Origin of the sequence: Achromobacter sp. MYb9, assembly GCF_002975275.1 — a bacterium.
Lineage (GTDB): Bacteria > Pseudomonadota > Gammaproteobacteria > Burkholderiales > Burkholderiaceae_B > Achromobacter.
Genome location: NZ_PCOQ01000008.1, coordinates 55,247 through 164,693 on the forward strand (window position 1 = coordinate 55,247; position 109,447 = coordinate 164,693).

Below are 109,447 nucleotides of genomic sequence, written 5' to 3' on the forward strand. Positions count from 1 at the left end.
CAGCCCGATGTCGCGCGATGAATTCGGCGCGCTGATCGCGCAATCCTATCGCCACTGGAAGACCGTGGTCGAAGACATCAAGTTCGAGAAAATGCAATAAGGAGCGCTCGTGAACACCAGAAATCTGACCTTCCCCCACGCCAGCGCCGAGATCGACGCCGCTGGCATCGCTACCTTGACCATGCAGGACGCTGGGGTGCTGAACATACTGAGCACACCGGTGATCAACGGCCTGCGCGAGGCGCTTGGCCACCTGCGCGAAGATGACTCGGTGCGCGTGCTGGTGCTGCGCGGCGCCGGCGACCGCGCGTTCGTAGCCGGCGCCGACATCGCGGAGATGGCCGCGTTGGACGAGCCGGGCGCCCAGCGGTTTATCTCCAACCTGCGCGACCTCTGCAACGCCGTGCGCCACTTCCCTGTGCCAGTGATCGCCCGCATTCCGGGCTGGTGCCTGGGCGGTGGCCTGGAATTCGCCCTGGCATGCGATCTGCGGATCTGCGCCGACCACGCGCAGTTCGGCATGCCCGAAGTCAAAGTCGGCATTCCGTCGGTGATCCATGCCGCGCTCATGCCGCAACTGATCGGCGCGGCCAACAGCGCCTGGATGCTGTTGACGGGGGAACTGGTCGACGCTCGCCGCGCGCAGGATTGGGGGCTGGTCAACGCCGCCGTGCCGCTAGCGGAACTGGATCAGGCCGTGCGCAAGCTGGCGGAAGGCTTCGCGGCGTTGGGGCCGGCGGCATTGCGGCAGCAGAAGAAGTTGCTGCGCCGCTGGGAGACGATGTCGGTGGATGAGGCCATCGAGGACAGCGTCGCGGAATTCGGCGCCGCGTTCAATACCGGCGAACCGCAGAAGTTCATGAACGAATTCCTGGCAAGCAAGCGCAAAGGCAAGGGCTGATCAGTCCGGCCCGCGCGTCGCCGCGACGATCGGGTCGTCAAGCAGGTATTCGGCGACCTGTTCGACGAACGGCGACAGCGGCACGCCGGCCTGCGTCACCAATGTCAGTTCTCGCAGCGCCCACGGTTCGCTGATCGCCACGGCCGCAATGCGCTTTTCGCGCAGCGCGGCAGCGGCGATGCTACGCGGCACCAGCGACACGCCCACGCCGGCCTCGACCATGGACAGCACGGCATCGAAGGTATGCACGTGGATGCGCACCTTGGGCGTCTTGCCCGCCAGCTTGGCCATGTCGCGCAGGAAGACATAGTTGCTGCTGGCCCGGCTCATGCACACGAAATCCAGGTCCAGCACCGCCGGGAACCGCACCGGCGAACTCTCCACCACCGGATGGTTCAGCGGCGCCGCGATGATGAGCTGGTCGATGGCGTAGCGGACGGCGTTCACGCCCGCCGATTTGGCCTGGCCGGCAAAGATGCCGATGTCGGCTTCCTGGCCCGCGATGGCGGCCTCGATCGTATTGCTGGAGCGCTCTTCCAGCAGGATGTTCACATTGGGATTCGCGGAAAGGAAGCGGCTCAGGCTGGGCACGATAAAGCCGTTCAGCGAGCTGCTGTTCGCAAACAGCTTGACGCTGCCCTTCAGCCCGCTGGCAAACCCGCTGACTTCGCCGTGCATGCGTTCAACGCCTGCCAGCAGCGACCGAACGTGCTTCAGCACGAAAGCGCCCTCGGTGGTCAGTTCCATGCCGCGGGCTTCGCGCTTGAACAGCGGCACGCCCATCGCGAATTCCAGGTTCTTCAAGCGGTAACTGGCGGACGAGGCGGTCAGGTGGACCGTGCCGGCCCCGCCCGATAAGCTCTTCGCCTCGGCGATCGCAAGGAACAGGCGGAGATCAGTAAGTTCGTAGCGCATGGCGCAAGATTACCGTAGATGATTTCGCGTTGTCATAGATACGGCGTCGCCAACCAGATGATCTTGTTGCGCAAGCGCTTGGCGAACGGCGCTTGCGTCAAGCCTTCCAGGGTTTCGAGCCGGGCGTGGCCGATCAGCCCGTCGATCCGGTCGCCGATCCACCGCGCCACCGCGGGGTCGTAGATCTCGGTGTCCAGCTCGAAGTTCAGCCGCAGGCTGCGCGGGTCCAGGTTGGAGGAGCCCACATACGCCCAGGCGTCATCTACCGTCATCAGCTTGGAATGGTCGAAGGCGCCGTGCGCCCGCCAGACCCGGCAGCCCGTGCGCACCACCTGGTCCAGCTGCGCCGACATGGCGTAGTCCACCAGGCGCAGGTTGTTCTTGCCCGGGATGACGATGTCCACGTGGATGCCGCGCCGCGCGGCGGTGGCCAGCGCCCCGATCAGCGTCTGATCGGGCAGGAAGTAGGGCGATTGAATACGCACATGGCGCTGCGCCACGGCCAGCGCGCCCAGCAACATGTTGTGCGAACTGCCCAGCGCCCGATCCGGACCCGACGGTACGCAGCGCATCGGCACGTTGCCGCTAAGCGGCACGGCATGCGGGTCGAACCAGGGCCTGGCGGGCAGCGATTCGTGCGTCGTGAAATTCCAGTCGTGCGCAAACACCGACATCAGCTGCGTCACGATCGGCCCTTCCACGCGAAAGTGCGTGTCGTGGTTCGTGGCATCGCCCGCCAGCGCGCTGACAAATGCCGCGCGCACATTCATGCCGCCGGTGAACCCCACGCGCCCGTCGATCACCAGCACTTTCCGGTGGCTGCGCAGGTTCGCGTAAGGCATGCGCAGCACGCCCATCGGATTCGTCATGAAACGCGCGACGGGCACGCCACCGCGCGCCAGCATGCGGACGATGGGCGGACGCGAATACTTGGAGCCGATCGCGTCGATCAGCACCCGCACCTGGACGCCCCGTGCATGCGCTTCGATCAGCGCCTGGGCCAGCTCGCGTCCGATCGGGTCGTTATCGAAGATGTAGCTTTGCATCGCCACCGCATGGCGCGCGTCGCGGATGGCCTGCAACATGGCCGGGTACGCCTCGTCGCCGCCCGCCAGCGGCCGCACCGCGTTGCCGCCCAACAGCCGGAACCGGCTGACCCGGTCGCCCAGCACCTTCAGCGAGGCGAACTGCGGCCCCGAAATCGGCGCCACGTCCACGGGCAGGGTCTCGACCTGCTCGGCATCCACCACCATCGCTTCGTCGCGCTGCTGCGTCAACCGCGTCTTGCGGATGCGGTTGATCCCCGCCACGAAATAGAACAGGGCCCCGAACAGCGGCGAGAACAACGCCACCCCCACCCAGCCGATGGCCGCCCGCACGTCCTGCTTGGTCATCGCGGCATGCACCGCCGCGCCCGTCCCGGCCACGATGCTGATGGCAAAAGCCAGATGAGGCCAATAATCGATCAAAATTGCGTGTATGCGATCCATAGCGATGGCGTAAGAGACGGCCTCCAAGGGGGAACCAAGCGGAAGGATAGCAAGCTGGCAAAGTCAGGCAAGAGAAATTGGGGGCGGGGCGTTTGACGCGTCAAAAAAATATGCTATAGTTCGGCCTCTTCGTTGTTCAGCTTCTTTCTGAAGCGCGGCGGCAAAGAAAAAAGGCGCGACGAAAGTGGTGCCTGGGTAGTACCAAAAAGCAGTACCAGAGGTGGCTGTAGCTCAGTTGGTAGAGTCCTGGATTGTGATTCCAGTTGTCGTGGGTTCGAGCCCCATCAGCCACCCCAAGAATTCCTTAGAAATCAGCCGCTTATAGCGGCTTTTTTCTTTTGTGCGGCACAATAATTCTAATAATTCGCACCAGTTCTAGTTTCCCTAGAAGGTCGGTTTGATTAGCCACCCCCGCCTGACGTGCTGCGTGAAAGTCGGCGAAAGCCGCACGCTCCGAGCACGGGATGGTGGCTACAGCAGCCGCTCATCCACGCCATTGCGCAGATCATAGGGCGACCACAGGATTCGCCCGACGATACGCACTTCGCACCCATCTTCCTTTTCCAGCGGAAACGGCGCGTACGCGGGGTTCAGCGATTTGGCCAGCCAGGCGCCTTCGCGTCCGCGTGAAATGCACTTCACGATCATCTTGCCGCCGTGGTTGATGGCGTACACCGTGCGCGGGTCGATCTCGCGCGGGTCGGACACCGGGTCTTCGATAAACAGCATGGGGCCGCCGTTGCGGATGACGGGTTCCATGCTGTCGCCCTGCGCGTAAACGATCTTCATGCGGCTGATCGGCAGCTTGAACGATTCCAGGAACGAGCGGCGCAAGAGGATCTCGCCGATCTCGGTCTCGTGGTAGTTCTCGATGCCAAGCCGACCGGCGGCCAGGCGCACATCCAGTTCGGGGATGGGCATGAACTCCTGGTCGTTGGCGGAGTAGCCGGCGTTGGCGACATGGCCGACGTTGGCCGCAGTGCTGATGCGCAACGCCTGCGCCCGATCGATCTGATAGGTCGTCAACCCGTCGGCATCCCAAGGGGCGGGCGCGGTGGGCGCCATGGGGAATTCGTCCACGGCGGCCGCCATGTCCATGATGGATCCGCGCTTGGCTTGATGCGTCTTGCCTTGCGCCGTGGCCCCTTTGGCTTTTATGCCCATCTGGCCCAACGCCAGAAGCAGCGCGCCTTCCAGGCGCTTGAGTTGGTCTTCCGCCAACCCTTTAATCAATGACGCAGGCACGGAAGGAAATGGCCACGGGGCGTCTGCGGAAGGAGCGGCGAGTGGCGCGCCCGCTGACAGCGACGCTGCCTTCCTGGTTTCAGCGGCCAAGCGCGGACTGATCGCCGCCAACGTGCAACCGAAGCCTTCCGCATAAGCCATCGCGGCCTCGATGCCAATGGGGCGCCGGCCGGTGATGTGCTGGTAGATCATCGCCTGGCCGCCCTTCACTTGGTGGTCGCGAGCGAATGCCGCGCGGTTCACGCCTTCAAAGCGTGCGCGCAGGGCGGCGGCTTCCTCTTCGATCGTCCACATTTTCATATAGCAATGCTATTCAAATAAAACTATAGCATGGCTTGCTAATAAACTGTAGCGTCGCTATAGTTTTGGTGATGAATCTACATGATTATTTCGGCCGGGATGGAGCGCTTACCGCTGCGGCGCTCGCTCGACGCGTGGGGGTGTCTCCTGCGCTGATCTATCAGTGGCGCACGGGCCGAAGGCCCGTCCCGGTCAAGCATTGCGCCCTGATCGAGCAAGCCACCTGCGGCGTGGTCACCCGGCGCGACCTGCGTCCCGCCGATTGCATTCGAATCTGGCCGGAGCTGGCCGAAGGGACAACGGCGGAATGAACTACTACCCCCATCACATTGGTGATTTCAATAGCGCGACGCGCCACCTCACGCGGATCGAGCGCAGTGTCTATCGCGACTTGATCGAACTCTATTACGACACCGAAGCCCCCTTGTCGCGCGACGTCGACAAGTTGTGTCGGCTGCTGATTGCGCGGTCGGATGAGGAGCAGGCCGCCGTCTTCCAAGTGCTGAACGAGTTCTTCACGGACACGGAGCACGGCTGGCGCCATGCGCGTTGCGATGCCGAGATCGCTCGCTATCACGGCAACAAGGAAGCGAAGTCTGTCGCGGGCAAGGCCAGCGCCGCGAAGCGGGCGCGGCAAGCCCAACGCCGTGATGCGGAAGGGGGCCCGGGCGAAGCGGGCCAGGACCCAGGTGTTCAACAGCCGTTGAACACGGCGCCAACTAACCAGGAACCAGAACCAGGAACCAAGAGCCAGGAAAAATCCGCCACGGCGCATTGCAAGCGGGCTTCCGGATTCGATGCCTCGGCGATTGCATTGCCGGCTTGGCTTGCGCGTGAAGACTGGGTCAGCTGGGTCGCGGACCGCAAAGCGCGCAAGAAGCCGATTACGGAAGAGGGCGCGCGCCGTCAGCTGCAACAGCTTGCGGGCTACCAGGCAGAGGGCATCGCGCCTAGTGCCGTGATCGCCCATAGCATCGCTAGCGGATATCAGGGCTTGTTTCCGCCACGCAGCAACCGGCAGGAGGCCCCGCTCACCCGGGGGCGGCAGCGGGCGGATTGGTCATCCGAATTGCGAAGCGTCCTGGCCGAAGGCCGGGCGCGCAGCGAGATCGACATGGGAGTGATCGATGCAAGTCGCTGAAGCGTCAAACGGGCTAGGCGCGTTGGTCGTCCACGAGATGCATCTGCTATATGGCGCGAAGTTCGCGCAGCAGTGGGAAGGGTTGACGCCGCGTGAGCTGAAGGACTCGTGGAACCAGAAGCTGGCGGGGCTGGGCGAATCGCATGTCAGGCGCGGCCTGACCGCATGCCTGACTCGCGAGTGGCCGCCAACCCTGCCGGAGTTTTTGAAGTTGTGCTGCCCGTGGCTGACGCCCGAGGTCGCTTATCACGAAGCCGTGCGTGGCGTGTCGGCGCGCCGCCGGGGCGAAATCGGCAACTGGTCGCATCCCGCCGTGTATTGGGCTGCAGTGGGCGTGAGCACCGTGGATCTGCTGAACAGCAATTACGGCGCGATCAAAGCACGCTGGGAAAGAACGTTGGCCGAGGAACTGAGCAAAGGGGCGTGGCCCGACATTCCCGAGCCGCGCGCGGCGCTGCCAGCCCCTGGCCAGACATTGGCCTCGCGCGCCCAGGCGGAGGCGGCGTTAAAGAAGATGGGGACGGGAAAGCTGCTGGAGCCGCGCAGCCGGTCGCACCGCGAATGGATCGAGAAATGGGAAGCGCGCATCGCGCTGGGCGGGCATCCGACCAAGGCCATCGCCGAGATGCTGACGCATGCCAAGCACAGCGCCAATCCGGAGCGCATATGAGCAATAGAGCCGTTATCGAACGCCGTGCGGGTGATGGCCAAAACACAACAGGGACGAGGGTCTGAAATGGAAGCAGGGTTGCCACGCTGGGTGGAAGACGAAATTCGCAATTGGGCGCGGGCGCAATGGGAGGGAGATTGGCCGGGGCCTCACCGCATGGAGCAAGATGCGCCGGACCTGTGCGAGTTTCCGCCGCAGCCGGGCCACGACGATGACGACGAGCCCGTGCGGATTCCGGTGAACCATGAACGGGCACGCCGAGTGAACGCATTGTATGAAGCGCTGCCGCTCGTCGAAAGGCGGGTAGTGCAAGCCGAATACACGCGGCGCGCCGACTACGGCGACCTGCCCGGGCATCTACGCCAGGGCAAGGCCTGCCGCGTCATCGGTATCACGCTGCCGTACTACAAGGTGGCACTTGGCAGTTTCAAGCAGCAGGTATGGAGGACATTCAAATGAAGTACGCGCACGAGGTCATCGATCTGCTGGCGGCGTATCCGGGCCGGGAATTCAGAATGGCCGAGATCTTGCGTCACGTCAGCCGCGGCATCCCCCTGGCGCCTGCATCGCAAGAGGCGATGCGGCGCGGCGCCCGCCGGGTGCTGGATCATCTGCTGGACGCAGGCCACGTGCAGCGCTGCGGCGGCAACACGAAATCGGCCACGTATTCCTGGCAGCAATTGGGACATGCACTTCATAAAAACCATGCCCATTTGGGACCGGATTTGAGACAATAGCCGCGGGGCATTGCGCCCACACGAAATGCAGCCCGCCAACCGACTCGGTTCGCGGGCTTTGTTTTTTCCGAGACAAAAATTGACCGCCATGACGCCTGAAGACGCAATCCTTACGCTGGTGACGGCTGCCGCAGGCGGCGTGCCGGTGGTGCTTTCCGACGATACGTCGGCAGTTCCACCGCCGCCTTATATCGCGTTGGCGGTGCGCTGGGTGCAGGCCGGGCCTGCTGAAACCGGCCAGGTCGACGCCGATGGCAACCAGCCGGTGCATGACCATCGCGATGCCACCGTCGAGTTGCGTAGCGTGGGCGCCGCCGCCTATCGCATCCTGGACAAGATGGGCCTTACGCTGCGCCACCCGGTCCATGAAGATCATGCTGAAGCGCTGGGCCTGGCGTTGTTCCAGGCCGGCCGCGTGCAACGCGTGCCGCGCGAAACAGCCGGTGCGGCAAGCGAGCCGCTGGGCGCGCTTGACCTGGGAATACGCTACGCGCAGACCTATACGGATGTTGTTGGCGTCATCGAAACAGTGACCGGCACCATCACGACCACAGGTGGGCTGCTGCCTGCTCTGCACACTTCTTTTTCCGCGAAGACCGAAACGACGAACTAGCGTCAGGTCTTCATCACGTTGTCCCCCCGCCGCCTTTGGGCGGTTTTTTTTTGGAGCCGCAAATGGCAAAAATCGACCGGATCGTCAATGTGGCGATCTCGCTGAACACCACGGCGATCAAGGAGCAGAACTTCTCTGACATCCTGATCCTGGGCGCGCATGCGCTGACCGTGAACCGCGTCCTGGCGGTGACCGAACCGGGCGAATTGCTCGACATGGGCATTGCGCAGACCGATCCCCTGTACATCGCGGTGCGCGATGCCTTCAAGCAAATTCCGACCGTGGCCCGGGTCTTTGTCGGTCGTCGCCAAGTGGATGCTTCGCGCATTTCCGTGACGCGTGCCGCCGTTGCCGCCTACACCGTGTCGCTCTCTTGGCGCGACGCGACTGGCGCCGTGAAAAAGGTGGACGTCAACGTGACGGGTTCCGCCGACAGCACGCCGCAGACCCTCGCAACGGCCCTGGCCACCGCGATTGCCGAAACCGACGCACCGGTGACGGCCACCGCCACGGGCGCCGACGTTGCCGTAACCACCGCCGTGTCCGGCCAGGCCTTGGCCATCGCCGTGACGGGCAACCTGCAATTGGCCGCGCCCGCCAGCACCGAAACGCCGTCGGCCGCGCTGAACGCCTGCCTGCGCGAGAACGGCGACTGGTACGGCGTGTCGCTGGCCAGCCGCGTCGAAGCGGATGTGCTGGACGCCGCCGAATGGGTGGAATCGAACGAGCGCCTGTTCGGCGTATCCAGCGCCCAGGCCGGCATCATCGACGCGGCCGTCTCCAACGACATCGCGTCGCGCTGCCAGCAGAAGCAGTACTTCCGCACGCACGTGTGGTTCCACGGCCAGGCCGACAGCGAGGCGCTGGACGCCGCCGTCGCCGCCAACCGCTTCACCTTCTATCCGGGTGGTGAAACCTGGGCCAACACGCGGCTCTCCGGCGTGACGTACGACAGCCTGAGTGAAGGCCAGGCGCAGGCCGCGCATGCGAAGAACGCCAACACGTTCGAGCAGATGCGCAACTTTGCCGTGACGCAAAACGGCAAGGTCGCCGCTGGCGAATGGATCGATGTGATCCGTGGCCGCGACTGGTTGGCCGAGCAAGTGAAGATCAACGTAGCCTCGCAGCTGATCGACGCCAACGGCAAGGTGCCCTACACCGACGTGGGTATCCAGATCCTGGTCAACGGCATCCGCCAGGCGCTGCTGCTGGGCCAGAGCCGTGGCCTGGTGGCGCCCGATGAGATCGATGAAGCGGGCCGCAAGATCCCGGGCTTCGTGATCAATGTGCCGCGTGCCGCGAGCGTTTCCCCGAACGACAAGGCCAATCGCATCCTGCGCGACCTGACGTTCAGCGCCCGCCTGGCGGGCGCCATCCATGTTGCCGAAATCAAGGGCAACCTCACCTACCAACAACTGTAATCGGGGTCTATCCATGTCCGTCAAAACCTACGCACCCAACCAGGTGAAGATCGTGATGGGCGCGCTGCCCATCTCCGGCCTGGCCGAAGATACCTTTGTCACCGTGACCGAAATCGGCGAAGGCATTGCCTCCGTCGTCGGTGTCGATGGCGAGGTGGCGCGTTCCATGTCGCGCGATTCGCGCTTGCGCATCACCCTGACGCTGATGCAGACCAGTGCCAGCAACGCCGCCCTGACGGCGCTGCACCAGGCCGACCGCGCCACCGAGGGCAATGGCGCGGTACCGGTATCCGTGACCGACCTGCGCGGCACGTCGCTGCACGCGTCGGATTCCGCGTGGATCGTCAAGATGCCCGACGCGGGCTACGGCGCCAAGGTCGGCAGCCGTGAATGGACGATCGAAACCGGCCCGGCCATCAACGTCATCGGGGGCAACACCTGATGAGCGCCACCAAGGAAGTGACCATCGGGTCGACGGTGTTCCGCGTTTCCCGCTTTGATCCGTTCCGCCAGCTCAAGCTGTTGGGCGACCTGCAAAAGGAAGTGCTGCCGGCAGCGGGGTCGATGCTGACCTCGGTGTTCAGCGCGGACGGCGCCGGCGAAGGCCGCGACGAAAGCGCGATGCTGAATGCGTTCCGGGAACTGTCGGCGAAGCTGGGCGGCGACGCGCTAGCGGGCTGGGCCGAGCGCCTGATCGACCCGGAGCTGGTCAGCTTCGAACTGGCGGGCCGCGAGCCCCAGAAGCTGACGCCCGCGCACCGCGGGCTGGCCTTTGGCGACTACGCCGAGATTCTGGAGTTGTTGTTCCACATTCTTGAGCACAACTTCGCCGGCCCTTTGGCGCGTTGGGCCGGCCGCTTTGGTCCGGCCCGCGCGACGTTGGCGAGCCTGTCGGGCGGTTCGACGCAGGCTTCGAACGAGAGTTGATCATCTGGCGGCCCATCCTGGCCCGCTACGTCAGCCTGGATGCCGTCAAGCGCGGCGACGTCGATCTGCTGGACATCCTGAAGCTCAACGCGCTGATGGATGCCCAGCAGGCCGCGCAGGCTGCGGCAGATAACAAGGCGAGGTAACGATGATCGTTGTACGAGAGGTGGTGACGCTGTTGCGCTACCAGGTGGACCAATCCGGGCTGCACGCCTATCGGCAGGCGTTCGAGTCGGCGTTGCAGGCCATGGCGGACGCAAGCGTCAAGGCGGGCGCCGCGATGCGCCAGGCGCTGGCGGGCGTGTTGCCCGGCGTGGTGAACGTGCCGCAAGCGAAAGGAGGGCAATCGGCAGGCGCGCAGATGACGGTCGCGCAGATGAATGTCGGGCGGATGATCGTTGGCCAGATGGCAAGCCAGCGGACGGCAAACGGTCAACCCGCAAACGGTCAACCCGCGATGGGTCAAGCCGCAAGCTCTCCTCCCGGACCCAGGCCGCAAGGCATTCCGGCCGCCCGCCAACACGCGGCGGCGTTGGGCGGCCTGCGCGGCGTTGTCGAGCTGACGCTGGGCGCGTCGCCGCTCAAGCGCGTCCTTGGCGACATCGAAGCGTGGGGGCAGATCCAGGCGCGCCTGGGGCAAGCAGCAGGGTCGGACGGGAACGCAGTTCAAGCCGACCGTGACCTTGCCCGCGTGTCGCGAACCAGTGGCATGCCGTATGCCGACAACGTCGACACGTACGTGCGGTCCGTGCAAACGTTGCAAGACCATGGACGTACGCGGCAGGAAGCCACCGGCATCACCGAAGCCGTGGCGTTGAGCATGCGCCTGTCGCAAACGCCCGCGCGGGACCGCGAGGGCATCGTGGCCGCGCTGCTGAACATGGTCGAGCAAGGCCGGTTGGACGTGGCGCAATTCAACGCCTTGCCCCGGCGCATGCAGGACGCGCTGGCCGCTGGGCTGAACCTTGGCCGTGGCCAGTTGCGCGATGAAGTGCAGGGTGGCCAGATCACGACCGACCGCGCGTTGCCCGCGTTGCAATCGCAGTTGCCGACCATGCGCACCGAAGCCGACGGTGCACCCGCATCCATCACCGTAGCAATGACGGTGTTCAACGACGCCATGCAGCGCTATCTGGGCCAGGCGTTGCCGGCGGGTCGCGGCGTGTTGAATGGAGTCACGACGTCTATCCTGTTTCTGGCCGACAACATCGACACAGTTGCCAAACTGCTTGCGCTGACCGGCGCCAGCATCGGGCTGGTCTCGCTGGGCAACGGGCTGCGGCGGGCCAGTGCGATGGCGGGCGGCCTGTTTCAATCGCTGATCGCGACCACGCGCGCCGCGCTCGGGCTGGATTCCGCGATGGCGCTGCGCAGCGGGCCGGCGGGCGCCATGCAGATGCTGTCGGTTTGGAGCCGGTCGATAGCGCCCATGCTGCGTATGGCGGCGGTGTTGACCACGATCTATCTGATCGGCGAAGACATCGCCAACTGGCTGGTGGGTGGCGAATCCGTACTGGGCGGCTGGATCGGCGGCGTGGAGGAATGGCAGGATGAGCTCGATGCCGTGTCATCCGTGCTGGTGTTTGTGAAGGACATACTGGGTGGCGCGGGCGAGGCGCTGGGGCCATGGATCCAACGCTTCGGATCGATTGCCGTACTGATCTACGGCCTGTGGCAGATCCTGTCGCCGGTCGGCGAATTTTTGCTGAACCTGGCAAGCGTCGTCGTGCCCATGCTCTGGAACGCCTTCGCCATGACGCCGATCGGCCGGATCATTGCGTTGATCGGCATGTTGGCCGTTGCGCTGTGGCAGATCTGGGAAAACTGGGATGTGATCACGGCGTACCTCTCGGCATCGTGGGACGCGCTGATGGCGATGGCCCACGATTCCTTCCTGGGCCCGGTGATCGAATACATCGCCGCCATCTGGGAATTCTGGAGCCGTCTTGTCAGTGGCGTGATTGCAGCCTTCACGGGTGACTGGGACGGCGCCATTGCGCACTGGGCGGGCGCGTTCAACGGCTTGTGGACGTTTTTCTCGGGCATGGGCGGCCGGATGGTCGCCACCGTCAAAGAGATCGGCCGCGCCATCCAGACCTGGGTGATCGACAAAGTCCGCGCCGCAAAAAACTGGTTCAAGGGTTTGCTGCCTGGGCAGTCAGGCGAGGATGCCGGCGACCAGGCGTCGGTGATGGACGGTTGGTCGCCGGAGGCGGCCCCCGATTGGTTGACGACGGCAAGCGGTGCGACGGGGTTTGTCGTACCGCCCGCCTCCGTGATCGGTGCTGTACCGACTCGACCTCGCACGCCAGTCAACTTCCAAAGCCTTAACAATATCGTCGTCAACGTGCCTTCAGGTGATCCGCCGGTGGTGAGGAATGCGGTTGCTGATGGCGTGAGTCAGGGTCAGCAAAGGGATCTTCAAAGCCTGCGCAGCATGCACGACTTGACGCCCGGCGTCGAAAGTCCCCGATAGGAGCCCCCATGAACTTTGTTTCCATGATCTTCGGATGGAATGGCGGCAGCAGCATCGGGACCTTGCCCCTGGATGCGCTTGTTAACGAAACGACGCAGCTCAACAGCCGCGCAACGTCATTCGCCGTGGAAGACGGCCCGCCGGTCACGGACCACGTGGCCCAGGATTCCGAGCAACTGACACTGACCGGGTGGGTGACGGCCGCTGACATCAGCCTGCTGGGCGGCTTTCGGGGCGCGGCCTTGGGCGCCGGGCGGTCAAAGCTGATCGGCGCCAAGGACGCATTGCGCAAGATCCATGCGGACCGTCTGCCCATCACGATCACGACTGGACTGGATGTCTATGTGGATTTTGTGATGGAAAGCTGCTCCATCGGACGCACCAACAGTGCGGGCGACCGTTTCGAGCTATCCGCCAACTTCAAGCGCATCCGCAAGGTGACGTTGCGGCAGGCGGATATCCCGCCCGAGAAAACCTCGGGCAGCGCTACGGGGAAGGCCGGTACGACAAAGGCAAACGCAGGCAAGCAGAACGGCGCACCCGCTACGCCGAAGCAGCACGACACCTTTAACTCGTCAGGAATCTTGAACGCATGATCCAGATACTCGTGCCCGACGCCAATGACAGCATCATGGAAGTGGAGCTGGATGGCTTGACGTTTTTCTTGCGGCTGTCCTGGAACGGCGAAGCGCAGCAATGGGTGTTGTCCATCGAAAACGCCTACAACGAACTGATCGTCGCAGGTGTCGCGGTAGTGCCGGACACGCGCCTGCTGGCGGCATACCGTCATCTGGCCGTGCCCCCGGGCGAGCTCGTGGCGTTGGCGCCGGACCGCCGGGACGCCATCAGTCGATCGGCGCTGCCGTCCGGAGACGTGGCGCTGCTGTACATCACGGCAGACGAGGTGGCCGATGGCCAGGTTTGACCGCGTCTACCGCCTGCTTGTGGGCAAGAGCGGCGCGCAGGGCCTGGAGATCCTGCCTCCGATCCGCATCACGTTCAATATCGCGAAGACCGCGGCGGAAGAGCCTAACGACGGCAAGATCACCCTGTACAACCTGGCCGCGGAAACGCGCCGCACACTGGAAGAGCCCGGCTTGCGTTGCGTGCTGTATGCAGGCTACGCCGAAGAGGGTGGTCCGCTGCTGATGGCATCGGGCAGCATCGTGTTCGCGTACACCCGCTACGGGCCGCCGGATGTCGTGACCGAACTGACGGTCAAGGACGGCTATATCGAAGTCCGCGATACGGCGGTGTCGATCGGCCTGGGCCCGGGCGCTCGCGCCCGCGACATCATCCGCGATATTGCGCGGCAGATGGGCTTGCCGCTGGTCATGGCCGAAGACGTGCCCGACCGCCGCTGGGAGCAGGGCTTTTCGTTTTATGGCGCGGCGCGTACCGCATTGCACAAGGTCACGCAGGGCACCGGACTGGAATGGTCAATCCAGAACCAGCAGCTGCAGGTGGTCCAGCGGCTGGGCACCACGCGGCGCCAGGCCGTCGTGCTGGCTTTGGACAGCGGCTTGCTGGGGCAGCCGGAACGCACGCGGGAAGCAGCCACGGAAAAAGCGAAGTCGAAAGGAAAGGGTTCGGGGCGGGCGGGTGCAGGCATGTCGGGCGCCGCTGCCACGCCCGCCAGCGCCCAGCAACAGCGCGACGGCTGGAAGGTCAAGTCGCTGCTGTTGGCGACGATCAGTCCCGGCGATCTGGTCAAGCTGGAAAGCCGCTCGGTAGAGGCGTTTCAACGCGTCGAAACCGTGCGTCATACGGGCGATAGCGAAGCCGGAGATTGGCAAACGGAATTGACCTTGGTTGACACCCACCCCTCATCCAAAAAGGAGCAGTCATGAGCGACGCGGTAACCCTTATCCGCCGGCTGATCGCCACGGAATTGGCGGACGTCTACACGACGCTGCCCGGCGAAGTCGTCACGTATGACGGCACGTTCGTCACGGCCCGGCCCACGCTGGCCAAGCGGCTGGCCAATGGCGACGTCCTGTTGCCGCCCCAGGTGGTGCGCGTGCCGGTGTGTTGGCCGGTGGGCGATGTGCGCGGCGCGCAGGCGCTGATTTCGGTGCCGCTGGCTGCGGGCGATGCGATCAAGCTGTCGTTCTCGGCCCGCGCACTGGAGAATTGGCTGGCGGGCGATAACGGTCCGCCGGATGATCCGCGCCAGTTTGATTTGTCCGACGCGTTTGCTTCGCCGTTGCTGCGGCCGGGCACGATGGCGGCCGACACGCAGAACGTCAGCATCCAGTACGGGCCGGGCACGCTGAAGCTGTCGCCAGCGGGAGACCTGACGTTTCAGGTCAAGACCTGGACGGTGCAAGCCGAACAGGCCACCTTCAACACGCCGGTCACGATCAACGGGCCGCTGACCTATACGCAAGGCATGGCGGGCGAGGGCGGCCAGGGCGGCGCGTCGATGCGCATTCGCGGCGGCGTGGCCTATGAAGGCGGCGCGGTCACCCATAACGGCAAGAACATCGGCGATGCGCATCGTCACGCCTACGCGGGCGGCACCACCGAGGGACCGCTCTGATGGCCCTGGACCTTGCCTTATCCGCCGATCACGACCTGGACCTGGATCTGCTTGGCCGAGCGTCATTCGTGGATGGCGCCGACCGTATCGCGCAGCAGATCAAGACGACCTTGCTGGCCTTCATGGGCGAGTGGTTTCTGGACACCACGTTCGGCGTTCCCTACTTCGAGGACGTGCTGGTGAAGTCGCCCGACCGGGCCGGCATCGAAGCCATCTTCCGCGCCCGGATCCGCGCGGTGCCCGGCGTGACCCAGGTCAGCGCGATGCAACTGCAACTGGAACGGCAGTTGCGCCTGCTGCGCGTGACGTACCAGGCCGACACCACCTTCGGGCGGCTGGAACGCGTGGTCTCGCTGCAAACGTCTTAACCCCCTATTTTTGTCGAGGTAACTATGGCCTACGGTGTCACACCGGACGGGTTCGTCCGACCGCGCCTGCCCGAAATCCGCCAGGAAATCGTGGCCGACTTGCGCGCTCGCATGCAATCGGCCGGATTCAATGGGGCGGTGGAAAGCCGCCCGGACAGTATTACCGGCCTGCTGATCGACACGTTCGCGGAACGCGAAGCCACGTTGTGGGAGCAGGCCGAAGGCGTCTACTACGCCATGTATCCGGGGTCGGCGACCGGCGTTTCGCTGGACCGCTCCGTGTCGTTTACCGGCGTGTCGCGCTATCGAGACGAGCCCTCGCGGGCCTATGTGGTGCTGTATGGCGGCGCCGGCACCACGGTGCCGGCCGGTGCCCAGGTGCGGCATCGCGTCAGCCAGAACCTTTGGGCATTGGACAGCGCCGTGCAAATCCTGCCGGGCGCCGCGGCGGACGTAACGCTGCAACCGGCCGTCGCCCCGCAGACGGCATATACCGTGTCGATCGACGGCGCGGACTACGCCTACACCAGCGGCGCCACGGCGAACTTGCCCCAGGTGCTGGCGGGCTTGGTAGCGGCGCTGACCGCCAGCGGGTTTGCGGTGTCCAGCGACGGCGTCTCGGTGCGGCTGCACACGGACGGGCGGCAAGCGGCATCCTTCGCGTGGTCCGGCGGCTTGTCCTTGGTTCGTCTGGGATCGCCTGGCCTGATGAGCACGGTCGACGCGTCCGACGAAGGCGCCGCCGTGGGCGATCTGAACGGCATCGTCACGCAGGTCGATGGCTGGGACGCCGTCGGCAACCTGCAAGCGGGCGTGGCGGGACGTTTGGCGGAAAACGCCGCCCAGCTGCGGGCGCGCTATACGACCGGCCTTTTCCGCTTGGGTGCGGCCACGCTGCCCAGCATCGCGCCCAACGTGCGCGACCGCGTGGCGGGCGTGCGCGTCGTGAAAGTCTTCATGAACAGCACCGACGTGCCGGACGCGCTGGGCCGACCGCCGCATAGCGTGCACGTAGTGGCAGATGGCGGCCTGGACGACGAGGTGGCCGACGCCATTTTTCGCGTGGTGGCGGCAGGTATCGACACCCATGGTCAACGCCAGGTCGTCGTTAAGGATGAGGACGGCGCCAACCATCTGATCCGCTTCGACCGGCCTGAACGCGTTTACCTCTGGGTGCGCTGCGCCACGACGCTGCTGCCTCCGTCCGAGCAAGCGTTTCCGCCCGACGGTTTTCAGCGCATTGCCCAGAGCCTGGCGTCGGTGGGCGAGGGTTTCGGCATCGGCGAAGACGTCATCTTGCAGCGGCTTTACGGCGCGATCTTTCGCACGCCGGGGCTGGCTTCCGTGGACTTGGCGCTGGCGTTCTCGACGAACCCCGCCTTCACGCCCGCGCCCGCCGACTTTCGCGCGGCTAACGTGGCGATCCAGGATTTCCAGGTGGCCGCGTTCGACCTGTCGCGCATCGGGGTGACGTGATGGATCTGCACCAGAACCACGGGCAAATCGCATGGAGTCATTGGCTGGGCCAGTTTCAAGCCAAGCGGCGGCTGGAGGCGCTGGTCAAGGCACTGCTCAAACCGGCGGACGGGCTGCAAGGCGCGTTGCGCGCCCTGTACGAAGATCGCTGGCTGGATACGGCGGTGGGCAGGCAGCTGGACGGCATCGGCGAGATCGTGGGCTTGCCCCGGGTGATCGACGAAGCGATCTACATCCGCTTCTTCGGGTTCCAGGGACAACCCAATGTCGGCGGCTTCGCGGACGCCCGCTTCCGGCGTGCCAACGAGCCGCCGGTTGCGGGTTCGACCACGCTGCTGGATACCGAGTACCGCAAGCTGCTGTATTGGAAGATCGCCTTGAACAACGGGCACGGCACCACGCCCGAGATCGCCCGTTCGCTCAAGCCGATTTTCGACGTGGGCCGCGTCGTCGTGCAAAACGCAGGCAACGCAAAGATCCGGATCTGGGTCAGCCGGATTCCCGGTCCGAACGACCCACTCATGGCCAACCCCTACAAGTGGGTGCCCCAAGCCGCCGGCGTCGGCGTGCAACTCATCACCGGCTCGACCGAAAAGCCCTTCGGCTTCCGCGAGCAAGGTTTCTTTGGCTTTGGCGTCGGCGTGCTGGCGCGAGGTATCTACTGATGGCAGACCCTACTTTCTTCGACCTCTTCAAATCGACCTGGGCGCAAAACGGCCTGACCGAAGGCATCACCGACCTGCAATACAAGACGGGTTGGTCGTTCATCGGATCCGTTCCGCCTTCCGTCGAACAGTTCAACAAGGTCCAGCAAACGACCGACGAACGCTTGGCGTGGCTTTACAAGCAGCTTGACGGACTCGCCGCGGTGACGGGCCGGCCTTTGGCGGCCACGAGCCTTGATGCGCTGAGTTACGCGCAACAGAATCTAAACGCCACAAACCTGAAAGCAGGCACGGTACCGGTGGCGCGCTTGTCGGGAACCGCCTCGACGTTGACGGCGGGCGCGGCGCAGAAACTGGCGACCGCTCGAACCATCGCCACCACGGGCGACGCGACCGGCTCCGGATCGTTTGACGGCTCGGCCAACCTGTCATTGGGGCTGACACTAAGCCCCAGCGGCGTCACGGCGGGCAGCTACGGCAACGCGAACGCAGTGCCGACCTTTACGGTGGACGCAAAAGGGCGCGTGTCGGCCGCAGGAGAGATCGCCGTCGGCAACGCCGCGACCGCGACGAAGCTGGCCACTGCGCGCACGTTTTCAGTCACGGGCGGAGCGACGGCAAGCGGAGTGAGTTTCGACGGATCGGGCAATGTGGCGCTTAATGTGACGGCGTTGGACGTGTCGAAGGCGAATGTCGGGACTTTGCCCGTGACGCGGGGCGGCACGGGTGTGGCGACGGTGGCGGCTGGGGCTTATCTGACGGGGGCCGGGGCTGGGGCGATGGTACCGCGTACGCCGGCACAAGTTCTCGCGGACATCCAAGCCCTCCCGAAGGCGGGTGGAGATGTCAGCGGGCCAGTGTTCCTGGGGGCCGGAGCGACGATCGGCTCTGAATACGGCACAACGACTCTCGGTAAGACGGCGCACATTCTGCTTCCTGACGGCGGCGGATTTTCGAGCAACGCGGGAACCGTGCAGGGTGCAATGAAGATCACGCTTCCGCCTGCATCGTTGAACGCAAATACCATGCTTCGCCTGCGCGTGGAGGTGTTCGAGTACTCGGCTGACCTGCCCGTCACGATTCTGATCAACGGATACGTTCAGACCACGAAGGCGTGGGCCAGGACCAGCGCAACAATCCTTGCTGGTGCTGTCTCGTCTGATTTCCCTGTCCGGTTCGGCAACGATGCGGCGGGCATCCCTTGCATTTGGATCGGCGACGTGTCCAAAGGATGGTTGTACCCGACGGTCACCATCGCTGAGGTCTTGGCCAAATACAACGCCAACGGCGCAACGGTGGCCGCCTGGGGCGTGAACTGGAAGGTGGAGCCAGTAACGGCCTTCGAGACTATATCCAGCACGCTGCCCAGCGGAAATCTGGCATTCGGTCGAACTGATGTTGCAAATGTGGCGGGCCTGCAAGATGCGCTTGTCCAAAAGGCCAATGCTGGTCTGATCTTGACCGCCGGAAATGGTCTGACGGGTGGCGGAACGCTTGCGGCGAATCGTACATTCACGCTCGGCACTCCCGGCACCCTGACGGCCACGACTTCCAACGCGGTCCAGAGCACAAGCCATTCGCACGCGCTTGACACGCAGACCAGCGCGACGGATGCGACCGCTGGCCGCATCCTCCTGGCCGGAGCCTTTGGCCTGGGGGGAGTGGCGCCGGGCATGACTGCCTACGGTTTCGCTTCGGACTTCAATGCTATCGATGGCGCCAACGTTTTTGTCACCATTGATAAGGCGATGGCTAACGGCCCACTTGGCGCTGCCGCGATCGCGTACGTGGGGCAATTGCGGGTGTCCCGACGCAGCTTGCCCGGCGGGGTGAGTGTCGTGCAAGAGCTATTTGCATCCGACACTTCGTGGATCCGGTTCGGCAGTGGCGATGCGGGCAGCACAGTTTGGGCGAAATGGCAAAAGCAGCTGACTGAGCAAAATCTGAATGTCCAGACCGGGGCGAACGACACGACGACGGGTCGAATCCTGACGGCGGGAAGCGCGTTCGGGCTGGGCGCCTTGAGTGCCCTGGGCACCGCCGATCTCAATACGGCGAAAGTCCCCGGCCTGCATGGGCAGCCACTCAGCTCCAATGCGACGGTAGACAGGAATTATCCAGTTGGGGTTGCCGGTACGCTGCTTGTGATTTCGGGCGGAAACGACATTACCTCCCAGCTCTACTGCACGTACAACACGGGTGCATTGTTTACACGCGCGTGCTATCGCGATAGCTGGTCAAAGTGGAAAGATGTGCTGACCTCCGACGCTCTCACCGGTTCAATAAGCTACTTTGCGACCGCATCTGCGCCAGCCGGATGGGTCAAGGCGAATGGAGCGGCAGTATCTGTCTCAACGTATGCCGACCTTGCCGGCGTCCTGTATGTTGGCAACGCGCTGAACGCTACGGCTGAATTCGGCTATCGCTGCACAAGCGCGACGTCGCCTGGCACTACACGCAGCATTACCGGGGCTTACATCGTTCTCCCGGATCTTCGTGGCGAATTTTTGCGCGGCTGGAGCGATGGCCGGAACGTCGACGCCGGCCGCATTCTGGGAACGACACAGGCGGGCATGATCGAATCGCACGACCATGATCTACCAACTTCGACGGATGCGAACGGCGACCGTGGCACGATCAACGATTCCTCCTTCGGAATCAACACGCCCAACAACGAGGCTCCGATCATTGGTTTCCGCGCCTATGTGGACCCCACTGGCGGCGCTGAGACTCGCCCTCGTAACGTCGCCCTTCTGGCGTGCATCAAATATTGAACGGAGTGTTAACCATGCAACAAGAGAATGTAGGTCCGATAGATGAAAGCGCGGAGCATCCTACGCAGAAACAGGTATGCCAGCTGGATGAACGTGGGTTCTTTGTTGGATCGGTCATGGCCGACCTATCTCCACTGGAGCCCGGTCTGTATCTGTTGCCCGGCGGCACCGTGGACGTGCCGCCACCTGAAGATGTACAGCCTGGCCATGTGTACTGGCTGACTGACGGCGGCAGCTGGGATAGCGCGCCCGATTTCCGAAAGCCCGCGTTGTACGTGACGCGTGACGGTCGCTCCTACACGCTGAATGCCGTGCAGGATGCACGGGCATACGACGGCATCGGGCCGCTGCCTGACTGGCTGACCCTTATCCCCCGTCCGAACAGCTGGAGCATCTGGAATGGATCGTCCTGGGTTGAAGACGCGGAGCTTCTGGCCAGTACGGTTACGCGCCAGCGCTCGGACACGAAGGCGCGCCTGCTTGCGGCTGCCACGCAGTCCATGGCGCCGCTCCAGGACGCCGAAGGCCTGGGCATCGCAACCGATGATGAAGTCAGGCGCCTTAATCAATGGAAACGATATCGCGTCGAGTTGACCAGAGTGGATCCTGCCGCATTCAACATCCCGTGGCCTATCGTGCCGCCGCTGCCCGTTTAGTCCTGTGTGCGCCTGATCCGCCAGCCCGCAAAACGCGGGCTTTTTTTCGTCCCTACAGGAGGCGATCCTGCACACCCTCTACAGGAGCAACCCCACTATGGAACCCGGCTCTACAGGCCTAGGAGGCCTCGCCGCCTTGAAGGTGGCTATGGCATACGGCATCCCTGCGGCGATTACCGCCATGCTGGGCCTGCTGATCATGCCCCCGCGCACCGTCAGGGAGTTCACCGTCCGTACGGTGTCCACCGTGGCGTGTTCCTTCCTGTTCGGGCCCGCGCTGGCCGGCGTGGTCATCGCGTGGAAGCCCGGGCTGATGGACGCCATGACCTGGCTGGCGCATCACGGCGCGGGCAGCGATGACGCCTTGCTTGCAAAGTTCTACGTGCTTGGCCCCAGCATGCTGCTGGCGGGCTTGCCGGCATGGTGGGTGCTGGGCGCCTATATGCGCTGGATGGCCAGCATGCGGCAGAAGGGCGTGCTGGCGTGGTTGGCGGAAGTGCGCGCCAACGTGCGAGGCGAAAGGCGGGACGGGGGAGACAGGCATGGACCTTGACGTGATCACTCGAACCGCCATTGATCCGGCGTTGACGCTGTTGCCCGCGCGGATGGACACGCCAGAGGCGCGCGTCATGCTGCTGGCGATAGGCCTGCAAGAAAGCCGATTCCTGCACCGCCGTCAGGTCGGCGGCCCGGCGCGAGGATTCTGGCAGTTCGAACAGGGGGGCGGCGTGCGCGGCGTGCTGGCGCATCCGGCCAGCAGGGATGCGGCACGGCAGGTCTGCTCGGCCCGCGAAGTTGCGCCGGCAGCAGAGGCTGTCCATCCGGCATTGGAAACCGACGATGTGCTCGCCTGCGCCTTCGCGCGCCTGCTGCTCTGGACCGACACCAAGCCCCTACCTTCAGCCGGCGATTCGTCGGGCGCCTGGTCGCTTTACTTGCGGACGTGGCGTCCGGGCAAGCCTCATCCGCAGACATGGCCTGCGCTGCATGCCCAGGCCGTTGCCGCAATGGCAGATAGACATGTTCGCGTGGCTTAAGCGTCTCAACGCTGGCGCAATGGCAGTCTGCGGGGCGATCGTGCTGCTGGTCGTGGCATATGTGCGGGGACGTCGAGCGGGACGCAGCGCCGAGCGTGAAGATCGTGACGACCAGATCAACCGGCAGGCTCATCGCGCCCGCCAGGAGGTGAAACATGTGCAGGACGAGACGGCGCGCCTGGATGACGCGGCTATTGCTGATGAGCTTAAGCGTGACTGGGTGCGCGGCGCCGGCCCGGGTGGGCGTTGAATACTGTGAGCACGCGCGGCCGGTCTATTTCAGCAATACTGCGCAAGTGGATGCCACGCCCGCCGAGATCCGGCGCCAGATCCGGGACGGAAATGCGACCTGGCGGGCCCTGTGCCAAGAGCGGTGAGGCATGGTCTAGTCGCTAATGTCGATTATGGCCCTATGGTTATGGTCCAAGAAAGCGCACGATAGCGCTTTACCTCCCCATCCCCAGGACTCACCATGACTGCCCGCCTTGATTACGCCAGTGCTTCCCCCGACGGTTACAAAGCCTTTGGCGCCGTCTATGCCTACCTGCAGAAATGCGGCTTGCCGAAAGCGCTGATCGACCTTGTTTATTTGCGGGTCTCGCAGATCAACGGCTGCGCCTATTGCATCGACATGCATTCCCGCGACTTGATCAAGTCAGGCCTGGCCGTCGACAAGTTGGTGCTGGTGCCGGTCTGGCACGAAGCCGGGTCGGTGTTCAGCAGCCGCGAGCGAGCGGCGCTGGCCTGGGCTGAAACCGTCACGCGTGTGTCTGAAACCGGCGTACCCGACGAAGACTACGCCGCGGCGGCGGCAGCGTTCAGCGCGAAGGAGCTTGCCGACCTGACCTATGCGATCGGGCTGATGAACGCTTTCAACCGTTTGGGTGTGTCGTTCCGCGCCACGCCGGCTGCCGTCGCCGCCGTGGAGAAGGGTTAGCGCCCGGACGCAAGGGCTTGATGTCGACCTGTTGTTTTTTGATTCATGCTGCGCTTGTCCCGATGGATGATCCGCGTGCGGAATGCTAGAACGTATCTGATAAAAAAAGTGGGCCGGATGGGGTCGGTCCACGACATTTCGGTACGGGACATCAGGAGGCCGCTTGCGCAAGCCCAGGATCACGTTGTTGCATCTCATCGTCGCCCTGTCCGTCTTCAGCGCCGCGGTGGCCTTCGCCAATGCGTTGTTTGCGGCATACAACGTGCAGAAAGAGCAACTTGTCGCCACGACGTTGGAGGCGAACCGCGCCTATGCGGTGAAACTCGCCGAGGTGGTCGACCTGTACATCAGCTCGCTCCAACAGCAGCTGAAAGCCAGTGCCCATCGGGTGCCCAGGATCATCGACAGCCCGAAGGCGCTGGACGAAGAGGCCCTGCGTTTGGCCGCGCAGACGGACGGCGTTATCGCCGCGGGTATGGTGGATGCGGCCGGCAAAACGATCGGCTACGCGACGCTGCTGCCGGGCGCGCAAGCGCAGGGCGCAAGAATTTCCAGGATAGACCTTCGGGGCGTGGCGCAAGAGCGCAACGTGACGCCGCCCTTCCTGTCCTCGCAGGGTATCTGGACGGTCGTGCTGACGGAGCCGATCAGGGACGTGAAGGGCAAGTACCTGGGGTTTGTCGGCGCGGCAATCTATCTTCAGCGCAATACCGAACTGGACAAGCTGCTGCAGGAGCACTTTTACCGCGACGGTTCCTATGTCTATGTGGTCGGCGCGGACGGCAAGATTCTGTACCACCATGAGCAGAAGTGGATCGGGACAGACCAGCGCAACAACCACGTCGTGCAGGCGTTGCTGCGTGGCGAGTCCGGCTCGATGCCGGTCACCAACAGCGTGGGCGCGGAGATGCTGGCCGGATACGCGCGCATGCGGCAGGGCGGCTGGGGCGTGGTGGTCCAGCGGCCCGTGGCGGCAACGCTGGAGCCATTGCACGGGCTGATGTGGCAAATATTCTGGTATTCGATTCCTGCCGCGATTGTCATGCTGCTGATGGTGTCCGCGATGGGGTATTGGATCGCGCGGCCGTTGGCGGTCCTGGCGCGCGCCATGAAGTCTGGCGACGACGCGCAGGCGGCGCCGTTGATCCAGTCGGCAAAAGCTAACTACTTCGAGGCGGAACAACTGCGGGAAGCGGTTGGCTTCACGATGGCGCTGCACCAGCAACAGATTGGCAAGCTGAATGCCGAAACCATGACGGACCCGTTGACGGGACTGCTGAACCGCCGAGGCGTCGCCAGCGAAATCTCGCGCTTGATGTCGACGCGTGAGCCCTTTGCGGTCCTGGCGCTGGATCTGGATCATTTCAAGCGCGTCAACGACACCTTCGGCCACGCGTCTGGCGACCAGGTGTTGATGGCGCTGGCGGATATCATGCGCGACTCGGTCAGGGCGGAAGATGCTTCCTGCCGGGTCGGTGGGGAAGAATTCCTGGTGCTGATGCCCGGCGCATCCAAGGAAGCGGCCAGGGACGTCGCCGAGCGAATTCGGCAAGCGATCCAGGCGCATCGGATGCCGGGCGAGGTGGGCCACGTCACCATCTCGATCGGCACGGCGCGCTGGCCGGACGATGGGAGCGACTCGGCCACCGTCCTGAAATGCGCGGACCAGGCGCTATATCAGGCCAAGGCGTCTGGCCGGAACAAGGTGGTGGCCTGGACGGTCTAGGTGGCGCGCCAGACTCAGTCCAGATCCACCATGCCAGGCATCTCCGCACGGCTGTCTGTTGCGCAGGCGCATAGCGCGCTGGCTTCCACCACCGCAATTCTGCCGTCCACGGTACCCGCCAGCAGCGTGCCGCCGGCGGCGTCCATGGCCATGATCAGGGTGGGCAGGCCGTCCAGGCGCACGCGGGCGTCCAGCCGCAGCACGCCTGTCTGCGCATCGATCAGTTGCAGGCCTCCATCCAGGAACGCGGCCGCGATCAGGTTGGCCTCCGGCAGGTGGACAACGGCGCTGGCCGATGCGCGCGTGGGCAGGCGCCAGAGTTCGCGGTTGCGATCCAGCGGCTTGCGATAGAGAAAGCCCGCGTAGGCGTTGTCGACGGTGGGCGAGTAGTGCTTGCCGCAGACGACGACGCCCGCGCCCAACGCGTCATCGACGTAGCAGCCGCAAAGTTCCATGGCATGGCTGGCGGGGCTGCGGTGGGGAGCAAGCAGGGGCCAGAGCCGGCGCACGGTCCCGTCTGGCTGGGCGATGCACAGCCATTTGTGTTCGTGCGAACTGGCCGGCGTGCCTTGCAAGAGGAAGAGCCAGGGCGCGCCGCGTATGCCGATGTAGTGGTTGAAGCAATCGAAATGACCCAGATCAAGCTGCTGTTCCTGGCCGGAAACCAGGTCCACCAGCACATCCCGGGCACGGGCGCCCGCCACCCGAAAGCGGTTCTGACGGCCCAGCAGCGCGCCTTGCGGCGTGGCCGAAAAGGTGAACTCGCCGTCATAGGCCCGTGTCTGGCGCAGTCCATCGTCCGTCAGTGTGTACAGCCGCGAGTCCTGTCGGCCGTAGCTGGCAGGATGATCCGCCGTCTCTACGACATGGACGTGAACCCCTGCGCCGCGCAGGATCTCTGCGCCGTGTCCCGGGCCGTCATAGGCAGCGATGCGATCTCCATTGCGGTGATAGATTTCAAGCAGGCAGCCTTCGTGCGCGACGGCGAAGCGGTCTTCGTCTAGCCAGGCGACGTCTTTAATGGCGCCCCGGCTTGTCCAATGGCTGATGCCGAACCACTCCATCAGGCGGGTTTCGGGTGTTCGCAGGTCGGCCGGTGGTTCATCGCGGGGGGCGATATGTGTCGGGTCCAGTTCCAGGTCCGCCGGTTGGAAGTCGGCGCTTGATGTGTCGGGCACCGTTGCCCGCACGATGTACAAGGTGTCGAACGCCGCGTCGGGATCGTCGGACGGCGGGCCCCACTCCTCGTCCCACGGGCGCACCCAGGCTTCCACTTGGTTTCCCGCCACGTTGTAGCGGCACCGCACCACTTCAGGCACATGCTTGAACGGGCGGCTGGTGTGCGCGTGCCGCCAATCCCAGACGATGAGATCGCCCTCGAATAGAAAGCCGCCGTCATAAATGCCTGCGCCAATGGCCAGCATCGTGCCGTCGGGATGGAAGGCGACGTCGTTGACGGGAAGCCGCAGGTCATCGAAGGCGGCGAAGGGGGCCAGGGCGCCGCGGCGGTATAGCGCGACGCGATAGCGCAGCGCCCGGCCTCCGTAGGCGGCGCGGGCGCGCGGGTTGGCCAGCAAGGCGAATTCCGAAGCGACCGCCACCACGTCTTGTTCCGCGCTGAAGAACACGCCGGTGATTTTTCCGCTGCCGCGCAGCGTCGGGTCCATGAACGTGGTCATCGCGGGCGTCTACTGGGCGTCAATCCCTGGCAAGCCATGCCGAATGTCCCGCGAAAACGTCACGGGCGTTGCGTTGGCGCGGGCGCGCTCCGTGTAGCGGCCCAGCCTGCGGTATTGCCCGGCGTTGTCGGCGCCGCGCAGCACTTGCAGATCGTAAAGGTACTCCGGCAGATATCCCGACGCCAGTTGCCGAAAGTCCAGCGGCAGGCCCGGCACAATGCGCCGCGCCATCTGGAACACGATGGTCGTGCAGTTGGCCGTCAGCGTGTGGTAGAAGCGGGGGGTATGGCGTAGCCGGTTGGCGCTGTTCACATACGCCAGGAACAGCGAACGCGCGGCATCCAACGGCATGTAGATGCGGTACAGATAGCCGTCTTCGCCGCGCACGTTGGTGCGCACGCGCAGGCTGTCTTCTTCGGTGGACGCGATGACGCTCAGTTCGTATTGCTTGAAAAAGCCGCCTATCTCCGAGAAACGGTCGCCCTGCTTGCGCCGGATCTCTACCGAGAACACCACGTGGCGATCATGGCCGAAGCCGAATGACACCAGGGCGTGGGCGATGGCGGGGCGGTTCCAGTAGGACAGCGCCACATCCACGGATTGCAGCTCATCCAGCGCGTAGTGTCGTGTTTCCCAACGCGGCGTGAAGTCGGTGCGGCTGCGCCAGTCGAAATTGCGCACGTTGTGCAGCGTGACCCGGTTGCCGTCGATCTCGCCATGCGTCTGCCGTGCCACTTCGGGTATCCAGTCGCGGTCGTTGGAGGGGCGCAGGGTGTGCCACCACACCAGCAACGCGACGGCGGCCAGGGCAAACACATACCAGGCGGGTTGCCAGGCAGGCCATGCGAACGCGGCGATGGCGGCAAGCGCCGATGCCAGCCACGCCAACGTCAGCGCTGCCCGCCCAACGGGCGGCAAGGGGGCGCGTAGCCACAGCGCCAGCGCGCCCCATGCGGCAGTCAATGTGATGACGATACCAATCAAGAGAGACGCGGCCATGGAGATCAAAGGCTCCGGGAAGAGTTAGCGGTCGGCGACCGTTGCCAGCAGGTCCGATTCGTACATGGCCGCCGGCGAGATGATGGGCTCATCCCAGGGGATGTCCTTGCCGTACCGTTCCCGCATCTTGGACTGCACGGCCGGTGAACTCAGGTCAAAGCGCTTGAGCGGCGCAAGCGCGCCGATCTCTACGCCCAGCGTGCGCTGATAGATCTTCCAGACAAGCTCCGAACAATAGATCTTGTCGTCCGACCAGGCGAACACCAGGTCATAAGGCCTGCCTGCATAAGTGGCCCCCGCCGCCGCCAGCCGTTCACGCGCAGCGGGCGTCAGCCGCGAGGCGTCGCGCAGGCGCTTGACGACATAGTGGCCGCGTTCGCCCCGCGCGGCCCATTGGTCAAGCGGCGTATAGCTGACCTGCGCCGCCGCCTCAAGCACATAGGGGCGGCCTTGACGAGTCACGATCATGCCCATGTGACTGTAGGGAGAGTGCGTGGCTTGCTGGATGGCCAGGCTTTGCGCCGACAGGGACTGCTGGAATACCAGGTCGCCGGTCTGCACATCGGGGGCGGCCGAGGCGGCCAGGGATAGCGAGGACAGCGCGGCCAGAGCGGCGGCGCGGGACCAGGCCGGCAACGTCATGAACGCACCCGGCTCGCAGCCGGCGGTTCTTTTTTGCTGCGGGGTTTAGTTGCAGGTTTTTTGGTTTCGGCGGGAGCGTCGAACTCCTGCTTGTTGCGCTCACCACGTGGGGTGTTTTCCGGATGGGGTTTGGGAAAAGCCCAGGGCTTAGTTTTCTGATCCATTGCATGTACTCCTTGCACAGGCGGAACAGTAGCATTAGCCGTGGCCGTGAGTAAGTGAGGGTTGACGTCAATATTCATCACATCGTGATTTTTTAAGAGAAAAAGTTCGGGAATTCGACCGCCAGCGCGCCAGGAATGTTCCCCGCTTGCGGCGCGTGCCCGATCGATCCCCGCGGCGCTGGTGGCGGTGTGATGCGGCGGCGCATGTTATCGCGGATCCGCAGGTCGCTGTCGTGCTTGAAGGCGCCCGCGATCAACGCGTCAGGGGCAGGGCGTTCTTGGGGCGCCGGGACGAGGTTGGGTAAACCCTCTCGGAAAACGGAGCTCATCCATCTTTCCGTGACGGCGGATGGGCGCGCGTGCCCGGGCGGGACTACGATGGAAAGCGTGCACATAGGGAGGAAACTATGGACACCGCCAAGGAATGGTATGCCGCAGTCAAGGAATGGCAGCGCGCCCGCGACGAGCTCACCGCAGCAATCGCCGCGATCAAATGGCCGAATCCCACGCCGGGGTGCCTGGCCAGCTACGACCGCGCGTACGCGCGAGAAACCGAAGCGCGCGACCGCATGAACCAGGCATACGAACGCGTCCGACGGTAGGCCGATTGCTGCCGTCCGTGCCGCCGCCGGCGTCCTGGCTCCATAAAACTGAATCCCGATGGCCCTGTGCATGGAGCCACGAAGGCGGTATGTTGTTTTTTTCCCAGCAAACAGACCGCCCATCATGTATCTGCCGTCCGCCTTTCGAGAAGATGACCTTGCCGTTCAACATGACTTCATCCGCGCCCATCCGCTAGGCGTCATCATGACTAGCGGCGACGGCGGGCTGATGGCCAACCACATCCCCTGTCTGCTCTATCCCGAAGGCCCGCATGGCGTGCTGCGTCTACACGTGGCGCGCGCCAATCCGCAGCTGGCGCAGTTGGCCGCGGGCCAGGAATGCCTGGTGGCCTTCCATGGCGCGCAGGCCTACATCACGCCGTCCTGGTACGCCACCAAGGCCGAGACGCACAAAGTCGTGCCTACCTGGAATTTCGTGGCGGTGCATGTGTGGGGCACGCCGGTCATCCAGGACGATCCCGCGTGGTTGCGAGCGCAGTTGGAAGCCTTGACCGACAGCCAGGAAAAGGCCCGCACGCAGCCCTGGAGCGTGGATCAGGCGCCGCCCGATTTCATTGCAGCGCAGATGCGCGCCATCATTGGCGTCGAGATCCCCATTTCCCGCATCGAAGGCAAATGGAAGGTCAGCCAGAACCGGACGGCGGCCGACCGGCAAGGCGTGGCGGAAGGCCTGGCCAGCGAGGCCGGCGGCGCCGTCATGGCCGGGCTGGTGGCGCGGCGGGGCGGGCTGGCCTGAAGGCGCTGGCGCCCAGCCCGGCGGCAAAGCAGGCGATGGCGGCGGCTTGCAGCAAGGCGGCTACAGCCAGAAAGCCGACCAACGATTGCCCTGTCGCCTCCAGCACAGCGCGCAGAATCCCGAACATGGCGGGCGCGAAGGCGTAAGCGCCCTGAGACAGCGCCACGATCAGCGGCACGACGCGGGCGGTGTCTTCGCGCGCGAACTCGGTTTGCGCGATGAGGGGTGGCAACGACGTCGCGTTACCGATCCCCGAGCCAAACAGCACCACGCCTGCCCAGACGGCCCAGCCATGGTCCGACGCCATCATCAGCGTGAGCGATCCGCCGATCTGGATCGCGTAGGCCAGGCAGGCCACCTTGCGGCGGTCGGCGCCTGCGGGCATCAGCCATCCCACCAGCATGCGGCCCGCAATCGCGGCGGCCGTGGCGACGCCCATCGCCACGCCTGCCCACTGCGCCCCGAGCAACGGCGCCAATAGCGACAACAGATGCGCGATCAGGCCGATCTGGGCAAACAGCCCCAGTGCCATGCCGCATGACAGTGTCACGAAGGCGCGGTCGCGCCACAGGTTGCCCACGAGGGGCTGTGTGGCGGTTGCCACGGCGGCGGGCGCCGCAGCGTCGTCGCCGTCGGCCAACTGGCCAAGCTGTTGTGGCGTGACGGCGAACACCTTGCGCGCCAGCACGGCGATAACCGCCACCATCGCGGCGCCCACCCACAGCGCGGCCTGCGCAAATCCGGCCTGTGCAATCAGAAAGACCCACAGCGGCGAAAACACGATACCGCCCACGCTGGCGCCGTTATAGGCCATGCCCAGGGCGGCCGGCCGCCGCCTCACGAACCACGGCGCGATCAGCGCGTTGACCGCTGCTGCGCCCAAGGCTACCCAGCCCATGCCGCTGATGACGGCGGCCAGGTACAGCTGCCACGGGGCTTGTGCCAGCGACCATCCTGCCACGCCCAGCGCCAGCAGCACCGCGCCGCCGAACGTGGTTTGCGCGACACCTGCGCGGCGGTACAGGCGGGGCAGGTTGGCGACGACCACCGTGCCGGCCAGGAAGTGCAGCGTGACCGCGCCGGAAACCAGCGCCACGCTCCATCCGGTGCGCTGCACCACGGCATGCAGGAACACCGGCGGACCGTAAAAGCCGACGCCCCAGCCGAAAACGGCTAGCGTGAACGTGGCGGCAAGGACTTTCCAGCCGAAGAATGAGTGAGGGGTAGGCATGGGCGGGGTAGGGGTCGGGTGTCGTATCAGGATGACTCGCAGTATGCTTAAGCCTTGCACACAACACTTTGGTGTACAGCGAATCATGGAATCCGAGTTCGCCGATATCAACCTATCCGGCGTGGCGGGCGCGATCGCCGATCCGGCCCGCGCGCGCATGCTCTGCCTGTTGCTGGACGGCCGCGCCCGTACGGCGACCGAGTTGGCCGTCGCCGCCGATATCAGCGCCTCCACGGCCAGCAGCCATTTTCAGCGGCTGCGCGAGCAAGGGCTGGTCGACATGGCGGTGCAGGGCAAGCACCGCTATTTCCGGCTGGCCAACAGCGAGGTCGCGCACGCGCTGGAGGCTTTGCTGGTCGTGGCCGGCGCCGAACGCGCGCCGTTCAAACCCAACACGCCATCCGCGTTGCGAGAGGCCCGTACCTGCTACGACCACATGGCGGGTACGCTTGCCGTGCGCATCCACGATGCGATGCTCGCGCGCCAATGGCTGGCCGCCGATGGCCGCGATTACGTGCTGACGCCGCTGGGCGAGGCGTCGCTGGCCCAGATTGGCGTGGATGCCGCGCAAGCGCGGCAGCGCCGCCGGCGTTTCGCATGCGCCTGCCTGGACTGGAGTGAACGGCGCTCGCACCTTGGGGGCGCGCTGGGCGCGGCCTTGCTGGATGCGCTGACGCAACGCGGCTGGATCACGAAGGACCTGGATTCGCGCGCGCTGTCGGTCACGCGCAAGGGCGCGCAGCAGTTTCCGGCCTTCTTCGGCAAGGCCGACGCGCAAGCGGCCGCCGGCTGGCAGGAAGGCAAGCCGGCCGCGGCATAGCCTGACGTTGTCGCCGCTTCGCCATAAGGGTGCCGCCTTGCAGGCGGCCCATTTTTTTTTATCAACCCTGTACAGGAGGTGGCCTTGCCCACGCTGGCACTGCACGCATTCCGTTCCTTCCGCCGTTTGGTGACGGAACTTCGCATTGACGTCAATCATGCTCCGGAAGAAGTGGAGAACGAACTCAATGCCATACACAACCGGATGAATCGTCCTTTGGATCGCTTGCATGGGCTGCCGGAGGTCAAGACCGACATCCCTGGCATCGTGTTTCGCTATCGCGAAGCCGACGGCGAGTACTACGTGTATGTGATGGATCTGCGGCGGGACCGGGTGGCGGGCTACACGGTGTTCAATCGGCTGATCGAAGTGGGCAGGCGGGCCGACCCGTACGTGCGCGCCCCGCATTCGAAATACGCCGCGCCCTATCAAGGCATGGGGCTGGCGACGGCGGTATACCGCTGGGGGTTGGACGCAGGCCTGTGCATCATGAGCGGCGCCCGCCAATCCACGGGGGCGCACCGGCTATGGATGGGGTTGGCCCGGCACTACGAGCTGGGCTACGTGGACCTGCGGCGCAAGCAGTTGCGCTACCTGGGACCCACCGTGCCGCCCCGTGTGCAGGATGATCTGCACACTCGGATAATCCTGTTGGGACGGGGCTGGACCTTGGCCGATTACCAGCGGGCAACGGGCATGGCGGCGTCCGAAGATGCGCTTTCGCAACACGACCTAGGGAAATCCCCGTAATCCGGCGGCAGGGCGGGGCTCCGGCGTGTGCCCCGCTACGCCGCAGGCCGCATCGGGCCTACCGATGCGGCGGATTTCCGCTCGAAATTCTTGCCAGTTGAGAACGGGGGACGCACTTATTGTGGTGCAACAATGTTTCTAGTCTCTGCCTGCGTTACAAAACATATCAGAACTGTCATGAACAGGCGCGGTATGCTCGATTGAAGAAAGAGGGCATCCGAAGTGCATCAGAACAACTTGATCTACAAGGGATACCGGCTGACAGCCAAGGTCTCCCGGGGCGAGGACGCTGAAGTTCCGGCGCTACCCAGCGGCCCCGTATTCGTCGCATCGGTAATGGTGGTTCAGGCAGGCGCCGTCCTGGAAGGCGGCGACGAATACCCGGTCCCCCGATTTGCCGACGGCGGTTTCGTCTTCAGTCCGCGAGAAGCCGTGCACGCGGCCATATTGCATGGCCGCGAGATCGTCGACGGCCTGACGAACATGCCGTCCTAGCCGGAAAAGACGTCCCGCCAGTCGCGTGTCTTGGCCAGCGTCTGCACGGTCGCGGACTGCTCGAGGATGGTGACGGCCTTTTTGAATTCTTCTGCCGACGCGCCGTCCTCCAGGATGACCATGCGCGAATTGCGCGCATCCGCCATCTTCACATCCGACATCTTGCCGTGGGTCTGGTAGACCTGCGTCCAATCCATTTTCTTGCCGGCTTTGAGCGCGATCGGTTCGATATAGGTCAGCGCCGTGCTGCCGGCCGCGCGAACCGCGAACGCGAAGTCCGCGGTATGGCCGCTGCTGCCTTTGGCGCGTGCGCCTTTGACCATGCGATTCGCGCCCACGCCTTCGGCCAGCGCGCGCCCGACCTGGGCGCGGAACCGCAGTTGGCTGAATCGGGGCATCCACTTGGCGCACTGGAACGACAAGGCCATGGCCAGTTTCACGGCGTCCCACAGGGCTTCTTGCAACTGTTCGTTGGGGCCCGAGGCGACGATGGCGCCGTCGCGGTCGAAATGCGCCAGGCTGACACCGGGGGTTTCGTTCAGCAGATCGATGCGCTTGGCCCCGACGTCGATGCCGTAGCTGGACGCGTGCATCGAGGTCTCACAGGCGTCGGTCAGATAGAACGACGTGTCGTCAGGGTGTGCGATGAAGAAGGCGGCGTGTTGGCCGTCCAGCCCCAGCGTCATGGGAGACACCGCGCGTATGGCGTGTTCACCGGCCGGCAGGACGGTCCAGCCGGAGGCTTCCAGAAAAGTGCTCATAGGATCAATTCGATTTGGCGGCCTTTGAGGGGATGCGCAAATCCGCCGGCAAGGGTCAGGTTCGCCCGCGGCAGGAAGTACTGCATCAGCGCGCCGATGGTGTGCAGGGCGGGCACGATGGGTTCGGCATAACCTTCGCCTTCGTCCACCCAGATATGTTCGTGGCTGCGGTCTGCAAGCGGCTTGCGGTACTGCGGCCGGCCCACGCCGACCAGGCTGGTGTGGAAGGAGTCATCCGTGTCCACGCCAAATACCCGGTGCGGGCCGACAAAAAGACTGGCGCTGAATGCTTCCGTCAGGAAGATCGTGGCTTGGCCATGCACCGCCGTGCGCGCGCCGCGGTAGATCACCCGGAAAATCACGTCGTCCCGCGCGTCGCCCTTGACCTTGCACGCGCTGGCGAACTCCATCCATTGGATGTTGTTGGCGGCGGGCTTCGGGATCCAGGAAATCGGCTTTACGGTTTCCTTGGGTTCGGCAAGGATCTCCTGCACCTCATCAACGGTGATTAACGGTTCGAACTTGTTGGCCATGGAACGGATTCAGGGGTCTTGGAATTGCGCTGCGAATGCGCTGCGCCGCTCGCGACAGGGCGCAGGGAACGCATGCGCGCAAACCGTGCGAGGGGGCGTAATCTTACAAGATGAAGACGGTGTCGGCCCTTTGGCTGTATATCCGTACAGCTAAGGGGCCGAGGCAATTCAGGTCTGGCAGCGGATCAAAGCGCGCTGGCCGAGAACGTGTCGCATTGCTTGATGTTGCCGCTTTCCAGCCCGCGCTTGAACCAGCGCACGCGCTGGGCCGAGGATCCGTGCGTGAACGAATCCGGCACGGCATAGCCCTGGGCTTGCTTCTGCAGACGGTCATCGCCGATGGCAGTGGCCGCCGACAGCGCCTCTTCGACGTCGCCACCTTCCAGGATATTGCGCGCGGCGTTGGCGCGTTGCGCCCACAGGCCGGCGAAACAGTCAGCTTGCAATTCCACGCGCACGGACAACGCATTGGCCTGCGCAGGATTGCGGCGGCGCAGCTGGTCCACCTGGTCCGAGATGCCCAGCAGATGCTGCACGTGGTGTCCGACTTCATGCGCGATCACATAGGCTTGGGCGAAGTCGCCGGGCGCCTTGAACTTGTTCTGCAATTCATCGAAGAAGGCCAGGTCGATATAGACCTTGCTGTCGCCGGGACAGTAGAACGGGCCCATCGCGGACTGGCCCGTGCCGCACGCCGTGGGCGTGGCGCCGCGGAACAGCACGAGCTTGGGTGCGACGTATTGGCGGTTCAGGTCCTTCTGGAATATCGCGGTCCAGGTGTCTTCGGTTTCGCCCAGCACCTTGGCCACGAAGCGCGCCTGCGGATCGTCGACGGGCGGCCGGGTGGCCGGCGCCTGCTGCTGGGTCTGGGGAGGTCCTTCGGCCATTTGCAAGACCACGCTGGGGTCCACGCCAAAGTACATGGCTACCAAGGCAAGTACTATCGTACCGATGCCGATGGTTCCACGGCCGCCGATACGGGGACCACTGGCTCGTCGGTCTTCCACATTGTCGCTTTCACGCGAGTCATCGAGGCGCATACTGTTTCTCCGGGCGGGTCGGCGTTCCCGCCATTTTGCATCGCCGCGCCACGTTGGGCGGCATTCAAGAGTGTTAGGATAATCCCATGGCCTTGTATTTATCTATTCATCCTGCGAATCCTCAACCTCGCCTGCTCAAGCAGGCAGCCCAATGGCTGAACGATGGAGGCCTGGTGGCGGTGCCCACCGACTCCAGCTATGCCGTCGTCGCACGCCTGGACGACAAGGACGCCGCTGACGGCTTGCGCCGGCTTCGCGGCCTGGACGAAAGACATCACCTGACGCTGCTGTGCCGCGATCTGGCCGAAATTGGCCACTTTGCCCGCGTGGACAACAAGCAATACCGCTTGCTGAAGGCCGCGACGCCGGGCCCCTGGACCTTCATTCTTGAAGCCACCAAGGAAGTGCCGCGGCGCGTTTCGCACCCGTCGCGCAAAACCATCGGCATCCGCGTCCCGGATCACGCCGTCATGCTGGGCTTGCTTGAGCAAGTGGGGGCGCCTTTGCTTTCCACGACCCTGATCCCCAAGGACGAGACCGACGCGTTGAACGACGCCGAAGACATCCGCGCGCGCTACGACCACGATCTGGCGGCCATCATCGACGCGGGCGCCTGCCCGCAATCTCCGACCACGGTCATCGACTTGACCAGCGACGATCCGGTGGTCGTGCGCGTGGGCCGCGGCGATCCCGCCACGCTTGGCCTTGCCTGAATCTTCTCCACTCCGTAGTGCCTTGCGTGCCGGCCCCTGCCGGCACGCGGCTCATCTACAATCCGGCTCGCCATGAACGACATCATCCAAACCATTGCGGTCTACGCGATACCGGTCATCTTCGCTATCACCCTGCACGAGGCGGCCCACGGCTATGTCGCGCGGATGTTCGGCGACCCGACGGCTTACGAGGCCGGCCGCATCAGCCTGAACCCGGCGCGCCATATCGACCCTGTCGGCACCTTGCTGGTGCCGGTGGTCATCCTGTTGGCATCCAAGCTGCTGGGCAGCCCGGGCATGCTGTTCGGGTGGGCAAAGCCCGTACCGGTGGACTTCGGCCGCTTGCGCCGCCCCAAGCGCGACATGCTGTGGGTGGCGCTGGCCGGGCCGGCCGCGAACCTGCTGATGGCGATCCTTTGGGCGTTTTCGCTGCGCCTGATGTTGGAATCCGGCATGCAGGAGTCGTTCTGGTTCCAGATGGGCGTGGCCGGCGTGAATATCAACCTGGTGCTGATGGCGCTGAACCTGCTGCCGATTTTGCCGTTGGATGGGGGACGTATCCTGTTCAGCCTGCTGCCGAACCGCCTGGCCTGGCAATACTCGAAAATCGAGCCGTATGGCTTGATGATCGTCATCGTCCTTTTGGTCACCGACGTGCTTTGGCTTCTGATGCGTCCGGTGTACGAATTTGGAACGACTATCGTCCAGTGGTTTCTGTAGGATTCCGGCCAAATTCCGTTAAACTCAGCGGTTTCATTGATTCTGGCCCTGGGGCATCCTGCCGCGGGGCGTTGGAGCCCTACATTTATGGCATCCCCTGCAACCGCCGCAGGCGTTAATTTCCAGGGCAGCTTGGTGGCCCTGGTCACTCCCATGCAGCCCGACGGCAGCCTGGATTACGCTGCCTACCGGTCATTGATCGACTGGCACGTCCAGGAAGGAACCGACGCGCTGGTGGTGGTGGGCACCACCGGGGAGTCGCCCACGGTCTCCATGGAAGAGCACGCGGAACTGATCCGCGTTGCGGTGGAACACGCCGCCGGCCGCATTCCGGTCATTGCTGGCGTGGGCGCCAACTCCACCGACGAAGCCATCCACCTGACGCGACACGCCAAGGCTGTTGGCGCGCAGGCCGGCCTGTCGGTCGTTCCCTATTACAACAAGCCGTCGCAAGAGGGCCTGTATCGCCACTTCCGTACGATCGCGGAAACCGTCGATCTGCCGACCATCCTGTACAACGTGCCGGGCCGCACCGTTGCCGACATGAGCAACGAGACGGTCCTGCGCCTGGCGCAGGTGCCCGGCATCATCGGCATCAAGGACGCCACTGGCGATATCGCCCGCGGCGGCCTGTTGCTGCGCGAAGCGCCGGCAAGCTTCCAGGTTTTCAGCGGCGATGATCCCACCGCCGCCGCCCTGATCCTGCTGGGCGCGCGCGGCAACATTTCCGTGACCGCCAACGTGGCGCCCAAGCTCATGCGCGACCTGTGCGCCGCGGCGTTGGCGGGCGACGTGCCGAAGGTCCGTGAACTTAATGCCTTCCTGGCGCGTCTGAACAAGGCTTTGTTTGTTGAAGCCAATCCCATCCCCGTCAAGTGGGCGTTGGCCGAAATGGGCCGTAGCGCACTGGGCTACCGGCTTCCGCTGGTTGAACTGGGCTCGCAGAACCACGAAGTCGTGCGTCGCGCGCTCCAGGAAACGGGTCTGCTCTAAATATCGTGAGGATACGTATGAACAAACGTCATGCCGGTTTGTCGGCATTGATGTCTCTGGTGTTGTTGGCCGGCTGCAGCGAGGTCAACCAATTCCTGGGCAATGAAGAATCCGTCAACTACAAGAGCGCCGTCACCCAGCGTGGAGAGCCTCTGAGCATCCCGCCGGATTTGACTCAGGCCAACAGCGATCCGCGTTATCGCGCGCCCGCTTCGGGCTCGACGACGTACTCGCAGTTCCAGCAGCAGGGCCAGGCGCAAGCCACGGCCCCCAAGACCAGCAACGTGTTGCCTGGCCGCCAGGACATGCGCGTCGAGCGTGACGGCGACCTGCGCTGGCTGGTCGTGGACCGTGCTCCCGAAGACGTGTTCCCGCGCCTGGTCGACTTCTGGACCGAAAACGGCTTCACCGTGGCCAGCAACAACCCCGGCGCTGGCCTGATCGAAACCGACTGGGCGGAAAACCGCGCCAAGATTCCGGAAAGCTGGCTGCGCCAGGCGTTGGGAGCGGTGCTGGAATCGGCTTGGGATAGCGGCGAACGCGAGAAATTCCGCACGCGCGTCGAACGCGTCAACGGCCACACCGAAGTCTATGTCAGCCATCGCCAGATGCTGGAAAAGCGTGTGGGTTCCGACGGCGGCCAAGTGCAATGGCAGAACGGCAAGGAAGATCCTGGCCTGAACGCCGCCATGCTCGCCCGCATGATGGTCTACCTGGGTTCGGACGTGGACAGCGCCCGCAAGCTGGTGCAGCAGGCGGAAGCCTCGCCGCAGAAGCCGGCCGTGCAGGAAGATGTCCGCACGCAGGGCGCGTCGTTGCTGGTGGCTGAATCGTTTGACCGCGCATGGCGCCGTGTCGGCGTGGCGCTGGACGGCGGCGGCTTCGCCGTGGACGACCGCGACCGCTCCGCAGGTGACTACTTCGTGCGCTATGTCGACACCGACACCGGCGAAAAGAACGAGCAACCGGGCTTCTTCGGCCGCATGTTCTCGGGCGACAAGAAGGCCGAGGCGCCGCAATACCGTATTCACCTGGCCGCCACCGGCGACGAGACGACGGTGACGGTGCTGGATTCCACGGGCACCCGCGACAACAGCGCCACCGCGCAGCGTCTGCTGAGCGTCCTGAAGGACAAGATGTAAATCGCAGCAGATCGGCGCTTCGGCGCCGGTTTGATGCGCAAGGGCCCCCGGAAGGGGGCCTTTTTCATGGGCGCCGGCGTCGTCATGCGCCTTTGCGGCATCTGGCGACGCGCATAAAAAAGCCCCGGCAGCATGGCTGCCGGGGCTTTTCTACGTCTTCAGAGCGGGGGTTCGTCTCTGTTTTTATTAAGACGCGGGGGTGGTCGAGCCGCCCGGGGTGTTCGAACCGCCACCAGGCGTCGTGCCGGGGGTGGGCGCCGGAGCCGGCGACGTGGCCGGGGGCGTGGTGCTCGGGGCAGGCGTGCTAGCGCCCGGAGTGGGGTTGTTCGCGGGCGCCGGGGCATCTTCCTTCTTGTTGCAAGCGCTGAGCGACACTGCCAGCACCGAGGCAATAATCAAGGTTTTGCTCATCATTTTTGGACTCCTGTAGATGACGACTCTTGAAACCCCCTTAGGGGAAACCAGAATCCAGGCTACAGGAAGCCAGCGCCCTATCGCGTGTGAAAGTTAAAAAGGTCGCATCCCAATGGCAACAAACCTTTCAGCTCCGTGTTATGTCTTTCCTTATGTGACCGCGCGCATAGACCTGATTGCGTTCTGTGCAAGTCAGATACGCGCACGTGTCTGGATACTACGCCGCGTGGTAATGAATCCACCCCGAATCCACCCAATCCGCCAGGCATGAACGTGCATCGTCGGACAGCTTTGCGCAGGCCGGGTCGGCGCAATCCAGGCTGCGTGCATCGGCCAGCGTGCGCAGGGCGGCCTCGGCCGGCGTCATGGCGGTTTCGCCATTGATGAAGAGTTGCTTGCCGCGATACAGCATGCGGCTGCGGCGATCCAGCACCAAGCGGCCCGAGGCGGGCCAGTCTTCTTCCAGGTCCACGTCCATGCCCTCGGGCGCATCGAACACGCTGAGGTTGTGCGGCTCGGTCAACCAGCAACCGAGGAAGCGCGACGCCAGCGCGTCGTCGAAACGGAGTTTTTCCACGGTTTCCAGCGTGGCGGCCACCAGGGCATCGGGCAGTGCCGCGGGCGTGTCGACGGCGGGCTGGCCCGGGTCTCGATAGACGGCGGACAGTTTGGGGCCGGGCAGGGCGGGTTCACCGTAAGGGCCGCCCAGCAGGCCGACGCGCGCCATCACCTGGTCGGCGGCGGCTTCCAGCAGCCCGCGCGCCAGCGTGGCCTGCGTGGGGGCGCGGAACCCGATCGAGATGGTCATGCAGCCGTCGCCCATGGCGATGCCGTCATGGGCCGCCTGCGGCGGCAGGTACAGCATGTCGCCGGGGGCCAGCACGGCCTTTTCTTCAGGCTGGAAATTGCTCAGGATCTTCAGCGGCAGGCCGGGTTCCAGCGACAGGTCTTTCTGGCGGCCATAACGCCATTCGCGTTCGCCAGCGGCCTGCAACAGGAAGACGTCATAGCTGTCGAAGTGCGGGCCGACGCCACCGCCGTGGCTGGCAATGCTGATCATCACGTCGTCAAGACGGGCGTCGGGGATGAATCGGAACAGCCCCATCAGTTCGGATGCCGCATCGCTCAGCAGGTCCACGCTTTGAATCAGCAGCGTCCAATCGCCTTCGTTGTCTTTGGGCAGGCGCGCGAACGGGCCGTTCTCCATTTGCCATTCGCCGTTCTCGCGCCAGATCAGGCGCGATTCGACATCGTCGCGGCGCGCCAGCTTCTTGATGGCCGCGACGGTCAGCGGCGGCTTGAAGCCGGGGATGGCCTGGCGGATCAGCAGCGGCTTGCGCTGCCAATAGCGGCGCATGAAGTCGTTGGGGCTTTGGTTGCCCAGCAGCGGCAGGCGTTGGTCGAGGTTCATTGAAGGTGCTTCTTCAGACGGTAGAGGGCATCCAGCGCTTCGCGCGGGGTGAGGCTGTCGGGGTCGATGGCGGCAAGCGATTCGCGCAAGGCGTTCAGCGCCTCGATTTCGTCGGAGCGCTCGGTGTCGGCGTAGGCCTGCGCGTCGGCGTCCGCCGCGGCCGAGAACAAGCCCAGCTGCGGTGTGGGCGACCCCTGCGCTTCCAGCCGTTCGAGTTCGCGGGTGGCCTGGCGGATCACCGCGGCGGGCACGCCGGCGCGTTGAGCCACCTGGATCCCATAGCTGCGGCTGGCCGGGCCTTCGCGCACTTCGTGCAGGAAGACGATGCCGCTGGCCGATTCCGCCGCGGCCAGGTGCACGTTGGCGGAGGCCGGCTGTTCGGCCGGCAGGCGGGTCAGTTCAAAGTAGTGCGTGGCGAAGAGCGTCAACGCGCGGTTGTGCGCCAGCAGGCGGCATGCGATGGCCCACGCCAGCGCCAGGCCGTCATAGGTGGATGTGCCGCGGCCGATCTCGTCCATCAGCACCAGGCTGTTGGGCGTGCTGGCCGACAGGATGGCAGCCGCCTCGGTCATTTCCATCATGAAGGTCGAGCGCCCGCCCGCCAGGTCGTCGGCCGCGCCGATACGGGTGAAGATGCGGTCGATCTTGCCAATGCGCGCGCGGGTGGCGGGCACGAAGCTGCCGATGCGCGCCAGCAGCACGATCAACGCTACCTGGCGCATGTAGGTCGATTTACCGCCCATGTTCGGGCCGGTGATCAGCAGCATGCGGCGGGCGGGGTCCAGGCGGCAGCCGTTGGGCGTGAAGCGTTCGATGGCGTGTTCGACCACGGGGTGGCGGCCGGCCTCGATATCGATATCGGCCTGTTCGGACAAGTCCGGCGCCATCCAGTCGTGGCGGCGCGCGTGGTCGGCCAGGGCCGCCAGCGTATCCAGTTCGGCCAGTGCAGCGGCGCAGTCGGACAGCGGCCGCACGTGTTCGGCCAGCACGTCCAGCAATTGTTCGAACAGCCACTTTTCACGGGCCAGCGAACGGTCCTGGGCGGACAGCACCTTGTCTTCCCACGTCTTCAATTCGGGCGTGATGTAGCGCTCGGCATTTTTCAGCGTCTGGCGGCGGCGGTAGTCTTCCGGCACCTTGGCCGTCTGGCCCTTGGAGACTTCGATGTAGAAGCCATGCACGCGGTTGAACTCCACGCGCAGGTTGTTGATGCCCGTGCGCTCGCGCTCCCGCGCTTCCAGTTGCACCAGGAAGTCGCCGCCGTCGGCCGCCAGGCCACGCAGTTCGTCCAGTTCGGCATCGAAGCCGGCCGCCAGGACGCCGCCGTCGCGAATCGCCACGGCAGGCTCGGGCGCAATGGCGCGCACCAGCAGCGCGGCCAGCGCCGGGTCTACCGACAGGTGCGAGATGAGCTCGCCCAGACGCGGGGAATCCGCCATGGGTTTGACCAGGTCACGCAAGGCCGGCAGGGATTCCAGCGCATCGCGCAGGCTGGCCAATTCGCGGGGGCGTACCGAGCGCAGCGCCAGCCGCGCGGCAATGCGTTCGATGTCGGGAAAGGCGTTCAACGCCGCCCGTAGCGATTCCAGCAGGCCGGCCGCGCCTAAGCCGGCCACGCCGAAGGTCTGCTCGACGTCCATGCGGCCGGCCAGCAGCGCCGAGATGGCTTGTTGGCGCGCCAGCGCTTGATCGTTCTCGCGTAGCGGATGGTGCAGCCAGCGGCGCAGCAGCCGGCTGCCCATGGGCGTGCGGCAGCCGTCCAGCAGCGAGAACAGCGTGGGCGAGTCTTCGCCGGACAGCGTCTGGGTCAGTTCCAGGTTGCGGCGGGTGACCGGATCCAGCAGCACGTACTGGCCGGGACGCTCGGCCGACAGGCTTTGCACGTGCGCCAGCGCCTGCGACTGGGTGCGCGCCGCATAGCGCAGCAGCGCGCCGGCGGCGCAGATGCCGGCCGGCATGTCTTCGATATCGAAGCCCGCCAGCGTGTCCGTCTTGAAGTGCGCCAGCAAATGTGCGCGCGCGCCGTCGCTTTCAAAGTGCCAGTCCGGCACCCGGGCGCGAGCGCCTTCGAAGGGGAAGTCGAAATCGGCGCTGTCGGCGCAGATGATCTCCGCGGGCGCGATGCGGTGCAGTTCGGATTCCAGCTGCGCGGGCGCGCATTCAGTCACGCGGAACTCGCCGCTGGCCAGGTTCAGCCAGGCCAGCCCGGCGCGCGGGGCGCGGGCGTTGCCGCTGACGAACACGGCGGCCAGCGCGCGGTCTGCCTTGGCGGGCAGCAGGGCGTCGTCGGTCAGGGTGCCGGGCGTGACGATGCGCACGATGCGGCGTTCAACGGGGCCCTTGGAGGCGGCCGGGTCGCCGATCTGTTCGCAGATGGCGATGGACTCGCCCATGGCGACCAGGCGCGCCAGGTACTGCTCCATGGCGTGGACAGGCAGGCCGGCCATCGGGATCGGGATGCCGTTGGACGAGCCGCGCTTGGTCAGCGTGAGGTTGAGCAGGCGCGCGCCGCGTTCCGCGTCTTCATAGAACATTTCATAGAAATCCCCCATGCGGTAGAAGAGCAGCAAGGGTCCAGCCTCCGCTTTCAGGCGGAGGTATTGCTGCATCATCGGGGTGTGGCCCGCGTGGGCGTCGGCGGCGGTGTTTTGTGTTGCTGAATTCATGCCCGTGATTGTATCGGGCCGGAGCAGGCGGCAGGGGGACGGCGGTGGGACTTGTTTGTCCGGGCGCATGCGTTTCGGAGCCAGGAGGACCGGCTCGCTTGCCGCTTAGGTGCGCCGGCGTCACAATCTTGCGACGCGGCCTTGTGATGGCTGCGGGAGCTGTAGATGCAGGATTACCCTTTTGCCGACCCGTTGGATGCGTCCGAACGGGTCGTTATTGCCGGCGGTGGCCACCAGGCGGAATTCGCGCCGGGCGGCGGCGGGCGGCTGACCCGTTTGTCCACGGGCGCGCATGATTGGATCGTGCCGCTGACGCAGACCCAGTGGCCGGCGGGAAAATGGCCGCGGGCGGGGTCTTACCCATTGGCGCCGTATTCCAACCGCATTCGCGATGGCGTGTTCACGTTCGACGGCGCGCGCCATGCGCTGCAGTCCGTGCCGGGGCGGCCCCACGCGATACACGGCGCGGGCCTGTTCCAGGCCTGGCACGTGCGCAACCACGCGGCCGACAGCATCGATCTGGTCCTGAACCAGCCGGCCGGCGTGTTGGGATGGCCCTGGCCGTTTGAATGCGTGCAGCGCTATCGGCTGGACGCGCGCGGGCTGAGCTTGTCCTTCATCATCGTCAACCAGGGCGATACGCCCATGCCGTTCGGCTTCGGCATTCATCCGTATTTCACCGCCGAGCGGGTCACATTGAACGCGCGGCGGCTGTGGACGGCCGACGCGGATGGCCTGCCCACGGGCAGCCGCGTCAAGCATGTGCGCGAACTGCGCCGGTCGGCCGACGGGTGCGACACCTATCTGTCGCAGTGGGAGGGACGCGCCACGCTGCACTGGGCGGACGGGCATGAATTGGCGCTGCACGCCGATCCGGCGTTTGCGCATCTTGTGGTCTATACGGCGCCGGGCTCGGATTTTCTTTGCGTGGAACCGGTCACGAACGTGGCCGATGCGTTCAATCGGGCAGCCGATGGCGATACGCGCACCGGCATGCGCACGCTGGAAGCGGGCGCGCGGTTCAGCGCGACCTGCCTGCTGGGGCTGAACCTGCCCCGCGCCCAGCGCTGACCCGGGCCAGAACACGGCGCTTGGAAAGCGCCGGCTCCTCCGGCGATAATCCTGGCAAATCCAATCCAGGAGTTCCTACGTGAAAAAGCTCAGCACCGAACAATTGCAGGCCGCGGCCGAGACGCTGCGCCGGGTGCAGGCGAAGCTGGCCCGCTCGGGCAATTTGCCGCTGGAGCCTACCCTCTACGCCAGCGCAAAAGGGTTTCGGCGCAATGTTCCGGAGTACCTCTGGAGCTGGCTGTCGGGTCTGCTGGCGCCGCATAAGAGCCTGGCGTCCTGGATGGACACGCATCAACCGGGTTGGCGCGACGGCAAGACGCCCGCCGCCGTGGTGTACGCCCGCACCGAGACGGGGTGGTTCGATTGGCTGATCACGGAACTCGAGACCGAGATCAATGACCCCCATGCCCGCGCCAAGCGGGAAGGGCGCGGCTAGAGGGGCATTGCCCAGAACGCCAGGGTGCGTGTTGATTGCGGACAGGGTTGTCCGTAGTGTTTCGCCTGCCAACCGCTTTTTCACGGCCCGCCTTGGGGGCATAGTCGCTTCTGTTTTTTCAACAGGAGCCATCGATGTCCCTTATCCCCCAGGCCATGTTTTCGGCCGTCCCGCAGGCCACCGTGTTCATCGTTAACGTCATCCATGCCCATCCCGGGCGCCAAGAGGACGCATTCAGGGCCATCCAGGATGTGGTGCACTACGTGGCGCAAACCAAGCCGGGTTTTCTCTGGAGCAATCTGGCCAAGAGCACGGACGGCAAGACCGTCGTGAACATCGAGGCGATTTCGGGGGAAGGCAACGTGGATGAGTTTTTTGCCGACCCTGTGTTTCTGCAGAAATTCCGTAAATTGGACGAGGTCTCCACCAGTGAATTCCATACCTACCGGGTAGGCGACCTGGTGCTGCCTGGCGCTCGCGCCTAGCCTTCAGGGTCAGGCGCGACGGGCGCGTACCCGCGTGAACAGGTGAACAGCCGTTTCCAGCACGGCTGCCGCCAGCAACGCGGCCAGGACAGAGGTCAGGACCAGCGAGTCCCACAGGCGCGGGGGGCCGACGCGGAACTGGATGGTGTCGAACACCATGCCGGCCGCGACGCCGGCGACGACGGCGGCCTTCCAGCCTTGCAGCGGCGCGAGCCGAAGCATCAACAGGGTAAACGCAACCATTCCCCACAGGAGCGGCTCGAGCGTTTGATCGATCAAATGGGCAAGCAGGGGAAACTCCCGGTAAATTCGCACGGAACAGTCCGCCCGCGTTTTTACCGCTTTCTGGCCGGAATGGCGAGATCTGCCGCCCGATGCCCGGCCAGGTTTCCCCAAATCTGGGTAATGGCCTGGAGGGATTTTCTTGGGCCCCCCAGGCCAAACCGCGCGGATGCACTCGGAAGCGGCCGGGTCAGAACCCTTCCAGCACCACCTTGCCCTGCGCCTTGCCGCTTTCGATGAACGCGTGGGCACGGCGCAGGTTGGCGGCGTTGATCTTGCCGTAGTGCTCGCCCAGCGTCGTGCGCAGCGTGCCGTTGTCGATCAGGCGGGCCGCCTGGTTCAGCAGTTCGTGCTGGGCGATCAGGTCGGGCGTGTTGTGAAGGGGGCGCGCAAACATGAATTCCCAGTGCAGCGACGCGGATTTTCCTTTCAGCAAACGCACGTCGATAGCGGCCGGATCGTCGATCAGCGCGATTTTCCCTTGGGGCGCGATTGCCGCCGCCATCTGTGGGAAGTGCTTGTCGGTCTGGTTCAGCCCCGCGATATAGCTGACTTGGCCAAAGCCGATACGCGCGAGTTCTTCCGTCAGGGGCTTGCTGTGGTCGATGACATGGTGGGCGCCCAGTTCGCGCACCCAGGCTTGCGTCTCGGGCCGCGAAGCGGTGCCGATCACGGTCAAGCCGGTCAATTGGCGCGCCAACTGCACCAGGATCGATCCCACGCCGCCTGCCGCGCCGATGACAAGCAGGCTGTGCTGGCTGGGGGCGGTGTTGTCCAGCACGCGCAGGCGGTCGAACAGCAGTTCCCAGGCGGTGATGGTCGTCAACGGCAACGCCGCGGCCTGAGCAAAGTCCAGGCTGTCGGGCATGCGGCCGACGATGCGTTCGTCCACCACGTGGCGTTCGCTGTTGGCGCCCGGGCGGTTCAGGGCGCCGGCATACCAGACGCGGTCGCCCGGTTTGAACAGGCTGGTCTTGGCGCCCACGGCGCGCACGATGCCGGCGGCATCCCAGCCCAGGATTTCGGGTTGGCCGTCCTTGGCCGCGCGGTTGGCGCGGATCTTTACATCCACGGGATTGACGGAAATGGCGTGCACGTCGACCAGCAGGTCGTGGTCGCCGGGCACGGGCTCGTCGATCGTGATGTCTTGCAGGGCGTCGGCCTGATCGGCAGGCAAGTTCTTGAAGTAGGCGATGGCTTTCATGGCGGGCTCGGGTCGGGTCAGAGGGGAATCAGAGGATGGAGCGCACGACGCCGCCGTCCACACGCAGCGCGGCGCCGTTCGTGGCGGAGGCCTGCGTGGAGCAGGTGTAGACGACCATGTTGGCCACTTCCTCTACCGTGGCCAGGCGGCGCAGCAGGGACGTCGGGCGATGCTGGGCGATGAAGTCGCGTTCCATGTCGTCCTGGGACACGCCTTGCTCCTTGGCCATTTCGGCGAAGAAGTCGGACACGCCCTCCGACCGGGTCGGGCCAGGCAGCACGGCGTTCACGGTGACCCCGGTGCCGGCGGTCAGCTCGGCCAGCCCGCGCGACACGCCCAGCAGCGCGGTCTTGCTGACGCCGTAATGGATCATTTCGGCGGGGATTTGCACACCGGATTCGCTGGAAATGAAGATGATGCGGCCCCAATCGGCGGCCATCATGCGGGGCAGGTAGTAGCGCGACAAGCGGATGCCGCTCATGACGTTGGTGTCCAGCATGACCTGCCAGTCGTCGTCCGTGATTTCGGTGAAGGACTTGGGCGCGAAGAAGCCGGCGTTGTTGACGAGGATGTCCACGTCCGGGTGGGCGGCGCAGACTGATGCCGCGCCGTCCGCGGTGGCCAGGTCGGCCTGCACGGTGCTGACGTGGGCGGTCGGGAATTTGTCGGCGATGGCTTGGGCGGCGTGGGCCAGCTTGTCGGCGTTGCGGCCATGCAGGACGACGTCCGCGCCGGCCTCCGCGAGCCCCATGGCGATGGCCAGACCGATGCCGCCAGAAGATCCGGTGACCAGGGCTTTCTTGCCGTTCAGTTCGATTTTCATGCGTTGACTCCAGACAGGTCGGGGAATGGGCTCATGATTACCTAGTCCGGGACGTTGAAAAACCGGCTAGCATCCGACTCAGTTTCAATAATTTTTTGAAAATGAGGCAATCATGGTCCGGTTCGAGGACTTGAGGATTTTTGTGGCAGCCGCCGACCACGGCAGCTTTTCCGCCGCCGCCCGCGAACTGGACTTGACGCCGGCGGTGGCCAGCGCCGCGCTCAAGCGGCTGGAACTCACGCTGGAAACGCGGCTGTTCGTGCGGTCCACGCGTAGCCTGCGGCTGACGGCCGATGGTGAACGCTATCTGGAATATGCCCGCGCAGCGATCTCCACGCTTGAGGCTGGCAAGAACGCCATGGCCCGCGACAAGACCGCCATCTCGGGTACCTTGTCGGTCTCTATCCCGTCCGACCTGGGGCGCCATGTGCTGCTGCCCTGGCTGGACGATTTCCAGCACCAGCATCCGCGCGTGAGTTTCCAGGTGCGCATTAGCGACCGGCTGGCCGACCTGTACCGGCAACCGGTCGATATCGCCATCCGCTACGGCACGCCGAACGATTCGGCGCTGGTGGCGCTGCCGCTGTCCGAACACAACCGTCGCGTCGTGTGCGCATCGCCCGCGTATCTGGCGCGCCATGGCGTGCCGCAGGCGCCAGCGGATCTGCGCCGCCACAACTGCCTGTCGTTCGTGCTGGGCGAAACCCTGCACGACCGCTGGAGCTTCGAGCGCGACGGCACCCGCACCACGGTGCCGGTCAAGGGAGACCGGGTGGGCGATGACGGCGACCTGGTGCGGCGGTGGGCGCTGGCAGGACACGGCGTGGCCTACAAATCGCGCTACGACGTGCTGAGCGACCTGCGCGCCGGCCGGCTGGTTGAACTGCTGCCGGACTACGGCACCGAGCCGTCGCCCTTATACCTGCTGTGCGTGCACCGTATGCTGCTGTCGCCCGCGGTGAAACGCATGCGCGAATTCCTGCAGGAACGGTTCAAGCGTTTCGACGCAGGCTAGCCGCGTCATCGCGTCAATGCGCCGCGCGATGGTGGGCGCCGCCTGCCTGCTTGTTGGCTGCCCGCGTGCGGGCCGCCTTCTTTGCCGCCGCGGAGCGTCCGGCCGCGCCCTTGGTCGCGGCCGCTTTCTTGGCGGCTGCCGAGCGGTCCGCCGCGGTGCGTCGGCCGGCCGTCTTGCTGGCCTGGCGCGACAGCGCCGCGCGTGATGCCGGCTTGGCGCTTTCCTTCTTCAACGCGGTGGTGGTGGCGCGGGCGCGTGTGGAGGATTTGGCGTGTCCGTCCTTGGCGGCATGGGTGTCCTGTTCCGCCTTGCGCTTGGTGGCTGGGCTGGCCGACTTGGAGGCCGGCAGCTTGACCCCCGAGCGCCGCGCTTTCGACAGTCCGATCGCGATGGCTTGCTTGGTGGACCGCACGCCGTGCTTGCCTTCGCGGACATGCTCGATTTCTTCGCGTACGAATTCTCCGGCCTGCGTGGACGCTGACTTGCCCTGGCGCTTGTCGCGCTTGGCTCGTTCCAGGGTTTTTCGTTCAGGCATGGTGATCTCCTTGCGAGGTTGCGGGAGCAGAGCCGTCGCCTGTCGAGATCGGGCGACGAAACTCGTAACACCACTCTACCGCTGCGGGGGTATCCTGTGTGTTCGAATGGATTGCCGGTCGTAAGCGCCGGAAAGGCTTGCGCGCCGACGATTCACGACTCATACCCTTAGTGGAGAAGAGCAATGTCGAATCATGTCTACAAGCAAATCGAACTGGTGGGCTCTTCCACCAAGTCCACCGATGACGCGATCGCCAAAGCCATCGAGCGTGCCTCGGAAACCCTGCGCAACCTGGATTGGTTCGAGGTCACCGAAGTGCGCGGCCATATCAAGGACGGCAAAGTGGCGCACTGGCAGGTCGGTCTGAAGATCGGCATGCGCCTGGAAGGCGACAAGTAAATTCTGGCGCTGCGCCTTTTTTGAGCAGCCCTTCCAAGTGATTGTCGGATAAGGACTTTTCGGGCTTGTTATCCGACTGTTCATAGGCTTGTCCACATTCGATGGGGACAAGCCCGTGCGCTTATCCCCATCGCCTCGCGCCGCGAAACGCGGTGGCGTTTGGCGCGTGTGCCTGAGCGTTCTTTGCCCGCTACCCGCAAGTCATTGCCATATAAGGGTTTTTGGCGACTACCCGCATACTGTCCTCAGGCTTATCCACATTTGGCGGGGACAACCCGGGCCGAAAATCGAGCGCTTGGGCCTTTCTTGACCACCCCTTGCAGGGCATTGATATCGCAAGGGATTTCGGACCTGCCCTCAAGCTGTCCTCATGCTTTTCCACAGAATGCTGGGACAAATCCACACACGATGGGGCAGACGCAAAAGGCCTGGACGGACATCCAGCCTTTTCGTGGATAAACGCGCGGAAACTCATCCAAAAGGATGATTGCGCATTGTTTGATCAGTGGGTGCAAGTGCTTGGCAGGACAGGAAATTTTGGGTCTGCCCCAAAGCTGTCCTCAACGTTCTCCACAGTAAGCGGGGATAAGTTGCCCCCACGCTGCGCTCGCTACGCGCGCTTGCTGCCCCCCGAGGGGGCTGCGCCGCCTTGGGGCGGCCCGGCGGCGGCGCGGCTGTGCCAGGGCGCCCCCACGCTGCGCTCGCTACGCGCGCTTGCTGCCCCCGGAGGGGGCTGCGCCGCCTTGGGGCGGCCCGGCGGCGGCGCGGCTGTTCTTCTTCAGGTTAAAAAAAACGCCGAGGCATCATCGAGGGCTCGGTGCTTCTTCAGGATGAAAAAAAGCCCCTCGACGCATCGAGGGGCTTGATCGCCCGGAGGTAGATCGGGCGATCGGCGCCGGCGGGGGCAGGGCCCCGGGCCGGCGGCGGCGGCAATCAGCTGTTCAGCTTCTTGACCCAATCGACATAGCGGTCGATCCAGCCTTGCAGGAATTTGCGCGTGCCTTCATTGGTGATGTTGAACTGATCGTCGACCAGGCCTTCCGTGTATTGCAGGAAGACTTCCGGCGTGGTCAGCGCGTTGGCGCCTTCGGCGGCCAGGATGTTGCGCAGGTGCTGCTGCATCAGCGCGGTGCCGGCGGCGCTGGGCGATGCCCCGACGATGCCGACAGCCTTGCCGGGCCACGAGTTCTGGCCCCAGGGGCGCGAGCCCCAGTCGATGGCGTTCTTGATGGCGGCGGGCACCGAGCGGTTGTGTTCGGGCGAGACGAACAAGATGCCTTGCGCGTCGGCGATCTGTTGCTTGAGCTTGGCGGCAGGCGGCGGCAGGTTGTTTTCGTTGTCCTGGTTGTAGAGCGGGATGTCGCCCAGGCTCACGTACTCGAACTTGAATTCGGCGGGAACCAGCTTTTCCAGCGCGCGGGCCAGTCGCAGGTTGATGGAGGCAGCGCGCAGGCTTCCGACGAAAACCGCAATCTTGTAGGTGCTCATGAGGCGTGTGCTCCAACGGGTAAAGGAAGGTTCAGTGTAGACCTGGACCGCAGCCTGCTCAATGCCGATTCCGCATATCGATATCGCGCGCAGGCCTGCGGTGTGTGGCGGGGCGCAACCAGGCAACTCAACGAGACAACCTCATGTCATCAGGCTGACGTGCGCGGACACCACGCGCCAGCCCTCGGGCGTGCGCAGCCAGGTCTGGCTTTGGCGACCGATGCGGTCGCTGCCGTCGCGCTGGAATTCCAGGTTGGCGGTGGCGAAGTCGTTGCCGTAGGTCGTGATGGCCGTACGCAGGACGCGGCGCGCCAGACCCTGCGGCGAGCGCGTGGCGCGGAAGGCGCGGATGGCTTCATAGCCATACAGGTTTTCGCCCGCGCCGTAGCGCAAGGTGTGCGGGCTATTCCAGAAGAGGGTGTCCAACACGTCCACCTGGTTGTTGACCAGGGCGGTCTCGTAGCGCTCGCACGCTGCCGTGACCTCGGCCACGACGTCGGGCAGATTGATTTCCATGCGTCTTCTCCATATGCACCGTTCTGGTGCGGGTTTTAGGGTAATCACCAATATGGTGTCTGCGGCGGTGCGCGGATGGGCCGGAAAGCACCCGCCGGCGCGCGGGCCCCAGGGGAGGCGCGCGTCGCCAGGCTGGCACGCCGCTTGCTAGGGTTAACACTGCACTAGCACTGCATCAGCACGACATAACAAGCTGCACCGCTGCCCAGGAGTTCCGCCATGTCCCATTCCGCCATTTCCGCCCCGGTCACCATGTTGGTCACCCGGCATATCGCGCCCGAGCGCTATAGCGATTTCCTGTCCTGGATGCGCCAGGGCGAAATCCTGGCGGCGGGTTTTCCGGGGTTTCTGGGGTCGGGCGTGTTGCAGCCCCCTGAAGGCGGCGACCAGTACCAGATCGTGTTGCGGTTTACCGATGCCGCCAGCCTTTCCCGGTGGGAAAAATCCCTGCCTCGCCGGATGTGGCTGGAACGCGGGGCCACCCTGGTGCGGGCCAGCCACGAGCATCGTGTCAGCGGCACCGACGGCTGGTTCGCGCCCAAGGCCGCGAGCGCGCCGCCGCGCTGGAAGCAGGCGGTCAGCATCTGGCTGGCCTACTTTCCGGTACTGCTGGTGTTTTCGATACTGGTCAGCGAACACTTGAGCATCCTGCCGATATTCTGGCGCGTGTTGATCACCAGCGTGATCCTGACGCCGATCATGGTGTTTGTCTGCATTCCCGTCATCACGCGCGTGCTGCAGCGCTGGCTGCGGGCCGGCTGACGGCCTCTGCAAATCGCAGGCTCAAGCGGCCTTGGCGCGGCGCGTGGAATACAGGCGGTGCAGTGTGATCTTGCGCACCGCCGTCTGGCTATCCTGGATATGGGCCTGTAGCAAGCGGGCGGCGTTGGTCGCGTCGCGCGCCAGCAGGGCGCGCAGGATCGCGCCATGTTCCTCGTAGGTCTTGCCGACGCGGTCGGGCAGGGTGAAGTCCAGCCGCCGCACGATGCGGATGCGTTCGGTGGCGGCGCGGTGTACCCGCGATATCTCGGGGTTGCCGCCCGCGGCCACCAGGTCGATGTGGAAACGCTCGTCCAGATCGGCCAGCCATTCGCCATCGCTTGAACGCGCGCTTTCGTCCACCAGCCAGATGTCCGCCAACGCCTGCAGCGCACGCGCGGGATCCGGCGCCAGACCCGGGGCGCACAGCGCATGCACGGCGGCGGTCTCAAGCACGCTGCGCAGTTCGTAGAAATGGTCCAGCGTATTGAAGTCCAGCGGCTTGACCAGCCAGCCGTTACGCTGCCGGACTTCCAGATAGCCTTCGCGTTCCAGTCGGAACAACGCTTCGCGCACAGGGGTCCGGCTGACCTGCAGGCGCTCCGCGATCTCGGTTTCCGTGAAACGGTCGCCCGGCGCCAGCCGGAAATCCAGAATGTCCCGTTTCAACGATCCGTAGGCCGAATCGGCCAGGGTGCGCGGCATGTCGATGGCGGCGAAAGCGGTTTCCATAGCGTGGCCTTGAAGGGATATCGGAAAGGGGCTGTTCAGGGAGTGCGGACCCGCGACACGCCAGCCTGCTCCAGCGCATAAGCGGCGCCAAGGCAGTCGGCTTCGCGCCACGGGGCGCCGATCAGTTGCACGCCCAACGGCAGATGGCCGTCCTGTTCCGTCTCGGGCCACGTGGGCGCGGTGCAGACCGGCAGGCCAATGCAAGAGATCGGTTGTGTCAGCAGGCCCATGCTGGCGCGCGCCGGCATGGATTTACCCGCCAGCGTCAGCCAGTCGGTGCCTATCTTCGTAGCGGACACGGGCGTGGCGGGCGCGATCAACACGTCGTACTGGCTGAATAAGGCCAGCGCTTCGCGGTAGACGCGATGGCGCACGCGCTGCGCCTGCTGGACCCAGGCGGCGGGCACCAGGCTGCCTGCGACAAGGCGGTCGCGGGAGTGGGGTTCGTAGTAGTCGTAGTGCGTGACGAGCTTGCGGCGATGCAGCGCGCCGCCTTCGGCCGCGGTGATGATGAATGCGGCCGCGCGGGCCTGGGCCGCGCCAGGCAGCTCCACGACGGCGGTGGTGCCCAGTGCTTGCGCCGCGATGTCGACGGCGCGGCGCGCCTGCGGGCCGGCCCATTGCGCGAAGTACCCGCCCAGCACCGCGACGCGTAACGAACGGGCGCCGTGCGCCAGGGAAGGCAGGACGGGGTCGGCGGCATATTGCGCGCAAGCCGCGTCATCGGCGTCTGGACCTTGCAGCGCATCGTAGGCTGCCGTCAGGTCGCTGACGCTGGCGGCGAACGGCCCCAGGTGATCCAGGCTGCCCACAAAGGGAAAAGAGCCGGTGCGCGGCAGGCGGCCCAGGGTGGGCTTCAGCCCGAAAATGCCGCAGAGCGAGGCGGGCACACGGATCGAGCCGTTGGTGTCGGACCCCAAGGTCAGCGGCACCAGCCCCCCCGCGACGGCGGCCGCGCTTCCCCCGGACGAGCCGCCCGCGATGCGTGTGGTGTCGTGCGGGTTGTGGCAGGGGCCGTAGTGCGTGTTCTCGGTGGTGAAGCCGTAGGCGTGCTCGTCCATGTTCAGCGCGCCGACCAGCACCGCGCCCGCGTCGCGCATGCGAGCGACCAGCCGTGCGTCGTGGCGGGCTGGCGCGTTGGACGCGTTGACCCGGCCGCCCGCCAGCGTCACTTCATCGGCGATGTCGAACAGATTTTTAACGGCATAGGGCACGCCTGCCAGCGGGGGCAGCGGCTCGCCGCGTGCGCGACGCGCATCGATGGCGGTCGCTTCCTGGCGGGCGCGCGCTTCGGTGACCGCGGTAAAGCAGTTGTAGCGGGAATCGTGTTCGCGGATGCGCGCCAGGGTGGCGTCCAGCACGGCCTGCGCGCTGCGCTCGCCGCTGGCGACTTGCCGGGCGATGTCTGCGGCGGGGCCGGTCACGGGCGGAACACCGAAGCCGATTCCAGCTCGACGGGCAGCGCCTCATCCACGAAGCTGGCGGCAATGTCGTGGATGCGCGCGAACTGCTGCACAACCTCGGCCGTGGTGGCTTCGCGCAAGGCATACCCCGACAGCGCCAAGGCGCTGCGCACATATTGATCGATGGTTTCCTGGGTCATGGCGGATTCTCCCGATGGGCTGGATGGTGGCGGGCTTGATGACTTGCACACGCGCAATGGCGCGCGCTTACTTGCGCACTTCGCGCTGGAAGATCTCGAGGCTTAGTTTCTTCATCTGGATGAAGCTGGGTTCGGACAGCGTTTCCACGGTGCGGGGGCGGGCGTCGCCGTAGTCCAGGATTTCAGCGACACGCGTCGGCCGCTTGGTCAAGAGCAGGATCTGGTCGGCCAGGTACACCGCTTCTTCCAGATCGTGCGAGACCAGCAGCATCGTGGTGCCCGTCTGCATGAACACTTCCTGCAGCTTTTCGCGGATGAACAGCGTCATCTCGAAATCCAGCGCCGAGAACGGTTCGTCCAGGAAAAGGACTTCGGGCCCGGGTGCCAGCGCGCGCATGATGGACGCCGTCTGCTGCTGCCCGCCGGACAATTCGTACGGATAGCGCTTCAGGTCGAACTTGACGTCGAATGACGCCACCAGCTCTTCCACGCGCGCATCCACCTCGGCCTTGCTGCGGCCTTCCAGGCGTAGCGGGTAGGCGATGTTGTCGATGGTGCGCAGCCACGGGAACATGGCCTCGCGGTAGTTCTGGAACACGTAGCCGATCTTGGTCTGCGCCAGGGATTTTCCGTCGAACAGGATTTCGCCGGCATCAATGGGGATCAGGCCGGCGATCATGTTGATCAGCGTGGACTTGCCGCAGCCGTTGGGGCCGAAGACCGAGACGATCTTGCCCTTGGGGATGTCCAGGTTGAAGTCTTCATACAGCGGCCAGCCCGCGAAGTACTTGGTCAGCCCGCGGATGGTGATGTGCGTGCCCAAGGGGCCGGGCGCAAACGGCGCGGCGGCGGGGGCGGGGGCAATGATGGGGTTGATGACGGTGGACATTTATCGGCCGCTCCAATGGACCACGCGCTTTTCCAGCACAAGAAAAAGAATGTTCAGCACGTAGCCCAGGGCGCCGGCCGCCAGGATCGCCGCGTACATCTCGCGCACGTTCAACACCTGCTGCGCATTGATGATGCGGTTGCCCAGGCCGCTGTCGGACCCAATGAACATCTCGGCCACGATCACGATCACCAGCGCCATGGATACGCCGCTGCGCAGGCCCACGAACGTCGGCTGCATGCTTTCCCAGATCAGCACGTCCTTGAAAATCTGCCAGCGCGAGGCGCCCATCACGCGGGCCGCCATCACCCGCTGCTTGCGCGCATTGATGACGCCGTACGCGCTGTTGAACAAAATCACCAGCACGGCCGCGAAGGCGGCGATGGCGATCTTGTTCATGTCGGTTACGCCGAAGATCATCAGGAACAGCGGGATCAGCGCGGACGACGGCGTGGACCGGAAGAAGTCCACCAGGAATTCGACGCTGCGATACGCTTTTTCATTGCTGCCCAGCAGCACGCCCAGCGGCACGCCGATGACGCCGGCGATGACGAAGGCTTGCAGCGTGCGGTTCAAGGACGACAGGAAATCCCACAGCAAGGGGCCGCCCGCCAGGCCCTTGGCCAGCGCCACGATGGTGGCGCTGGGGGTGGGCAGCAGCACGGGGCTGACCAGTTGCAGGCGCACCACCAGGTCCCAGATCACGAAAAGCGCCAGCGGTCCGATCAGCGGCAGAAAGCGCGCGCCGTTGAATTTGCGGGGTGGCTGCTTGGCTGGGGCGGTTGTTGCGGTCATGGGTCAGCCCTTGTAAAGCATGGCCGACACGTCGACCTTCTGCGCGAAGATGCCCTTGTCGGTGAAGAGATCGAAGAATTTCTGGAAGTACTGGATGTCGCTGGGCGTGAACTCGTTGTAGAGCGTGTAGGCGGCCAGCGGCACTTCTTCGGTCATGGGGCCTTCGATGGCGGTGTAGCCCTTCATGAAGGGACGCGCCTCGGCCGGCTTGGTGCGGATCAGTTCGATGCCGCGCGCATAAGCGGCGATGAATTTCTTGCTTTCTTCCGGGTGCTTTTTCAGGAAGGCGGTGGTGAGCGATGCCGATCCGCCAAACCACGGCGCCATCGGATCACCCAATACGTATTTGGCGATCACGCCCGTTTCCAGCACGCGCGTGGTGCCGTTCAGGCGGCCCACCGTGCCCGTGGGTTCCAGCGTGTAGCACGCATCCAACTGGCCGGCGGCAACCGCGGCCACGTGCTGGCTGATCGCCAACTCGACCACGGTTGCTCCGGTTGCGCCGGCGCGCTCCAGTACTGCTTTGGCCAGCGTGGCATTCTGGATGCCGGGTCCAGATCCGACCTTTTTCCCCTTGAGGTCTGCTATGGATTTGATGGGACTGTCTTTCGCGACGATGAACTCGTCCAGCACGTTCTTGGCATTGCTGGGGTTGGACGCAAAAATCTTGAACAAGCCGGGCGACGCGATCTCGCCGATGGCCAGGTTGGCCGAGCCCGTGCCGTTGGCGCTGCCGTCCGCACGGCCGGCCAGCATGGCTTCCATGACCTGCTGCGCGCCTGCGAACTTGAGCGGCTCGACGTTCAGGCCCGCTTCCTTGAAGTAGCCTTTTTCGACGGCGGCGTAAAACGGCAGGCCGGCGGCCACGGGCCAGAAGCCGATGCGGATCACCGGGCCCGATTGCGCGCGCACCAGGGCGGGCGCGGCCAACGTTGCGGCGCCTAGCGCGGCCCCCTGGATCAGGCGGCGGCGGGTGGCGTTGAAGGCGTAGGGCGCATTGCGGTTGATCATGAAGGCTCCTGGTGTGCTGGCGGAATATTCCGGTGACGGCGCTTGCCTTGTAGACAAGCTTGCATACCAGTCATCAAGCAAAACCCGTGCCAACTTGGGCCGACGGGTCCTTTCCCTATGGCGCAGGCTTTGCCCGGCGCCTGCGTGGTGCCTCGCATGAACCATTTTGGTGCATGCCGCACCACTTAAGGGGACGCAACGGCGTGTGGACCCGCTTCCCCGGGCAGTTGGGGGTTAGCATGTACGCGACCCGGGGCGTGCCGTTCCGGGCGTTTCAAGCAGACGGGAAACAGGGCGTCGCCAAGCGGCGACAGTTCAAGATGAATACGCGTTTTGTCGAAGCATTTCTGTGGTCGGCGCGGTTGGGCAGCTTCCGGGCCGCCAGCGACCGCCTCCATATCACCCAGGCGGCGGTGGCCAACCGTATCGCCTCGCTGGAAGAAGACATTGGCGCGCGCCTGTTCGAGCGCGACGCCAAAGAGCTACGCCTGACCGCGGTGGGCACCCGGTTGCTCGATTACGGCGAGCGCTTGCTGGAAATCCGCCAGCAGATCCTGTCGCTTGGCAAGCGGGGTGATGAGGTCTTCGGCCTGGTGCGCATCGGCGCGATCGAAACCGTGGTGCATACCTGGCTGATCGGTTTTCTGACGAACCTGAAATCCACCTATCCGGGCATCGAGGTGCAATTGACGTCCGAAACCACGCGGGCGCTGCACCGGGGGTTGCGCGAAGGCGCGCTGGACATTGCGCTGCAGACGGACCTGCTGAACGATACCGGCATCATCAGCACGGCCTGCCTGCCCATGGAAATGGGCTGGGTGGGGCGTGCGGGCGACGACGAATCGCTGACCGTGCAGCAACTGCTGGGCGAACCCGTGCTGACCATGAGCCCCGGCTCGCAGCCGCATGAAGCGCTGAAGGCGCTGTACCGCGAGGTCGGCATGCCCCAAGGCAAAGTGCACTGCGTCAGTTCCATCTCGGCACTTGCGCGGCTGGTCAAGAGCGGTTTCGGGCGTGCGCTCGTGCCGCTGCCGCCCATCTACGAATACGTGGCGCGCGGGGAAGTGCAGGTCATTCGCAGCGACATGCCGGTGCCGCCGCAGCTTCTGGTGGTGAGCTATGTGGAAAGCGCCGGATCGGATGCCATCCGGCTGGTCGCGGAGCTGGCCAGCCGGGCGTCGGACCAGTTCACGATGTCGGTGTCGGAACCGCGATTCGGATCCGCGCAATAGGGTTATCCCTAAAGCGCCGCTCAGTAATTCTGTTGCTGGAAGGAAGAATTACTCGTTTGTCCCCGCACCGCATGGCGGATGAAGATGTGGCCTTCTGAAAATGAAGGAACGCTGGTCTTCCGCTTATGAGCCATTCAGCCCCCACCGCTTCAATTCCCCATGGCCTGCTGTTCGTCGCTTCCGACGTAGGCGCCGCCGACGAGCCCGATTTCAATCGCTGGTACGACCGCGAGCATGTCGAGGAGCGCGTGCGCATCCCCGGTTTCCTGTCGGGCGCGCGCTATGTATCGCGCAGCGGCGGTCGCAAGTACCTGGGCCTGTACCGCACCGAATCGCTGGCCGCATTCACCACCGCCGACTACCGCGCCGCGTTCGAGCGCCAGACGCCGTGGTCCATCGCGAACCTGGACCGCATGCGCGACCCGATGCGCCGGGTGTGTGCCGTCGAGGCCGTCACGGGCTTCGGCAGTGGCAGCCAGTTGATCGTGCTGCCGTTGCCGGGGGGCGAGGATGCCGCGGCGCGCATCGCGCAGGCCCGGGCCGCGGGTCAGGCACTGTCCCAGGCCGACGGCTTCGTGCAGTCCTATCTGCTGGTTCCGGACGCGACGCTCAGCACGCCTCTGCCGCGCGAAAGCACCGACAACCGCACGCTGGCGCCCCTGTTCGTCGTCGAGGCCAGCACCGTGCTTGCGGCGCATGCCCTGCGGGACCAGGCAGCCAGCGCCTTCAATACGAGCCCGGCGGACGGCTGGCTGCTTGAACTGGGCTGGAAGCTTTCCGCGTCCGAACTGCGCTGAACGCCGCCAGGCCTGATTCTCTACCCACAGACTACAAGGGGAAATCCATGGCAGAACATGCCTTGCACGCCCAACTGGCCAACACCGCGGGCGCGCCAAACAAGATGCGCCGGCTGGCCATGGCCAGTTCGGTCGGCACCACGCTGGAGTGGTACGACTTCACCATCTACAACCTGATGGCGGCGCTGGTCTTCAATTCAATCTTCTTCCCGTCGTTTGATCCGCTCACGGGCACCATCCTTGCCTTTTCCACTTACGCGGTGGGTTATGTGTCGCGGCCGTTGGGTGGCATTGTCTTCGGTCATCTGGGCGACCGCCTGGGGCGCAAGTTCGTGCTGGTGGCAACACTGGTCATCATGGGTATTTCGACCGGACTGATGGGCCTGCTGCCCACCTATGCGACATGGGGCGTCTGGGCGCCGGTGGCGCTGGTGGCCCTGCGCTTCGTGCAGGGCGTGGCGCTGGGCGGGGAATGGGCAGGGGCTGTCCTGCTGTCGATGGAACACGGCAAGCCGGACCAGCGCGGACGCAATGCGTCGTTCACGCAGGTCGGCCCGTCGTGCGGCACGCTGATCGGCACCGGCTTCATCGCCCTGGTAACGGCCTTTGTCAGCGCCGAAGACTTCCAGGCCTGGGGCTGGCGCCTTCCGTTCGTGTCCAGCGTGGCGCTGGTGATGTTCGGCCTGTGGTTGCGTCGTGGCGTGGAAGAAACGCCCGTGTTCCGCGAAATGGAAGAAAAGCGCGAGACCGCCAGCACGCCCATCAAGGAAGTGTTGGGCCAGCATTGGCGTCAACTGCTGATCGCGGGCGGGTCGCGCATCGGCTCGGACGTGTTGTACGCGCTGGTGGTCGTCTTCACGCTGACGTATGTGACGACCGTGCTGCACCTGTCGCGGCCGATGGCGCTGACCGCCACCATGCTGGGCGCGGCGCTGAATGCGATTGCCGTGCCGCTGTGCGGGGCGCTGTCCGACAAGATCGGCCGCAAACCGGTGTATCTATTGGGCGCGGTGCTGGGGATGATTTGGGCGTTTGTGTTTTTCGTGCTGATGGATACGGCGCATCCCATCGCCATCTGCGCCGCAGTCGTGGTGGGCCTGTTGATCCACGCGTTGATGTACGGCCCGCAGGCGGCCTTCATCACCGAACAGTTCCCGGGGCGCGTGCGCTACGCCGGGTCGTCCCTGGCCTACACCCTGGCCGGCATCGTGGGCGGGGGCTTCGCGCCGCTGATCATCGCCAGCCTGTACAAGTCCTGGAGTTCGACCGTGGCGGTTTCGTTGTACGTGGCGGCCGCGCTGGCCGTGACGGCAATCGCGCTGCTGGCGGCCAAGGAAACGGCCAAGGCGCCTTTGCAGCGCTAGGCGTGGCCCGGCGCCGGCCTGAATGGTTGGCTGGTACTTCGGCCCGGACTTATCGTCCGGGCTTTTTTTTCGCGCCTTGGCGCCTCAGCCCACCAGCCTGTTGGCCAAGGGCTCGGCGCTCGTCCAGCGGCGCAGGTTCTCCAGGAACAGGCTTCGCACGCGGGCTTGATTGCCATCCGAGAATCCGGCGCTGTGCGGGGTGACGATGACGTTATCCATCGCCCATAACGGAGACGCGGGCGGCAGCGGTTCCTGCTGGAACACGTCCAGGAACGCGCTGCCCAGTCGGCCCGCCGCCAGCGCCTCGATCAGGGCCACTTCATCGATGACATGGCCGCGCGCCACGTTCACGATCGACGCGTGCGCGGGCAGGGTGGCCAGCGCCTGCCGGTCAACCAGGTCGCGCGTGGCGGGCGTCAACGGGCAGGCCAGCACCAGCCAGTCGGCCCGGGGCAGTACGCCAGCCAGATCTTCGTAGCGGGCGGTATGCCGCGCCTGGGGCACGGGCGTGCCCGAATGGCGCACGACCGACAGCGTCAGGCCCAGCGCAAGCAGCAGTTCGCCGATGCGCTGGCCGATGCCTCCCCACCCGACCACGACCGCGTGCTGGCCGGCCAGGTCGCGCGGCGTGCGCGCGCCCAGCAGGGGGCGCCACGCGCGATCGCGCTGGTCCGCCGCCAGCAGCGGCAAGCGGCGCGCCAGGGCCAGCACGCCGCCAATCGCCGTTTGCGCCACCACGGCGTCGCTGGCGCCTTGCGAGGTGGTGATGGCCACGCCACGCGCATGCAGGCTCTGGTAGATCTCGCGGTCGGCGCCGGCCGAATGCACATGCACCCAGCGCAGGTCGGGCGCGTGGCGCATGGCCTCGTAATAGCGGGCGGTTTCCGGCGTGATCTGGAACTTGGTCGACGCACCCGTGATGTCGCGCGACACGAAGGCCACCTGCGCATCGCAAGGTTGGCCGTCTTCGGGGTGGCGCAGGATGAAGCGCTGACCCGAAGACGAAAGCGCCTGGGTCAGGGCGGGCGCTTCGGCGGGCGAACACAGGATGCGCAGGTCGGACATCGGGGTCATGGGCGTCAGTTGGCGCTGGGTTCGAACTTGCGCACCAGCGCTGCCCACTTGTCATGCTCCTGCCGGATGAAGGTGGCAAATTGCGCTGGCGTGCCGCCGACGGGTTCGGCCCCTTCATGAAGCATCTGCGCCTGTAGCGAGGGCAGGGCGGCATTGACTTCGCGGTTGATCGTGTTCACCACCGCCGGCGGCGTGCCCTTGGGCGCGAAGAACCCGAACCAGGAACCGGCGTCGAAGCCGGGGTAGCCCGATTCCGCGATGGTGGGCAAGTCGGGCAAGGTGGCCGAGCGCTGAAGCGTGCTGACCGCCAGCGCGCGTAGCTTGCCGGCACGGATCTGTCCGATCACCGACGGGATGGTGGCGAACATGAAATCGATGCGTCCGGCCAGCAGGTCGTTGACGGCGTCGGCGCCTTTATACGGCACGTGCGTGGCCTGCACGCCCAACTGGTCCATCAGCATATAGCTGGACAGGTGCGAAGACGTGCCCACGCCCGTCGAACTGTAATTCAGGTGGGGCGCCTTCTTGACGTATTCCAGGAAGCCCTTGATGTCTTTGGCGGGGGACGACGGGGGCACCACCAGCACATTGGGCACCGTCGCGATCTGCACCATCGGGATCAGGTCCGTCAGGGGATTGAACGGCAGCTTCGTCAGCGACGCGTTGACGGCGATGGGGCCGACGGAATTGACGATCAGGGTGTGGCCGTCCGGCGTGGCGCGAACGACGAATTCCGTGCCGATGTTGCCACCGGCCCCGGGCTTGTTTTCGACCACGAAGGGTTGCCCCAGCGTTTTGGATAACGCGTTGGACATGCTGCGCGTCAGCGTGTCGGTCGTGCCGCCGGCGGTGAACGCGACGATGACTTTGACGGGCTTGTCGGGGTAGTCCGCGGCGGCGGGCAGCGACGTACAGGCGCAGGCCGCCGCTGCGGCGGCGAGCAGGGCTCGGGCAGTGTTCATATCGTCTCCGTTCGTGGTTGTTGTCTTGGACTTCTGCGGCGCCGTGCCGCCACGTCGGCCGGCGCCATGGGAAAGCGGGATTCAGTCGCGGAAGCCCGGATCGATGCGATCCAGCTTGCGCAACAGGGCCGGCCACTCCATGACGCCATAAGGGCGCCGCGTGCCGGGCTGGTAGTTGTTCCAGGTTTCTTCCAGCACGGCCGGGCTGACGGCGCGCAGGGGCGCGCCCGTGGCCATTGCCGCCAGTTGCGCGCGGCATGCCAGTTCCAGCCGATGCATCCAGTTGAACGCTTCGCCCACTGTCCTGCCGACGGTCAGCGCTCCGTGGTTGCGCAAGATCAGCGCTTCGCCCTGGCCCAGGTCTTGCAGCAGGGACGCCTGCTCGTCCAGGTCCAGCACCACGCCCTGGTAGTCGTGGTAGCCGATCTTCAGAAAGCGCATGGCCGTCTGCGTCAGCGGCAGCAGCCCGCAGTCCAGCGAGGCGACCGCCATGGATGCCCAGCTGTGCGTGTGGATCACGCAATCCACCTCGTGACGCGCGCGATGCACGGCGCTGTGGATCACGTAGCCCGCTTTGTTGATGCCGTAACCCAGGTCGCCGAAATCGGGCTTGGCCAGGATCGTGCCGTCCAGGTCCACCTTGATCAGGCTAGAGGCGGTGATCTCTTCGTACATCATGCCGTAGGGGTTGATGAGGAAGGCGTTGTCTTCGCCCGGCACGCGTGACGAGATGTGGTTGGCCATCATGTCGGCCATGCCATAGTGTTCGACCAGCCGATAACAGGCGGCCAGGTCGACGCGGGCCTGCCATTCCTGATCGGAACAGTGCGGCCGCATGGACGGAATGGGAAGCGAGCCCGGGCGTCGGGTGTCAGTCGTCATCGGATTTCAAGAAGGTCTGCGGCCGCGACACCATGTCGCGGCGTCCACGGATGCAATTTATCCGTGCGATCTTCCCTGGCCTAGCCATGCAGCCGGCATGGGCCCATCACGAATCGAGAAGGGTCGCGCCCGGCCAGGCGCCATGGCGCACCTGCGCCCGCATCACGTCCACCAGCACCACGCGCGCCGCCAGCGCGGCCGGCGACAGTTCTTCTTCATTGATGCAGTGCACCGCGTTGCGGCGAAACAGGAAGGGATCGTCGATGGGGTGCATGTTCAGCAGCCCGGCCTCGGCCCGCGCCACCGCCGCGCCGGGTTGAATCGTTGCGATCGCGTTGGCTTGCACCAAGTCCATCAGCGTGGTCAGGCCGTCGACTTCCACTTCCACCCACGGTTCGATTCCGGCGCGTTCGAACGCCGCCTCGACCCAGGCGCGCAGGCCGTGCGCCTTGCTGGTGACCGCCAGCGGCAAGGCCGCCAGTTGGGCGATGGTGACGGGTTCGCCATCGGGTTGATCGAACATGCCGCGCCGCGCCAGCAGGAACAGCCGTTCGTCCAGCACGGGGATCGTGCTGCGGGCCTGGCCGCTGTCGTTCTGGAACAGCACCGCCAGGTCCAGGCGGCGGTTGTTGAGCTGTTCGCCCAGGTTGCCCGACAAGCCTTCCACCAGGTGCAGACGCACATTGGGGTAGCGCTGGGCCATTGCCGCGTAGAACGGCTTGGCCAGCAAGGAGGCGGTGGTGGGCGCGAACCCCACGCTGACCATGCCCGACAACCGGGCCTCGCGGGCGGCGGCCACGGCGTTCTCTGCGTGGCGCAGCGTCAGGCGGGCCTGGCGCAGGAACGCCGTGCCGGCGTCGGTGGGGACGACGCCGGTGTGCGTGCGCATCAGCAGCCGCGTCGCCAATTCGCTTTCCAGGCGGCTGATCTGCTGGCTCAGCGCCGAGGCGACCACCCCCAGATCGCGCGCGGCGCGGCCGATGCTGCCCAATTCGGCCACGCGGACGAAGTAGCGGAGTTGGCGGAGTTCCATGGCGTCGAAATAAGGGTCGGCAAAGCCGGATAGTAGCGGTCGAACGCCCATTTCAGCGTGGATTCCTGCGGATCCGGCATTCAAAAAAACGTCAGCTATCTGACTTTGCGCTGAATATCAAACGAAAATTGTTTACACTCGCATCCACAAAATTGAAGTCGGAACGGCCCGCCGCGGGGGCGGACACCGTTCGAGTTACGGGAGAAAGTCGATGCGCAAGTTGCTTTTGGGTGCGGTACTGGCCGCCGCGGTATTCGGGGGCACGGCCCACGCCGCGGTAGAGCCCAAGGCCGTGGTCGCCACCTATTCGGATCTGGCGCTGGCGGGTTATGAAGATTCGCTCACCGCCGCCAAGACGCTGCGCACCGCCATTAACGCCCTGGTCGCCAAGCCCAGCCCCGAAACGCTGAAGGCCGCGCGCGAAGCGTGGCTGGCTGCCCGCGTGCCGTACCAGCAGACCGAGGCCTACCGCTTCGGCAATCCCATCGTCGACGATTGGGAAGGCCGCGTGAACGCCTGGCCGCTGGATGAAGGGCTGATCGACTACGTGGACGCGTCCTACGGCACCGAAAACGACGAAAACGCGTATTACGCCGTCAACGTCATCGCCAATTCCAAGATCTCGGTGGGTGGCAAGACCGTCGATGTCAGCAAGATCACGCCGAAGCTGCTGTCCGAAGTGCTGCACGAGGCCGACGGCAACGAGTCCAACGTGGCCACCGGCTACCACGCCATCGAATTCCTGCTGTGGGGCCAGGACCTGAACGGCACCGGCCCCGCGCCGGGCGACCGCAAGGGCACGCCGCAGGAACGCCATTCGGGCAACCGTCCACACACGGACTTCGATACCAAGCAATGCACCGGCGGCCACTGCGAACGCCGCATCGAATTCCTGAAGGCCGTGACCGATCTGCTGGTGACGGACCTGGAAGAAATGGTGGGTAACTGGAAGCGGGACGGCGCGGCGCGCAAGGCCGTGGAAGAAGATCCCAAGGCTGGCCTGATCGCCATGCTGACCGGTCTGGGCAGCCTGTCGTATGGTGAACTGGCCGGCGAACGCATGAAGCTCGGCCTGATGTTGCATGATCCGGAAGAAGAGCACGATTGCTTCTCGGACAACACCCACAACGCGCACTACTACGACCAATTGGGCATCCGCAACGTCTATTTGGGCGCCTATACCCGCATCGACGGCAAGCAGGTCAAGGGCGCCAGCCTGTCGGAACTGGTCAAGGTCAAGGATCCGAAGCTGGATGCCGAAGTGCGCGCCAAGCTGGACGCCACCGTGGCCGCCATGCAGGCGATGAAGACGCGCGCCGAAACGGTCGAAACCTACGACCAGATGATTGCCGACGGCAATAAGGAAGGCAACGCGATGGTGCAGGCCGCCATCGACCGCCTGGTCGATCAGACCCGCAGCCTGGAACGCGTGATCACGTTGCTGGAACTGGGCAAGGTCGCCATTGAAGGTTCCGACAGCCTTGATAAACCCGACGCCGTATTCAAGTGAAACTCGTATTAGCCGCCGTACTGGCGGCGTCGGCCCATGCCGGCGCCGCCGCCGCACCTGAAGTACCCGCCGGGCGTGACGACCTTACGCCCGAAGATCAGAAACGTGTCACCGCCATTACCGCGCCCACGCGTGATTTCTCGAAGGTGGAAACCTTCGAGATCATGCAGGCCGGGGCGGCCACCACCAACAAGCTCATCAACGCCGACATCTTTTCGCAACCGTCGGCCAACATGAGCTTCGAACGTCGACAGGAATTCCAGGTCGGCAACGGCTTGTTCCGCAAGGACTGGGTGTCGGCGCCTGCCTCCACGCAGGCGTCCGATGGTCTGGGACCGCTATTCAACGCGCGCTCGTGCCAGGCCTGTCACACCAAGGACGGACGCGGCACCGTGCCGGGTTTCGATCCTTTGGAACGCACGGACGCGGTGGCGCTGTTGCTGCGGCTTGCCGTGCCGAACGGCCCCGACCGCGGTCACCCCAAACTTGCCGCGGGCGAGCTCGCCACCTTGCCCGAGCCCGTCTACGGCGTGCAGCTGCAGAACTTCGCGGTGGCGGGCCTGCCTGCCGAAGGCCGCATGGAGATCGAGTACGAACCCGTCACCGTTGCGCTCAACGGCGGCGAAACCGCTACGTTGATGAAGCCCACGTACCGCATCGACAACCTGGGCTATGGCCCGATGCGCGCCGACACGCAGATTTCGCCGCGCCTGGCGCCGCCGATGATCGGGCTGGGCCTGCTGGAGTCCGTCCACGAGGCCGACATCCTGGCCAACGTGGGGGCCGACAAACGAGATGGCATCGTCGGCAAGCCCAACTGGGTCACCGATGCGCGCACCGGCGCGCGCGTGCTGGGCCGCTTCAACCTGAAGGCCGGGCAGCCAACGGTCGAACAGCAAAGCGCCGCGGCGTTCTCGAACGACATGGGTTTGTCCACGCCGATGTTCCCCAAGCACTCGGGCGACTGCACGCCCGCGCAGAAGCAGTGCCTGGACATGCCGCATGGCGCGCAGCCGCGCTTCGGGCCCGAGGAAGTCCCGGCCAAGCTGATGGATTTCGTCACGACCTACTCGACCAATCTGGCCGTGCCGCAGCGTCGCGATGCGGAAGACGCGCGCGTGCTGGCGGGCAAGAAGCTGTTCTACGAAGCGAACTGCGTGGCCTGCCACGTACCCAAGTACGTGACCAGCCGCAATGCCAAGCAGGCCGAACACCGCTTCCAGCTGATCTGGCCTTACACCGACATGCTGGTGCACGACATGGGCGACGACCTGGCGGACGGCGTGCCCGACGGCCAAGCCAATGGCCGTGAATGGCGCACGCCGCCGCTGTGGGGCATTGGCCTGACGAAGACCGTGAACCCCAGCGCCACCTGGCTGCATGACGGGCGTGCCCGCACGCTGCTGGAAGCCGTGCTGTGGCATGGCGGCGCGGGCAAACCCGCGCGCGACCGCGTGGTGGCGATGACGCCCGACGAACGCGCCGACCTGATCCGTTTCCTGGAGTCGCTGTGATGGCCCGATCCTTCTCGCCCTTGTTCAAGCATGCCGTGACGGCCCTGGTGCTGGCGGCCGTGCCGCTGGCCGCCCAGGCCGAATTGCCCGCCGACCTGGGCGAACGTCTGGCGCGCGATTACGCCCGCCCGGCCGTGGGCAAGATGGCGGATGCCGCGGGCGCGATGGATCGCGAGCTGGGCGGCTGGTGCGCCAAGCCGGACGCGGCTGGCGCGGCGCGCGTCGGCGACGCCTTCGCGAAGCTGGCCCTGGCGTGGTCCGGGGTGGAAATCCTGCGCTTCGGCCCGCTGGTGCAGGCCAACCGTTTCGAACGCCTGGCGTTCTGGCCGGACACGCGCGGCGTGATGCCCAGGCAGGTGCAGCAGTTGATCGCCGCAGGCGACCCGGCATTGCTGGCGCCGGGCGCGCTGGCCGGCCGCAGCGTGGCGGTGCAGGGGCTGCCTGCCCTGGAATACGTGCTGTACGGCGAACCCGCGCTGCTCAAGCAGACAAGCGCGCCGACGTTCGGCTACGCGTGCGGCTATGCGCGCGCCGTGGCCGCCAACGTCGCGACGATTTCCGGCGACGTCGCGCAGGCCTGGGGCGCGCAGGGCGAATTCGGCCGCCAATTCGCCAAGCCGCAAGCCAGCAACGATCTGTACCGCGATCCGCAGGAAGTCGCGGCCGAGGCCATGAAGGCGTTGTCCACCGGCCTGCAGTTTGCGCGCGACGTGAAGATCCTGCCCGTGCTGGGCGATTCGGCCGAGGCGGCCCGTCCCAAGCGCGCCGCCTTCTGGCGCAGCGAGCTTTCCATGCGCTTGCTGGCGGCCAACCTGGACGGCCTGAAGGCGTTCTATCAGGCCGGCGGCTATCCGCTGCCCAAGGGCGGCGATTGGATGGATGTGTCGGTGCGCAGCGAATTGCAGAATGCGGCGCAAGGCTTGCAGGCCGTGCCGGCGCCGCTGGAAGCCGCGCTGAAACAGGAAGACGGCCGTCGCCAGTTGCTGCTGGCGGCACTGACGATCCAGAACGCCAAGGCCATCGTCGACCAGGACCTGGCGCCCGCGCTGGGCGTTACGATCGGGTTCAATGCGCTCGATGGTGATTGATCGCCGCCGCTTTCTGTCGCTGGCTGCGGCGTTGGGTTTGTCTTCAGGCGCGGCGCGGGCGGTACTGCCAGCCAACGGTGGGCCGCTATACCTGAGCGCGCGCAAGCGCGGCGGGCGTGACGAAGCAGTGTTGCTGGACGAGACCGGCGGCGACCGGCTGGTGGTGCCCATGCCCGCGCGCGGGCACAGCTTCGCCATCGACCCCGCCCATCAGCGCGCGGTCGTGTTCGGCCGCCAGCCCGGGTTCTTCGCCGTGGCGTTTTCGCTGCGCGGGGGCGAGCCGCAAGCACTGCCCACGCCCGACGAACGTCATTTCTTCGGCCATGGCGCATTCGTGGATGGCGGACGGCTGCTTGCCGCCACCGAGAACGATTTCGAAGGTGGCCGGGGCGTGCTGGGCATCTACGATGCCTCGCCCGGAGGCGGCTGGCGGCGTGTCGGCGAATTCGATTCCGGCGGCATCGGTCCGCACGAAGTCGTGCTGATGCCCGACGGCAAAACCCTGTGCGTGGCCAACGGCGGCATCCTCACGCACCCCGACTACGGCAAGCTGGAACTGAACCTGGATACGATGCGGCCGTCGCTGGCCTACATCGATGCGGCCAACGGCCAACTACTCGAAAAAGTGGAACTGGCGCCCGAGCTGCACCGCTTGTCGATCCGGCATCTGGCGCTTGCGGCCGACGGTTGCGTGTGGTTTGGCTGCCAGTACATGGGCCCGGCGGCAGACCGCCCGGCGCTGGTGGGACGGCATCGCCGCGGCGCGGCGCTTGAGCTTTTCGAAGGGCCGGCCGAGACCTTGCGCAACATGCGCAACTACGTGGGTTCGGTGACCGTGGATGCCGCAGGCGGCATCGTCGCCACCTCCAGCCCCGTGGGCGGCCAGGTGATTTATTGGGACACCACGAACGGCCATTGCCTGGGAACGACGCGGTTGGCCGACGGCTGCGGCGTGGCGCCCGCCGCCCAGGCCGGCTTCCTGGTCAGCAGCGGTTTGGGCGCGATGCTGCGCACCGATGCCGCGGGCGGGGAATCACCCGTGCTGCCTCCCTCGCGCGAGGTGTCCTGGGACAACCATTTCCGCGTGGTGCCGGCCTGAACGTTGTCGCGCGCCGGGCAGGCGTATCCTTACAAAGCTTGACATCATGGGGCCGCATCGCGGCCCTTCGCTTAACGATCCTCTGATACAGTTTTCGGTTGTCAATTTTGCGGGAGATTCCATGGAAGACGCGTTGAAGGAATTTAGCGCCTGGGCCCCCAGGCTGATGGATATGGGCATCAATCTGCTTGTTGCCTTGCTTATCCTGATCGTCGGCTGGTGGGTATCGTCGTTGTTGGGCGGATGGGTCCGCCGCGCCGCCTCGCGGTCCACCAAGATCGATCCCACCATCGTGCCGATGTTCTACAGCACGGTCGTGTGGACGGTACGCATCTTCACGGTCATCGCCGTGCTGGCGCGGTTTGGCGTGCAGACGGCCAGCCTGATCGCCGTGCTGGGCGCCGCCGGCCTGGCTGTGGGCCTGGCGTTGCAAGGCACGCTGCAGAATATCGCCGCGGGCATCATGCTGTTGATCCTTCGCCCCATTCGCGCGGGCGAGTACATCGCGCTGAGTTCCGGCGCCGACGGCACGGTGGAAGAGGTCGGTTTGTTCCTGACGCGCTTGGTGCAGGTCGACGGCATTCATCTGACGTTGCCCAACAGCACCGTATGGAACGCCACCATCACCAACTACAGCCGCAACAAGACGCGCCGCCTGGATATCCCGGTGCCGGTTCGCTACGGCGACGATCTGGAAGTGGTGTTGGCCAAGCTGAAGGAAATCGTCGATGCGCGCCCGGATGCGCTGAAAGATCCCGAACCGCTGGTCAAGGTGTTCGAATACAAGGAAAACGGCGTCATCGTGAACGTGCGCGTTTGGGCCTTGGCCGACAACTATTGGGACCTGCGCTGGGGCCTGTACCAGCAGATCCGGTCGGCGTTGGAAGCGGCCGGTTTCCAGCCGCCGATCCCGCTGCGTGAAATCCAGAACGCCAAAAGCGTCGGCAAGGCCGAGGCCGCTCCTGGCAGCGCCGCGACCTGATTCCCAAGTCTGGCCTGAAGACGGCCGCCCGATAAAAAACCCCGAAAGTTGGACAGGGATCCAGCTCTCGGGGTTTTTTTATTCGGGCGCTTTCTTTTGGCGTTGCCGTGCCGTTCAGGCCTGCAAGGCCAGCCGCGCCAGTTCCGCTTTGATCCACCCGGCGATTTCGCGTTGGCGCTGGGCCGGCATGCGGTCGATGATGGCCGTGACGCTCACGGCCAGCAGCGGCGCGCCTTGGGAATCCAGCAATGCGCACCCGACGCCCAGCGCGCCGCGCACCGCGTGGTTGCCCACCACCGAATAGCCGCGCGCCCGCGTGTTTTCGATCAGGCGGTACATTTCCTGCGGCGTCATGCCGCCGTACTCGTCCAGCCGTCCGGAGTTGCGCTCGACGATGCCACGCGCGATGTCGTCGGGCAGCGCGGCCAGCAGCGCCATGCCGCCCGAGCCCACGCCCAGCGGTTGGCGTTTACCGGCGTAGGTCGCCAGGATCTGCACGGGGTAGCTGCCGATCTCGCGATGCAGGCTGATGGAATCGTCGTCGTCGCGCACCACCAGGAAGACGGCGTCGCCCGTGCGGTCGGCCAGGCGGCGCAGCACGGGCAGCAACTGGCGCACCCGCGGATCGCGCGAGCGCGTGTCCGGGTCCACCGCCAACTGGGCGCGGTATTTCTTGGTGCCCGTCACCGGCAGCACCAGGCCAGCGTCCAGCAGGGCGGCCAGCAGGCGGTAAATGGTGGGGCGTTGAATGCCCGTCAGGCGGGCGATATCTGTCACGCTGAGGCCGTCGGGCCCTTGGTCGCGTAACGCGGCCAGAACGGCTAAACCGCGCCGCAACGTGCGTGGGCCTGCGGCCGCGGCATCACTGTCTTGCATGCAAATCTCTGAGATCTTTAGGTAAGTGCGGAACGGCCAAGGGAAAACCATTGTCCGTAGCGTGGACTCTACCTTGATGCACTCGCCGTGTATAGCTCAGAATGCAGCATCTAATAATTCGAATCGTCCATCTAATGGACAGTACCTGCACGGAGACATTATGACTACAGGTCAAAAGCCTGGCCTGCGGCGTCTGGCCGCCACCCTTCTGGCCACCGCCGCAAGCGTATTCACCATGGGCGCCGCCCATGCCGCCTACCCCGACAAGCCTGTCCGTATCGTGGTCGGTTTTTCCGCCGGCGGCACAACGGACGTGATCGCCCGCATCATGGCCAAGGAACTCACCGAGAGCCTGGGCCAATCGTTCGTGGTCGAGAACAAGCCGGGCGCCGGCAGCAACATCGCCACCGACCAGGTCCAGCGCGCCGCCCCTGACGGCTACACGCTGCTGTTCGTGGCCGTCACCAGCGCCATCAACCAGACGCTGTACAAGAACGTCACGTTCGATCTGCGCAAGGACTTCGCGCCGGTGGCGTTGGGCGCCAAGGTGCCGAACATCCTGGTCGTGAACCCGCAAGTGCCGGTGAAGTCGGTGCAAGAGCTGATCGACTACGCCAAGAAGAATCCGGGCAAGCTGGCGTTCGCCTCCTCGGGCAGCGGCACCTCCATCCACATGGCAGGTGAACTGTTCAAGATGAAGGCGGGCATTGACGTGTTGCACGTGCCCTACAAGGGCAGCGCGCCGGCGGTTACCGACCTGATCGGCGGCCAGGTGCAGTTCATGTTCGACAACATGCCCTCGGCGTGGCCGCATGCCCAATCGGGCAAGTTGCGCGCTCTGGCCGTGACCACCAGCGACCGTTCGAAGAGCGCGCCGGACCTGCCCACGATGAAGGAATCGGGCTTTACCGATTTCGACGTGTCGTCGTGGTTTGGTCTGCTGGCGCCTGCCGGCACGCCGCCGGAAGTGATCAATAAGCTGAACGCCGCGATGCAGCAAGCCCTGGACAAAGCGTCCGTGCAGACCAGCTTCGAGAAGCTGGGCGCCGTGGGCGTGAAGACCACGCCGGCCGAATTCGGCCAGTTCATCAAGTCGGAAGTGGAAGGCTGGGCCCCGGTGGTCAAGGCCTCGGGCGCCACGGTGGACTGATCGTCGTATTCCCCGGGTGGCTTGCCGCCGGGGACGTACCACAGGGACAGGCAAACGCCTGTCCCTATTTTTTTGCGCCGCCGTTGCGCCTGGCGGTCGCCAGCATCGCCGTGCACACGCCGCGCATCATGTCCACTTCATCGCGGGTCAGGGCAGGGCGCGAAAACAGGTGGCGCATGCGCGGCATCAGCTTCTTGGGGTGCGCCGGGTCCAGGAACTGGATGCCGATCAGCGCTTCTTCCCAGTGCGCCAGGAAAGCCTGCACGGCCTCGCTGGAGGCGGGTTCCGCACCCCGGGAGGGTTCCTGGGCGGTGGAGGCAGGCAGCAGCGCCGCGCCCTGGTCCACCAGCAACGCGTAACGCAGTTCCCAGGCCGCCAGTTGCAGGGCCTGGGCGACGTTCAGCGAGCTGTACTCGGGATTGGCGGGAATATGGCAGATGCGGTGGCATAGCGCGATCTGGGCGTTGGTCAGCCCGGCGCGCTCGGTGCCCAGCACGATCGCGGCGACGCCTTCGGCTGTCTCGGCCAGATGGGCGCAGGCCAAGTCGGCCGCCTGGCGGATATCGCACGGCGGAGGGCCAAGGTCGCGCACGCGGGCCGTCAGGGCGAAAGCCAGGGTGACCGGCGCCAGCGCGGCCTCCAGTGACGGATAGATGCGTGCGTTTTCCAGGACATCCAGCGCGCCGCTGGCGAGCGCCACGGCCTCAGGCTGGCTTGTTACATCTGGAAATTTAGGCTCGACCAGCACCAGTTCCGAGAAGCCCATTGTCTTGATTGCACGGGCCGCCGAACCGACGTTTCCGGGGTGGCTGGGGTTCACCATAACGAAGCGAACACGTGAAAATGCTTGAGTCATTTAAAATGGCACGTTTGGCTGAGTGCCTTCCTGGTTTTTTGGGTCGATTTCCCCGGTGGGGGCGACGACGGACCCGGGAGGCGGCAAGTGGCCTACCATCACGCGAACCCACCGCATACGTACGGAATTTTATGCACCCGATGCTCAACATCGCCATCAAGGCGGCCCGGCGTGCCGGCACCATTATCAACCGTGCCAGCATGGATTTGGAACGACTCAGCGTGGCTCGCAAGGGGCCGCGCGATTATGTCACGGAAGTCGATCGCGCCGCCGAGGAGTCCATCGTCGAAACGCTGCATGCCGCTTACCCGGACCATGCCGTGCTGGGCGAGGAATTCGGGCTGCAAGGTCCCGACCAAGCCGAATTCCAGTGGATCATCGATCCCCTGGACGGCACGACGAACTTCATCCACGGCCTGCCCAACTACGCCGTGTCGATCGCGCTGACGCAGCGCGGCCAGGTCACGCAAGCCGTTATCTACGACCCGTCGCGCAATGAACTGTTCACGGCCAGCCGTGGCAGCGGTACGTTCCTGAACGACCGCCGCGTGCGCGTTTCGGGCCGCACCCGCTACCACGAGGCGCTGCTGGGCGCCCACTGGCCCAGCGCTGGCGACCCTGAACAGGGCTCGCAGCGCTTCCGTCAGATGGCCGAAGGCGCCACCGGCGTGCGCCGCCTGGGCGCCACCGTGCTGGACCTGGCTTACGTGGCCTGCGGCCGCCTGGACGGCTTCTGCGGCGTGGGTCTGAAGCCCTGGGACGTGGCTGCCGGCAGCCTGATGGTCCTGGAAGCCGGCGGCCTGATCGCCGACTTCGACGGCGAACAAGGCTGGATGGACAGCGGCAACGTCCTGGCCGCCAGCCCGAAGATCTTCACGCAAATGCTGACGTCGCTGAACACGCCGTCGGCCGCCTGATATCGGACGGACCTGTCCCGCAAGTCAAGAACCGGCCGATTGGCCGGTTTTTTTTGGGCTTGCTCCGGGAGGGGGCATCCCGGGTTTACGGCGTGCTAGCCGGGTTCGCCCTGCCGCACCAGTTTCCCGTCGGGCAGCACGAACCAGGCGCGCAATCCCAGCGTGCGCACGAGGGGCGCCGCGGCCGATACCGGCATATGGGAGAAGGCCGTGGACAAGGCGTCCGCGGTGGTGGCGTCGGGCGCCATGACGGACACGCTGCGGTAGCGAGGCTGCGCGCTGCCTGTGCGAGGGTCGAACAGGTGCGTGTACCGGCCCGAGGCATCGATCGCCGTGCCGTAGCCGCCGGACGTGGCCAATGCGTGGTTCCGTATCGGCGCCGACGCAAGGATCCGTTCGGGAGCCAGCGGGTCCGCCAATCCAACCTGCCATTCACCGGGCGAGGCGCGCATGTCCAGCCCGCGTATCTCGCCCATGTCCACCAGCGCGCGCTCAAGCCCGCCTTGCCTGAGCAAATCAGTGATGCGATCGGTGATGTAGCCCTGGGCGATGCCATTGAGCGTCAGGCCCATACCGGGGCGGGTCAAGCGGATGCGCTGGCTGTCCAACGTCATGGCTTCGTATGACACGAGCGATAGCGCATGCGCGATCTGCGCCGTTGGCGGGCCTTCGGGGGCGGCGCCCGCCTGTGCGAAATGCCCCGAGTAAACCTGCCACAGCGGCTGCACGGTCGGGTCGAACGCGCCGCCCGTCAATTGGCTGAGCCGGCGGCTGTCGCTTAGCAGGCGCAGCAGGTCGGCGGGGGGCTCGTCCAGGAAGCCCTGGCGGTTCAGGAGCGATAACGCGCTGTCCTCGCGGTATAGGCTGAACACGCGTTCCAGCCGGCGCAGTTCCTGCAGCGACTGCGCGATCAAGCGTTGCGCCGCTGCGGTGTCGGGATGGTAGATGCGCAGTTCCGCGTCGGCGCCCAACGCCACGCCTTGCCACGTGACGGGCGGGATGGCGGCCCAGGCCCGGCGTGCCGGAAGGGAGGTCAGCGCCAGCGCGGAGGCGGCGGCGATGCCGATGAAACGGCGGCGGTTGGGGTTCATGGCGTTGTGACTCGAAGGGCGCGCACGGGCCTGCCGCGCGCTATTGGGCGAAGACATATTGTTCCGGCACGTCGGAAAAGGCGACGACCCGTCCGCCATGGGCCTGGCTGAACGCCAGGGCGTCGGCGCGTCGCGAAAACGGCATGGCGTCTTCAGCGCCCATGCCGCCGATGAAGCGGCCTTCGATGACATAGAACGCCTTGCGCGCGTCGATCCACGCGGTGGCGTCGGGCGCTCCGTCCGGGCCGGCCGTGCCCATGTCGTTGACGTAAAGGGCGCTGACGGCTTTGGGCTCTTCGGGTAGCAGCGTGTAGGCGAACAGCTGCTTGATCGACGAAAACCATACCGGGTCCGGACGTCCCTGGATGAAGATCTGTCCTTTTGGGCCGGCATGGTCGGCCAGCGCCATGCCGCAATAGTGGCCAACCGACTGCGCGCTGACGGATTGCGGCGGGGGCGGGGGAGAGGCATCCCCAACGTCGCCGCAGCCGGCGATAGCCAGCAAGGCGGTCAGGCTCAAGGCAAGCCGAAGGGATCTCATAGCGGTTTGCTCCTGAAAGCCGCCGCCGCCAGCACGAAGGGCACGGCGATCCATAGCAGTTGCGCCGCCACCAGCGCGGATAAGGGCAGGCTGGCCTGATCGCTCACGCCTGCCATCCCGGCGTACTGCGAAATATTCTCGAAGCCCGTCAGGTTCAACAAGCGGTATACGTCCGACGGGTTAAGCAACAGCAGCGTATTGAGCAGGCCCGGGCTGATGTGGCGCCCCTGATCGGCCGCCAGCACGCCCAGCAGCGCCATGTCGTAGATCACAACGAAAAACAGCCACACGCCCACGGCGATGCCCGCGGCGGTCGCGCGGTCGCGCACAAGCGTGCTGATCAGATACCCCATCGCCAGAAAGCTGGCGCCCAGCAGGATGCTTGCGCCGATCAACAGCGCGAACGGCTGCCAGGCGGCGGGGTCAAGGCCGCCATTGGCCCATTGCAGCGCCAGGCCTGCCGAGCCGTAACCGGCACTGGTGGCCAGCGCCAGGATGGCCAGATGGCCGAAGAACTTGCCGACGATCACCTGCCAGCGCGACACGGGGTAGCTCAGCAGCAGCGCCATGGTGCCCCGGTCGATCTCGCCGACCACGGCGTCGTAGGCAAGCAGCATGGCGATGAGGGGGACCAGGAAGATCGACAGGCTGGACAGGCTGACGACCGTGACGGCCAACGGGTCGGCCTTGACCGTGCCGGTCGGCGAACTGCCCAGCAGCCCCAGCGCCAACGCCAGCGCGGCCAGAAGCAGGGCGGTGGCCAGGACCCAGCGATTGCGCAGGCCGTCGCAGATTTCCTTGCCGATGATGGTGAATACCGCGTTCATACGTCTTCCCGTTCAAGCAGGTGTGCATAGATGTCGTCCAACCCGGGCACCAGGATGTCCAGGTCGGCGAGGGGCGGCGCCAGGGCGCCGATGCTGCGTATCGCATCGATCTTGTCTTGTTCCAGGCAAGCCAGTTCATAGCGGTGGGCGTCGATGCGGCGCCACGCGTCCGGCAGCGTCGCGCCCGCCTGCGGATCCTCGAACGTCAGCCGGATGCGGATCGGCAGGCCCGTCGAGCGTCGTAGCGCCGACATCGCGCCGTCGGCGATCTTCTTGCCGGCCTTCATGACCAGGATGCGGTCGGCATGCCCGGCCAGCTCCGACAAGGCATGCGTGCTGAGCAGGATGGTGGCGCCGTCGGCGCGCAGTTCATGGACGATGTCGTAGAACATCAGGCGCGAAGCCGGATCCAGGCCGGTGGTCGGCTCGTCGAACAACAGCACGCGAGGCTGTCCAAGCAGCGCCTGCGCCAGCGCCAGGCGTTGCCGCATGCCTTTGGAATATCCCCCGACGCGCCGGTGCGCGGCGCCGGCAATGCCGACTTTCTCAAGCAGCCGGGCATTGCCGCTGAGCGGCTGGCGTTTGAGCCTGGCGTAGAAAGCCAGTGTCTCCGCGCCGGTCATGGACGGGTGCAACGCGACGGTCTCGGGCAGATAGCCGATCTTGCCGCGCAGGCGCGCAGCGGCCGCGCCATGGGCATCGTGGCCGAACAGCGCGACGCGCCCGTGGGTCGGGCGTATCAGGCCCAGGATCAGTTTGATCAACGTGCTTTTGCCGGCGCCGTTATGCCCGGCCAGCGCAACGCACTCGCCTTCATGCAATTGCAGGTCCAGGCCGTCGATGGCCCGCAGCCCGCCATAGTGCTTGCTGACGCAGGCAAGGGTCACAAGATCGGTGTTCATGGTGCTTCCTTTGGGTTCCCGCCGAGCGCGGACGGAGGATTCATCAGCGGCGCGCTGTCGATGACGCCTCCGGGCAGCAGGGCGGGAAATTGCGACTGTGCCCACCGCACGATGGAAATGGCCGGGCTGTTCAGCAAGATGCGCGCGGAGGGCGCGCGCCACAGCAATTGATCCACGACGTCATTGGGGCGGTAGGCCGTGTCGGCGATGCCATCGCCGTTCAGGTCGAACGCGGTGTTGTCGCTCCAATAGTTGCCGCGGCCGTCGACGGACCAGTCCAGCGTGCGCGTGCCCACGTACTTGACCTGGTTCCGGTTGTTGACGAACGCATTTCCGGAAATCTGATTGCCCTCGGATCCGGCGGTGAAATGCACGCCGATGTCGCAATTGGCGAAGCGGTTGTCCAGGAAGGCGTTCTTGTTGGCGTTGTAGATGAACACGCATTTGCCGGCACGGTCGATGGTGTTTCCCGTGACTTGCGACTGGTTGGCGTAATTCAGCATCAAGCCCTGTTCACGGCTGTCGATCGCCAGATTGTCTTTGACGACCAGCCGGTGCGAATACATGATTGCGTAGGCAATGTCGGTGCCCGTCGCGACGTTGCCGCTGACTTCGCTATCGTTGGTGTACATGTAATGGATCGCGTAGCGCAGATCGTGGAACCGGTTGCCGCTGAACGTGTTCAGCTTGCTGGTGTTCACGAAGATGCCGTCGCGGCCGGCAGAAATATCGTTATCCAGCACGCGTGTGCCGGGCGCGTTCCAAAGCGTGACGCCGTTGCCCCGTTCGGCGACGCGCAACTCGCGGTTTCCCACGATGCGGTTCTGCTGGACGGTCGCGTCGGAAGGGCCCCAGACGTGCACGCCAACGAGGTTGTCCAGGATGTCGTTGCGCTCGATCAGCGCGCGGTCTGCCGTGCGGTCCAGGAAAATACCCGCATCCATGTCCGACAGGCTCAGGCCGGACAGCGTGACGGTCAGGTTGCGTACCGACACGCCGGGCGCCTTGATCCACAATGTGCGGCCCTGGCGGGTTCCCCGGATGACGGCGGAACGGTCCTCGGGGCCTTCCAGCGTCAAGGCCTTGTCGATGACGATGCCGCCCGCGTATGTGCCTGGCGCCAGGCTGAGCACGTCGCCTTCCCTGGCGGCCGCGATCACGGCCGCCAGGTCGGCGCCGGCGCCGACCTGCACGGTGGCCGCGCCAGCGGCGCCGGGCAGGGCAAGCCCAAGGGCTGCCAGCACGGCGCCGGCAGCGCGGCCGACGCCCACCGTCAACGTTGCGATGAACGTCATGGGCGTTACGCGGTCTTCTTGGGATGAACGACCATCTGGCCGGACATCTCCATGTGGAGCGCGTGGCAGAACCATTGGCAGTAGTACCAGTACACGCCCGGACGGTCCGCGGTGAACGTGACCGACGCGGTTGCCTGAGGCCCCATTTCCATGGCGATGCCGTGGCCTTCCAGCGTGAAGCCGTGCGTCAGGTCTTCGATCACTTCCATGTTGGTCACCACCACAGTGACCTCGTCGCCCTGGTTGACCTCGAACCGCTTGATGCTGAACATGGGCGCGACCGCCATCATGTACACGCGCACCTTGTTGCCATCGCGCACGATCTTGGCTGCGTCGTCCAGCGAGACGCCGTCTTTCTTGGCCATCTGGCGCGCGTCGTCCCACATCGGGTCGTCGCGCTTCCAAAGGCTGACGGGATGGACCTTGGACCGGTGCACCAGGCACATGTCGTGCGGCTCGGCAAAGCTCGGGCCGTCATGGACCAGCTTCATTTCATCGCCGGAAATATCAATGAGCTGGTCGTTCTCGGGCTTGAGCGGGCCAACGTTCAGGAATCGGTCCTTCGAGAACTTGTTCAGCGACACCAGCCATTTGCCGTCGGCCTCCCGGGTTTCGCCCATCGTGGAGTGGTTGTGGCCGGGTTGATAGTGCACGTCCAGTTTCTGGATGATGGGATCGACTTTTTCGCCCTTGAAGGCGCGCTTGGCTTTGTCGATATTCCACTTGACCATCTGGCTGTCGATGAACAGCGTCGTGTAGGCATTGCCGCGGCCATCGAAAGCCGTGTGCAGGGGGCCCAGGCCCAGTTGGGGCTCGGCCACCACGCAATCACGCGGCTTGATCTTGTCGTCGAACAGATCGTCCAGCGTGCGCACGTCCAGCACCGTGACGGTGGGGGACAGCTTGCCGTTGAGCACCAGGTGGATGCCATCGGGCGCGGCGTTGCAGCCGTGCGGAGAATTCGGCACGGGAATGTAGCGGGTGTATTTGGACCCGTGGCGCCCATCGATCACCGGCACGCCGCCCATGGTCTTGAAATCGCCCTTCTTGACGGCCTCTTCGATGCGCTTGATGTTGAACACCACCACCCAGTCCTGCTCGTTGGCCGAGGCTTCTTCCACCGTGACGCCCTTCTCCGAGTTGTAGCAGGTGGAAAAGGAATACTTGCCCTGGTAGTCGGCATCGCCGTTGTCCAGGTTGCCGTCCACCAGCACCTGCCAGGCGACCTTCATGGTGTCGCCATCCAGCGCGGTGTAAATGGCGAAGAAGTTCTTTTTCGGATCGTCGACGATCTTGCCGTCGTTCGGCAGCGGGATGATGTGCTCGCCATTGGCGAACACATAGCCCGTGCGCGGATAGCGCTGGGGCCGCAGGCCGTGCACGCCCGACACGTTGGGCAGTTCGGTGATCTTGTCCGTCTTCATGACGTCCAGGCGCACACGCGCGACGCGGTTGTTCGCCTTGTCGTTGATGAAGAGATAGCGGCCGTCGTAAGTGCGGTCGGTGAACGACAAGTGCGGGTGGTGGGCATCGCCGTTCAGGAACACGCCGCCCTTGTCCTTCAGGTATTCGCGGGTTTCCGGGGTCAGGCCTTCGGACAGGATCTTGCGGCTTTCATTCGTGCGGCCCCAGCCGGTGGCGCTGCAGTGGTTGAAAACCGGGATGCGGACCAGCTCGCGCATGGACGGCAGGCCCAGCACCCGCACTTCGCCCGATTGGCCGCCAGAGTTGAAGGCATAGTATTCATCCAGTTCGCCGGGGCCGACGTGGCCAAGGACGGCGCCGGCGCCTGCTTTGGCTTCTTTACCGTGAGCGGTGGACAATTGCGCGCCGCCGACCAGGCCGGCGGCTCCGGTGATGGCGGCGGTTCCCAGGAAGCTGCGGCGGGTCAAGCCGGCTTTGTCGGGATTCTTGTCGGACATGGATAACTCCTTGATAGGGACGGCGCTTGGCGCCGCAGTGCGAAAACGGAGGATCAGAGTTCGGATGGCGCCGGGCTGGCCGGCGCGTTGGGGTTCGGTGCGCGGTGCATGACGATCTCGTGCTCGACGGGGCCGGTGTCCGGCGCGCGGCGGCGTTCGCGTTTGTTGCGCTTCTGGATCAGGTGCGGGCATTTCTGCTCGTGGTGGTAGAGCATCTGGCAGTGCAGGCACTGGATGCACTCGTTCGGATTGATTTCGCCGGTGGGTTCAATCGCTTGCACCGGGCATTCGTGGTTGCAGCGTTGGCAGGGGTTGCCGCATTCGCGGTAGCGGCGCAGCCAGTCGAAGATGCGTAGCCGGGCAGGGATGGCCAGCGCGGCCCCCAACGGACAGAGGTAACGGCAGAAAAAGCGTTCCACGAACAGGCCGGCGGCCAGCAGCGCTACCGCGAACGCCACGAACGGCCAGTAGCGCATGAAGCGCAGGATGATCGCGGTCTTGAACGGTTCAACCTCGGCAAGCTGCTCGGCGACGGCCAGGTCGTAGAGCGAGAAGCCGAACAGAAGAAGGAAAATCACATACTTCAGCGTCGACAGGCGCTGGTGCACGCCGTGGCGGAGCGTGATCTGGCGCACTCCCAGGCGTTTGGCGATGCGGTTGGAGAGCTCTTGCAGGGCGCCGAATGGGCACAGCCACCCGCAAAACGCCCCGCGGTTCCAGAAAACCATGGAGATCGCCGTGGCGCACCACAGGATGAAGACCAGCGGATCCATCAGGAAGTATTCCCAGCGGAAGTCGGTTCGCAGCGCTGAAAAGAACGTCAGCACATTGACGATGGATAGCTGGGCCTGGCCATACCAGCCGATCCAGAACAGCGCGAACGCCAGGAACGCCAGACGCAGGCGGTCATGCATCAGCGGCCGGCTTGCCAACTGGTCCTGGAAGAAGAAGATGCCGACCAGCACCACGAGCGCCACCGCCAGGATGGCCACCTGGCCTAGCTTGCCCTGCCAGATCTGCTTCCACAGTGCGGGCGCGGCAGGGTCTTCGGGGGGCTGGGCGGCCTGCGCGGGCGGGCTGGCAGGCGTTTGCTGCGGGGCCACGGGCTGCGCACTGGCCTGCGTATACCGCCCGGGCAGGTCGTAGGGCAGGTCGAAGGTAACGAAGGCTTTGTCGGACACGCTCAGCACGCGCTGCACCATCAGTTGCAGGCGCCAGGGCTTCACGGGGTCCAGCGACGCGTCTTCCGGCACGACGAACAGCGCCACTTCCCGCAGCGCGGGCGAGCCCTGCGCCGCGATGTCGGCCAGTCTTTGATGGTTGCGGTCGCGGAAGCGGAAGCTGCTTTCGTCCTGGATGATCTCGATGCGGTCGAAGATGCCGCCGCGCACATAGCCCGAGCCCTTGAATGAATAGGCGCCTTCGCCCGCCACCAGAATTGCCTGCTGTCCTGGCTTGAGCCGTTCTTTCAGACGCTGCCATTCCGTGTCGCCAAGCAGGCTGCGGCCGATGCCCGGCACGCTGGCCAGCGCCACGTACAGGTCGATGAACGTATCGTCCTGCGCGGCTTCCTGCCCGTGACGGGCCGCGTCTTGCCGGCCCGACTGGCGGAACGCCAGATCCACGTCTTCAGGCGACAGGCGCAGGCGCCTGACCGCGCCGGCCTCAAGCAGGGACTGCCACGACTCCACGGTGTCCCGGGCCTCGTCCACATGACGCACGGGCGGGGCGGCGGCCGCGGGCTGGGCTGCGGCAGTCTTGTCGACGCCGTAGGCGCGCGCCACCAGGATGGCGGACCGCGTGATGCTGTCGCCGATCACCATGAGCGTGACCGTGGCGCCACTGACGATGTCCACGGGCGGCGGCGCGCCGTGGCGGGGCGGGCTGTCCAGGAAATTCAGGCCCACATAGCCCTGGATGAAATGGTCCACCTTAGATTGAGGGATGCCGATCAGCACGATGGGCTCGTGGTGTTCGACGAGCTTTGCGCCGACGATGCGGCCGTTGTCCGCCAGGCCCACCAGCACATCGATCGGTTTGCTGGAATAACCCCGGGTGTTGACGACGTCGGAAGTCAGATAGATCCGGCCAAGCGCCTGGTCGCCGGCGTAGGCCCGGACGGTCATCGGCTTGCCTTCAGGCGCGCCGATCCGGTCGGCGCCGGGGAAGATCTCGGCAATCGGCGTTGCACCCAGGAAATCAGGTAACCGCTGTGCCTGTGCGGCGGTTCCAAGCAATGCGCAACTCAGCAGCAAGGAAATGAAGAGGGCCCAGATGAAATGGGGATTTCCGTGATGTGCTGCCGTACTGCCGCGCATGCTTTGACTCTTCTTGGTGTGGGTCTGTAGCCATCCTACGAATCGCCGCGCCGCATCAGGTTGCGGTTTGTCAAAGTCGCATGCGTCCTGCGCAATACCCTTATGGACCGTAGGGATGTATGCGGTTATTGGCGGTCGGGATTGATGCGCGTCAATTGGGCGGCGGAAGCTCGGGCATAGACTTCTGCGCGGCGGCGGCCTTGCGGACAGATACCGCAATCGCGCAGTCAGACCGCCCAGTCACCGGAGAATTTCATGCTTGCAAAGACCACCCTGGCCCTTCTGCTATCCACCACCGCCTTGCCGGTGCTTGCCGCGCAATGCGAGGCCACTGTCGAAAGCAATGACGCCATGCAGTACAACGTCAAGGAAATCGTCGTCGACAAAAGCTGCAAGCAGTTCACCTTGCATCTCAAGCACGTGGGCAAGATGCCGAAGGTCGCCATGGGCCATAACCTGGTGCTGACCAAGGACGCGGACAAGCAAGCCGTAGCCACCGAGGGCGTTGGCGCGGGCCTGGCGCAAGACTATGTCAAGCCGGCCGACCCCCGGGTCATCGCCCACACCAAAGTCATCGGCGGCGGCGAATCCGATTCCGTGACCTTCGACGTGTCGAAGATCGCGGCGGGCCAGGACTACGCCTATTTCTGCTCTTTCCCCGGGCATTGGGCCATGATGAAGGGCACGCTGAAGCTGGGCGGCTGATTTTTCCGCTGCGGATCGACGGCTGAAAGCTGGCGCGCGCGCCAGCTTTTTTTCTGCCCGGAATCCGGCTCGCCCCGCTTTTCAGGGGGTTGAACACCAGTGGCCATCAGGCATACGGACGAGGCGTGTCACCGGCGTGTCACGGCATTTCCATGTACGATTACCGGTCGTGTAACTTCTGGAGCTCCTGATGGAGTGGCTGCTAGACCCCGCTGCGTGGGTCGGCTTGCTTACCTTGGTGGTCCTTGAGATCGTCCTGGGCATTGATAACCTGATTTTCATCGCCATCCTGGCGGACAAATTGCCCCCCGCGCAGCGTGACCGCGCGCGCATCATGGGGTTGAGCCTGGCCCTCATCATGCGGCTTGGCCTCTTGTCCGTCATGTCGTGGCTGGTCACCTTGACCACGCCCTTGTTCTCGGTCGGTCCACTGTCGCCCTCGGGGCGAGACCTGATCCTGATGGTAGGCGGCCTGTTTCTGCTGTTCAAAGGCACGATGGAACTGCACGAACGCCTGGAAGGCGGGCAGCACGTCGGCGCGTCCGGGCCGCGCGTCTACGCCAGCTTCTGGGTCATCGTGACGCAGATCGTGGTGCTGGACGCGGTGTTCTCGCTGGACTCCGTGATCACCGCCGTGGGCATGGTCGACCACCTGGCCATCATGATGATTGCCGTCGTCATCGCCATCGGCATCATGCTGCTGGCCTCCAAGCCGTTGACGCGCTTCGTCAACGCGCACCCGACCGTGGTCGTCCTGTGCCTGGGCTTCCTGCTGATGATCGGCTTTTCGTTGCTGGCCGAGGCCTTTGGCTTCAAGGTGCCCAAGGGCTACCTGTACGCCGCGATCGGCTTCTCGGTGGCCATCGAAGCGCTTAACCAGGTGGCGCGCCGCAACCTGCTGAAGCTGGACGCCCGCCGCCCGATGCGCGAACGCACGGCGTCCGCGGTGCTGCGCATGCTGGGCAAGCGCCCGCCCGCCAGCGACGAGCCCGACCTGCCCAATGCCGACGGCCCGGCCATGCCGGCCTTCGGCGTCGAAGAGCGCAACATGGTCAGCGGGGTGCTGACGCTGGCCGAACGGTCCATTCGGTCGATCATGACGCCGCGCACGGACGTGTCCTGGATCAATATCGACGATGACCCCGAACTGATCCGCCGCCAACTGACCGAGGCCCCCCACAGCTTCTTCCCGGTTTGCCGCGGTTCGCTGGACGAGGTGCTGGGCATTGCGCGCGCCAAAGACCTGGTGGCTGACCTGATCACCGAAGGCCGGGTGCGCCGCAACCGCCTGCGCGACCCCATCATCGTGCACGAGGCCATCGGCATCCTGCGCCTGATGGATACCTTGAAACGGTCGCGTGGCCAGTTGGTGCTGGTGGCCGACGAGTTCGGCGCCATCGAAGGGCTGGTCACGCCCATCGACGTGTTCGAGGCCATCGCCGGGGAATTCCCCGACGAAGACGAACTGCCCGACATCGTGGCCGACGGCGACAATACCTGGAAGATCGACGGGGCCGCCGATCTGCACCATGTTGAACAGGTGCTGGAAACCGAAGGCCTGGTCGACGAAGCCCAGGACTTTTCCACCCTGGCGGGCTATCTGCTGTCGCGCTTCGGGCATCTGCCCAAGCCGGGAGACGCCTGCGAACACGAAATCCATCACCAGCGCTTCCGCTTTGAAGTCCTGGAAATGGACGGCCGCCGGATCGCGCTGGTGCGCGTCGAAAGGCGGCCCCCGGAAATGCTCTCCGATGAAGCATCGCTTGCCAACGATTAACCGGAAATCCTACCTATCGTGACTGAAAACGCGCTCTATCTGGTCAAGGCTTTCATCCTTGGCATTCTTGAAGGCCTGACGGAATTCATCCCGGTATCCAGCACCGGCCACCTTATCCTGGTGGGCGACTGGATCAATTTCCAATCCGGCGACGGAAAAGTGTTCGAGGTGGTGATCCAGCTGGGTTCCATCCTGGCCGTGATGTGGGTATTCCGCGCGCGGCTGCTCAAGCTGATCCGCGGCGCCCTGACGGGGGTGCCCAGCGAGGTCGCCTTCGCCCGCAACCTGATCATCGCCTTCCTGCCCGCCGCCGTCATCGGCGCGATTTTCATCAAGGCGATCAAGTCGGTGTTCTACCACCCCGGCGTGGTCGTGGTGACGCTGGTGGTGGGCGGCCTGATCATGCTGTACGTCGAGCGCAAAACGCACCATACCCCGGGCGACGTGCCGGGGGCGGCCGACGATACGGCGTCCGACGAGCGCGCCTCGGCGCATACGCTGGAGCAGATCACCTGGAAGCAGGCGCTGGGCGTGGGCGTGGCCCAGTGCTTCGCCATGATCCCCGGCACGTCGCGTTCGGGCGCCACGATCATTGGCGGCATGATCGCCGGCATCCAGCGCAAGACGGCGACCGAGTTCTCGTTCTTCCTGGCCATGCCCACGATGCTGGGCGCGGCCGTGTTCGACATGTACAAGAACTTCGGCATGCTGACCCAGCACGACCTGTCCGGCATCGCCGTGGGTTTCATCGCCGCGTTCCTCAGCGCGATGGTGGTGGTGCGGGCGGTGCTGCGCTTCGTGGCCAACCACACCTACCGCGTGTTTGCCTGGTACCGCATCGTGTTCGGCGCGGTCGTGGCCGCCTGGGTCTTCACCCGCTAAGCCTTGCGGCGGCGGGACAAAAAAAGGGCCTCGCCGTGTTTGCGAGGCCCTTTTTCTTGTGCGCGTTGGCGGTGGCGCGGGGGTTACGCTTCCGCTTCCAGATCGTAGAACTCCAGGCCGTCGCGGTCGATGACCAGCCAGCCGCCCCGGGCGGGCGACACGTGGTCGAAGTCCCAGTCGGGCAGTACCCAGCGCTCGCATTTCTTGCCGTCGACTTCCAGCACGTGGCGGGCGGGGCGATGCGTGTGGCCATGCACCAGCACGCGCACGCCCGTCTCGCGGAAGATGGCGTCGACGGCGGCGCCGTTGACGTCCATGATCTCCATGGACTTCGTTTGGTTGGCCGCCTGGCTTTCGCCACGGGCCTGTTGTGCCATCGCCAGGCGTTCGGGAATGGTCTTGCCCAGGAACTCGGCCTGCCATCGCGGGTCGCGGACCATCTTGCGGAACTGCTGATACGCGGCGTCGTCCGTACAGAACTCGTCGCCATGGGTCAGCAGCACCTGGCCGAAATCCGTTTCCAGCAGGGCCGGTTCGGGCAGCAGTTTGGCGCCCACGGTGTTGGCCAGTTCTTCCCCGATCAGGAAGTCGCGGTTGCCGCGGCCCAGCCACACCGGGATGCGCCCGGCGGTTTCCCGCAGCGCCGACAGCACCGTGGACAGCCACGGTGGTGCGGCGCGGATCACGTCGTCGCCAATCCAGGCATCGAAGATGTCGCCCGGCAGCAGCAGCGCGGCAGCGTCTTCTTGCGCGGCTTGCAGAAAGGCCAGGAAGGCCTCGGAGGTAGCCGGCGTTGCCGGCCCCAGATGCAAGTCGGATGCCAGCCAGATCGGTCCGGACAAGGCAATCTTATTCAAGAATTTCGGCCTTCTCGATGATCACGTCTTCGTTCGGCACGTTTTGGTGGAAGCCCTTGTTGCCGGTCTTCACGCCCTTGATCTTTTCGACCACGTCCGTGCCTTCGGTGATGGTGCCGAAGACGGCGTAGCCCCAGCCGTTCGGCGTGGGCGACGTGAAGTTCAGGAAGTCGTTGTTCGACACGTTGATGAAGAACTGGGCAGTCGCCGAGTGCGGGTCGCTGGTGCGGGCCATCGCCAGGGTGTACTTGTCGTTCTTCAGGCCATTGTTGGCTTCGTTCTCGATCGGGGCATGGGTCTGCTTTTGCTTCATGCCGGGTTCGAAACCGCCGCCTTGAATCATGAAGCCGTCGATCACGCGATGGAACACGGTGCCGTTGTAGAAGCCTTCCTTGACGTAGGTCAGGAAGTTCTCGACGGTCTTGGGCGCCTTGGCGGCGTCCAGGGTAATGACCATGTCGCCTTGGTTCGTGACGAGCTTGACGCGGGGATTGGTGCTCATGGCTTTTGTGCCTTCAGAAGTGGGGGTGGAAGAAGTGGCCGCGGGGGCGGCGCTGACGAGGGCTGGGGCAAATGCGGCCAGCGCGAACGAGCACGCCGTCAGGCGCAACAGGTGGAAGGGGGAGTAACGGGACATCATTTGCCTTGTTTATCCTTCAGCATGGTTTCGACTTCGCGGGCTTTGTCCTGCATGCCGGGCACGCCGTCGCGGGCGGCCTTTTTGTAAGTCTGCAGGGCCTGCAGCAGTTGCAGGTCGCCCAGATTGGCCCGGGCGGCCGCATAGCCGGGGTCGGCGCGCAATGCCATTTGCAGGGCATCTTGCGCTTTTTCAAGTTCACCGCGGCTGGCATATAGAGCCGCCACGTTGTTCCAAGGTTCCGGCAGCTCCGGGAAACGCGTGGTCATGTCGGTGTAGATGTCGATGGCCTCGTTCGTGCGGTTCAAGGCGGCCAGGGCGCGCGCGTGCTGGAACATCAGCTGCACGTCGGTGCCGCGCTGGTCCTTGATCTCTGCCTCGCGCTTTTCGATCAATGCCAGCGCTTCATCCACGTCGCCGCGGTTCAGCAGCATCTCGATGCGCGTGGTGACCTGCGAGGGGGACGGGGCAAGCCGCGTATCGACGCCGGGCTTGGCCGCTTCCAGCAGCTTGGCCAGGCCGTCCCAGCCGCCTTCGGGCGGAATCGGATCCAGCGTGGTGCGGGTGGCATTGGGGTTGGTGCCGGCGCCGCCAGCCATCGACTGGGCAAGGGCGGTTCCAACCGGCGCGCCAGCAACAGCCAGGGCGAGCAGGGCGACACAAAAACGCGGCTTGATAGTCACGTGGGTATCCGTTAAAAGTCGTGGCCGGCTCGCACTTACGCGCGCGACCGGGCCGCTTGCTATACTTGACGACCGCCATTTTAGCCCCGGTTGAGTTTTTGGTTCGACATCGGGTGTCGCGCCAGGGGCTGTAATGGGGGCGAAAGCCGAAGCAGGGCCGAAATAGGGCTGAAATAGACCCCGAAATAGGCCCGAAATAGGCCCGAAATAGGCCCGAAGCAGATCCGGATTTGGCTCGGCATAGACCCGAATCAAACCCGGCGTCTGGCAAGACCCGTCGTCGATATTCGATGATGTTGGTGTTGGCGGCAGGCTGCGAAGGTATTGTCCTTCGCAAGCAACTTTCCGAATCCGCCCCGGAAGCAATTAGACGAATCCTAAAGCGCCATGCTGCAAATCTACAACACGTTATCGCGTACCAAAGAACCGTTCAAACCGGCCCAGGCTGGTCAGGTGCGCATGTACGTGTGTGGCATGACCGTGTACGACTTCTGCCACCTTGGCCATGCCCGCATGCTGGTCTCGTTCGACATCGTGCAGCGTTGGCTGCGCGCCAGCGGGCTGGCGGTCGACTACGTGCGCAACATCACGGACATCGACGACAAGATCATCCGCCGCGCCGTTGAAACCGGCCGCCGCATCGGCGAAGTCACTGAGTTCTACATCGCCGCCATGCACGCCGACGAGCAGGCATTGGGCGTCGAATCGCCCGACCGCGAGCCGCGCGCGACCCACTACGTGGGCGATATGCTGGACATCATCGGCAAGCTCGAAAAGAACGGGCTGGCCTACCAGGCCGACGACGGCGACGTGAACTACGCCGTTCGCGGTTTTGCCGGTTACGGCAAGCTGTCCGGCAAGACGCTGGACGACCTGCGCGCCGGCGAACGCGTGGCCGTGGGCTCGGCCAAGCGCGACCCGCTGGATTTCGTGCTGTGGAAATCGGCCAAGGCCGACGAACCCGCCGATACCAAGTGGGAGTCGCCTTACGGCCTGGGCCGTCCGGGCTGGCACATCGAGTGCTCGGCCATGAGCAAGTCCCTGTTGGGCCTGCCGCTGGACATCCACGGCGGCGGTCCCGACCTGAAGTTCCCGCACCACGAAAACGAGATCGCGCAGACCGAAGGCGCCTTCGGCGGCACGCTGGCCAATATCTGGATGCATTGCGGCCCGCTCATGGTCGATTCGGACAAGATGTCCAAGTCCCTGGGCAATTTCCGCACCATCCGCCAGACGGTCGCCCAGGGCGACCCGGCCACGGACGAGGCGACCTACCGCGTCAACCCGCGCGAAGCCGAAATGGTGCGCTTCTTCATCGTGCGCAACCATTACCGCAGCTCGCAAAACTACACGCCCGACAACCTGATCGACGCGCAGAACGCGCTGGACCGCCTGTACCAGGCGCTGCAGAACGTGCCGGCCGACGACCAGGGCATCGACTGGAACGAGCCGCAGGCGCAGGCCTTCAAGGCCGCCATGGACGACGATTTCAACAGCTCCGGCGCGATTGCGGCCCTGTTTGAGCTGGCCTCCGAGGCCAATCGCACCAAAAGCGCGCGCAGCGCCGGCCAGTTGAAGGCGCTGGCGTCGCTGCTGGGCCTGCTGCAACAGGACCCCGCCACGTATTTCCAGTCGTCCACCCGCTATTCCGCCGCGGCGATCGAGCAAGGCCCGCGCGCCACGCTGGACGCCGACGCGATCCAGGCGCTGATCGACGCTCGCGCAGCCGCCAAGGCCGCCCGCGATTTCGCCGAAGCAGACCGCATCCGCGCCGAATTGCGCGATGCGGGGATTGAGCTCGACGACAAGCCGGGTGGCTTGACGCAATGGCGCCGGGCCTGAGCCCAGTGGATACGCCCGATATGTCCACCGCCGATCTCGACATCCCCAAGCCCGAGTATTGGGAGGCCGCCGTCGCCCATCTGATGCGGCGCGACCGCATCCTGAAAAAGGTCATCCCCCAGCATCCCGAGGTCTGGCTGACCTCGCGCGGCACGCCGTTCGTGACGCTGGCGCGGGCGATCATCGGCCAACAGATCTCCACCAAGGCGGCCGATGCCGTCTGGACCAAGTTCATCGACGCCGTGGGCAAGCGCCCCACGCCGGTCGCCGTGCTGCGCGTGGGCGTGGACGGGCTGCGCAAGGCCGGCCTGTCCCAGCGCAAGGCCGAATACGTGCTCGACCTGGCGGTGCATTTCGGCGAACGCCGCGTCCACCCCGAAAAGTGGGCCGCCATGGACGACGAAGCCGTTATTTCGGAATTGGTCGCCATTCGCGGCATCGGACGCTGGACGGCGGAGATGTTTTTGATTTTCAATCTACAGCGGCCTGACGTCCTGCCGCTGGATGATCCCGGGTTGCTCAAGGCAATCTCGCTACACTATTTCAGTGGCGAGCCTGTCTCGCGCTTCGAGGCTCGCGAAGTCTCGCTGGCGTGGCAGCCCTGGCGTACCGTGGCAACCTGGTACTTATGGCGCAGTCTGGAACCGACACCGGTTCAATACTGATGCACACCAGGCAGCCCATCTACGGAACCACACTACATGCGCAATACATTTCTGGAATTTGAACAGCCGCTGGCCGAACTTGAAAACAAGATCGAACAGCTGCGCTACGTGCAGGCCGATTCAGCGGTAGACATCTCCGACGAAATCGGACGTCTGCAGCAGAAGAGCCAGACCTTGGCCAAGGAAATCTACGCCAAGCTCACGCCGTGGCAGACGGCCCTTGTCGCCCGCCATCCCCAGCGTCCCTATACGCTGGACTACGTGCGCGAAATGTTCACCGACTTCCATGAACTGCACGGCGACCGCATGTACGCCGACGACCAGTCCATCATCGGCGGTCTTGCACGCTTTAACGGCACCCCCTGCATGGTCATCGGCCATCAGAAGGGCCGTGACACCAAGGAACGCGCTGCCCGCAATTTCGGCATGCCGCGTCCCGAAGGCTACCGCAAGGCCCTGCGCCTGATGCGCCTGGCCGAGAAATTCGGCATCCCCGTGTTTACCTTCGTGGACACCCCGGGCGCCTATCCCGGCATTGGTGCCGAAGAGCGCGGCCAGTCCGAAGCCATCGGCCACAATCTGTACGCCATGGCCGAACTCAAGGTCCCGGTGATCTGCACGATCATCGGCGAAGGCGGTTCGGGTGGCGCGCTGGCGATCGCCGTGGGCAACGCCGTGCTGATGCTGCAATACGCCACCTATGCCGTGATTTCGCCGGAAGGCTGCGCCTCGATCCTGTGGCGCAGCGCCGACAAGGCGCCCGACGCCGCCGAAGCGCTGGCCATCATCGCTCCGCGCCTGAAAGACCTGGGTCTGGTGGATCGGGTGGTCAACGAACCCGTGGGCGGCGCGCACCGCGACCCCCGCGTCATGGCGCGCCTGCTGCGCCGCGCGCTGGGCGACGCCCTGCGCCAGCTTCAGGGCATGACGCCCGAACAGCTTGTGGAACAGCGCGTGCAACGCCTGCTGTCCTACGGCGCTTATCAGGAAGTGCGCGCGTAAGGCGGGCAAGGCGCCGGCACGCAGCCGGCGTCGCCACCGCGCTACCCGCGCCATCCCCATGAACGTCCGGCCAACGCCCGACACGCCCCACGCGGCCGAGTCGGGCGTTGTGCATTCCGGTACGCCATCGGCCCCCGCTGGGCCTCCCGTCATGTCGGCATTGGCCGCCCCGTTGCGGCACGCCCTGCTGGCTTTGCCCGAGCGTCCCGCCCGCATCGCGGTCGCGGTCAGCGGCGGCGCGGACTCGGCCATGCTGGCCGTGCATGCGGCGGCCGTATGCCGCGAGCTCGGCATCGGCCTGTCGCTGTTCCATGTGCATCACGGCCTGCAGGCCGCCGCCGATGCCTGGGGGTGCCAGGTGCATGCGCTGGGCGGCTTGCTGGGCGTGTCCGTGGCCGAGGCCCGGGTCCACGTCGAGCAAGCGGGCGGTAAAGGCATTGAAGCGGCTGCCCGCGACGCCCGCTACGCGGCGCTGGCCGAATTGGCGCAAGCTCATGGAACGCGGCATGTGCTGCTGGCGCATCACCGCAACGACCAGGCGGAAACCGTGCTGCTGCGTCTGTTGCGCGGCACGGGGCTGGCCGGCATGGCGGCCATGTCGCCGGCGTCGCTGCGCGACGGCCTCTGGTATCTGCGCCCCTGGCTAGACCAGGACCGCGCGACCATCCTGCAGGCGGCGGCATCCGTCGAAGCCGCCTGCGGCTGGCAACCGGTGCAGGATCCCACCAATGCCGATCCCCGCTACACGCGCGCCGCGGTGCGTGAACTGCTGGCGCCGGTGCTGGATCGCCGCTGGCCCGCGTGGCGGGGCATTGTCGCCAGGCATGCGGCGCACATGGCCGAGGCTGCCCAGATCCTTGATGAGGTGGCGCGCGAGGATTTCGCCCGACTGGATCCCAGCCCGGACGGCGTCAGTTTTTCGCTGCAAGCATGGCGTGGGTTGTCTGCGGCGCGCCAGTCGCAAGTGCTGCGCCATTGGCTGGCGCAGAACGGCGCGCGTATGCCCACCGACGCGCGCCTGCGCGACCTCTTGCGCCAACTGCGCGAACTGCACAGCCTGGGCCATGACCGCCAGTTGCGGGTGGAGCAGGCGGGGCACGTCATCCGATGTCATCGGGGACGGGTCTGGGTAGAGCCCAGAGGATAAAAACGGCTGCTTTGGAAAGAATCCGCAGAAAAATAGCCGCGTAATGAACATAAATTTCCTCAAACTGAGCAAATTTTTACCGCCGCGCTAGAATATATGGTTTTGCCCGCCACCACTTTGCGGCGGGTTCCCAGCCAGAGTACGAGATGTCCCTGATCGTTCACAAATATGGCGGTACTTCGATGGGCTCGGTCGAGCGCATCAGGAACGTGGCGCGTCGCGTCGCGAAGTGGCATGCCGCAGGCCACCAGGTTGTTGTTGTGCCGTCGGCAATGGCGGGCGAAACCAATCGCCTGCTTGGCCTGGCACGCGAAATTTCGCCCCAGCCCGATGGCCGCGAGCTCGATATGATCGCCGCCACCGGCGAGCAGGCCAGCAGCGGTTTGCTGGCAATCGCGCTGCAGGCCGAAGGCGTGCCGGCGCGCAGCTATGCCGGTTGGCAAGTGCCTGTGCGCACGGACTCGTCCTTCACGAAGGCGCGCATCAGCTCCATCGACGACGCGCGCATCCGCGCCGACCTCGACGCTGGCCGCGTGGTCATCGTGACGGGCTTCCAGGGCATCGACCCGGAAGGCCACATCACGACGTTGGGCCGTGGCGGTTCGGACACCTCGGCGGTGGCCGTGGCGGCGGCCATCAAGGCCGACGAATGCCTGATCTACACCGACGTGGACGGCGTCTACACGACCGATCCGCGCGTGGTGCCCGAAGCGCGCCGCATGGCCGTCGTTTCCTTCGAGGAAATGCTGGAAATGGCGTCGCTGGGTTCCAAGGTCCTCCAGATCCGCTCGGTTGAATTCGCCGGCAAATATCGTGTACCGGTCCGGGTCCTGTCCTCGCTGACCGACCCGCTCATCCCGCTCGACGAAGAAATGGTCTCGGGCACGCTGATTACTTTTGAGGAAGACGAAAAAATGGAAGCCGCCGTTGTCTCCGGCATCGCCTTCAGCCGCGACGAAGCCAAAATCACTTTGCTGGCAGTGCCCGACAAACCGGGCATCGCTTTCTCCATCCTGGGTCCTGTCGCCGCCGCCAACATCGACGTCGACATGATCGTGCAGAACCAGTCCGTGGCTGGCACGACCGACTTCTCGTTCACCGTGAACCGCAACGAGTTCGCGCGCGCCGTCGACCTGCTCAAGCGCGAAGTCATCCCCGCCGTGGGCGCGGGCGAACTGTCCACCGACGAGAAAGTCGCCAAGGTCTCGATCGTGGGCATCGGCATGCGCTCGCATGTGGGCGTGGCCAGCCTGATGTTCCAGACGCTTTCGCAAGAAGGCATCAACATCCAGATGATCAGCACCAGCGAGATCAAGACGTCCGTCATCATCGACGACAAGTACATGGAATTGGGCGTGCGCGCGCTGCACAAGGCCTTCGGCCTGGACCAGACGCCGGGCGCCAAGGAATAAAGGCAACGGTTTCGGCACGTTTTTTTGATTGATGGCCCCGTTTGCGGGCAAGACTCAAAAAAAACGTGCTAGAATCTCGTTCTCTTTTCGGAGACGTGCCCGAGAGGCTGAAGGGGCTCCCCTGCTAAGGGAGTATGTGGCTAAAAACTGCATCGTGGGTTCGAATCCCACCGTCTCCGCCAAATACAGATACCGCGATAAACCGCGATGTCTCAAAACCCGCAGAAGCTAACGCTCTGCGGGTTTTTCATTGGTTCTCGTTGTCCCAGCTCGTACCTGGACAGGTCACCACATAGGCAGGTATTTTTGCAGGTACTTCGGGGTAACCCGTTCAGACACCGGAAAAATACCTGCATATGACCGTCAAGGCGCTGGAGAAGCTCACAGAGATCAAAGTTCGTTCGGCCAAGCCTGGGCCGAAGAACTACAAGCTTTCGGACGGCGGCGGCCTGTACCTGCTGATCAAAGCCGATGGCGGTAAGTACTGGCGTTATGACTATCGGTTCATCGACCGCGCCCGCACGATGGCGCTGGGTGTCTATCCCGAAGTCACGATGAAGGCGGCGCGCGACAAGCACAAGCAGGCGCGCCACCAACTCGCAGTTGGCGTCGATCCGATGGCGCAGCGGAAAACCGAAAAGATCACCGCGCGTACGGACATGCAGGCCGATTTCGAGGCCGTGGCGCGCGAGATGTGGGCCAAGAAATTGACCGCCGGGCGCTCGCCGGGCTACGTCGATTCGATCCTGGCAAAGCTTGAGAAGGATGTCTTCCCTTGGATCGGTGGCCGCACGCCCCGAGACCTAGAGCATGACGAGCCTACGCTACTAGCCCTGCTGCATCGCGTGGAGAAGCGCGCACCGGAAACTGCGCGGCGGCTGCGCGGAATCATGGGGGATGTGTTCCGCTATGCCATGACCACAAGCCGCGCGCGGCGTGATCCAACGCAAACTCTAAAGGGCGCCGTCATTACGCCCAAGGCCGGGCATTTCGCGGCGATCACCACGCCGGACAAGTTCCGCGACTTGCTGCGGGGGCTTCACAGCTATTCGGGGGAGCTTGTCACGCAATGCCTCTTGCAGTTGTCGCCGCTGGTATTCCAGCGCCCGTCTGAGCTGCGAGAAGCGGCATGGGATGAATTCGACCTGGCCGGAAAGAACTGGGGCGCGCCCATGTGGGAGATTCCGGCAGCACGCGCAGAGGCCGAAGGGGATACGAAGATCACGCGCACCGGATGGGAATCGCACCTTGTGCCGCTGTCGCGCCAGGCCGTGGCCATCTTAACGGCACTGCAACCGCTGACGGGCCGTACGGGGCTGGTGTTTGCGTCTCAGCGCAAGCCAGGACAGCCGCTGTCCAATAACACCGTACGGGCCGCGCTCATGCGCCTGGGCTTCGCGGGCGAGATGACGGCTCATGGGTTCCGCGCATCGGCGAGGACGTTGGCTGCGGAGCGGTTGGGAACCCCTGTCGAGGTATTGGAATTGCAGATCACGCACAAAGTGGCCGATTCGCTAGGCCGTGCCTACAACCGCACTTCGTTCCTGCAAGAGCGTGTTCATTTCATGCAGGAGTGGTCCGACTATATGGACACCTTGCGGCTCGGCGGCAAAGTGCTGCCTCTGGTGCGCGCTGCTTGATCGGCGGGGGCGGTAGCAAAAAAGCTGTGGAACTGTGGCAAACCGTGGAACCAGGTTGCACAGCTATATAAATCAACGGTTTGCGTCTAGATTGCGCAATGTTTGAGCCACAGTTTCGCCACAAAATGGGGTTTGAAACTGTGGCTCAATTTTTGACCACTTATCCGAAATCGTGGCATCCGTCTTTTCTTCTTCGCCTTCTTTCTTTATCTCTATCTCTTTGTTTTTAAAAAGAAAGAAGAAAAGATAGCGAGGAACAGAAGGAATTGAGTCCCACAGAAAGTATTGCAAACCGTGGGGTTTCAGGCCGAAATCGTGGGATTTTGGAGTGGTTTCGGCGGCAACTTCCTGTACAACATCAAAGAGTTATAGAGAAATAAGGCACGTAACCACAGGGGAATTTAACCGCATGCCAACCCGGCGGGGCAATTTCCGCCCCTTGTCGTGCAATCTTCGCTTGACGTGCGGCGGGTCTAGTGATCCAGGTTCGACCAGCTCCGGGGAATGTTGATACGAGAGTAGGGTTATTGGAAAAGGAAGAAAGCCCGCGCGCGGCGGGCTGTTAAGGTGAGGCCAGAAGGCCGATTTATGCCGGCCGCTGTGCACTAGAGTCTTCGCCAACCAGGTCGGGCGTCACGTACAGGCCGAGCTGGGCCAATTTGTCGAGGCGAATGCCGGTCAGGTGTGCGGCACGCTGGCCACGCACGCGCTTTTCCACGTCGTCTAGGGGTTTACCGCCGGCCATGGCCACAACGCCTGATTGCATGAGCTGTTGTTTGAAGATGCGGCCGGTCTTGACTGGCAAGGCGTCGAACTTGGCACGCAAATGCGGTGCCGTGGATAGATGGTCCATTACGTGATTTGGGCGCAGGAATAGGGCCATCTGGTCCTGCCCCTGTTCATCTATGACGCGATCAAAAGCGTAGGGAAAGGAGAACCGCCGCGCCTCAATCTCAGACAGCAGGATTTCCATGATCCAGACCCAGGGCAGGCGCGTACCGTTGGTGTCCGCGATGTGCGTGTTCATTTCGGTGATCAAATTGTCCGCGAAGCCGCCCTGCGTCGCCTCAATGCCGGCGAACTCGCACACAAGCAGCCAGGCAGTCATAACGGCCGCATAGTTCTCCATCATGCGCTTTGCTGTCGCGTCGCGCTCCTCCGATCGAGCGCGCCGCACGCAGCCCGCCATGCACCTGGCATGCAGATCCCGGATCCGTGCAGGCTGCTGGCCAGCCAGAAAATGCAGCCATTCCCACACAGGAAATTGAGGCAGGTCGTGGGGGATGACCGCACCTTGGCGCGCCACCGATAGAGACGTGCGGCAAAGTTTCGATTGCAGGCTTTCGACGTCGACCTCTTCGCCGGCCAGGAGAACCGGCGCGCACATCAGGTATGGCGTTAGGGTTGCGCCAACTCGGGTGAACTCAAATCGGTAGGTCGCCTGTAGCAGTCCGTCGATGTCCGACAGCACAGCCTTGGGGAGCTTGGAAAATTCATCCCAGCCGACGGGCTGCGTGGTGTAGGACACGGAGGCACGCCGGCGGTGGTCTGTCTTGAGCATCTGGCCCGATAGCACCTGAAACGCGAGGGTTGATTGCAGACTTTCCAGCAGCTTGGATTTGCCGGAACCCTTCTCGGCCTGCATTTGTAGATGAGGGTAGAAGCCCAGAATGGCCTTGATGTGTGCACCAAGCACCCACACCAGCGCAATCGCTGCCGCGTTGTCTTGGAATGTCGCTTGGTACGCTTCGATGACTGCTGCGGCGTTTTCGCGAGAGCCGCGCGGAAACTGCATGTTGTAGTACAGGCACTGCTTTTGCGGCTCCATGAAATAACAGTCTTTTCCCTCTAGCGCTGCCGGCTGGCCAGCACGCCAAGCCAAGCCTACGAAGTTCACCACGTCGCGCGCGCCCAGGTGGGCGGTGCGTTCGAGAACGGTAATCATGCGGGTGAACTGTTGCGGCATCCAGACCTGCCCGAACTTCGCCCGCCACCATTCAAGGTTGTACAGGCGCTCATCGCTGACGACTTCACGTTGAAGCGCGGCGCCATGGCGCGGCACCTGAGCGCTTACGCCGAAAACGGTCTCGGGCTGAGTATCGGGCTGACCGCTCAGCGTGGCCAAGTGGCTTTGAATCCGTAGGCGGGAAAAGCCCGCCACACGGAACGAGCACATATCCTCTAGGTCTTCTGACCGTTTGCCGTCCTCCTCGTCGCTATCCTTGAACTTGGCCACGTACTGCGTGAAATCGTCCTTGACGCGGTACCGCCAGTACACACCGAAGTCATGCCCCGGCAGAAACACGCGCCGGGTACCGTCGAGGCGCTCGGGGTCGCCGCCTCCGGGCATGCCGGGGATAAGCCACGCCTCTAGCGTGCGCAGGCGGCGGGTTAGCTCATCCTCGCCCCGCTTCGCCAGCACATCGTTAATGTCTTCGCCCTCGTCCCAATCGTGCATGTCCACCAGCAAGGAACTGATGTCTTGGGCGGTAAGGATTTCCGACAGGCGCCAGGCTGCGGCCAAGCCGGGGCGCAGCCGGCTCCGCTCGTTGATCGGGTCGGCATGATCTAGCGCGATGCGCACGTTCTTGCCGCGCAGGAATGACCAATCTATTGCCTCCACGTTGCCAGTGCCGCGAATCGCATAAGCCGCGGTGCCCGCCGGCAGATGGGCACACTCCACTGATAGCGCGTTGATCGGGCTTTCCACGATATACACGGTATGCGCGCGTTCCAGCCGGCGCCGGTCGCTCGTCCAGCCGTGGCCCAGTTTCTCGCCCTGACATTGCGTCTTCACGCCGCCATTGAGCTGGGCGTTTTCGTATCGCAGATCGACGGCCGCCACCTGAGCGCCGCCGGCGGCGCGGACAATGAACGCCGCGCCCGGCCCGCCATGGCCAGGTTCACCGGCCGCTACCTTGTCACTGCGCCAAATGTTCCAACCGATTGCGCGCTGTTTGAGCGCGAGTCTGGCCACATCCTCGCGGACCTTGCGGCCGACCAGGTAGGCAATGACCGGCTCGGGGCTGGAAAGGCAACGATCAGCGATGTGGTCCACCATGCTTTTACGCTCGGTGGAATTCCCGGCTTCTAGCGGCTGGGGCAGTGGCATGGGCAGGCCATACCATTGCCCGAGCAGTTTGGCGGCGTCTAGGGGCGTTTCCGCCGCATTGCAGTACATCACCAGGTCTATGGCCGTTCCGCCCTCGGTTGTACCGCTCCAGTCCTTCCACATGCGCCCCTCTTTGAAGACCGAAACCGATGCGGTCTTGTCTGTGTGGTGCGGGCTGTGATAGTTGCCTTTCGCGCCATGGCGCTTGAGGCCCAGGCGGTCGGCCAGGTCGTGCAAGTCGATATCGCTTTTCAGGCGGTCAAACCATTTGGCCATCGCGGCATTCGGGACACGTGCTTGCATTTCACTTCTCTGTTTGGGGGTCGGCCCGATATGTGCCGGGCGAGGCAATCCAGGCTAGGACTTCGCGGCCTCGATAGCGCGTGCATCGACTTCCCAGCGTCAGGGGTTGCGGTGCAGTCATGGCTTTGACATGGCGATGCCATGTGGCACGGCCAATACGCACAAAGCCCGCAATGTCGTTCCATGAATAGAGGGCGTCAGGCAGGATTTGATCGGGGGCAGGCCGGCTAGGGCGCTTGGCTTTCGCCGCCGTCACGGTCAATTCGGGTGCGGGTTGACTGGTCATTGCTAATCCAGGTCTGCCGCGCAGGCGCGTTTGAAGTCAGGGCGGTGCGCGGCGTTGGGTTTCGGATGGCGTTGGGGCGGCGAGGCCGGCACGCTGGCTTCTGGGTGGTGGTCGAGACAGGGGGCACCGACCAGGGCACGCGCAGTGATTTCCAAGCAACGCCTAAGAAGGGGGCATTGCAATGCCTCTTCTAGCGTGCCGCGCAGATGTGCCGCAGCGTGGGCGCGTTGAAGGTCTGCGCGCATCAAATCAGCCCAGCAGATTACGTTCGCGCAGCGTGCGCATGGCGGCAGCGTGGACGGTGCAGGCGGCGGTAAGCATGTGGCCGGAAATGACGGCGTCGCCGGCGGCGGCGGTCAAGAAAAGGGATTGCCCCGGTTCATAGGCGCCACGAACAAGGTACTCGGTTAGTTTGGCCAAGGCCTTTACCTCGTCGTCGTTCATATGGGTTTCGATGCGGGCATGCACGGGGATGGCGGGCATATTTAATTCCTTTAGAAAACAGTTATCCGTGGCGGGCGCCAGAACGCCCGCCAGCAAGACGGAAACAAGGGGGGGTAGGGGCTAGTGGGCGCGCGCTTGGCGGGGCGCCTGTGCGGTGCCGTGGGCGTCCAGAATGACGGCAAGCTCTGCGGCTGAAATCACGCGGGTGGCGCCGGATGTTCGGTCAATGACAAACAGGGCATGGCTCGTACTGCGGTCCATGTCCAGAGTCAGGCGGCTACGGGCGCTCGATACCTCGGCGATGGCCTGCGCGGCTTGTGTGGCGGCCGTGCGCTTCGAGCAGTTGGCCACGGCCATCAGGTATGCAGTGCAGCGTTCAAGCAAGAGGTTGTCGCGGAATGCGGCGGGGCGTGTGCCGTGTGCCAACTCAACGGCCAGGAACTGATGGGCTTGGTCCGCCAGAAAATTCCGATTCCAGTTCACGGAACCACTCACAACGGAAAGGTGGGCGTTATTCGTTTTCATGGTCGAGGCTCAGTTGACGTGGATCGGAGGAAGCTGCAAGGCGTTGTCGAATGATTTCAGCCTTGGTGGACATGGGCAGATGGACATTCGGATTGGGTATCGATGCCGGCGAGACGGTGCGGACTGCTTCCAAGTGCGAAACCCACGTATGTCCGCATGTGATGTCCCGGCATTGGAAATAGAGAATTCGCATGGTGGGAGAGACGATTTCGCTCGTGCGGACCGTCGCGAACTTGTTGCAGTGAGGGCAGTGCTGGCCAAGCACATTCATTTCGCACCGCCGCGACGCCGGGGGGTTGAAGCGCCGGCCGTTTCGCGCTGGTAGTCCGCTAAACCGCGCCGGTACATCAACAGGGCGAACTGTCCGGCAGACCGGGCATCGGCTTCTGCCAATGCCTTGCATTGCTCAAATTCCAATGTGTCCATACGCAAGCCAACCATGGGGCGTTGCACTCGTTTGGGCGCTGGTCGGCGCTTGGATGGTGTATGTTGCATGGTGTGACACTCTGCTTTGTGACGTGACGCAGTGATTATGCTCTCAAACGAGAGCATTCGTCAATAGGATTGCACTCAAATGACTACATCGAACGAACGACTTGCAGAAGAACGTGCGCGGCTCGGCCATGGGCAAAGCGAATTTGCGGCGCTTGGGGGCGTGGGAAGGGGCGCGCAAGCGAACTATGAAAAGGGGCTGCGGCAGCCAGATATGGCGTACCTGGAGGCCATTTCCCGGGCTGGCGCGGACGTGCTTTACATCGTCACAGGCGCCCGCGCGCTATCTGAGCGCGACTTAGAGGCAGATCTAGAGCGTTATGGCAAAGCCTGGGAAACCCTGGAACTTGCCCTTGAAGCCGCCGGCCGTGAACTGAGCCCAGCGAAAAAGCGCAAAGCCGTTGATGCGCTGTTCAAGGCCAGCAAGGCCGAAATCGCAATCGACCAAAGCAAATTGACAGAGTTGGTCTTGCAGTTGGCGGCGTAACGCGCGCGCCATTTTTATCAAGGAGAAGTCTGTGTTTCGTAGAGCAATGGGTCTGCTGGCCTTAGGCGTGCCGCTGGTCGCCGGCGCGGCGGGCAACTGGTACGAGGGCGGGACGCTTCACAAAGCCACGCTGAAAGAGTGGGCCGGTGCCGTGACGCAGAACAAGATGGCCACCATGGCGGATATGGTCGTTGGCGCGAAGCTTGCCAAACGCCCGATGGACGTGGTGGAAAAGTCTGTACGTGCAGCGTCGTGCATAGATGAGGTGGCCAAAGACAAAGCAAGCCAGTCTCAGGCTGTCGCAACTGTGGCCGCTATGTGCATGATGAGCGGCTAACGGGGAGAGCAATACGCGTCTAAATGACGCTGCCGGGGGAGAGGCTTGGGGGGTGAAGATGCCCTCATAAGCCGGCAAGGGCTACAGGCACCGCCGGTATAGGGGTCTGTATGGAGCTGGCATTGCACAGTAGGAAGATAAGAAATGCAAAAGCCTCATGACCTCGGTATGAACGTTCATTTTCTGAATCAACCCCATGACGATAAGCCGCGTAGCGATGTGCTGGGAACGCTATTCGACGCGCTGAAACAGGCGAAGGAAAAGCTCCCGGAGCGCGCGGTAGACGCCCGTTCCATCAATGAGCAACGCATTGAGGGCGAAGGGAACATTCAACTTGCGGGGGAGACTGCGCCGCTGCAAACGATCACGGGAAACAACAATATCCAGATCGGCGCGGTGCAGCTTGTGGTTAATGTGATGATGAACATCGAACGGTAACGGACGCCGGGCTACTCCGCACCGTCACCCGCTGGCAGGTCGTCCGGGCCGCTTTCCTCGCGAGTCCGCACGTCTGCCGCTTCTGCTGTCTCCGCTTCAAACCGCGTCGTCAGGCCGCTCTCATCCAAGCTATGAGTGAGTTTGACGATGAGCCACGTCATTTCATTAATGGGGCTCTTGACGGTCGGAAGCAAAACCTTTGTTTGCGGCGACAGATCGGGCCGGCCGTATGCAAGGGACATTTCAAGGTTCGCCACGCCTCGCTGTAGCCGTTGCCATTCCGCCCGCGCATTGTCCAAAGCGTCGGCCTCGCTTGCGAACACGGTTCGCAGCGTCTTCGCGTTTCCGATAGCGCCCGCGACTACCTTTCGCTGCACAGATGATCCCTTGTCCTGCCAGAGTGCGCGCACGCCTGTATACGTGTCGCGGTCAGCCATGTGGAACCTGATGCGGTCGCCATCGCGGCGGGTCAGCTTCAGCGTGGGCATGTCCTTGCCGCTGGCAGTCTGGCCGCGCTCGGTCGGCACGAACAAGAGCTTGCCATCCTTGATCGTGGCTACGGCGTCGTACCGTTTGCCGATACGGTTCAGGAAAGCAACGTCAGATTCGTTCGTTTGGTCGATGTGCTGGAGCTTCACGTTTGCGAAGCGCTGGCCGACGACGGCGGTTAGCTGATGCGCCTTGGCCACGGTCTCTACAATTTCCCGGATCGTCTGTTTGTGAAAGCTGCGCTCGGTGCGCGTGCGCAAGGCCGACTTCATATCGGCGCTTCGCGCGCGCAATGTGATGGTGTCGGGCGGGCCTTCAAACGCGACTTCATCAACGACGAACGTTCCCTTGTCCACCAGGCCGGTGCTGGCCCAGCCTAGGCTAAGACGGATGGTTGCGCCGCGCGCAGGCAGCGCTAGCTTGCCATCGTGGTCGGACAGTTCGATGTCCAACTGATCCGCCTCATCGCTTCGGCATTCCGTCAACGTGAGCTTCATCAAGCGCGGCAGCATTTTGCCGGTCACGTCCTGGCCGGCCACCACTACGCGCCACAGCGGGCGCGGATACGAGCTGGCGCCGCCTGTTAAAGAGTCCGCCGAAGCGGCGAGGGCTGCGAACGACACTACAGGCTCCAATCCAGAATGGAACTGTCCATGCGTCCGATGGGCAGCTTCAAATCGTCCAGCAGGGTGCGGGCCTGGTCATCACTTACCGACTTTAGGGAGATGCTGAAATCGACGCGTTGCGACTGCCCGTTAAAGAAAAACTCGCTATGGTCTTCGTCGATCTTATCGATGATGTGCGGCCCGTACACGGTGCCGCTGCCGTCCACCAGGATGTAAGCCTTGCCGGTGTCCGCCATGCGGCGCAGCAGCGCTAGCGCGCCGGCTGAGCCGGCTATCTCGGGAATCAAAACGCCGGAAAGGGTGGTGCTGTCCTCGCCGCGCCCCACGAATTGATATCCCGGCGCCGCGCCCATGCGGCTGTTCGACGCATGCCGCCAGTCGGTCGAGCGCCGCAGGGCCTGATAGGCGAGGGTGGGAAGGCTGAAAACGAACATGCCCAGGGCCATCATCATGGCGGGGTCTCCTTAGTTGGGGTCGAGGTAGGCGGAGCGCATGCGGGCCTGCCGCTCCGCGTCGCGGCGTTGCAAGGCAGATTCCACGGCGCGCGCGATGTCGGCGGGGCTGGCGCCGGCGCCGTGGATGTTGATGGCGATGGTGTCGCCATGCACTATGACCGAACGCGGGGCCGCTGCCGGCCGTACGGTAGGCCGCATGTCGAATCGGCTGGCCAGCATGTCAGGGTCCAAGCTGATTACCGATGGTCGTGCGGCTTCAGGAGAGGCCGCCAGCGCGGCGCTGGGCGTGACTACTGTTCCGCCTATGGCAAGTGCTGTAGCAACGCCCTGGGCGGCCCGTAGCGCGCCCAGCAACCGCGATGCGATTGCACTACCAACTGCGGTGACGCTCTCCAGTGCTTGCGGTATGCGCGGAACATCAAAGTGGACAGGCTGCGGACGTGGTGCCAGGAAGGAAGGCATGCCAGCGGACGCCGCAGGCGGCGGGCTGCTAGGGGCGGCAACCGGTGCCTGTGCGGTTGCTGGCGGCGTCAGGAGGCCCGCAGCCAGCTGAGGGGTGGCGACCTGGGGGACCTGCACGTTAGCAATGGTGTTCAGCTCAGGAAGGCCGGGAACCAGTACGGCGGCCACGGTAATCCGCGCCGTGGCGTTGGGGATAGGCATGGGCGCCACCAGCGACGGCGCCGAAAGCTGCGGCAGGGTAGCGGCTGGTGTAAGGCTGGCCAGTTCTCCCGCTTTGGCGACGGAGGCGGCCAGCGCCTGCGCGGCCTGCGCTGCGGCCGGCGCATGCCGGTCTATCCCTATTGCGGCCCCGTCGGACACGAATTCGCCCATGCCCATAAAAACGCGGCTTGGCGACTTGATGCCTAGCTTTTCCTTGAACCAGCCAATGACGCCGGCGCCCATGTTGGAGATCGCCTCCTTCACGGCGCCGGCGGCGTTGGTGATGCCCTTCACCAATCCCTGCATGAGCATGCCGCCGAGGTCTGAGAATTTCGCAGGAATTTCCAGACCCAGAGCTTGTAAGCCGGAGCTGATGGCGCTGGATACAAGTGCGAGGGGCGACCACTCGGCCAGCAGCTTGCCGACAGCACCAATCCCTGCGCTGACCGTCGCGCTGACCCCTGCCCATGTCTCGGTAAAGAAGCCGCCGATGCCGGCAAACGCTGACCGGATGAACCCCATGGGATTCCAGCTTTGCAGGACGGACGACACGCCGGCCACGGCGGTATCAAAGGTGCTGCGGATGGACGCCCAAAGTCCTGAGAAAAACTCCATGGTCCCTGTAAAGGTGGCCCGAATCGTCGCCAATGGGTTCCAGGTTCGCAGGAAGCCAGTAATGCCATTCACAGCAGACGTGAACGCGCCTCGAACGCGCTCCCATAGCCCCTGGAAAAAGGCGCTGATCGGCTCCCAATATTTGTAGATCGCGAACGCGGCCAGCCCAATGGCGGTGACGGCCAGGCCGATGGGATTTGCCATCAGGATGCGGCCAAGGAGAAAGACTGCGCGGGCTACGCCACCAATGCCCTTACGGGCCAGGTTCAGCAGCACGCCCAGTAGTCCGCCGCCTTGGATTCCAAGCATGGTGAACGCATAGCGAACAATTACAAATGGCCCGAGGATGCTGGCCAGGGTCAGCGTCAGCGCGCCCAAGCCGGCCACCAGCGCAGCGACACCGGCCGCCGCCGCCGTCAAACCGCTGGCCAATTTCGGATTTGCCACCGCCCAGGCCTTCACTTTTCCGATGGTGTCCGCTAATCCCTTGACCATCGTACGCAGCGGCCCATCGTGCTGTTCGTAAATCTGGATGCCCAGGTCTTCCCAGGCGCTGGACAGCTCGTCCAGAGATCCGCGCATGTTGTCCGCCATCGTGCCGGCGGTCTTATCGGCCTCGCCCGCCGCCTGCCGCAGCACTTGGATGAACTTTTGCAGCTCGCCGCTACCGGCCTGAGCTACCAGCACCTGTAGGCCGCTAAAGGCCTCCTCGCCCGCGATGTGCTTGAAGATGCCGGCGCGCTCGGCGTTGCCCATCTTGGCGGTTTTTTTGTGCAACTCTTCCAGAATGGCGGGCAGCTCGCGAAGGTTGCCTTGTGCGTCCTTCGTCTGGATGCTGAGGCTTTCCAAAGCGTCGGCCGCTGCCTTCGGTGGGGCTGCAAGTCGTCCCAGGATCGCGCGCAGTGCCGTGCCACCCATGCTGCCCTGAATGCCGGCATCGCCCAGCTTACCGGCCATGGCCGCGACGGTCTCAATGTCCTGGCCTACGCCGGCGGCGACCGGCGCGACGTATTTCATGGTCTCGCCCAGCATGTAGAGGCTGGTATTCGACCGAGTGAATGCGCCCACCAGCACATCCCCCACGCGGCCCATTTGCTCCGCCGGCAGGTTGAAACCGGTCAGGATGTTGGACCCAATGTCGGCAGTCTGGGCGAGGTCGGTATCTCCCGCCTTCGCCAGCGACAACATACCGGGCATGGCGGCGAGGATGGCTTTCGGGTTGAAGCCGGCCATCGCAAGGAAGCCTTGCGCGTCGGCAGCTTGGCCAGCGGAGAACATCGTGTCGGCGCCGAGGTCGCGGGCCTGCTTGCGCAACGCCTGCATCGCCTCGCTCATCTTGTCCAGCCGAGCAAGAGCCTGCACTTTGCTCATCGCCGCATCGAAGTCAACGCCGGGCAAAAGGAATTTCGTTTCTGCGTAGAGCGCGCCACCTCCAGCGGCCAAGCCGCCGGCGCCCAGGCCAGCCATTGCGCCGGCAGCGGATCGGCCCGCGTTATACCGGTCCTTCGCGGCGCCCAGGCGCTGCTGGTGAGACGCGGAAGCCTTCAGCTTCTGCATCTGTCGATCAAGCGCCGCGTTGGTCTGGTCGATGCGCTGCCGTAGCCCTTGCTCATCTCGCGAAAGGTTGCTTGCCGACACGCCGGTCGTGCTGAGGCTGGTTCGCAGCCGTTGCAGCTCTATGGACTGTTCGGAGTGTTTGGCCTTGAGCTGCTGGGCTGCTCGTACTGCGCTGTTGAATTCACGTGTCATGGCCCGCGTGGGGCTGGCGGTTGCCTGCATCTGCTGGGCGAGGGTGGCCACGCGCTGCTGCGCCGCCGACATTTCCGCGCGGGTCGATTGCAGGCCGCGCGATAGTTCGCGGAACCTGCCTACGTCGCGCTGCGCGCTGTTCAGCGCTTTGAGCTTGTCTCGAAGCTCCACCACGCCGGCGGCGGACGTGGCAGAGGCTTGCTTTACTTTCTTGAGCGGCCCGGACAGCTTGTCCTGCATCGCCGCGATGACGCGCAGTTGAAGCGTCTTGTCCATCGGTATCTACTCCGGTTGGTAGCGAACGCGTGCGCGTTCGCGCCATTGGGCCAGTTCATCCAGCGATAGGCCGTCCATGTAGTCCGGGTCCCAGTGGAACACCAGCGCCAGGTCGGCCATCGCGTCCTCTACGCAGTTTGGAGCGCCGCGCGTTCCGCCTTCGTCATGAAAAAAGAGGCAACCGCGGCGCCCAGGGCCAGCAGGTCGGCCGGCTCCAGATTGGCGACTTCGGGCGCCGAAATCATCGGGTCCGTGACGCGGGGCAGCACGGTTTGCAGGGACGCCACGTCCAACTGCACCAGGTTGACAAGGCTGGTGCCGCGCAGCGCGCCCGCCTTGGGCCTGCGCACGGTGATGATGTGGATGTCCTGCCCGCCGCGCTTGATCGGGCTTTCGAGCGTCACGCTTTGCGTGGTGCCGTCGTTCCCGTCGAGGGCGGCGGCCGGATGCGCTGGGGCGGCAATGGCGAGAGATTGGTCTTGGTCTTGGGATTTCATGGTGTTCTCGGTTGGGGGTTACATGCCGATGGCGCGGCGGACGGCTTCTTGTGTGTCAACGCTGCCGATCATGTGAACGAGGTTGAAGATGTCGATTTCAACCACGGTTTCGCCGTTGATCGTTTCCTTGTAGTAGGTGCAGTTGGTGGAAATCTTCCATTCCGTGTCGTCGCCCACCTTCGATTCACCCCGGTCAACTTCGGAATGCCGACCGCGCACGACGATTTCCACCGCATCAACCTCTTCGGTGTCATCGCGTTGGTAGGCCTGCGCGAACCGCAATTGAACGCCGTCAACGCCGACCGCGCCGACTTGCTGAAGCACTTGCTTCATGTAGCCGCCAATGGTCCATTCCATCTTGAGCGCGTCGTCATCCAGGCCGAAGTCGGCATGAGCGGCGCCGCCCATGCCGCCGCCGCGCCATGCTTCCTGCTTGCGGGTCAGTTTCGGCGGGGTGACTGCGGCAACGACGCCGATATAGCTGCGGCCGTCGTTGAAGAGATTCATGTTCTTGAGCTTAGAGGGCATGCCCATGATGATGGCTCCGGTGATTCGTAATGAATAGAGACGGCCGCGCGCT

Annotated in this window: 117 protein-coding genes and 2 tRNA genes (1 of these 119 only partly in view); 66 read left to right on the forward strand and 53 right to left on the reverse strand. The window is 64.5% G+C overall.

What is annotated here, in order from left to right; genetic code table 11:
* Together CQ050_RS13840 and CQ050_RS13845 are read left to right on the forward strand one after the other, a co-directional pair.
* Nucleotides 1-100, forward strand: the 3' end of a protein-coding gene (locus CQ050_RS13840) for a tripartite tricarboxylate transporter substrate binding protein (RefSeq protein WP_105557409.1). 872 nt of this gene lie to the left of the window's left edge; 100 of the gene's 972 nt are visible here — the last part of the coding sequence; its start codon lies beyond the left edge, outside the window; its stop codon occupies nt 98-100.
* A 9-nt stretch (nt 101-109) separates the two neighbouring features.
* Nucleotides 110-901 carry an enoyl-CoA hydratase gene (locus tag CQ050_RS13845; RefSeq protein WP_105557410.1) on the forward strand — a complete coding sequence of 264 codons (792 nt, stop codon included), beginning with the start codon at nt 110-112 and terminating at the stop codon, nt 899-901.
* On the opposite strand, the gene CQ050_RS13850 is transcribed toward CQ050_RS13845, so the two are convergent.
* On the reverse strand, nt 902-1,816 hold the full coding sequence (locus CQ050_RS13850; RefSeq protein ID WP_105557411.1) for a LysR family transcriptional regulator: 915 nt from the start codon (nt 1,814-1,816) through the stop codon (nt 902-904). It lies immediately after the preceding gene.
* 32 nt (nt 1,817-1,848) lie between these two features.
* Nucleotides 1,849-3,306, reverse strand: coding sequence for a phospholipase D-like domain-containing protein (locus CQ050_RS13855; protein WP_105557412.1), 1,458 nt, complete (start codon nt 3,304-3,306; stop codon nt 1,849-1,851).
* 220 nt (nt 3,307-3,526) lie between these two features.
* Here CQ050_RS13855 and CQ050_RS13860 point away from each other — a divergent pair.
* A tRNA-His gene (locus CQ050_RS13860) sits at nt 3,527-3,602 on the forward strand.
* A gap of 175 nt (nt 3,603-3,777) precedes the next feature.
* On the opposite strand, the gene CQ050_RS13865 is transcribed toward CQ050_RS13860, so the two are convergent.
* Complete coding sequence (locus CQ050_RS13865; RefSeq protein ID WP_105557413.1) at nt 3,778-4,851, reverse strand: LexA family transcriptional regulator; 1,074 nt, start codon at nt 4,849-4,851, stop codon at nt 3,778-3,780.
* 71 nt (nt 4,852-4,922) lie between these two features.
* On the opposite strand from CQ050_RS13865, the gene CQ050_RS13870 reads away from it, so the two are divergent.
* The 25 genes from CQ050_RS13870 to CQ050_RS13985 all read left to right on the forward strand — a co-directional run bounded on the left by CQ050_RS13870 (nt 4,923) and on the right by CQ050_RS13985 (nt 25,017).
* Nucleotides 4,923-5,162 (forward strand): YdaS family helix-turn-helix protein, encoded by a 240-nt coding sequence (locus CQ050_RS13870; RefSeq protein WP_105557414.1) that lies wholly within the window; start codon nt 4,923-4,925, stop codon nt 5,160-5,162.
* Nucleotides 5,159-5,992, forward strand: a complete 834-nt coding sequence (locus CQ050_RS13875) for a YdaU family protein (RefSeq protein ID WP_105557415.1) — start codon at nt 5,159-5,161, stop codon at nt 5,990-5,992. Before CQ050_RS13870 ends, CQ050_RS13875 begins: the two co-directional genes overlap by 4 nt.
* Nucleotides 5,979-6,662 carry a hypothetical protein gene (locus CQ050_RS13880; protein WP_105557416.1) on the forward strand — a complete coding sequence of 228 codons (684 nt, stop codon included), beginning with the start codon at nt 5,979-5,981 and terminating at the stop codon, nt 6,660-6,662. The genes CQ050_RS13875 and CQ050_RS13880 overlap by 14 nt, the downstream gene beginning before the upstream one ends.
* A gap of 66 nt (nt 6,663-6,728) precedes the next feature.
* The gene (locus CQ050_RS13885; protein ID WP_105557417.1) at nt 6,729-7,121 is read left to right on the forward strand and encodes a hypothetical protein; all 393 of its coding nucleotides are present in this window, start codon (nt 6,729-6,731) and stop codon (nt 7,119-7,121) included.
* On the forward strand, nt 7,118-7,399 hold the full coding sequence (locus CQ050_RS13890) for a hypothetical protein (protein WP_105557418.1): 282 nt from the start codon (nt 7,118-7,120) through the stop codon (nt 7,397-7,399). The genes CQ050_RS13885 and CQ050_RS13890 overlap by 4 nt, the downstream gene beginning before the upstream one ends.
* Nucleotides 7,400-7,487: 88 nt before the next feature.
* Nucleotides 7,488-8,012, forward strand: coding sequence for a hypothetical protein (locus tag CQ050_RS13895; protein ID WP_105557593.1), 525 nt, complete (start codon nt 7,488-7,490; stop codon nt 8,010-8,012).
* Nucleotides 8,013-8,074: 62 nt separating this feature from the next.
* A complete protein-coding gene (locus tag CQ050_RS13900) occupies nt 8,075-9,433 on the forward strand; it encodes a DUF3383 family protein (RefSeq protein WP_105557419.1) in 1,359 nt (452 codons plus the stop codon).
* Nucleotides 9,434-9,446: 13 nt separating this feature from the next.
* Entirely contained in the window at nt 9,447-9,875 is a 429-nt protein-coding gene (locus CQ050_RS13905) for a phage protein (protein WP_105557420.1), read from the forward strand.
* Nucleotides 9,875-10,360, forward strand: a complete 486-nt coding sequence (locus CQ050_RS13910; protein WP_105557421.1) for a phage tail assembly chaperone — start codon at nt 9,875-9,877, stop codon at nt 10,358-10,360. The genes CQ050_RS13905 and CQ050_RS13910 overlap by 1 nt, the downstream gene beginning before the upstream one ends.
* Complete coding sequence (locus CQ050_RS30975) at nt 10,357-10,506, forward strand: hypothetical protein (RefSeq protein ID WP_199196821.1); 150 nt, start codon at nt 10,357-10,359, stop codon at nt 10,504-10,506. Before CQ050_RS13910 ends, CQ050_RS30975 begins: the two co-directional genes overlap by 4 nt.
* Before the next feature lie 2 nt (nt 10,507-10,508).
* On the forward strand, nt 10,509-12,836 hold the full coding sequence (locus tag CQ050_RS13915) for a tape measure protein (protein WP_105557422.1): 2,328 nt from the start codon (nt 10,509-10,511) through the stop codon (nt 12,834-12,836).
* A gap of 8 nt (nt 12,837-12,844) precedes the next feature.
* Complete coding sequence (locus CQ050_RS13920; RefSeq protein WP_105557423.1) at nt 12,845-13,432, forward strand: phage baseplate protein; 588 nt, start codon at nt 12,845-12,847, stop codon at nt 13,430-13,432.
* Complete coding sequence (locus CQ050_RS13925) at nt 13,429-13,761, forward strand: hypothetical protein (RefSeq protein ID WP_105557424.1); 333 nt, start codon at nt 13,429-13,431, stop codon at nt 13,759-13,761. Before CQ050_RS13920 ends, CQ050_RS13925 begins: the two co-directional genes overlap by 4 nt.
* Complete coding sequence (locus CQ050_RS13930) at nt 13,748-14,686, forward strand: hypothetical protein (RefSeq protein ID WP_105557425.1); 939 nt, start codon at nt 13,748-13,750, stop codon at nt 14,684-14,686. Before CQ050_RS13925 ends, CQ050_RS13930 begins: the two co-directional genes overlap by 14 nt.
* A complete protein-coding gene (locus CQ050_RS13935) occupies nt 14,683-15,378 on the forward strand; it encodes a Gp138 family membrane-puncturing spike protein (RefSeq protein ID WP_105557426.1) in 696 nt (231 codons plus the stop codon). Before CQ050_RS13930 ends, CQ050_RS13935 begins: the two co-directional genes overlap by 4 nt.
* Nucleotides 15,378-15,746 (forward strand): hypothetical protein, encoded by a 369-nt coding sequence (locus tag CQ050_RS13940; protein WP_105557427.1) that lies wholly within the window; start codon nt 15,378-15,380, stop codon nt 15,744-15,746. Before CQ050_RS13935 ends, CQ050_RS13940 begins: the two co-directional genes overlap by 1 nt.
* Before the next feature lie 24 nt (nt 15,747-15,770).
* Nucleotides 15,771-17,222 (forward strand): hypothetical protein, encoded by a 1,452-nt coding sequence (locus CQ050_RS13945; protein ID WP_105557428.1) that lies wholly within the window; start codon nt 15,771-15,773, stop codon nt 17,220-17,222.
* Nucleotides 17,222-17,887, forward strand: a complete 666-nt coding sequence (locus tag CQ050_RS13950) for a DUF2612 domain-containing protein (protein ID WP_105557429.1) — start codon at nt 17,222-17,224, stop codon at nt 17,885-17,887. The genes CQ050_RS13945 and CQ050_RS13950 overlap by 1 nt, the downstream gene beginning before the upstream one ends.
* Complete coding sequence (locus tag CQ050_RS13955) at nt 17,887-20,661, forward strand: tail fiber protein (RefSeq protein ID WP_105557430.1); 2,775 nt, start codon at nt 17,887-17,889, stop codon at nt 20,659-20,661. The genes CQ050_RS13950 and CQ050_RS13955 overlap by 1 nt, the downstream gene beginning before the upstream one ends.
* 116 nt (nt 20,662-20,777) lie before the next feature.
* A complete protein-coding gene (locus CQ050_RS13960; RefSeq protein WP_158266050.1) occupies nt 20,778-21,317 on the forward strand; it encodes a tail fiber assembly protein in 540 nt (179 codons plus the stop codon).
* Nucleotides 21,318-21,414: 97 nt separating this feature from the next.
* Nucleotides 21,415-21,870 (forward strand): hypothetical protein, encoded by a 456-nt coding sequence (locus CQ050_RS13965; protein ID WP_105557432.1) that lies wholly within the window; start codon nt 21,415-21,417, stop codon nt 21,868-21,870.
* Entirely contained in the window at nt 21,860-22,354 is a 495-nt protein-coding gene (locus CQ050_RS13970) for a hypothetical protein (protein WP_105557433.1), read from the forward strand. The genes CQ050_RS13965 and CQ050_RS13970 overlap by 11 nt, the downstream gene beginning before the upstream one ends.
* Nucleotides 22,338-22,604, forward strand: coding sequence for a hypothetical protein (locus tag CQ050_RS13975; RefSeq protein ID WP_105557434.1), 267 nt, complete (start codon nt 22,338-22,340; stop codon nt 22,602-22,604). The genes CQ050_RS13970 and CQ050_RS13975 overlap by 17 nt, the downstream gene beginning before the upstream one ends.
* A 222-nt stretch (nt 22,605-22,826) precedes the next feature.
* Nucleotides 22,827-23,291, forward strand: a complete 465-nt coding sequence (locus CQ050_RS13980) for a carboxymuconolactone decarboxylase family protein (RefSeq protein WP_105557435.1) — start codon at nt 22,827-22,829, stop codon at nt 23,289-23,291.
* Between the two features lie 163 nt (nt 23,292-23,454).
* Nucleotides 23,455-25,017, forward strand: a complete 1,563-nt coding sequence (locus tag CQ050_RS13985) for a diguanylate cyclase (protein ID WP_105557436.1) — start codon at nt 23,455-23,457, stop codon at nt 25,015-25,017.
* Between the two features lie 14 nt (nt 25,018-25,031).
* Here CQ050_RS13985 and CQ050_RS13990 read toward each other — a convergent pair whose 3' ends face one another.
* The 4 genes from CQ050_RS13990 to CQ050_RS30980 are packed head-to-tail and all read right to left on the reverse strand — an operon-like array spanning nt 25,032 to nt 28,501.
* The gene (locus CQ050_RS13990; protein ID WP_105557437.1) at nt 25,032-26,696 is read right to left on the reverse strand and encodes a hypothetical protein; all 1,665 of its coding nucleotides are present in this window, start codon (nt 26,694-26,696) and stop codon (nt 25,032-25,034) included.
* 9 nt (nt 26,697-26,705) lie between these two features.
* Nucleotides 26,706-27,695 carry a DUF4105 domain-containing protein gene (locus tag CQ050_RS13995; RefSeq protein ID WP_105557438.1) on the reverse strand — a complete coding sequence of 330 codons (990 nt, stop codon included), beginning with the start codon at nt 27,693-27,695 and terminating at the stop codon, nt 26,706-26,708.
* A gap of 24 nt (nt 27,696-27,719) precedes the next feature.
* On the reverse strand, nt 27,720-28,337 hold the full coding sequence (locus CQ050_RS14000) for a YiiX family permuted papain-like enzyme (protein ID WP_105557439.1): 618 nt from the start codon (nt 28,335-28,337) through the stop codon (nt 27,720-27,722).
* Complete coding sequence (locus tag CQ050_RS30980; protein WP_199196813.1) at nt 28,334-28,501, reverse strand: hypothetical protein; 168 nt, start codon at nt 28,499-28,501, stop codon at nt 28,334-28,336. The genes CQ050_RS14000 and CQ050_RS30980 overlap by 4 nt, the downstream gene beginning before the upstream one ends.
* 407 nt (nt 28,502-28,908) lie before the next feature.
* Between CQ050_RS30980 and CQ050_RS14005 the strand changes: the two genes are divergently transcribed.
* Nucleotides 28,909-29,103 carry a hypothetical protein gene (locus CQ050_RS14005; RefSeq protein WP_105557440.1) on the forward strand — a complete coding sequence of 65 codons (195 nt, stop codon included), beginning with the start codon at nt 28,909-28,911 and terminating at the stop codon, nt 29,101-29,103.
* Between the two features lie 124 nt (nt 29,104-29,227).
* Complete coding sequence (locus CQ050_RS14010) at nt 29,228-29,860, forward strand: FMN-binding negative transcriptional regulator (RefSeq protein WP_105557441.1); 633 nt, start codon at nt 29,228-29,230, stop codon at nt 29,858-29,860.
* On the opposite strand, the gene CQ050_RS14015 is transcribed toward CQ050_RS14010, so the two are convergent.
* Nucleotides 29,820-31,091 carry an MFS transporter gene (locus CQ050_RS14015; RefSeq protein ID WP_105557442.1) on the reverse strand — a complete coding sequence of 424 codons (1,272 nt, stop codon included), beginning with the start codon at nt 31,089-31,091 and terminating at the stop codon, nt 29,820-29,822. The two genes, CQ050_RS14010 and CQ050_RS14015, sit on opposite strands and share 41 nt — an antisense overlap.
* An 85-nt stretch (nt 31,092-31,176) precedes the next feature.
* Between CQ050_RS14015 and CQ050_RS14020 the strand changes: the two genes are divergently transcribed.
* From CQ050_RS14020 to CQ050_RS14030, 3 genes are all read left to right on the forward strand, one after another.
* The gene (locus CQ050_RS14020) at nt 31,177-31,911 is read left to right on the forward strand and encodes a helix-turn-helix transcriptional regulator (RefSeq protein WP_105557443.1); all 735 of its coding nucleotides are present in this window, start codon (nt 31,177-31,179) and stop codon (nt 31,909-31,911) included.
* An 84-nt stretch (nt 31,912-31,995) separates the two neighbouring features.
* Entirely contained in the window at nt 31,996-32,661 is a 666-nt protein-coding gene (locus CQ050_RS14025) for an N-acetyltransferase (protein WP_105557444.1), read from the forward strand.
* A gap of 222 nt (nt 32,662-32,883) precedes the next feature.
* On the forward strand, nt 32,884-33,156 hold the full coding sequence (locus tag CQ050_RS14030; protein WP_105557445.1) for a hypothetical protein: 273 nt from the start codon (nt 32,884-32,886) through the stop codon (nt 33,154-33,156).
* On the opposite strand, the gene CQ050_RS14035 is transcribed toward CQ050_RS14030, so the two are convergent.
* From CQ050_RS14035 to CQ050_RS14045, 3 genes are all read right to left on the reverse strand, one after another.
* Nucleotides 33,153-33,917, reverse strand: a complete 765-nt coding sequence (locus tag CQ050_RS14035) for a DUF1828 domain-containing protein (RefSeq protein ID WP_105557446.1) — start codon at nt 33,915-33,917, stop codon at nt 33,153-33,155. The genes CQ050_RS14030 and CQ050_RS14035 overlap by 4 nt on opposite strands.
* Nucleotides 33,914-34,450: a hypothetical protein gene (locus CQ050_RS14040; RefSeq protein WP_105557447.1), complete on the reverse strand. Its 537-nt coding sequence runs from the start codon at nt 34,448-34,450 to the stop codon at nt 33,914-33,916. The genes CQ050_RS14035 and CQ050_RS14040 overlap by 4 nt, the downstream gene beginning before the upstream one ends.
* 185 nt (nt 34,451-34,635) lie before the next feature.
* Nucleotides 34,636-35,490 carry a neutral zinc metallopeptidase gene (locus CQ050_RS14045; RefSeq protein WP_105557448.1) on the reverse strand — a complete coding sequence of 285 codons (855 nt, stop codon included), beginning with the start codon at nt 35,488-35,490 and terminating at the stop codon, nt 34,636-34,638.
* Between the two features lie 86 nt (nt 35,491-35,576).
* Here CQ050_RS14045 and CQ050_RS14050 point away from each other — a divergent pair, with 86 nt between their 5' ends.
* From CQ050_RS14050 to bamC, 4 genes are all read left to right on the forward strand, one after another.
* Nucleotides 35,577-36,203 carry an L-threonylcarbamoyladenylate synthase gene (locus tag CQ050_RS14050; RefSeq protein WP_105557449.1) on the forward strand — a complete coding sequence of 209 codons (627 nt, stop codon included), beginning with the start codon at nt 35,577-35,579 and terminating at the stop codon, nt 36,201-36,203.
* 72 nt (nt 36,204-36,275) lie between these two features.
* A complete protein-coding gene (locus CQ050_RS14055) occupies nt 36,276-36,923 on the forward strand; it encodes a site-2 protease family protein (protein ID WP_105557450.1) in 648 nt (215 codons plus the stop codon).
* Nucleotides 36,924-37,010: 87 nt separating this feature from the next.
* Nucleotides 37,011-37,916 (forward strand): 4-hydroxy-tetrahydrodipicolinate synthase, encoded by a 906-nt coding sequence (dapA, locus tag CQ050_RS14060; RefSeq protein ID WP_105557451.1) that lies wholly within the window; start codon nt 37,011-37,013, stop codon nt 37,914-37,916.
* 17 nt (nt 37,917-37,933) lie between these two features.
* A complete protein-coding gene (gene bamC / locus CQ050_RS14065; RefSeq protein WP_105557452.1) occupies nt 37,934-39,058 on the forward strand; it encodes an outer membrane protein assembly factor BamC in 1,125 nt (374 codons plus the stop codon).
* Between the two features lie 186 nt (nt 39,059-39,244).
* On the opposite strand, the gene CQ050_RS14070 is transcribed toward bamC, so the two are convergent.
* The 3 genes from CQ050_RS14070 to mutS form a co-directional block, all read right to left on the reverse strand.
* Nucleotides 39,245-39,472 carry an endopeptidase gene (locus CQ050_RS14070; protein WP_105557453.1) on the reverse strand — a complete coding sequence of 76 codons (228 nt, stop codon included), beginning with the start codon at nt 39,470-39,472 and terminating at the stop codon, nt 39,245-39,247.
* Between the two features lie 217 nt (nt 39,473-39,689).
* Nucleotides 39,690-40,883, reverse strand: a complete 1,194-nt coding sequence (locus CQ050_RS14075) for a cupin domain-containing protein (protein ID WP_105557454.1) — start codon at nt 40,881-40,883, stop codon at nt 39,690-39,692.
* Nucleotides 40,880-43,549: a DNA mismatch repair protein MutS gene (gene mutS, locus CQ050_RS14080; RefSeq protein WP_233214040.1), complete on the reverse strand. Its 2,670-nt coding sequence runs from the start codon at nt 43,547-43,549 to the stop codon at nt 40,880-40,882. The genes CQ050_RS14075 and mutS overlap by 4 nt, the downstream gene beginning before the upstream one ends.
* A 165-nt stretch (nt 43,550-43,714) precedes the next feature.
* Here mutS and CQ050_RS14085 point away from each other — a divergent pair, with 165 nt between their 5' ends.
* The 3 genes from CQ050_RS14085 to CQ050_RS14095 all read left to right on the forward strand — a co-directional run bounded on the left by CQ050_RS14085 (nt 43,715) and on the right by CQ050_RS14095 (nt 45,541).
* The gene (locus CQ050_RS14085; RefSeq protein ID WP_105557456.1) at nt 43,715-44,620 is read left to right on the forward strand and encodes an aldose 1-epimerase; all 906 of its coding nucleotides are present in this window, start codon (nt 43,715-43,717) and stop codon (nt 44,618-44,620) included.
* A 79-nt stretch (nt 44,621-44,699) separates the two neighbouring features.
* The gene (locus CQ050_RS14090; RefSeq protein WP_105557457.1) at nt 44,700-45,056 is read left to right on the forward strand and encodes a hypothetical protein; all 357 of its coding nucleotides are present in this window, start codon (nt 44,700-44,702) and stop codon (nt 45,054-45,056) included.
* Between the two features lie 134 nt (nt 45,057-45,190).
* Complete coding sequence (locus tag CQ050_RS14095; protein WP_105557458.1) at nt 45,191-45,541, forward strand: antibiotic biosynthesis monooxygenase; 351 nt, start codon at nt 45,191-45,193, stop codon at nt 45,539-45,541.
* Between the two features lie 9 nt (nt 45,542-45,550).
* Here the strand turns inward: CQ050_RS14095 and CQ050_RS14100 are convergent, their stop codons facing one another.
* From CQ050_RS14100 to CQ050_RS14110, 3 genes are all read right to left on the reverse strand, one after another.
* Nucleotides 45,551-45,856, reverse strand: coding sequence for a hypothetical protein (locus tag CQ050_RS14100; protein ID WP_233214043.1), 306 nt, complete (start codon nt 45,854-45,856; stop codon nt 45,551-45,553).
* Between the two features lie 157 nt (nt 45,857-46,013).
* The gene (locus CQ050_RS14105; RefSeq protein ID WP_105557459.1) at nt 46,014-47,027 is read right to left on the reverse strand and encodes a zinc-binding alcohol dehydrogenase family protein; all 1,014 of its coding nucleotides are present in this window, start codon (nt 47,025-47,027) and stop codon (nt 46,014-46,016) included.
* Nucleotides 47,028-47,055: 28 nt separating this feature from the next.
* Nucleotides 47,056-47,850, reverse strand: a complete 795-nt coding sequence (locus CQ050_RS14110; RefSeq protein WP_105557460.1) for an SDR family NAD(P)-dependent oxidoreductase — start codon at nt 47,848-47,850, stop codon at nt 47,056-47,058.
* 112 nt (nt 47,851-47,962) lie between these two features.
* Between CQ050_RS14110 and CQ050_RS14115 the strand changes: the two genes are divergently transcribed.
* Nucleotides 47,963-48,865 (forward strand): LysR family transcriptional regulator, encoded by a 903-nt coding sequence (locus tag CQ050_RS14115; protein ID WP_105557461.1) that lies wholly within the window; start codon nt 47,963-47,965, stop codon nt 48,863-48,865.
* A 13-nt stretch (nt 48,866-48,878) separates the two neighbouring features.
* On the opposite strand, the gene CQ050_RS14120 is transcribed toward CQ050_RS14115, so the two are convergent.
* Nucleotides 48,879-49,400 carry a DUF6496 domain-containing protein gene (locus CQ050_RS14120; protein ID WP_105557462.1) on the reverse strand — a complete coding sequence of 174 codons (522 nt, stop codon included), beginning with the start codon at nt 49,398-49,400 and terminating at the stop codon, nt 48,879-48,881.
* A 183-nt stretch (nt 49,401-49,583) separates the two neighbouring features.
* On the opposite strand from CQ050_RS14120, the gene CQ050_RS14125 reads away from it, so the two are divergent.
* The gene (locus CQ050_RS14125; protein WP_054426601.1) at nt 49,584-49,799 is read left to right on the forward strand and encodes a dodecin; all 216 of its coding nucleotides are present in this window, start codon (nt 49,584-49,586) and stop codon (nt 49,797-49,799) included.
* 933 nt (nt 49,800-50,732) lie between these two features.
* Here CQ050_RS14125 and CQ050_RS14130 read toward each other — a convergent pair.
* Both CQ050_RS14130 and hpxZ read right to left on the reverse strand, forming a co-directional pair.
* Nucleotides 50,733-51,287: an NADPH-dependent FMN reductase gene (locus tag CQ050_RS14130; protein WP_105557463.1), complete on the reverse strand. Its 555-nt coding sequence runs from the start codon at nt 51,285-51,287 to the stop codon at nt 50,733-50,735.
* Nucleotides 51,288-51,428: 141 nt separating this feature from the next.
* Nucleotides 51,429-51,803 (reverse strand): oxalurate catabolism protein HpxZ, encoded by a 375-nt coding sequence (gene hpxZ / locus CQ050_RS14135; protein ID WP_105557464.1) that lies wholly within the window; start codon nt 51,801-51,803, stop codon nt 51,429-51,431.
* A gap of 219 nt (nt 51,804-52,022) precedes the next feature.
* Here hpxZ and CQ050_RS14140 point away from each other — a divergent pair, with 219 nt between their 5' ends.
* On the forward strand, nt 52,023-52,565 hold the full coding sequence (locus CQ050_RS14140) for an antibiotic biosynthesis monooxygenase (RefSeq protein ID WP_105557465.1): 543 nt from the start codon (nt 52,023-52,025) through the stop codon (nt 52,563-52,565).
* 21 nt (nt 52,566-52,586) lie between these two features.
* Here the strand turns inward: CQ050_RS14140 and CQ050_RS14145 are convergent, their stop codons facing one another.
* The 6 genes from CQ050_RS14145 to CQ050_RS14170 form a co-directional block, all read right to left on the reverse strand.
* Nucleotides 52,587-53,294 (reverse strand): GntR family transcriptional regulator, encoded by a 708-nt coding sequence (locus CQ050_RS14145; protein WP_105557466.1) that lies wholly within the window; start codon nt 53,292-53,294, stop codon nt 52,587-52,589.
* Nucleotides 53,295-53,329: 35 nt separating this feature from the next.
* Nucleotides 53,330-54,718 carry an AtzE family amidohydrolase gene (locus CQ050_RS14150; RefSeq protein WP_105557467.1) on the reverse strand — a complete coding sequence of 463 codons (1,389 nt, stop codon included), beginning with the start codon at nt 54,716-54,718 and terminating at the stop codon, nt 53,330-53,332.
* Nucleotides 54,715-54,897: a DUF4089 domain-containing protein gene (locus tag CQ050_RS14155; protein WP_105557468.1), complete on the reverse strand. Its 183-nt coding sequence runs from the start codon at nt 54,895-54,897 to the stop codon at nt 54,715-54,717. Before CQ050_RS14155 ends, CQ050_RS14150 begins: the two co-directional genes overlap by 4 nt.
* A gap of 67 nt (nt 54,898-54,964) precedes the next feature.
* Nucleotides 54,965-55,786, reverse strand: coding sequence for an ABC transporter ATP-binding protein (locus CQ050_RS14160; RefSeq protein ID WP_105557469.1), 822 nt, complete (start codon nt 55,784-55,786; stop codon nt 54,965-54,967).
* Nucleotides 55,787-56,581, reverse strand: a complete 795-nt coding sequence (locus CQ050_RS14165) for an ABC transporter permease (RefSeq protein WP_105557470.1) — start codon at nt 56,579-56,581, stop codon at nt 55,787-55,789.
* Nucleotides 56,582-56,584: 3 nt separating this feature from the next.
* Nucleotides 56,585-57,592, reverse strand: coding sequence for an ABC transporter substrate-binding protein (locus CQ050_RS14170; RefSeq protein ID WP_105557471.1), 1,008 nt, complete (start codon nt 57,590-57,592; stop codon nt 56,585-56,587).
* A 320-nt stretch (nt 57,593-57,912) separates the two neighbouring features.
* Between CQ050_RS14170 and CQ050_RS14175 the strand changes: the two genes are divergently transcribed.
* From CQ050_RS14175 to CQ050_RS14185, 3 genes are all read left to right on the forward strand, one after another.
* The gene (locus CQ050_RS14175) at nt 57,913-58,824 is read left to right on the forward strand and encodes a LysR family transcriptional regulator (RefSeq protein ID WP_105557595.1); all 912 of its coding nucleotides are present in this window, start codon (nt 57,913-57,915) and stop codon (nt 58,822-58,824) included.
* Between the two features lie 125 nt (nt 58,825-58,949).
* Nucleotides 58,950-59,621: a DUF4286 family protein gene (locus CQ050_RS14180; RefSeq protein WP_105557472.1), complete on the forward strand. Its 672-nt coding sequence runs from the start codon at nt 58,950-58,952 to the stop codon at nt 59,619-59,621.
* A gap of 47 nt (nt 59,622-59,668) precedes the next feature.
* Complete coding sequence (locus CQ050_RS14185) at nt 59,669-60,985, forward strand: MFS transporter (RefSeq protein WP_105557473.1); 1,317 nt, start codon at nt 59,669-59,671, stop codon at nt 60,983-60,985.
* Between the two features lie 84 nt (nt 60,986-61,069).
* Here CQ050_RS14185 and CQ050_RS14190 read toward each other — a convergent pair whose 3' ends face one another.
* The 4 genes from CQ050_RS14190 to CQ050_RS14205 form a co-directional block, all read right to left on the reverse strand.
* A complete protein-coding gene (locus CQ050_RS14190) occupies nt 61,070-62,059 on the reverse strand; it encodes an NAD(P)-dependent oxidoreductase (RefSeq protein ID WP_105557474.1) in 990 nt (329 codons plus the stop codon).
* Nucleotides 62,060-62,064: 5 nt separating this feature from the next.
* Nucleotides 62,065-63,021: a tripartite tricarboxylate transporter substrate binding protein gene (locus CQ050_RS14195; protein WP_105557475.1), complete on the reverse strand. Its 957-nt coding sequence runs from the start codon at nt 63,019-63,021 to the stop codon at nt 62,065-62,067.
* Nucleotides 63,022-63,102: 81 nt separating this feature from the next.
* Nucleotides 63,103-63,903, reverse strand: coding sequence for a class II aldolase/adducin family protein (locus tag CQ050_RS14200; protein WP_105557476.1), 801 nt, complete (start codon nt 63,901-63,903; stop codon nt 63,103-63,105).
* A gap of 106 nt (nt 63,904-64,009) precedes the next feature.
* Nucleotides 64,010-64,936, reverse strand: coding sequence for a LysR family transcriptional regulator (locus tag CQ050_RS14205; protein ID WP_105557596.1), 927 nt, complete (start codon nt 64,934-64,936; stop codon nt 64,010-64,012).
* A 211-nt stretch (nt 64,937-65,147) separates the two neighbouring features.
* On the opposite strand from CQ050_RS14205, the gene CQ050_RS14210 reads away from it, so the two are divergent.
* The 5 genes from CQ050_RS14210 to CQ050_RS14230 all read left to right on the forward strand — a co-directional run bounded on the left by CQ050_RS14210 (nt 65,148) and on the right by CQ050_RS14230 (nt 71,129).
* Entirely contained in the window at nt 65,148-66,446 is a 1,299-nt protein-coding gene (locus tag CQ050_RS14210) for an imelysin family protein (protein WP_105557477.1), read from the forward strand.
* On the forward strand, nt 66,443-67,960 hold the full coding sequence (locus CQ050_RS14215; RefSeq protein ID WP_105557478.1) for a di-heme oxidoredictase family protein: 1,518 nt from the start codon (nt 66,443-66,445) through the stop codon (nt 67,958-67,960). The genes CQ050_RS14210 and CQ050_RS14215 overlap by 4 nt, the downstream gene beginning before the upstream one ends.
* Entirely contained in the window at nt 67,960-69,048 is a 1,089-nt protein-coding gene (locus CQ050_RS14220) for an imelysin family protein (protein ID WP_105557479.1), read from the forward strand. Before CQ050_RS14215 ends, CQ050_RS14220 begins: the two co-directional genes overlap by 1 nt.
* Entirely contained in the window at nt 69,038-70,147 is a 1,110-nt protein-coding gene (locus CQ050_RS14225) for a DUF1513 domain-containing protein (protein WP_105557597.1), read from the forward strand. Before CQ050_RS14220 ends, CQ050_RS14225 begins: the two co-directional genes overlap by 11 nt.
* A gap of 121 nt (nt 70,148-70,268) precedes the next feature.
* Nucleotides 70,269-71,129: a mechanosensitive ion channel family protein gene (locus CQ050_RS14230; RefSeq protein ID WP_105557480.1), complete on the forward strand. Its 861-nt coding sequence runs from the start codon at nt 70,269-70,271 to the stop codon at nt 71,127-71,129.
* 114 nt (nt 71,130-71,243) lie between these two features.
* On the opposite strand, the gene CQ050_RS14235 is transcribed toward CQ050_RS14230, so the two are convergent.
* Entirely contained in the window at nt 71,244-72,005 is a 762-nt protein-coding gene (locus CQ050_RS14235; protein ID WP_105557481.1) for an IclR family transcriptional regulator, read from the reverse strand.
* A 160-nt stretch (nt 72,006-72,165) separates the two neighbouring features.
* Here CQ050_RS14235 and CQ050_RS14240 point away from each other — a divergent pair, with 160 nt between their 5' ends.
* Entirely contained in the window at nt 72,166-73,155 is a 990-nt protein-coding gene (locus tag CQ050_RS14240) for a tripartite tricarboxylate transporter substrate binding protein (protein ID WP_105557482.1), read from the forward strand.
* A 64-nt stretch (nt 73,156-73,219) separates the two neighbouring features.
* Here CQ050_RS14240 and CQ050_RS14245 read toward each other — a convergent pair whose 3' ends face one another.
* Nucleotides 73,220-74,011 (reverse strand): RNA methyltransferase, encoded by a 792-nt coding sequence (locus CQ050_RS14245; protein ID WP_105557483.1) that lies wholly within the window; start codon nt 74,009-74,011, stop codon nt 73,220-73,222.
* Between the two features lie 131 nt (nt 74,012-74,142).
* Here CQ050_RS14245 and CQ050_RS14250 point away from each other — a divergent pair, with 131 nt between their 5' ends.
* Nucleotides 74,143-74,928, forward strand: a complete 786-nt coding sequence (locus tag CQ050_RS14250; protein ID WP_105557484.1) for an inositol monophosphatase family protein — start codon at nt 74,143-74,145, stop codon at nt 74,926-74,928.
* A gap of 95 nt (nt 74,929-75,023) precedes the next feature.
* Here CQ050_RS14250 and CQ050_RS14255 read toward each other — a convergent pair whose 3' ends face one another.
* From CQ050_RS14255 to CQ050_RS14285, 7 genes are read right to left on the reverse strand one after another with little or no spacing between them, the layout of a single operon-like run.
* Complete coding sequence (locus tag CQ050_RS14255; protein WP_105557485.1) at nt 75,024-76,019, reverse strand: FAD:protein FMN transferase; 996 nt, start codon at nt 76,017-76,019, stop codon at nt 75,024-75,026.
* A 40-nt stretch (nt 76,020-76,059) separates the two neighbouring features.
* Nucleotides 76,060-76,560, reverse strand: a complete 501-nt coding sequence (locus CQ050_RS14260; protein ID WP_105557486.1) for a nitrous oxide reductase accessory protein NosL — start codon at nt 76,558-76,560, stop codon at nt 76,060-76,062.
* On the reverse strand, nt 76,557-77,387 hold the full coding sequence (locus CQ050_RS14265; RefSeq protein ID WP_105557487.1) for an ABC transporter permease: 831 nt from the start codon (nt 77,385-77,387) through the stop codon (nt 76,557-76,559). The genes CQ050_RS14260 and CQ050_RS14265 overlap by 4 nt, the downstream gene beginning before the upstream one ends.
* Nucleotides 77,384-78,289: an ABC transporter ATP-binding protein gene (locus CQ050_RS14270; RefSeq protein WP_105557488.1), complete on the reverse strand. Its 906-nt coding sequence runs from the start codon at nt 78,287-78,289 to the stop codon at nt 77,384-77,386. Before CQ050_RS14270 ends, CQ050_RS14265 begins: the two co-directional genes overlap by 4 nt.
* Nucleotides 78,286-79,584 carry a nitrous oxide reductase family maturation protein NosD gene (locus CQ050_RS14275; protein WP_105557489.1) on the reverse strand — a complete coding sequence of 433 codons (1,299 nt, stop codon included), beginning with the start codon at nt 79,582-79,584 and terminating at the stop codon, nt 78,286-78,288. The genes CQ050_RS14270 and CQ050_RS14275 overlap by 4 nt, the downstream gene beginning before the upstream one ends.
* 5 nt (nt 79,585-79,589) lie before the next feature.
* The gene (gene nosZ / locus CQ050_RS14280; RefSeq protein ID WP_105557490.1) at nt 79,590-81,506 is read right to left on the reverse strand and encodes a TAT-dependent nitrous-oxide reductase; all 1,917 of its coding nucleotides are present in this window, start codon (nt 81,504-81,506) and stop codon (nt 79,590-79,592) included.
* A 53-nt stretch (nt 81,507-81,559) separates the two neighbouring features.
* The gene (locus CQ050_RS14285) at nt 81,560-83,743 is read right to left on the reverse strand and encodes a NosR/NirI family protein (RefSeq protein WP_233214044.1); all 2,184 of its coding nucleotides are present in this window, start codon (nt 83,741-83,743) and stop codon (nt 81,560-81,562) included.
* A 336-nt stretch (nt 83,744-84,079) separates the two neighbouring features.
* Here CQ050_RS14285 and azu point away from each other — a divergent pair, with 336 nt between their 5' ends.
* The 3 genes from azu (at nt 84,080) to CQ050_RS14300 (ending at nt 87,188) form a co-directional block, all read left to right on the forward strand.
* Nucleotides 84,080-84,529, forward strand: a complete 450-nt coding sequence (azu, locus tag CQ050_RS14290; RefSeq protein ID WP_105557492.1) for an azurin — start codon at nt 84,080-84,082, stop codon at nt 84,527-84,529.
* 190 nt (nt 84,530-84,719) lie between these two features.
* A complete protein-coding gene (locus CQ050_RS14295; protein ID WP_105557493.1) occupies nt 84,720-86,306 on the forward strand; it encodes a TerC family protein in 1,587 nt (528 codons plus the stop codon).
* Between the two features lie 18 nt (nt 86,307-86,324).
* The gene (locus CQ050_RS14300; protein WP_105557494.1) at nt 86,325-87,188 is read left to right on the forward strand and encodes an undecaprenyl-diphosphate phosphatase; all 864 of its coding nucleotides are present in this window, start codon (nt 86,325-86,327) and stop codon (nt 87,186-87,188) included.
* Between the two features lie 83 nt (nt 87,189-87,271).
* Here the strand turns inward: CQ050_RS14300 and CQ050_RS14305 are convergent, their stop codons facing one another.
* The 3 genes from CQ050_RS14305 to CQ050_RS14315 form a co-directional block, all read right to left on the reverse strand.
* Entirely contained in the window at nt 87,272-88,045 is a 774-nt protein-coding gene (locus CQ050_RS14305) for a UDP-2,3-diacylglucosamine diphosphatase (RefSeq protein ID WP_105557495.1), read from the reverse strand.
* A complete protein-coding gene (locus tag CQ050_RS14310) occupies nt 88,038-88,547 on the reverse strand; it encodes a peptidylprolyl isomerase (RefSeq protein ID WP_006225507.1) in 510 nt (169 codons plus the stop codon). Before CQ050_RS14310 ends, CQ050_RS14305 begins: the two co-directional genes overlap by 8 nt.
* A 134-nt stretch (nt 88,548-88,681) precedes the next feature.
* On the reverse strand, nt 88,682-89,365 hold the full coding sequence (locus tag CQ050_RS14315; protein WP_105557496.1) for a tetratricopeptide repeat protein: 684 nt from the start codon (nt 89,363-89,365) through the stop codon (nt 88,682-88,684).
* Between the two features lie 387 nt (nt 89,366-89,752).
* Here CQ050_RS14315 and cysS point away from each other — a divergent pair, with 387 nt between their 5' ends.
* The 7 genes from cysS (at nt 89,753) to CQ050_RS14350 (ending at nt 97,073) form a co-directional block, all read left to right on the forward strand.
* Nucleotides 89,753-91,207 (forward strand): cysteine--tRNA ligase, encoded by a 1,455-nt coding sequence (gene cysS, locus CQ050_RS14320; protein WP_105557497.1) that lies wholly within the window; start codon nt 89,753-89,755, stop codon nt 91,205-91,207.
* A gap of 20 nt (nt 91,208-91,227) precedes the next feature.
* The gene (locus tag CQ050_RS14325) at nt 91,228-91,872 is read left to right on the forward strand and encodes a DNA-3-methyladenine glycosylase (RefSeq protein WP_006225511.1); all 645 of its coding nucleotides are present in this window, start codon (nt 91,228-91,230) and stop codon (nt 91,870-91,872) included.
* Nucleotides 91,873-91,908: 36 nt separating this feature from the next.
* Entirely contained in the window at nt 91,909-92,874 is a 966-nt protein-coding gene (locus CQ050_RS14330) for an acetyl-CoA carboxylase carboxyltransferase subunit alpha (RefSeq protein ID WP_006225512.1), read from the forward strand.
* Nucleotides 92,875-93,025: 151 nt separating this feature from the next.
* Complete coding sequence (gene tilS, locus CQ050_RS14335) at nt 93,026-94,021, forward strand: tRNA lysidine(34) synthetase TilS (protein ID WP_233214046.1); 996 nt, start codon at nt 93,026-93,028, stop codon at nt 94,019-94,021.
* Nucleotides 94,022-94,167: 146 nt separating this feature from the next.
* Entirely contained in the window at nt 94,168-95,433 is a 1,266-nt protein-coding gene (locus CQ050_RS14340) for an aspartate kinase (RefSeq protein WP_105557499.1), read from the forward strand.
* Nucleotides 95,434-95,522: 89 nt separating this feature from the next.
* A tRNA-Ser gene (locus tag CQ050_RS14345) sits at nt 95,523-95,615 on the forward strand.
* A gap of 174 nt (nt 95,616-95,789) precedes the next feature.
* Nucleotides 95,790-97,073: an integrase arm-type DNA-binding domain-containing protein gene (locus CQ050_RS14350; RefSeq protein ID WP_105557500.1), complete on the forward strand. Its 1,284-nt coding sequence runs from the start codon at nt 95,790-95,792 to the stop codon at nt 97,071-97,073.
* A 72-nt stretch (nt 97,074-97,145) separates the two neighbouring features.
* Here the strand turns inward: CQ050_RS14350 and CQ050_RS30710 are convergent, their stop codons facing one another.
* From CQ050_RS30710 to CQ050_RS14370, 5 genes are all read right to left on the reverse strand, one after another.
* Complete coding sequence (locus tag CQ050_RS30710; protein ID WP_146121029.1) at nt 97,146-97,364, reverse strand: hypothetical protein; 219 nt, start codon at nt 97,362-97,364, stop codon at nt 97,146-97,148.
* A 295-nt stretch (nt 97,365-97,659) separates the two neighbouring features.
* Nucleotides 97,660-100,488: a toprim domain-containing protein gene (locus CQ050_RS14355; protein ID WP_233214047.1), complete on the reverse strand. Its 2,829-nt coding sequence runs from the start codon at nt 100,486-100,488 to the stop codon at nt 97,660-97,662.
* 535 nt (nt 100,489-101,023) lie between these two features.
* Nucleotides 101,024-101,257, reverse strand: coding sequence for a hypothetical protein (locus CQ050_RS14360; RefSeq protein ID WP_105557502.1), 234 nt, complete (start codon nt 101,255-101,257; stop codon nt 101,024-101,026).
* Nucleotides 101,258-101,338: 81 nt separating this feature from the next.
* Complete coding sequence (locus CQ050_RS14365) at nt 101,339-101,743, reverse strand: hypothetical protein (protein WP_146121030.1); 405 nt, start codon at nt 101,741-101,743, stop codon at nt 101,339-101,341.
* A complete protein-coding gene (locus CQ050_RS14370; protein WP_369868313.1) occupies nt 101,730-102,146 on the reverse strand; it encodes an ogr/Delta-like zinc finger family protein in 417 nt (138 codons plus the stop codon). The genes CQ050_RS14365 and CQ050_RS14370 overlap by 14 nt, the downstream gene beginning before the upstream one ends.
* A gap of 171 nt (nt 102,147-102,317) precedes the next feature.
* On the opposite strand from CQ050_RS14370, the gene CQ050_RS14375 reads away from it, so the two are divergent.
* The 3 genes from CQ050_RS14375 to CQ050_RS14385 all read left to right on the forward strand — a co-directional run bounded on the left by CQ050_RS14375 (nt 102,318) and on the right by CQ050_RS14385 (nt 103,497).
* Nucleotides 102,318-102,722 (forward strand): helix-turn-helix domain-containing protein, encoded by a 405-nt coding sequence (locus CQ050_RS14375; protein ID WP_146121031.1) that lies wholly within the window; start codon nt 102,318-102,320, stop codon nt 102,720-102,722.
* A gap of 46 nt (nt 102,723-102,768) precedes the next feature.
* A complete protein-coding gene (locus CQ050_RS14380) occupies nt 102,769-103,059 on the forward strand; it encodes a hypothetical protein (RefSeq protein ID WP_105557506.1) in 291 nt (96 codons plus the stop codon).
* Nucleotides 103,060-103,203: 144 nt separating this feature from the next.
* Nucleotides 103,204-103,497 (forward strand): hypothetical protein, encoded by a 294-nt coding sequence (locus tag CQ050_RS14385; RefSeq protein WP_146121032.1) that lies wholly within the window; start codon nt 103,204-103,206, stop codon nt 103,495-103,497.
* An 11-nt stretch (nt 103,498-103,508) separates the two neighbouring features.
* Here the strand turns inward: CQ050_RS14385 and CQ050_RS14390 are convergent, their stop codons facing one another.
* The 6 genes from CQ050_RS14390 to CQ050_RS14415 are packed head-to-tail and all read right to left on the reverse strand — an operon-like array spanning nt 103,509 to nt 109,401.
* Nucleotides 103,509-104,609, reverse strand: a complete 1,101-nt coding sequence (locus CQ050_RS14390) for a contractile injection system protein, VgrG/Pvc8 family (protein WP_233214048.1) — start codon at nt 104,607-104,609, stop codon at nt 103,509-103,511.
* A complete protein-coding gene (locus CQ050_RS14395; RefSeq protein ID WP_105557508.1) occupies nt 104,609-105,064 on the reverse strand; it encodes a phage tail protein in 456 nt (151 codons plus the stop codon). The genes CQ050_RS14390 and CQ050_RS14395 overlap by 1 nt, the downstream gene beginning before the upstream one ends.
* 12 nt (nt 105,065-105,076) lie before the next feature.
* Complete coding sequence (locus CQ050_RS14400) at nt 105,077-108,370, reverse strand: phage tail tape measure protein (RefSeq protein ID WP_105557509.1); 3,294 nt, start codon at nt 108,368-108,370, stop codon at nt 105,077-105,079.
* Nucleotides 108,371-108,376: 6 nt separating this feature from the next.
* Complete coding sequence (locus tag CQ050_RS14405; RefSeq protein ID WP_105557510.1) at nt 108,377-108,490, reverse strand: GpE family phage tail protein; 114 nt, start codon at nt 108,488-108,490, stop codon at nt 108,377-108,379.
* Between the two features lie 8 nt (nt 108,491-108,498).
* Nucleotides 108,499-108,867, reverse strand: a complete 369-nt coding sequence (locus tag CQ050_RS14410) for a phage tail assembly protein (RefSeq protein WP_105557511.1) — start codon at nt 108,865-108,867, stop codon at nt 108,499-108,501.
* Between the two features lie 18 nt (nt 108,868-108,885).
* Nucleotides 108,886-109,401, reverse strand: coding sequence for a phage major tail tube protein (locus tag CQ050_RS14415; RefSeq protein ID WP_105557512.1), 516 nt, complete (start codon nt 109,399-109,401; stop codon nt 108,886-108,888).
* Between the last annotated feature and the right edge of the window lie 46 nt (nt 109,402-109,447).

Bases quoted from the DNA above. Each gene is read 5' to 3' on its own strand.
- CQ050_RS30980 (WP_199196813.1), bottom strand. From the start codon at position 28,501: ATGGATCAGAAAACTAAGCCCTGGGCTTTTCCCAAACCCCATCCGGAA.
- CQ050_RS14195 (WP_105557475.1), bottom strand. From the start codon at position 63,021: ATGAACACTGCCCGAGCCCTGCTCGCCGCCGCAGCGGCGGCCTGCGCC.
- CQ050_RS14125 (WP_054426601.1), top strand. From the start codon at position 49,584: ATGTCGAATCATGTCTACAAGCAAATCGAACTGGTGGGCTCTTCCACC.
- CQ050_RS13850 (WP_105557411.1), bottom strand. From the start codon at position 1,816: ATGCGCTACGAACTTACTGATCTCCGCCTGTTCCTTGCGATCGCCGAG.
- CQ050_RS13865 (WP_105557413.1), bottom strand. From the start codon at position 4,851: ATGAAAATGTGGACGATCGAAGAGGAAGCCGCCGCCCTGCGCGCACGC.
- CQ050_RS14385 (WP_146121032.1), top strand. From the start codon at position 103,204: ATGCAAAAGCCTCATGACCTCGGTATGAACGTTCATTTTCTGAATCAA.
- CQ050_RS13980 (WP_105557435.1), top strand. From the start codon at position 22,827: ATGACTGCCCGCCTTGATTACGCCAGTGCTTCCCCCGACGGTTACAAA.
- CQ050_RS14185 (WP_105557473.1), top strand. From the start codon at position 59,669: ATGGCAGAACATGCCTTGCACGCCCAACTGGCCAACACCGCGGGCGCG.
- CQ050_RS14360 (WP_105557502.1), bottom strand. From the start codon at position 101,257: ATGCCCGCCATCCCCGTGCATGCCCGCATCGAAACCCATATGAACGAC.
- CQ050_RS14040 (WP_105557447.1), bottom strand. From the start codon at position 34,450: ATGGCCAACAAGTTCGAACCGTTAATCACCGTTGATGAGGTGCAGGAG.
- CQ050_RS13870 (WP_105557414.1), top strand. From the start codon at position 4,923: ATGAATCTACATGATTATTTCGGCCGGGATGGAGCGCTTACCGCTGCG.
- CQ050_RS13855 (WP_105557412.1), bottom strand. From the start codon at position 3,306: ATGGATCGCATACACGCAATTTTGATCGATTATTGGCCTCATCTGGCT.
- mutS (WP_233214040.1), bottom strand. From the start codon at position 43,549: ATGAATTCAGCAACACAAAACACCGCCGCCGACGCCCACGCGGGCCAC.
- CQ050_RS13940 (WP_105557427.1), top strand. From the start codon at position 15,378: ATGGCCCTGGACCTTGCCTTATCCGCCGATCACGACCTGGACCTGGAT.
- dapA (WP_105557451.1), top strand. From the start codon at position 37,011: ATGGCATCCCCTGCAACCGCCGCAGGCGTTAATTTCCAGGGCAGCTTG.
- CQ050_RS14380 (WP_105557506.1), top strand. From the start codon at position 102,769: ATGGGTCTGCTGGCCTTAGGCGTGCCGCTGGTCGCCGGCGCGGCGGGC.
- CQ050_RS14270 (WP_105557488.1), bottom strand. From the start codon at position 78,289: ATGAACACCGATCTTGTGACCCTTGCCTGCGTCAGCAAGCACTATGGC.
- CQ050_RS14035 (WP_105557446.1), bottom strand. From the start codon at position 33,917: ATGAGCACTTTTCTGGAAGCCTCCGGCTGGACCGTCCTGCCGGCCGGT.
- CQ050_RS13945 (WP_105557428.1), top strand. From the start codon at position 15,771: ATGGCCTACGGTGTCACACCGGACGGGTTCGTCCGACCGCGCCTGCCC.
- CQ050_RS13875 (WP_105557415.1), top strand. From the start codon at position 5,159: ATGAACTACTACCCCCATCACATTGGTGATTTCAATAGCGCGACGCGC.
- CQ050_RS14110 (WP_105557460.1), bottom strand. From the start codon at position 47,850: ATGAAAATCGAACTGAACGGCAAGAAAGCCCTGGTCACCGGATCTTCT.
- CQ050_RS14340 (WP_105557499.1), top strand. From the start codon at position 94,168: ATGTCCCTGATCGTTCACAAATATGGCGGTACTTCGATGGGCTCGGTC.
- CQ050_RS14200 (WP_105557476.1), bottom strand. From the start codon at position 63,903: ATGACGACTGACACCCGACGCCCGGGCTCGCTTCCCATTCCGTCCATG.
- nosZ (WP_105557490.1), bottom strand. From the start codon at position 81,506: ATGTCCGACAAGAATCCCGACAAAGCCGGCTTGACCCGCCGCAGCTTC.
- CQ050_RS14020 (WP_105557443.1), top strand. From the start codon at position 31,177: ATGGAATCCGAGTTCGCCGATATCAACCTATCCGGCGTGGCGGGCGCG.
- CQ050_RS14170 (WP_105557471.1), bottom strand. From the start codon at position 57,592: ATGATCAACCGCAATGCGCCCTACGCCTTCAACGCCACCCGCCGCCGC.
- CQ050_RS14375 (WP_146121031.1), top strand. From the start codon at position 102,318: ATGACTACATCGAACGAACGACTTGCAGAAGAACGTGCGCGGCTCGGC.
- CQ050_RS13950 (WP_105557429.1), top strand. From the start codon at position 17,222: ATGGATCTGCACCAGAACCACGGGCAAATCGCATGGAGTCATTGGCTG.
- CQ050_RS14130 (WP_105557463.1), bottom strand. From the start codon at position 51,287: ATGAGCACCTACAAGATTGCGGTTTTCGTCGGAAGCCTGCGCGCTGCC.
- CQ050_RS14330 (WP_006225512.1), top strand. From the start codon at position 91,909: ATGCGCAATACATTTCTGGAATTTGAACAGCCGCTGGCCGAACTTGAA.
- CQ050_RS14355 (WP_233214047.1), bottom strand. From the start codon at position 100,488: ATGCAAGCACGTGTCCCGAATGCCGCGATGGCCAAATGGTTTGACCGC.
- CQ050_RS13975 (WP_105557434.1), top strand. From the start codon at position 22,338: ATGTTCGCGTGGCTTAAGCGTCTCAACGCTGGCGCAATGGCAGTCTGC.
- CQ050_RS14145 (WP_105557466.1), bottom strand. From the start codon at position 53,294: ATGGAAACCGCTTTCGCCGCCATCGACATGCCGCGCACCCTGGCCGAT.
- cysS (WP_105557497.1), top strand. From the start codon at position 89,753: ATGCTGCAAATCTACAACACGTTATCGCGTACCAAAGAACCGTTCAAA.
- CQ050_RS14410 (WP_105557511.1), bottom strand. From the start codon at position 108,867: ATGAAATCCCAAGACCAAGACCAATCTCTCGCCATTGCCGCCCCAGCG.
- CQ050_RS14165 (WP_105557470.1), bottom strand. From the start codon at position 56,581: ATGACCGCAACAACCGCCCCAGCCAAGCAGCCACCCCGCAAATTCAAC.
- CQ050_RS13920 (WP_105557423.1), top strand. From the start codon at position 12,845: ATGAACTTTGTTTCCATGATCTTCGGATGGAATGGCGGCAGCAGCATC.
- CQ050_RS14050 (WP_105557449.1), top strand. From the start codon at position 35,577: ATGGCCTTGTATTTATCTATTCATCCTGCGAATCCTCAACCTCGCCTG.
- CQ050_RS14400 (WP_105557509.1), bottom strand. From the start codon at position 108,370: ATGGACAAGACGCTTCAACTGCGCGTCATCGCGGCGATGCAGGACAAG.
- CQ050_RS14210 (WP_105557477.1), top strand. From the start codon at position 65,148: ATGCGCAAGTTGCTTTTGGGTGCGGTACTGGCCGCCGCGGTATTCGGG.
- CQ050_RS14250 (WP_105557484.1), top strand. From the start codon at position 74,143: ATGCACCCGATGCTCAACATCGCCATCAAGGCGGCCCGGCGTGCCGGC.
- CQ050_RS14000 (WP_105557439.1), bottom strand. From the start codon at position 28,337: ATGACGTTGCCGGCCTGGTCCCGCGCCGCCGCTCTGGCCGCGCTGTCC.
- CQ050_RS14175 (WP_105557595.1), top strand. From the start codon at position 57,913: ATGAATACGCGTTTTGTCGAAGCATTTCTGTGGTCGGCGCGGTTGGGC.
- CQ050_RS14415 (WP_105557512.1), bottom strand. From the start codon at position 109,401: ATGGGCATGCCCTCTAAGCTCAAGAACATGAATCTCTTCAACGACGGC.
- CQ050_RS14255 (WP_105557485.1), bottom strand. From the start codon at position 76,019: ATGAACCCCAACCGCCGCCGTTTCATCGGCATCGCCGCCGCCTCCGCG.
- CQ050_RS13990 (WP_105557437.1), bottom strand. From the start codon at position 26,696: ATGACCACGTTCATGGACCCGACGCTGCGCGGCAGCGGAAAAATCACC.
- CQ050_RS14015 (WP_105557442.1), bottom strand. From the start codon at position 31,091: ATGCCTACCCCTCACTCATTCTTCGGCTGGAAAGTCCTTGCCGCCACG.
- CQ050_RS13965 (WP_105557432.1), top strand. From the start codon at position 21,415: ATGGAACCCGGCTCTACAGGCCTAGGAGGCCTCGCCGCCTTGAAGGTG.
- CQ050_RS14235 (WP_105557481.1), bottom strand. From the start codon at position 72,005: ATGCAAGACAGTGATGCCGCGGCCGCAGGCCCACGCACGTTGCGGCGC.
- hpxZ (WP_105557464.1), bottom strand. From the start codon at position 51,803: ATGGAAATCAATCTGCCCGACGTCGTGGCCGAGGTCACGGCAGCGTGC.
- CQ050_RS14265 (WP_105557487.1), bottom strand. From the start codon at position 77,387: ATGAACGCGGTATTCACCATCATCGGCAAGGAAATCTGCGACGGCCTG.
- CQ050_RS14220 (WP_105557479.1), top strand. From the start codon at position 67,960: ATGGCCCGATCCTTCTCGCCCTTGTTCAAGCATGCCGTGACGGCCCTG.
- CQ050_RS14045 (WP_105557448.1), bottom strand. From the start codon at position 35,490: ATGCGCCTCGATGACTCGCGTGAAAGCGACAATGTGGAAGACCGACGA.
- CQ050_RS14365 (WP_146121030.1), bottom strand. From the start codon at position 101,743: ATGAAAACGAATAACGCCCACCTTTCCGTTGTGAGTGGTTCCGTGAAC.
- CQ050_RS13905 (WP_105557420.1), top strand. From the start codon at position 9,447: ATGTCCGTCAAAACCTACGCACCCAACCAGGTGAAGATCGTGATGGGC.
- CQ050_RS14240 (WP_105557482.1), top strand. From the start codon at position 72,166: ATGACTACAGGTCAAAAGCCTGGCCTGCGGCGTCTGGCCGCCACCCTT.
- CQ050_RS13915 (WP_105557422.1), top strand. From the start codon at position 10,509: ATGATCGTTGTACGAGAGGTGGTGACGCTGTTGCGCTACCAGGTGGAC.
- tilS (WP_233214046.1), top strand. From the start codon at position 93,026: ATGTCGGCATTGGCCGCCCCGTTGCGGCACGCCCTGCTGGCTTTGCCC.
- CQ050_RS14245 (WP_105557483.1), bottom strand. From the start codon at position 74,011: ATGACTCAAGCATTTTCACGTGTTCGCTTCGTTATGGTGAACCCCAGC.
- bamC (WP_105557452.1), top strand. From the start codon at position 37,934: ATGAACAAACGTCATGCCGGTTTGTCGGCATTGATGTCTCTGGTGTTG.
- CQ050_RS14120 (WP_105557462.1), bottom strand. From the start codon at position 49,400: ATGCCTGAACGAAAAACCCTGGAACGAGCCAAGCGCGACAAGCGCCAG.
- CQ050_RS14350 (WP_105557500.1), top strand. From the start codon at position 95,790: ATGACCGTCAAGGCGCTGGAGAAGCTCACAGAGATCAAAGTTCGTTCG.
- CQ050_RS14395 (WP_105557508.1), bottom strand. From the start codon at position 105,064: ATGATGATGGCCCTGGGCATGTTCGTTTTCAGCCTTCCCACCCTCGCC.
- CQ050_RS14180 (WP_105557472.1), top strand. From the start codon at position 58,950: ATGAGCCATTCAGCCCCCACCGCTTCAATTCCCCATGGCCTGCTGTTC.
- CQ050_RS14010 (WP_105557441.1), top strand. From the start codon at position 29,228: ATGTATCTGCCGTCCGCCTTTCGAGAAGATGACCTTGCCGTTCAACAT.
- CQ050_RS13885 (WP_105557417.1), top strand. From the start codon at position 6,729: ATGGAAGCAGGGTTGCCACGCTGGGTGGAAGACGAAATTCGCAATTGG.
- CQ050_RS14295 (WP_105557493.1), top strand. From the start codon at position 84,720: ATGGAGTGGCTGCTAGACCCCGCTGCGTGGGTCGGCTTGCTTACCTTG.
- CQ050_RS13960 (WP_158266050.1), top strand. From the start codon at position 20,778: ATGGCCGACCTATCTCCACTGGAGCCCGGTCTGTATCTGTTGCCCGGC.
- CQ050_RS14075 (WP_105557454.1), bottom strand. From the start codon at position 40,883: ATGAACCTCGACCAACGCCTGCCGCTGCTGGGCAACCAAAGCCCCAAC.
- CQ050_RS14325 (WP_006225511.1), top strand. From the start codon at position 91,228: ATGTCCACCGCCGATCTCGACATCCCCAAGCCCGAGTATTGGGAGGCC.
- CQ050_RS14055 (WP_105557450.1), top strand. From the start codon at position 36,276: ATGAACGACATCATCCAAACCATTGCGGTCTACGCGATACCGGTCATC.
- CQ050_RS13935 (WP_105557426.1), top strand. From the start codon at position 14,683: ATGAGCGACGCGGTAACCCTTATCCGCCGGCTGATCGCCACGGAATTG.
- CQ050_RS13970 (WP_105557433.1), top strand. From the start codon at position 21,860: ATGGACCTTGACGTGATCACTCGAACCGCCATTGATCCGGCGTTGACG.
- CQ050_RS14085 (WP_105557456.1), top strand. From the start codon at position 43,715: ATGCAGGATTACCCTTTTGCCGACCCGTTGGATGCGTCCGAACGGGTC.
- CQ050_RS14260 (WP_105557486.1), bottom strand. From the start codon at position 76,560: ATGAGATCCCTTCGGCTTGCCTTGAGCCTGACCGCCTTGCTGGCTATC.
- CQ050_RS14115 (WP_105557461.1), top strand. From the start codon at position 47,963: ATGGTCCGGTTCGAGGACTTGAGGATTTTTGTGGCAGCCGCCGACCAC.
- CQ050_RS14105 (WP_105557459.1), bottom strand. From the start codon at position 47,027: ATGAAAGCCATCGCCTACTTCAAGAACTTGCCTGCCGATCAGGCCGAC.
- CQ050_RS13925 (WP_105557424.1), top strand. From the start codon at position 13,429: ATGATCCAGATACTCGTGCCCGACGCCAATGACAGCATCATGGAAGTG.
- CQ050_RS13890 (WP_105557418.1), top strand. From the start codon at position 7,118: ATGAAGTACGCGCACGAGGTCATCGATCTGCTGGCGGCGTATCCGGGC.
- CQ050_RS14405 (WP_105557510.1), bottom strand. From the start codon at position 108,490: ATGGCCGACCTGGCGCTGGTGTTCCACTGGGACCCGGACTACATGGAC.
- CQ050_RS14190 (WP_105557474.1), bottom strand. From the start codon at position 62,059: ATGACCCCGATGTCCGACCTGCGCATCCTGTGTTCGCCCGCCGAAGCG.
- CQ050_RS14070 (WP_105557453.1), bottom strand. From the start codon at position 39,472: ATGATGAGCAAAACCTTGATTATTGCCTCGGTGCTGGCAGTGTCGCTC.
- CQ050_RS13995 (WP_105557438.1), bottom strand. From the start codon at position 27,695: ATGGCCGCGTCTCTCTTGATTGGTATCGTCATCACATTGACTGCCGCA.
- CQ050_RS14205 (WP_105557596.1), bottom strand. From the start codon at position 64,936: ATGGAACTCCGCCAACTCCGCTACTTCGTCCGCGTGGCCGAATTGGGC.
- CQ050_RS14155 (WP_105557468.1), bottom strand. From the start codon at position 54,897: ATGACCCAGGAAACCATCGATCAATATGTGCGCAGCGCCTTGGCGCTG.
- CQ050_RS14005 (WP_105557440.1), top strand. From the start codon at position 28,909: ATGGACACCGCCAAGGAATGGTATGCCGCAGTCAAGGAATGGCAGCGC.
- CQ050_RS13955 (WP_105557430.1), top strand. From the start codon at position 17,887: ATGGCAGACCCTACTTTCTTCGACCTCTTCAAATCGACCTGGGCGCAA.
- CQ050_RS13930 (WP_105557425.1), top strand. From the start codon at position 13,748: ATGGCCAGGTTTGACCGCGTCTACCGCCTGCTTGTGGGCAAGAGCGGC.
- CQ050_RS14140 (WP_105557465.1), top strand. From the start codon at position 52,023: ATGTCCCATTCCGCCATTTCCGCCCCGGTCACCATGTTGGTCACCCGG.
- CQ050_RS14230 (WP_105557480.1), top strand. From the start codon at position 70,269: ATGGAAGACGCGTTGAAGGAATTTAGCGCCTGGGCCCCCAGGCTGATG.
- CQ050_RS14225 (WP_105557597.1), top strand. From the start codon at position 69,038: ATGGTGATTGATCGCCGCCGCTTTCTGTCGCTGGCTGCGGCGTTGGGT.
- CQ050_RS14160 (WP_105557469.1), bottom strand. From the start codon at position 55,786: ATGTCCACCGTCATCAACCCCATCATTGCCCCCGCCCCCGCCGCCGCG.
- CQ050_RS14275 (WP_105557489.1), bottom strand. From the start codon at position 79,584: ATGACGTTCATCGCAACGTTGACGGTGGGCGTCGGCCGCGCTGCCGGC.
- azu (WP_105557492.1), top strand. From the start codon at position 84,080: ATGCTTGCAAAGACCACCCTGGCCCTTCTGCTATCCACCACCGCCTTG.
- CQ050_RS14095 (WP_105557458.1), top strand. From the start codon at position 45,191: ATGTCCCTTATCCCCCAGGCCATGTTTTCGGCCGTCCCGCAGGCCACC.
- CQ050_RS13910 (WP_105557421.1), top strand. From the start codon at position 9,875: ATGAGCGCCACCAAGGAAGTGACCATCGGGTCGACGGTGTTCCGCGTT.
- CQ050_RS14310 (WP_006225507.1), bottom strand. From the start codon at position 88,547: ATGAGCACCAATCCCCGCGTCAAGCTCGTCACGAACCAAGGCGACATG.
- CQ050_RS13880 (WP_105557416.1), top strand. From the start codon at position 5,979: ATGCAAGTCGCTGAAGCGTCAAACGGGCTAGGCGCGTTGGTCGTCCAC.
- CQ050_RS13895 (WP_105557593.1), top strand. From the start codon at position 7,488: ATGACGCCTGAAGACGCAATCCTTACGCTGGTGACGGCTGCCGCAGGC.
- CQ050_RS14370 (WP_369868313.1), bottom strand. From the start codon at position 102,146: ATGCAAGGCATTGGCAGAAGCCGATGCCCGGTCTGCCGGACAGTTCGC.
- CQ050_RS13900 (WP_105557419.1), top strand. From the start codon at position 8,075: ATGGCAAAAATCGACCGGATCGTCAATGTGGCGATCTCGCTGAACACC.